The organism is Pseudonocardia sp. Cha107L01 (assembly GCF_052566575.1).
In genome coordinates, this window is record NZ_CP199579.1 from 4,434,975 (window position 1) to 4,548,287 (window position 113,313).

General features: G+C 71.9%; 103 protein-coding genes, 1 other RNA gene and 2 pseudogenes (2 of these 106 running past the window's edge). 52 read left to right on the top strand and 54 right to left on the bottom strand.

Annotation, left to right across the window (positions count from 1 at the left end; all coding sequences use genetic code 11):
* A protein-coding gene (gene pabB / locus ACTXG6_RS20905) for an aminodeoxychorismate synthase component I (RefSeq protein ID WP_445189481.1) crosses the window boundary here: on the bottom strand, positions 1-1,767 show its 5' portion. It extends 54 nt beyond the left edge of the window; 1,767 of the gene's 1,821 nt are visible here — the first part of the coding sequence; its start codon is at positions 1,765-1,767; its stop codon lies beyond the left edge, outside the window.
* 141 nt (positions 1,768-1,908) lie between these two features.
* Between pabB and ACTXG6_RS20910 the strand changes: the two genes are divergently transcribed.
* The 5 genes from ACTXG6_RS20910 (at position 1,909) to ACTXG6_RS20930 (ending at position 7,165) form a co-directional block, all read left to right on the top strand.
* Positions 1,909-3,123 (top strand): acyl-CoA dehydrogenase family protein, encoded by a 1,215-nt coding sequence (locus ACTXG6_RS20910; RefSeq protein ID WP_445189482.1) that lies wholly within the window; start codon positions 1,909-1,911, stop codon positions 3,121-3,123.
* Positions 3,120-4,274, top strand: a complete 1,155-nt coding sequence (locus tag ACTXG6_RS20915) for an LLM class F420-dependent oxidoreductase (RefSeq protein ID WP_445189483.1) — start codon at positions 3,120-3,122, stop codon at positions 4,272-4,274. Before ACTXG6_RS20910 ends, ACTXG6_RS20915 begins: the two co-directional genes overlap by 4 nt.
* Before the next feature lie 23 nt (positions 4,275-4,297).
* Complete coding sequence (locus ACTXG6_RS20920) at positions 4,298-4,762, top strand: winged helix-turn-helix transcriptional regulator (RefSeq protein WP_445189484.1); 465 nt, start codon at positions 4,298-4,300, stop codon at positions 4,760-4,762.
* Between the two features lie 563 nt (positions 4,763-5,325).
* Positions 5,326-6,405: a LacI family DNA-binding transcriptional regulator gene (locus tag ACTXG6_RS20925; protein WP_445189485.1), complete on the top strand. Its 1,080-nt coding sequence runs from the start codon at positions 5,326-5,328 to the stop codon at positions 6,403-6,405.
* 142 nt (positions 6,406-6,547) lie between these two features.
* The gene (locus ACTXG6_RS20930; protein WP_445189486.1) at positions 6,548-7,165 is read left to right on the top strand and encodes a hypothetical protein; all 618 of its coding nucleotides are present in this window, start codon (positions 6,548-6,550) and stop codon (positions 7,163-7,165) included.
* Between the two features lie 10 nt (positions 7,166-7,175).
* Here the strand turns inward: ACTXG6_RS20930 and ACTXG6_RS20935 are convergent, their stop codons facing one another.
* Complete coding sequence (locus ACTXG6_RS20935; RefSeq protein ID WP_445190062.1) at positions 7,176-8,006, bottom strand: sugar phosphate isomerase/epimerase family protein; 831 nt, start codon at positions 8,004-8,006, stop codon at positions 7,176-7,178.
* Between the two features lie 303 nt (positions 8,007-8,309).
* On the opposite strand from ACTXG6_RS20935, the gene ACTXG6_RS20940 reads away from it, so the two are divergent.
* A complete protein-coding gene (locus tag ACTXG6_RS20940; RefSeq protein WP_445189487.1) occupies positions 8,310-9,914 on the top strand; it encodes a GMC family oxidoreductase in 1,605 nt (534 codons plus the stop codon).
* Positions 9,915-9,924: 10 nt separating this feature from the next.
* The gene (locus ACTXG6_RS20945) at positions 9,925-10,347 is read left to right on the top strand and encodes a hypothetical protein (RefSeq protein WP_445189488.1); all 423 of its coding nucleotides are present in this window, start codon (positions 9,925-9,927) and stop codon (positions 10,345-10,347) included.
* Here the strand turns inward: ACTXG6_RS20945 and ACTXG6_RS20950 are convergent.
* From ACTXG6_RS20950 to ACTXG6_RS20975, 6 genes are all read right to left on the bottom strand, one after another.
* Positions 10,329-11,210, bottom strand: coding sequence for a class I SAM-dependent methyltransferase (locus ACTXG6_RS20950; RefSeq protein ID WP_445189489.1), 882 nt, complete (start codon positions 11,208-11,210; stop codon positions 10,329-10,331). The two genes, ACTXG6_RS20945 and ACTXG6_RS20950, sit on opposite strands and share 19 nt — an antisense overlap.
* Before the next feature lie 2 nt (positions 11,211-11,212).
* Positions 11,213-12,832, bottom strand: a complete 1,620-nt coding sequence (locus ACTXG6_RS20955) for an acyl-CoA synthetase (protein WP_445189490.1) — start codon at positions 12,830-12,832, stop codon at positions 11,213-11,215.
* Between the two features lie 275 nt (positions 12,833-13,107).
* Positions 13,108-14,121, bottom strand: a complete 1,014-nt coding sequence (locus tag ACTXG6_RS20960; RefSeq protein WP_445189491.1) for a cobalamin-independent methionine synthase II family protein — start codon at positions 14,119-14,121, stop codon at positions 13,108-13,110.
* Complete coding sequence (locus ACTXG6_RS20965; RefSeq protein WP_445189492.1) at positions 14,118-15,464, bottom strand: MFS transporter; 1,347 nt, start codon at positions 15,462-15,464, stop codon at positions 14,118-14,120. The genes ACTXG6_RS20960 and ACTXG6_RS20965 overlap by 4 nt, the downstream gene beginning before the upstream one ends.
* A 172-nt stretch (positions 15,465-15,636) precedes the next feature.
* Complete coding sequence (locus ACTXG6_RS20970) at positions 15,637-16,782, bottom strand: dihydrodipicolinate synthase family protein (protein WP_445190063.1); 1,146 nt, start codon at positions 16,780-16,782, stop codon at positions 15,637-15,639.
* 59 nt (positions 16,783-16,841) lie between these two features.
* Positions 16,842-18,005, bottom strand: coding sequence for a Gfo/Idh/MocA family protein (locus tag ACTXG6_RS20975; RefSeq protein ID WP_445189493.1), 1,164 nt, complete (start codon positions 18,003-18,005; stop codon positions 16,842-16,844).
* Between the two features lie 216 nt (positions 18,006-18,221).
* On the opposite strand from ACTXG6_RS20975, the gene ACTXG6_RS20980 reads away from it, so the two are divergent.
* Positions 18,222-19,112 carry a DUF2127 domain-containing protein gene (locus ACTXG6_RS20980; protein ID WP_445189494.1) on the top strand — a complete coding sequence of 297 codons (891 nt, stop codon included), beginning with the start codon at positions 18,222-18,224 and terminating at the stop codon, positions 19,110-19,112.
* Between the two features lie 267 nt (positions 19,113-19,379).
* Here ACTXG6_RS20980 and ACTXG6_RS20985 read toward each other — a convergent pair whose 3' ends face one another.
* From ACTXG6_RS20985 to add, 3 genes are all read right to left on the bottom strand, one after another.
* Positions 19,380-20,150, bottom strand: coding sequence for a TetR/AcrR family transcriptional regulator (locus tag ACTXG6_RS20985; RefSeq protein ID WP_445189495.1), 771 nt, complete (start codon positions 20,148-20,150; stop codon positions 19,380-19,382).
* Positions 20,147-20,524 carry a hypothetical protein gene (locus ACTXG6_RS20990; RefSeq protein WP_445189496.1) on the bottom strand — a complete coding sequence of 126 codons (378 nt, stop codon included), beginning with the start codon at positions 20,522-20,524 and terminating at the stop codon, positions 20,147-20,149. The genes ACTXG6_RS20985 and ACTXG6_RS20990 overlap by 4 nt, the downstream gene beginning before the upstream one ends.
* Positions 20,525-20,885: 361 nt before the next feature.
* Complete coding sequence (add, locus tag ACTXG6_RS20995; RefSeq protein WP_445189497.1) at positions 20,886-21,977, bottom strand: adenosine deaminase; 1,092 nt, start codon at positions 21,975-21,977, stop codon at positions 20,886-20,888.
* A gap of 3 nt (positions 21,978-21,980) precedes the next feature.
* On the opposite strand from add, the gene cobC reads away from it, so the two are divergent.
* The 4 genes and pseudogenes from cobC (at position 21,981) to ACTXG6_RS21015 (ending at position 26,377) form a co-directional block, all read left to right on the top strand.
* Complete coding sequence (gene cobC, locus ACTXG6_RS21000) at positions 21,981-23,333, top strand: Rv2231c family pyridoxal phosphate-dependent protein CobC (protein ID WP_445189498.1); 1,353 nt, start codon at positions 21,981-21,983, stop codon at positions 23,331-23,333.
* Positions 23,330-24,511 carry a Nif3-like dinuclear metal center hexameric protein gene (locus ACTXG6_RS21005; protein ID WP_445189499.1) on the top strand — a complete coding sequence of 394 codons (1,182 nt, stop codon included), beginning with the start codon at positions 23,330-23,332 and terminating at the stop codon, positions 24,509-24,511. The genes cobC and ACTXG6_RS21005 overlap by 4 nt, the downstream gene beginning before the upstream one ends.
* Positions 24,508-25,245 (top strand): zinc ribbon domain-containing protein, encoded by a 738-nt coding sequence (locus ACTXG6_RS21010; RefSeq protein WP_445189500.1) that lies wholly within the window; start codon positions 24,508-24,510, stop codon positions 25,243-25,245. Before ACTXG6_RS21005 ends, ACTXG6_RS21010 begins: the two co-directional genes overlap by 4 nt.
* 2 nt (positions 25,246-25,247) lie before the next feature.
* Positions 25,248-26,377, top strand: a pseudogene (locus tag ACTXG6_RS21015) (bifunctional RNase H/acid phosphatase).
* Positions 26,378-26,382: 5 nt separating this feature from the next.
* Here the strand turns inward: ACTXG6_RS21015 and ACTXG6_RS21020 are convergent.
* From ACTXG6_RS21020 to ACTXG6_RS21030, 3 genes are all read right to left on the bottom strand, one after another.
* Positions 26,383-27,150, bottom strand: a complete 768-nt coding sequence (locus ACTXG6_RS21020; RefSeq protein WP_445189501.1) for a sulfite exporter TauE/SafE family protein — start codon at positions 27,148-27,150, stop codon at positions 26,383-26,385.
* 65 nt (positions 27,151-27,215) lie between these two features.
* Positions 27,216-27,638 carry a VOC family protein gene (locus tag ACTXG6_RS21025; RefSeq protein ID WP_445189502.1) on the bottom strand — a complete coding sequence of 141 codons (423 nt, stop codon included), beginning with the start codon at positions 27,636-27,638 and terminating at the stop codon, positions 27,216-27,218.
* A 66-nt stretch (positions 27,639-27,704) separates the two neighbouring features.
* Complete coding sequence (locus tag ACTXG6_RS21030; RefSeq protein ID WP_445189503.1) at positions 27,705-28,172, bottom strand: VOC family protein; 468 nt, start codon at positions 28,170-28,172, stop codon at positions 27,705-27,707.
* Positions 28,173-28,219: 47 nt separating this feature from the next.
* On the opposite strand from ACTXG6_RS21030, the gene ACTXG6_RS21035 reads away from it, so the two are divergent.
* The gene (locus ACTXG6_RS21035) at positions 28,220-28,963 is read left to right on the top strand and encodes a helix-turn-helix domain-containing protein (RefSeq protein WP_445189504.1); all 744 of its coding nucleotides are present in this window, start codon (positions 28,220-28,222) and stop codon (positions 28,961-28,963) included.
* 25 nt (positions 28,964-28,988) lie between these two features.
* Here the strand turns inward: ACTXG6_RS21035 and ACTXG6_RS21040 are convergent, their stop codons facing one another.
* From ACTXG6_RS21040 to ACTXG6_RS21050, 3 genes are read right to left on the bottom strand one after another with little or no spacing between them, the layout of a single operon-like run.
* Positions 28,989-29,795, bottom strand: coding sequence for a helix-turn-helix domain-containing protein (locus tag ACTXG6_RS21040; RefSeq protein WP_445189505.1), 807 nt, complete (start codon positions 29,793-29,795; stop codon positions 28,989-28,991).
* A 58-nt stretch (positions 29,796-29,853) separates the two neighbouring features.
* Positions 29,854-30,387: a universal stress protein gene (locus ACTXG6_RS21045; protein ID WP_445189506.1), complete on the bottom strand. Its 534-nt coding sequence runs from the start codon at positions 30,385-30,387 to the stop codon at positions 29,854-29,856.
* Positions 30,384-31,664, bottom strand: coding sequence for an ArsB/NhaD family transporter (locus ACTXG6_RS21050; RefSeq protein ID WP_445190064.1), 1,281 nt, complete (start codon positions 31,662-31,664; stop codon positions 30,384-30,386). The genes ACTXG6_RS21045 and ACTXG6_RS21050 overlap by 4 nt, the downstream gene beginning before the upstream one ends.
* A 120-nt stretch (positions 31,665-31,784) precedes the next feature.
* Between ACTXG6_RS21050 and rnpB the strand changes: the two genes are divergently transcribed.
* From rnpB to ACTXG6_RS21090, 8 genes are all read left to right on the top strand, one after another.
* Positions 31,785-32,184, top strand: an RNA gene (gene rnpB / locus ACTXG6_RS21055) — RNase P RNA component class A.
* Positions 32,185-32,402: 218 nt separating this feature from the next.
* Positions 32,403-32,576, top strand: coding sequence for a hypothetical protein (locus tag ACTXG6_RS21060; protein ID WP_445189507.1), 174 nt, complete (start codon positions 32,403-32,405; stop codon positions 32,574-32,576).
* A 387-nt stretch (positions 32,577-32,963) separates the two neighbouring features.
* Positions 32,964-33,902, top strand: coding sequence for a GNAT family N-acetyltransferase (locus ACTXG6_RS21065; RefSeq protein WP_445189508.1), 939 nt, complete (start codon positions 32,964-32,966; stop codon positions 33,900-33,902).
* Positions 33,903-35,035: 1,133 nt separating this feature from the next.
* Entirely contained in the window at positions 35,036-35,719 is a 684-nt protein-coding gene (locus tag ACTXG6_RS21070) for a DUF899 domain-containing protein (protein WP_445189509.1), read from the top strand.
* Positions 35,720-37,396: 1,677 nt separating this feature from the next.
* Positions 37,397-37,591 carry a hypothetical protein gene (locus ACTXG6_RS21075; RefSeq protein ID WP_445189510.1) on the top strand — a complete coding sequence of 65 codons (195 nt, stop codon included), beginning with the start codon at positions 37,397-37,399 and terminating at the stop codon, positions 37,589-37,591.
* Between the two features lie 644 nt (positions 37,592-38,235).
* Positions 38,236-38,580: a hypothetical protein gene (locus tag ACTXG6_RS21080; protein WP_445189511.1), complete on the top strand. Its 345-nt coding sequence runs from the start codon at positions 38,236-38,238 to the stop codon at positions 38,578-38,580.
* Between the two features lie 136 nt (positions 38,581-38,716).
* On the top strand, positions 38,717-39,493 hold the full coding sequence (locus ACTXG6_RS21085; protein ID WP_445189512.1) for a helix-turn-helix transcriptional regulator: 777 nt from the start codon (positions 38,717-38,719) through the stop codon (positions 39,491-39,493).
* A gap of 232 nt (positions 39,494-39,725) precedes the next feature.
* Positions 39,726-40,058 (top strand): DUF2795 domain-containing protein, encoded by a 333-nt coding sequence (locus tag ACTXG6_RS21090; protein ID WP_445189513.1) that lies wholly within the window; start codon positions 39,726-39,728, stop codon positions 40,056-40,058.
* Between the two features lie 722 nt (positions 40,059-40,780).
* On the opposite strand, the gene ACTXG6_RS21095 is transcribed toward ACTXG6_RS21090, so the two are convergent.
* Both ACTXG6_RS21095 and ACTXG6_RS21100 read right to left on the bottom strand, forming a co-directional pair.
* Positions 40,781-40,975: a hypothetical protein gene (locus tag ACTXG6_RS21095; protein WP_445189514.1), complete on the bottom strand. Its 195-nt coding sequence runs from the start codon at positions 40,973-40,975 to the stop codon at positions 40,781-40,783.
* 209 nt (positions 40,976-41,184) lie between these two features.
* Positions 41,185-41,883, bottom strand: coding sequence for an SDR family oxidoreductase (locus ACTXG6_RS21100; protein ID WP_445189515.1), 699 nt, complete (start codon positions 41,881-41,883; stop codon positions 41,185-41,187).
* Positions 41,884-41,970: 87 nt separating this feature from the next.
* Here ACTXG6_RS21100 and ACTXG6_RS21105 point away from each other — a divergent pair, with 87 nt between their 5' ends.
* Complete coding sequence (locus tag ACTXG6_RS21105; protein WP_445189516.1) at positions 41,971-42,429, top strand: winged helix-turn-helix transcriptional regulator; 459 nt, start codon at positions 41,971-41,973, stop codon at positions 42,427-42,429.
* Between the two features lie 96 nt (positions 42,430-42,525).
* On the opposite strand, the pseudogene ACTXG6_RS21110 reads toward ACTXG6_RS21105, so the two are convergent.
* The 8 genes and pseudogenes from ACTXG6_RS21110 to ACTXG6_RS21145 all read right to left on the bottom strand — a co-directional run.
* Positions 42,526-42,699 (bottom strand): annotated as a pseudogene (locus ACTXG6_RS21110) (IclR family transcriptional regulator domain-containing protein); the annotation flags it as partial.
* A gap of 49 nt (positions 42,700-42,748) precedes the next feature.
* Positions 42,749-42,997, bottom strand: a complete 249-nt coding sequence (locus ACTXG6_RS21115; protein WP_445189517.1) for a helix-turn-helix domain-containing protein — start codon at positions 42,995-42,997, stop codon at positions 42,749-42,751.
* Between the two features lie 1,194 nt (positions 42,998-44,191).
* Positions 44,192-44,800, bottom strand: a complete 609-nt coding sequence (locus ACTXG6_RS21120) for an energy-coupling factor transporter transmembrane component T family protein (RefSeq protein ID WP_445189518.1) — start codon at positions 44,798-44,800, stop codon at positions 44,192-44,194.
* Positions 44,797-45,471 (bottom strand): energy-coupling factor ABC transporter ATP-binding protein, encoded by a 675-nt coding sequence (locus ACTXG6_RS21125; protein ID WP_445189519.1) that lies wholly within the window; start codon positions 45,469-45,471, stop codon positions 44,797-44,799. Before ACTXG6_RS21125 ends, ACTXG6_RS21120 begins: the two co-directional genes overlap by 4 nt.
* Positions 45,468-46,577: a thiolase family protein gene (locus ACTXG6_RS21130; RefSeq protein WP_445189520.1), complete on the bottom strand. Its 1,110-nt coding sequence runs from the start codon at positions 46,575-46,577 to the stop codon at positions 45,468-45,470. Before ACTXG6_RS21130 ends, ACTXG6_RS21125 begins: the two co-directional genes overlap by 4 nt.
* Positions 46,574-47,848 carry a class I adenylate-forming enzyme family protein gene (locus ACTXG6_RS21135; RefSeq protein ID WP_445189521.1) on the bottom strand — a complete coding sequence of 425 codons (1,275 nt, stop codon included), beginning with the start codon at positions 47,846-47,848 and terminating at the stop codon, positions 46,574-46,576. Before ACTXG6_RS21135 ends, ACTXG6_RS21130 begins: the two co-directional genes overlap by 4 nt.
* Positions 47,845-48,420, bottom strand: a complete 576-nt coding sequence (locus ACTXG6_RS21140) for a biotin transporter BioY (RefSeq protein ID WP_445189522.1) — start codon at positions 48,418-48,420, stop codon at positions 47,845-47,847. Before ACTXG6_RS21140 ends, ACTXG6_RS21135 begins: the two co-directional genes overlap by 4 nt.
* Before the next feature lie 88 nt (positions 48,421-48,508).
* A complete protein-coding gene (locus ACTXG6_RS21145) occupies positions 48,509-48,685 on the bottom strand; it encodes a hypothetical protein (RefSeq protein WP_445189523.1) in 177 nt (58 codons plus the stop codon).
* A gap of 363 nt (positions 48,686-49,048) precedes the next feature.
* Between ACTXG6_RS21145 and ACTXG6_RS21150 the strand changes: the two genes are divergently transcribed.
* From ACTXG6_RS21150 to ACTXG6_RS21165, 4 genes are all read left to right on the top strand, one after another.
* Positions 49,049-49,876: an SDR family NAD(P)-dependent oxidoreductase gene (locus ACTXG6_RS21150; RefSeq protein WP_445189524.1), complete on the top strand. Its 828-nt coding sequence runs from the start codon at positions 49,049-49,051 to the stop codon at positions 49,874-49,876.
* Entirely contained in the window at positions 49,869-50,459 is a 591-nt protein-coding gene (locus ACTXG6_RS21155; RefSeq protein WP_445189525.1) for a TetR/AcrR family transcriptional regulator, read from the top strand. The genes ACTXG6_RS21150 and ACTXG6_RS21155 overlap by 8 nt, the downstream gene beginning before the upstream one ends.
* Positions 50,460-50,777: 318 nt before the next feature.
* Entirely contained in the window at positions 50,778-51,026 is a 249-nt protein-coding gene (locus ACTXG6_RS21160; protein WP_445189526.1) for a helix-turn-helix domain-containing protein, read from the top strand.
* A 2,037-nt stretch (positions 51,027-53,063) separates the two neighbouring features.
* Entirely contained in the window at positions 53,064-53,999 is a 936-nt protein-coding gene (locus tag ACTXG6_RS21165) for a hypothetical protein (RefSeq protein ID WP_445189527.1), read from the top strand.
* Between the two features lie 405 nt (positions 54,000-54,404).
* Here ACTXG6_RS21165 and ACTXG6_RS21170 read toward each other — a convergent pair whose 3' ends face one another.
* Together ACTXG6_RS21170 and ACTXG6_RS21175 are read right to left on the bottom strand one after the other, a co-directional pair.
* A complete protein-coding gene (locus ACTXG6_RS21170; protein WP_445189528.1) occupies positions 54,405-55,442 on the bottom strand; it encodes a hypothetical protein in 1,038 nt (345 codons plus the stop codon).
* A gap of 106 nt (positions 55,443-55,548) precedes the next feature.
* Complete coding sequence (locus ACTXG6_RS21175) at positions 55,549-57,030, bottom strand: MDR family MFS transporter (RefSeq protein WP_445189529.1); 1,482 nt, start codon at positions 57,028-57,030, stop codon at positions 55,549-55,551.
* 83 nt (positions 57,031-57,113) lie between these two features.
* Between ACTXG6_RS21175 and ACTXG6_RS21180 the strand changes: the two genes are divergently transcribed.
* Both ACTXG6_RS21180 and ACTXG6_RS21185 read left to right on the top strand, forming a co-directional pair.
* The gene (locus ACTXG6_RS21180; protein ID WP_445189530.1) at positions 57,114-57,596 is read left to right on the top strand and encodes a MarR family winged helix-turn-helix transcriptional regulator; all 483 of its coding nucleotides are present in this window, start codon (positions 57,114-57,116) and stop codon (positions 57,594-57,596) included.
* Between the two features lie 128 nt (positions 57,597-57,724).
* Positions 57,725-59,008, top strand: a complete 1,284-nt coding sequence (locus ACTXG6_RS21185) for an acyl-CoA dehydrogenase family protein (protein WP_445189531.1) — start codon at positions 57,725-57,727, stop codon at positions 59,006-59,008.
* Here the strand turns inward: ACTXG6_RS21185 and ACTXG6_RS21190 are convergent.
* The 4 genes from ACTXG6_RS21190 to corA form a co-directional block, all read right to left on the bottom strand.
* Positions 58,939-59,961, bottom strand: coding sequence for an AraC-like ligand-binding domain-containing protein (locus tag ACTXG6_RS21190; RefSeq protein WP_445189532.1), 1,023 nt, complete (start codon positions 59,959-59,961; stop codon positions 58,939-58,941). The genes ACTXG6_RS21185 and ACTXG6_RS21190 overlap by 70 nt on opposite strands.
* A gap of 20 nt (positions 59,962-59,981) precedes the next feature.
* Positions 59,982-60,620 (bottom strand): HAD hydrolase-like protein, encoded by a 639-nt coding sequence (locus ACTXG6_RS21195; protein ID WP_445189533.1) that lies wholly within the window; start codon positions 60,618-60,620, stop codon positions 59,982-59,984.
* Between the two features lie 117 nt (positions 60,621-60,737).
* Positions 60,738-61,547: an HlyD family efflux transporter periplasmic adaptor subunit gene (locus ACTXG6_RS21200; protein WP_445189534.1), complete on the bottom strand. Its 810-nt coding sequence runs from the start codon at positions 61,545-61,547 to the stop codon at positions 60,738-60,740.
* Positions 61,548-61,687: 140 nt separating this feature from the next.
* Positions 61,688-62,722, bottom strand: coding sequence for a magnesium/cobalt transporter CorA (gene corA / locus ACTXG6_RS21205; RefSeq protein WP_445189535.1), 1,035 nt, complete (start codon positions 62,720-62,722; stop codon positions 61,688-61,690).
* Between the two features lie 321 nt (positions 62,723-63,043).
* Between corA and ACTXG6_RS21210 the strand changes: the two genes are divergently transcribed.
* Positions 63,044-63,844, top strand: a complete 801-nt coding sequence (locus tag ACTXG6_RS21210; protein ID WP_445189536.1) for a PIG-L deacetylase family protein — start codon at positions 63,044-63,046, stop codon at positions 63,842-63,844.
* Between the two features lie 80 nt (positions 63,845-63,924).
* Positions 63,925-64,236, top strand: a complete 312-nt coding sequence (locus ACTXG6_RS21215; protein WP_445189537.1) for an antibiotic biosynthesis monooxygenase family protein — start codon at positions 63,925-63,927, stop codon at positions 64,234-64,236.
* A 195-nt stretch (positions 64,237-64,431) separates the two neighbouring features.
* Here the strand turns inward: ACTXG6_RS21215 and ACTXG6_RS21220 are convergent, their stop codons facing one another.
* Positions 64,432-65,583 (bottom strand): alpha/beta hydrolase fold domain-containing protein, encoded by a 1,152-nt coding sequence (locus ACTXG6_RS21220; protein WP_445189538.1) that lies wholly within the window; start codon positions 65,581-65,583, stop codon positions 64,432-64,434.
* A 236-nt stretch (positions 65,584-65,819) separates the two neighbouring features.
* Here ACTXG6_RS21220 and ACTXG6_RS21225 point away from each other — a divergent pair, with 236 nt between their 5' ends.
* Positions 65,820-66,149, top strand: coding sequence for a hypothetical protein (locus tag ACTXG6_RS21225; protein ID WP_445189539.1), 330 nt, complete (start codon positions 65,820-65,822; stop codon positions 66,147-66,149).
* 111 nt (positions 66,150-66,260) lie between these two features.
* Here ACTXG6_RS21225 and ACTXG6_RS21230 read toward each other — a convergent pair whose 3' ends face one another.
* The 6 genes from ACTXG6_RS21230 to ACTXG6_RS21255 form a co-directional block, all read right to left on the bottom strand.
* On the bottom strand, positions 66,261-67,286 hold the full coding sequence (locus ACTXG6_RS21230) for a zinc-binding metallopeptidase family protein (protein WP_445189540.1): 1,026 nt from the start codon (positions 67,284-67,286) through the stop codon (positions 66,261-66,263).
* Between the two features lie 27 nt (positions 67,287-67,313).
* Positions 67,314-68,204, bottom strand: coding sequence for a transglutaminase family protein (locus ACTXG6_RS21235; protein ID WP_445189541.1), 891 nt, complete (start codon positions 68,202-68,204; stop codon positions 67,314-67,316).
* A gap of 4 nt (positions 68,205-68,208) precedes the next feature.
* Positions 68,209-70,773: a circularly permuted type 2 ATP-grasp protein gene (locus ACTXG6_RS21240; RefSeq protein ID WP_445189542.1), complete on the bottom strand. Its 2,565-nt coding sequence runs from the start codon at positions 70,771-70,773 to the stop codon at positions 68,209-68,211.
* A 1-nt stretch (position 70,774) separates the two neighbouring features.
* Positions 70,775-74,110 (bottom strand): transglutaminase family protein, encoded by a 3,336-nt coding sequence (locus ACTXG6_RS21245; protein ID WP_445189543.1) that lies wholly within the window; start codon positions 74,108-74,110, stop codon positions 70,775-70,777.
* Between the two features lie 68 nt (positions 74,111-74,178).
* A complete protein-coding gene (locus ACTXG6_RS21250) occupies positions 74,179-75,147 on the bottom strand; it encodes an alpha-E domain-containing protein (RefSeq protein ID WP_445189544.1) in 969 nt (322 codons plus the stop codon).
* A gap of 10 nt (positions 75,148-75,157) precedes the next feature.
* Positions 75,158-76,687, bottom strand: coding sequence for a circularly permuted type 2 ATP-grasp protein (locus tag ACTXG6_RS21255; protein ID WP_445189545.1), 1,530 nt, complete (start codon positions 76,685-76,687; stop codon positions 75,158-75,160).
* Positions 76,688-76,931: 244 nt separating this feature from the next.
* Here ACTXG6_RS21255 and ACTXG6_RS21260 point away from each other — a divergent pair, with 244 nt between their 5' ends.
* Positions 76,932-77,975: a hypothetical protein gene (locus ACTXG6_RS21260; RefSeq protein ID WP_445189546.1), complete on the top strand. Its 1,044-nt coding sequence runs from the start codon at positions 76,932-76,934 to the stop codon at positions 77,973-77,975.
* Positions 77,976-78,005: 30 nt separating this feature from the next.
* On the opposite strand, the gene ACTXG6_RS21265 is transcribed toward ACTXG6_RS21260, so the two are convergent.
* Positions 78,006-80,306 (bottom strand): transglycosylase domain-containing protein, encoded by a 2,301-nt coding sequence (locus ACTXG6_RS21265; RefSeq protein ID WP_445189547.1) that lies wholly within the window; start codon positions 80,304-80,306, stop codon positions 78,006-78,008.
* 484 nt (positions 80,307-80,790) lie between these two features.
* Between ACTXG6_RS21265 and ACTXG6_RS21270 the strand changes: the two genes are divergently transcribed.
* Entirely contained in the window at positions 80,791-82,326 is a 1,536-nt protein-coding gene (locus ACTXG6_RS21270) for a hypothetical protein (protein ID WP_445189548.1), read from the top strand.
* Between the two features lie 12 nt (positions 82,327-82,338).
* On the opposite strand, the gene ACTXG6_RS21275 is transcribed toward ACTXG6_RS21270, so the two are convergent.
* Positions 82,339-82,566, bottom strand: coding sequence for a hypothetical protein (locus ACTXG6_RS21275; RefSeq protein WP_445189549.1), 228 nt, complete (start codon positions 82,564-82,566; stop codon positions 82,339-82,341).
* Positions 82,567-82,862: 296 nt separating this feature from the next.
* Between ACTXG6_RS21275 and ACTXG6_RS21280 the strand changes: the two genes are divergently transcribed.
* Positions 82,863-83,129, top strand: coding sequence for a hypothetical protein (locus ACTXG6_RS21280; RefSeq protein WP_445189550.1), 267 nt, complete (start codon positions 82,863-82,865; stop codon positions 83,127-83,129).
* A 113-nt stretch (positions 83,130-83,242) separates the two neighbouring features.
* A complete protein-coding gene (locus ACTXG6_RS21285) occupies positions 83,243-84,331 on the top strand; it encodes an alpha/beta fold hydrolase (protein ID WP_445189551.1) in 1,089 nt (362 codons plus the stop codon).
* A gap of 57 nt (positions 84,332-84,388) precedes the next feature.
* Here ACTXG6_RS21285 and ACTXG6_RS21290 read toward each other — a convergent pair whose 3' ends face one another.
* Positions 84,389-84,709, bottom strand: coding sequence for a putative quinol monooxygenase (locus ACTXG6_RS21290; RefSeq protein WP_445189552.1), 321 nt, complete (start codon positions 84,707-84,709; stop codon positions 84,389-84,391).
* A gap of 192 nt (positions 84,710-84,901) precedes the next feature.
* Here ACTXG6_RS21290 and ACTXG6_RS21295 point away from each other — a divergent pair, with 192 nt between their 5' ends.
* The gene (locus ACTXG6_RS21295) at positions 84,902-85,843 is read left to right on the top strand and encodes an NAD(P)-dependent oxidoreductase (protein ID WP_445189553.1); all 942 of its coding nucleotides are present in this window, start codon (positions 84,902-84,904) and stop codon (positions 85,841-85,843) included.
* 114 nt (positions 85,844-85,957) lie between these two features.
* On the opposite strand, the gene ACTXG6_RS21300 is transcribed toward ACTXG6_RS21295, so the two are convergent.
* Complete coding sequence (locus ACTXG6_RS21300; protein ID WP_445189554.1) at positions 85,958-87,136, bottom strand: ROK family transcriptional regulator; 1,179 nt, start codon at positions 87,134-87,136, stop codon at positions 85,958-85,960.
* Between the two features lie 135 nt (positions 87,137-87,271).
* Between ACTXG6_RS21300 and ACTXG6_RS21305 the strand changes: the two genes are divergently transcribed.
* Both ACTXG6_RS21305 and ACTXG6_RS21310 read left to right on the top strand, forming a co-directional pair.
* Complete coding sequence (locus tag ACTXG6_RS21305; protein WP_445189555.1) at positions 87,272-88,375, top strand: sugar ABC transporter substrate-binding protein; 1,104 nt, start codon at positions 87,272-87,274, stop codon at positions 88,373-88,375.
* Positions 88,376-88,440: 65 nt separating this feature from the next.
* Complete coding sequence (locus ACTXG6_RS21310; protein WP_445190065.1) at positions 88,441-89,169, top strand: ATP-binding cassette domain-containing protein; 729 nt, start codon at positions 88,441-88,443, stop codon at positions 89,167-89,169.
* A 23-nt stretch (positions 89,170-89,192) separates the two neighbouring features.
* Here ACTXG6_RS21310 and ACTXG6_RS21315 read toward each other — a convergent pair whose 3' ends face one another.
* The gene (locus ACTXG6_RS21315) at positions 89,193-90,461 is read right to left on the bottom strand and encodes an IS110 family transposase (RefSeq protein ID WP_445183717.1); all 1,269 of its coding nucleotides are present in this window, start codon (positions 90,459-90,461) and stop codon (positions 89,193-89,195) included.
* Between the two features lie 223 nt (positions 90,462-90,684).
* Here ACTXG6_RS21315 and ACTXG6_RS21320 point away from each other — a divergent pair, with 223 nt between their 5' ends.
* The 3 genes from ACTXG6_RS21320 to ACTXG6_RS21330 all read left to right on the top strand — a co-directional run bounded on the left by ACTXG6_RS21320 (position 90,685) and on the right by ACTXG6_RS21330 (position 93,455).
* Entirely contained in the window at positions 90,685-91,950 is a 1,266-nt protein-coding gene (locus ACTXG6_RS21320; protein WP_445189556.1) for a sugar ABC transporter permease, read from the top strand.
* Positions 91,947-92,873 carry an ROK family protein gene (locus ACTXG6_RS21325; RefSeq protein WP_445189557.1) on the top strand — a complete coding sequence of 309 codons (927 nt, stop codon included), beginning with the start codon at positions 91,947-91,949 and terminating at the stop codon, positions 92,871-92,873. Before ACTXG6_RS21320 ends, ACTXG6_RS21325 begins: the two co-directional genes overlap by 4 nt.
* Before the next feature lie 225 nt (positions 92,874-93,098).
* Entirely contained in the window at positions 93,099-93,455 is a 357-nt protein-coding gene (locus ACTXG6_RS21330; protein WP_445190066.1) for an MmcQ/YjbR family DNA-binding protein, read from the top strand.
* Between the two features lie 29 nt (positions 93,456-93,484).
* Here the strand turns inward: ACTXG6_RS21330 and dapA are convergent, their stop codons facing one another.
* Positions 93,485-94,342, bottom strand: coding sequence for a 4-hydroxy-tetrahydrodipicolinate synthase (gene dapA, locus ACTXG6_RS21335; RefSeq protein ID WP_445189558.1), 858 nt, complete (start codon positions 94,340-94,342; stop codon positions 93,485-93,487).
* A gap of 178 nt (positions 94,343-94,520) precedes the next feature.
* Between dapA and ACTXG6_RS21340 the strand changes: the two genes are divergently transcribed.
* Both ACTXG6_RS21340 and ACTXG6_RS21345 read left to right on the top strand, forming a co-directional pair.
* Entirely contained in the window at positions 94,521-95,675 is a 1,155-nt protein-coding gene (locus ACTXG6_RS21340) for a serine hydrolase domain-containing protein (RefSeq protein ID WP_445189559.1), read from the top strand.
* A 98-nt stretch (positions 95,676-95,773) separates the two neighbouring features.
* Positions 95,774-96,622: a fumarylacetoacetate hydrolase family protein gene (locus ACTXG6_RS21345; protein WP_445189560.1), complete on the top strand. Its 849-nt coding sequence runs from the start codon at positions 95,774-95,776 to the stop codon at positions 96,620-96,622.
* A gap of 428 nt (positions 96,623-97,050) precedes the next feature.
* Here ACTXG6_RS21345 and ACTXG6_RS21350 read toward each other — a convergent pair whose 3' ends face one another.
* The 4 genes from ACTXG6_RS21350 to ACTXG6_RS21365 form a co-directional block, all read right to left on the bottom strand.
* The gene (locus tag ACTXG6_RS21350) at positions 97,051-97,323 is read right to left on the bottom strand and encodes a helix-turn-helix domain-containing protein (RefSeq protein ID WP_445189561.1); all 273 of its coding nucleotides are present in this window, start codon (positions 97,321-97,323) and stop codon (positions 97,051-97,053) included.
* Positions 97,324-97,457: 134 nt separating this feature from the next.
* Entirely contained in the window at positions 97,458-98,231 is a 774-nt protein-coding gene (locus ACTXG6_RS21355) for a hypothetical protein (protein ID WP_445189562.1), read from the bottom strand.
* Positions 98,232-98,235: 4 nt separating this feature from the next.
* On the bottom strand, positions 98,236-98,397 hold the full coding sequence (locus ACTXG6_RS21360; protein ID WP_445189563.1) for a hypothetical protein: 162 nt from the start codon (positions 98,395-98,397) through the stop codon (positions 98,236-98,238).
* A 117-nt stretch (positions 98,398-98,514) separates the two neighbouring features.
* Entirely contained in the window at positions 98,515-100,065 is a 1,551-nt protein-coding gene (locus ACTXG6_RS21365) for an ArnT family glycosyltransferase (RefSeq protein WP_445189564.1), read from the bottom strand.
* A gap of 205 nt (positions 100,066-100,270) precedes the next feature.
* Here ACTXG6_RS21365 and ACTXG6_RS21370 point away from each other — a divergent pair, with 205 nt between their 5' ends.
* Together ACTXG6_RS21370 and ACTXG6_RS21375 are read left to right on the top strand one after the other, a co-directional pair.
* Positions 100,271-101,608 (top strand): sensor histidine kinase, encoded by a 1,338-nt coding sequence (locus tag ACTXG6_RS21370; RefSeq protein WP_445189565.1) that lies wholly within the window; start codon positions 100,271-100,273, stop codon positions 101,606-101,608.
* Positions 101,605-102,255, top strand: a complete 651-nt coding sequence (locus ACTXG6_RS21375) for a response regulator (protein ID WP_445189566.1) — start codon at positions 101,605-101,607, stop codon at positions 102,253-102,255. Before ACTXG6_RS21370 ends, ACTXG6_RS21375 begins: the two co-directional genes overlap by 4 nt.
* An 803-nt stretch (positions 102,256-103,058) precedes the next feature.
* On the opposite strand, the gene ACTXG6_RS21380 is transcribed toward ACTXG6_RS21375, so the two are convergent.
* The gene (locus ACTXG6_RS21380) at positions 103,059-103,820 is read right to left on the bottom strand and encodes a DUF4097 family beta strand repeat-containing protein (protein WP_445189567.1); all 762 of its coding nucleotides are present in this window, start codon (positions 103,818-103,820) and stop codon (positions 103,059-103,061) included.
* A 140-nt stretch (positions 103,821-103,960) separates the two neighbouring features.
* On the opposite strand from ACTXG6_RS21380, the gene npdG reads away from it, so the two are divergent.
* The 4 genes from npdG (at position 103,961) to ACTXG6_RS21400 (ending at position 107,142) form a co-directional block, all read left to right on the top strand.
* Positions 103,961-104,662, top strand: coding sequence for an NADPH-dependent F420 reductase (npdG, locus tag ACTXG6_RS21385; RefSeq protein ID WP_445189568.1), 702 nt, complete (start codon positions 103,961-103,963; stop codon positions 104,660-104,662).
* A gap of 8 nt (positions 104,663-104,670) precedes the next feature.
* A complete protein-coding gene (locus ACTXG6_RS21390; protein WP_445190067.1) occupies positions 104,671-105,459 on the top strand; it encodes a helical backbone metal receptor in 789 nt (262 codons plus the stop codon).
* 157 nt (positions 105,460-105,616) lie between these two features.
* On the top strand, positions 105,617-105,973 hold the full coding sequence (locus ACTXG6_RS21395; RefSeq protein WP_445189569.1) for a YciI family protein: 357 nt from the start codon (positions 105,617-105,619) through the stop codon (positions 105,971-105,973).
* A gap of 35 nt (positions 105,974-106,008) precedes the next feature.
* On the top strand, positions 106,009-107,142 hold the full coding sequence (locus tag ACTXG6_RS21400; protein WP_445190068.1) for an RNA polymerase sigma factor: 1,134 nt from the start codon (positions 106,009-106,011) through the stop codon (positions 107,140-107,142).
* A gap of 58 nt (positions 107,143-107,200) precedes the next feature.
* Here ACTXG6_RS21400 and pip read toward each other — a convergent pair whose 3' ends face one another.
* The 3 genes from pip to ACTXG6_RS21415 all read right to left on the bottom strand — a co-directional run bounded on the left by pip (position 107,201) and on the right by ACTXG6_RS21415 (position 110,174).
* On the bottom strand, positions 107,201-108,187 hold the full coding sequence (gene pip, locus ACTXG6_RS21405; protein WP_445189570.1) for a prolyl aminopeptidase: 987 nt from the start codon (positions 108,185-108,187) through the stop codon (positions 107,201-107,203).
* 155 nt (positions 108,188-108,342) lie between these two features.
* Positions 108,343-109,257, bottom strand: coding sequence for a 3-methyl-2-oxobutanoate hydroxymethyltransferase (panB, locus tag ACTXG6_RS21410; RefSeq protein ID WP_445189571.1), 915 nt, complete (start codon positions 109,255-109,257; stop codon positions 108,343-108,345).
* A 215-nt stretch (positions 109,258-109,472) separates the two neighbouring features.
* Complete coding sequence (locus ACTXG6_RS21415) at positions 109,473-110,174, bottom strand: TetR/AcrR family transcriptional regulator (protein WP_445189572.1); 702 nt, start codon at positions 110,172-110,174, stop codon at positions 109,473-109,475.
* A gap of 89 nt (positions 110,175-110,263) precedes the next feature.
* On the opposite strand from ACTXG6_RS21415, the gene ACTXG6_RS21420 reads away from it, so the two are divergent.
* The 3 genes from ACTXG6_RS21420 to ACTXG6_RS21430 form a co-directional block, all read left to right on the top strand.
* Positions 110,264-111,004, top strand: coding sequence for an SDR family NAD(P)-dependent oxidoreductase (locus ACTXG6_RS21420; RefSeq protein ID WP_445189573.1), 741 nt, complete (start codon positions 110,264-110,266; stop codon positions 111,002-111,004).
* Between the two features lie 68 nt (positions 111,005-111,072).
* Positions 111,073-112,671 carry an alpha/beta hydrolase gene (locus tag ACTXG6_RS21425; RefSeq protein ID WP_445189574.1) on the top strand — a complete coding sequence of 533 codons (1,599 nt, stop codon included), beginning with the start codon at positions 111,073-111,075 and terminating at the stop codon, positions 112,669-112,671.
* A gap of 241 nt (positions 112,672-112,912) precedes the next feature.
* Positions 112,913-113,313, top strand: partial view of an ABC transporter ATP-binding protein gene (locus tag ACTXG6_RS21430; RefSeq protein WP_445189575.1) — the 5' portion only. Its footprint extends 709 nt past the window's final position; only the first 401 of its 1,110 coding nucleotides appear in the window; the start codon lies at positions 112,913-112,915; the stop codon falls past the right edge of the window.

Here is a 113,313-nt window from a genome sequence, read left to right on the forward strand (position 1 = left end):
CGCCGGCCGCCAGCCGCGCAGCGAGCTGAGCACCGCCAGCCCGTCGGCCCGGTCCAGGTCGGCGGCCCGCAGCACCCGTTCGCCGAGCTCGCCGGCGGCGACCAGCCGTTCCCGCTCGACGCCGGGCAGGCAGCCGGCGGACAGCGGCGGGGTCCACCACCCCCCGTCCAGGCGTACGGCCAGGTTGGCGATCGTGGTCTCGGTGAGCTCGCCGCGCTCGTTGCAGAGGACCACGTCGTCGGCGTCCGGGTGGCGCCGGGCGCGCGCCGTGTAGGGCTCCCGGCGGCTGGTCTTGTGGTACGGCCAGAACGTTGCGGAGTCCACCGGTTCGAGGTCCAGCGCCAGCCGGACCGGGCGGCCGAGTGCGGCCGGCAGTGGCCCGCTCTCCACCTCGAGGGCGCCGGAGGGGTGCAGCCGCAGCCGGACCAGCGCCTCGCCGAGGCCGGCCACCTCGTCCCGCAGGCGTGCGCGCGCCCCGTCGAGGTCGAGCGGGAACCCGAAGTACTCGGCCGAGCGGCCCAGTCGGCGAAGGTGGCCGTCCAGGTTGCGGATGCCGGTGTCCGGCGCGTGGCCCATCGTCTCGAAGAGGTGGAACTCGGCCGGCGGCCGGTTCAGCACGGCCGCCTTCACCAGCAGCTCGGCGTGCTCGGCCTCGGCGTCGGAGGACCAGGTGATGCCGCCGCCGGTGCCGTAGACCGCCGCGCCGGTGGCCCGGTCCACCACGGCGGTGCGGATCGCCACGCTGAACCTGGCCCTGGTCGGCGCCTCGGGCGGGCCGACCCAGCCGATCGCGCCGCAGTAGACGCCGCGCGGCCCGTCCTCCAGCTCGCGGATCAGCGCCATGGTGCGCGCCTTCGGCGCACCGGTGATCGAGCCGCACGGGAACAGCGCGCGGAACACGTCCACCAGGTCGATCTCCGGGCGCAGCCGGGCGGTCACCTCGGAGGTCAGCTGCAGCACGGTCGGGTACCGCTCCAGCGCACACAGCGAGCTCACCGTGACGCCGCCGGTGCGGGCGATCCGGGCCAGGTCGTTGCGCATCAGGTCGACGATCATGATGTTCTCGGCGCGCTCCTTGGGGCTGGTGCGCAGCAGTTCGGCCTGGGTGCGGTCCTCGGCGAGGTGCCGGCCGCGGCGCGCGGTGCCCTTCATCGGCCGGGTGGTCAGCTCGTCGCCGCGCCAGCTGAAGAACAGCTCAGGGCTGGCACTGGCCACCGCGAAGCGGCCCAGGTCCAGGTAGGCGGAGTAGGCCCCGCGCTGGCGTGGCGCGAGGTCGGCGTAGAGCTGCTCGGGGTCCCGGTCGATCTGCCCGCGCATCCGCACGGTGAGGTTGCACTGGTAGGTCTCGCCGGCCGCGATGTGCGCGCGGACCCGCTCCACGCCGGCCCGGTGCGCGGCGGGCGTCCAACCCGGCCGCCACCGGGTCAGCGAGGTCCCCGGGTCCGCCGCCGGAGTGACCACCGGGACCCGCCGGGGTTCGGCGCAGAGCCCGAACCAGACCAGGGGCGGCCCGTCCGCCGCCGGCGGGTGGGTGACCAGCCGGTCGTCCAGCCCCCCGGCGGCCTCGTAGCCGACGTAGCCGAATGCCCAGCAGCCGTCCCGGGTGGCCCGGTCGACCTCGGCCAGCACCGCGACGACCTCGTCCGGCCGGGTGGCGGTGAGCACCCGGTGCGGCGCCGGGAAGCGCAGCGCATGGTCGGTCGCCAGGTCGTCGAAGCGGGCCCACGGCAGTGCCGGCGGATCGGTGCTGGTGGGGTTCGCTGTCATGGCTTTCCGGAGGTGGGAGGGGTACCCGGGAGCATAACGGCGCGGAATCTTGGTAGTCCTCGACAACGGTTGACGCCCGGTGTGCCACTGCGGTAAGAATTCTGTACCAGTAAAGAATTTGAACCGAAGGGCCCCGTCGCCATGGAGACACTCGACGCCGACGTGGAGTTCGCCGACCTCGACCGGGCGGCGGAGCAGGCCTCGGCGCTGGCCCGCTCGCTCGCCGAGGTCACCGAGGAACGGCGCTCACTGCCCCCGGAGCTGGTCGGCACGCTGCGCGAGGCGGGGCTGCTGCGGCCCGCGGTGTTGCCGCGGTTCGGTGGCCGGCGGCCCTCGCCCGGGGTGATCCTGCGCGGCGCCGAGACGGTGGCCAGGGGGGATGCCTCGGCCGGCTGGTGCGTGTCGATCAACGCCACCAGCAGCCTGCTGTCCGCCTACCTGCCGGAGAAGGGCGCCACCGAGGTGTTCGGCGACCCGCGCTCGGTGGCCGCCGGGGTGTGGGCGCCCCGGGGTGCGGCGCGGCCGGTCGACGGCGGGGTGGTCGTGTCCGGCCAGTGGCCGTTCTGCAGCGCGATCTCGCACTCCGACTGGCTGTTCGCCGGCTGCGTGCTCGCGCCGCCCGCTGCCTCGGCGCAACAACCGACTCTGCGGGTGCTCGCGATCCCCACCGCTGAGCTGCGCGTTCTGGACACCTGGCACACCTCCGGGCTGCGCGGCACCGGCAGCCACGACAGCGTCGCGACCGACGTTTTCGTGCCGGAGCACCGCATCCTGTCCGTGCTGGACGGGCCGCCGGCCGGGGCCGACCCGCTGTACCGGTTCCCGGTGTTCGGGTTCTTCGCGCTGTCCATCGCGGTCGCCGCACTGGGCAATGCCCGGGGCGCGGTCGACGAGCTGGTCGAGCTGGCCGGTGGCAAGCGCACCCTCGGCTCCAGTCGCACGCTCGCCGAGCGGTCCCAGGTGCAGGCCGGGGTGGCCGCCGCCGAGGCGTCGCTGCGGGCCGCCCGGGGGTTCCTCTACGGGGCGGTGGAAGACGCCTGGCGGGAGGCCTCGGCGTCCGAACCGGTGCCCGAAGCGGCGCCCGAACCGGCGTCCGAACCGGCGCCCGGGCCGGTGTCGGAGGCCGCGCGGGTGGCGCTACGGCTGGCCGCCACCCACGCCACCCGGACCTCGGCCGAGGTGGTCGCCTCGATGTACGACCTGGGCGGCGGCTCGGCCATCTACCAGAGCTCGCCGCTGCAGCGCCGGTTCCGGGATGCGCACACCGCGACCGCGCACTTCCAGGTCAACCCGGCGACCTACGAGCTGCTCGGGCGGCTGCTGCTCGGCCTGCCGGCGCGGACCGAGCAGCTGTGAGCGGGCCTTCCACCGCCGGGCCCTCCGGCGGCGCCTCGGGCTCCGCCGAGGTCGGTGTGGTCACGCCGTTCTGGCTGGACCGCCCGGACACCGAGGCGGTGGACATCGCGGTCCAGGCGGACCGGCACGGGTTCGCGACCCTGTGGATCGGCGAGATGGCCACCTTCGACGCCTTCGCACTGGCCACCGCGGTCGGCCTGGCCACCGAGCGGATCCCGCTGCGGATCGGCCCGCTGGCCGCCGGGGTGCGCGGCCCGGTCGCGGTCGCGCTCGGGCTGTCCTCGGTGGCGACGCTGACCGGGGCCACGCTGACCGGCCGGGCGGTGGACATCGCGCTCGGCGCGTCCAGCCCGGCCATCGTGACCGGCTGGCACGACCGGCCGTTTGCCGCGCCGGCGACCCGGATGCGTGAGTTCGTCCGTGCGCTGCGGCCCGTCCTGGCAGGTCAGCGCGCCGATTTCGACGGGAGCCAGGTGCGCGCGCACGGCTTCCGGCTGCGCGCCCCGGTGCCCGACACGCCGGTCACGGTGGCCGCGTTCGGGCCGGCGATGACCAGGGTGGCCGCCGAGGAGGCCGACCAGGTCGTGCTGAACATGGTGACGCCGGAGCAGGTGGCCAGGGTGCGCGCCCAGGTCGACGCGTTCGCCGGCGCGGTCGGCCGCCCGGCGCCGCGGCTCGCGGTCTGGGTGCCCGCCGCGCTCGAGCTGGACGCGGCCACGCTGCGCCAGCTGGCCGGGCAACTCACGGTCTACCTGGCCCCACCCGGCTACGGTGAGATGTTCACCGAGCTGGGCCACGGCGAGTTGGTGGCGCGGGCCAGGGCCGGTGCGCCGCGCTCGGAGCTGGCCGGGCAGATCCCGGCCGAGCTGTTCGACGCCGTGGGGCTGCTCGGCCCCGCGTCCCGGATCGCCGACCGGATCGCGGCCTACCACCGGGCCGGCGCCGACCACGTCGGTGTGGTGCCGGCGACCGCGGCGGACCCGGCCGGCGCCAACCTGCTCGCCGCGCTGTCCCCGCTGGTGGGCACGGGCGCGTCAGGTGCGCCGGGCGTACTGGGTGCTGGCGTGCCGGGCACGGGCGCGGGCCCGTCAGGTGCGCCGGGCGCGGGCGTACTGGGTGCTGGCGTAGTTGGCGCGGAGCCGGCGCGGTGACGGCCGGCGACGAGAGTGCCGCGATGACCGTCGGGGACGAGCTCCGGCATCGGTTCGACGGGGAGTCGGTGGGGCGCGCGCTGGACCTGGTCGGGGAGAAGTGGACGCTGCTGATCCTGCGGGAGGCGTTCTTCGGCGTGCGCCGCTACGGGCAGCTGGCCCGCAACCTGTCCATCCCCCGACCCACGCTGTCCGCCCGGCTGCGCACCCTGGTCGAGGCCGGGCTGCTGGACCGGGTGCGCTACGCCACCGACCCGGACCGCCACGAGTACCGGCTGACCCGCGCCGGGCAGGACCTCTACCCCGCGATCGTGGTGCTGATGCGCTGGGGCGACAGTTACCTGGCCGGTCCTGCCGGGCCGCCGATCGTGCTGCGCCACCACAGCTGCGGTGAGCCCGCCGAGGCGTTCCTGGCCTGCCGGCACTGCGGCGAGGAGATCACCGCGCACAACGTCACCCCGGAACCGGGGCCCGGGTTCGCGACCTAGTGTCCTGAGTCGGAGGTCCTGTGCCGAAGTCGTCTGGGCGCCGAAGTCGGTGCAGAGAACTTCCGACTCAGGACACTGGTGGTGCACGAGTTGAGGAGCGCCCGGGGTCACAGTCGGTGACCGGCCGATTGAATCAGGCTGCTGACCTATGGGTGGGGCTGCGTCGAGGTCGACGTGAGTCTGGTTCTGATCGAAAAGTGCCGGACTGACGTTGGTCTCGGTGACAAGGGACGCGCCAGTTCGCGCCAGGGGCGACACTGGGCCGCGCTGCCGGTGACTTAGGGTCACCCTCAGCGGAACGGGCGGCGTTGTGTCCTGTCCGGAGCGCGTAGGCGGCCGAGAGCGTTCTGACACACCGCGCGGCGTGCCCAGGTCGTACTCCAGGAATGGCCGCACCTCCGGGCGGCGCGCGGCGCCTGCAGTTGGGCTCTCGATGGGCAATCGCGTTCAGGGCTTCGGTCGCCTGTTTAGGGCGTTTACCGTGTTCAGACTCATGCCCATGAGATGGGTGAATCCAGATCGCTCACTCTTGGAACACGCTCTCCGCCTATTAAGCTGGGTGGATGCCAGCGAGCAAGTCAAGAGTTGACCGTCCCGTCGTCACCGGGCCGGGCGGGTTGGTCACGCTGCAGGACGTGGCGGACAGCGCTGGCGTATCCCGGGCGACCGCCTCCCGGGTGCTCAACGGCAGCTCCCGGGTGGTCGGCTCCGAGCTCGCCGACCGGGTGCACCGCGCCGCCAAGGTGCTGCGCTACGTGTCGAACGCGCCGGCCCAGGCGTTGGCCAGGTCCACCTCCACGGTGGTCGGGCTGATCGTGCACGCGGTCGACGACCCGTACTTCTCGGCGATCGCGGCCGGCGCGATGCGGGTCGCCGCCGAGCACGACCTGCTCACCATGATGGCCAGCACCTTCCGCGACCCGGAGCGCGAGATCGACTACGTCTCCCGGTTGCGTGCGCACCGGGCGAGGGGGGTGCTCCTGGTCGGCAGCGGGTTCACCGCCACGTCGATCACCGAGCGGCTGCACGAGGAGATCGCCGCGTTCGCCGCCGGCGGTGGCCGGGTGGCCTGCATCGGCGAGCACTCGATCCCGTTCGACACCGTGCTGCCGGAGAACCGCCGGGGCGCCGAGCAGGCCGCCAAGTTGCTGCTCGCGCTGGGGCACCGGCGGATCGGCGTCGTCGGCGGGCCGCCGGAGCTGACCACCGTGGCGCACCGGCTGGACGGATTTCGGGACACCCTGCGCGCGGCCGGCGTCGAGCTGCCCGAGCACGCGATCGTCGCCGGCGACTTCACCAGGGACGGCGGTTACGCCGGCATGATCGAGCTCGCACGGCGGATGCCCGAGGTCACGGCGGTGTTCGCGCTCAACGACCCGACCGCGGTCGGCGTGATGGCGGCGCTGCGCGACGAACTGGGCCGGCGGGTGCCGGAGGAGATCTCGGTGGTCGGCTTCGACGACATCCCGGCCGCACTGGACGTCAGCCCGACGCTCACCACGGTGCGGCTGCCGCTGGAGGAGATGGGGGAGCGGGCGATGCGACTGCTGCTCGACGACCCCGGCCGCCCGCCGCGCACCCTGCGGGTCAAGGCCGAAGTGGTGTCCCGCGGCAGCACCGCTCCGCCCCGTCAGGGCTCCTGAGCGCTGCCGCGCGGCGTCGCGGCATCCTGAGTCGACGCGCCGCTGGCCCTCGGCGTCAGTGCAGGCGGGCGCCGCGGCGCTGATGGTCGCCATCACGCGCCGGACCGTCTCGTCCTTCTCACCGACCGGCGCCACGTAGTCGATGGCTGCCCGCGCCGCGGCGTCGCCGAGCGTCCGGCTGATCGTCCAGGCAGCGAGGTACTGCGACGCAAGGCAGCCGCCCGCCGTGGCGATGGGCCCCTCGGCATGGAACGGCGCGTCGAGCACCGTGACGCCGCAGTCCTCGACGAACGGGCGGCTCGTCGTGTCGGTGCACACCGGCATCGACCCCAGCAGGCCGAGCTTTGCCAGCACCAGCGCCCCCGAGCACTGGGAGCCGATCAGCTGGCGTGTCGGGTCGAGCGGGAGTGCGTCGAGCAGGGCGGGGTCGGCGACCACGTCGCGGGTCCGGATGCCGCTGCCGACGAGCACCACGTCCGCCTCCGCGATGAACTCCAGCGGGCGCTGGCCGACGACCTCGACGCCGTTCATGGACGTCACGGCCGTGGTGGGCGTGGTGATGTACGCCCTCAGCCCGGCGCCGCGCGCCCGATTGATCAGTGCGGAGGCAATGAAGCTGTCGAGCTCGTTGAACCCGTCGAACGTCACGATGGCGACCTGCATGGAACAGAACAGTAGGGAGCGGGTGCGCCCGCGTCAGTGGCCAATTCGCGACGGGTGGCCTCCCGTGTCAGCGGGCGCCGCCCAGCCGACTGGATGATCCCAGCCACTCACGAGAGCTGATCTGGGAGGACCTCGGTGACGTAGCGGCGGGCGACGGTGGCGATGACCTCGTCGCCCGGGGCGGCCCACACGTCGGCGTTGAAGATCTCCACCTCGGTGGCACCCGAGTACCCGGCCGCCTCGACGGCCTCCCGCAGCACCCGGAAGTCGATGAACCCGTCGCCCATCATGCCGCGCGCCAGCAGTGCGTCGGACGGCAGCGGCAGCACCCAGTCGCACACCTGGAAGGACGCGATCCGGCCCGCCGCCGCGGCGATCGCCGGCAGCAGCCGAGGGTCCCACCAGACGTGGAACGCATCCACCACCACACCGACCACCGACGCCGGGAAGGGCGCGGCCAGCTCGAGCGCCTGGTCCAGGGTGCTCAGCACCGCCCGGTCGGCGCAGTACATCGGGTGCAGTGGCTCCAGGGCCAGCCGGACGCCGGCCGCCTCCGCGTGCGGTGCCAGCTCGCCGAACCGGTCCGCCACCAGCTGCCGGGCACCGGCCAGGTCCCGGGAACCAGGCGGCAGGCCGCCGACCACCATCACCAGGGTGTCGGTGCCCAGCTCGGCCGCCTCGTCCACCGCGCGTCGGTTGTCCTCGAGCGCGGCGCGCTGGCCGGCGGGGTCCAGGGCGGTCAGGAAGCCGCCCCGGCACAGCGACGACACCCGCGGCCCGGCGTCGGCGACCAGCTTGGCGGCCCTGGCCACCCCGACCTCGGCGACCTGCTCGCGCCACAGCCCGATCGCCGGGATGCCGGCCCGCGCGCACCCGTCGACCGCGTCGGCCAGCCCCCAGTGCTTGGTCGTGGCCTGGTTGAGCGAGAGCTTGGCCAGCCTGGGATCGCCCGGAGCCGGCGTCGGAATGGCGGCCGGTTGGCCGGACGGGACATCGAGCTCGGTAGCCACGGTCACCTCGGGTGGGTCGACAATACCGGAGAGCGCTGTCCAGCAGACTTCGCGGAGCTGGCGTGCGCCTGCGCCCACCGTACCCGGCCTGGACAGCGCGGCTCTACCGTGATCCAGGCAGTACACGCTGGGAGCAGGGCGACGGGGCGATGAATGGCTTGCGCCCGATTCTATGCCCTCCTAGGGTGTGATCCGGAAAGCGATTTCCACCAATGGAGGTCGGTACGGGGCATGGAACACACCGAGGTGTTGATCGTCGGGGCCGGTGCGTCCGGAGGCGTGGCGGCCGGGCGGCTGGCCGAGGCCGGCTTCCGGGTGGTCTGCCTGGAGCAGGGCCACTGGCCGGACCGGGACAGCTATCCGGCGGCCCGCCCGACCTACGAGCTGGAAGCCCGGCGACGCTGGTCGGGCAGCCCCAACGTCCGCGGGCTCGCCGAGGACTACCCGGTGGAGGACAGCGCCTCGGACGTAGCCGCCCTGATGTACGCCGGGGTCGGCGGCAGCATGATCCTCTACGCAGCCGACTGGCCCCGGCTGCTGCCCTCGGACTTCCGCACCCGCTCGCTGGACGGGGTGGGCGACGACTGGCCGCTGAGCTACCGGGAGCTCGCCCCGTTCTACGAGCGCACCGACCGGGCCTTCGGGGTGGCCGGCCTCGGCGGCAACCCGGCGCTGCCGGAAGGGGCCGACCCGCCGCTGCCACCGTTGCCGATCGGGGCGGGCGGCCTGCGGGTGGCCCGCGCGCACGACCGGCTGGGCTGGCACTGGTGGCCCGCGCCGAATGCCGTGCTGTCCGCGCCCTACCAGGGCCGCAACGCCTGCGCGCAGTACGGCGCCTGCATGCAGGGCTGCCCGGAGGGCGCGAAGGCGTCGACCGACGTGACGCACTGGCCGGCGGCGATCGAGGCCGGCGCCCAGCTGCGCACCGGCGCGCGGGTGTCCCGCATTCTGACCAACGCCGCCGGGCTGGCCACCGGCGCCGAGTACGTCGACGCCGAGGGGCGCTGGCAGGTGATCGGCGCTGACGTGGTGCTGCTCGCGGCGAACGCGATCGGCACCGCGCGGCTGCTGCTCAACTCGGCCTCGCCCCGGTTCCCGGACGGCCTCGGCAACTCGACCGGGCTGGTCGGCCGGCGGCTGATGGTGCACCCGTTCGCCAACGTGCTCGGCTACTTCGAAGACCGGGTGGACAGCTATGTCGGCCACGTCGGCGCCAAGATCGTCAGCTACCAGTTCTACGAGACCGACACCTCGCGCGGATTCAGCCGGGGCGCCAAGTGGAGCCTGGCACCGACCGGCGGGCCGCTCACCTCGGCGCTGCCCACCCGGGCCGGCAGCTCCACCTGGGGGCCGGGCCATCACCGGCACGTGCGCGAGCACCTGGGGCACACGGTGAGCTGGGCGATCTTCGGCGAGGACCTGCCGGACGAGGACAACAGGGTCGAGATCGCGCCCGGCCTGACCGACTGCTCGGGCATTCCGGCGCCGCGGATCCGCTACCGGGTCGGCGAGAACTCCCGGGCGCTGCTGGACTTCAACATCGCCAGGGCCACCGAGTCGCTCGTCGAGGCCGGCGCCTACCGCACGGAGTACGAGTCGCTGATGCGCTACTCCGGCTGGCACCTGCTCGGCACCGCCCGGATGGGCACCGACCCGGCCACCTCGGTGACCGACCCGCACGGCAGGCTGCACGACGTGCCGAACGTGTGCGTACTGGACGGCAGCGTGTTCCCCACCTCCGGCGCGGTGAACCCGACCAGCACCATCGTCGCGCTCGCGCTGCGGGCCACCGAACACCTGATCGCCAACCGCCGCGACCAGCGGACCGCGGCGTGAGAGGGATGGAATGACCGAGCAACCGCCGACCGAACTGCGCGACTGGCTCGCGCCGCTGGCCGACGCGCTGATCCCCGCCGAGGACGGCATGCCGGCGGCCGGTCAGCTCGGTGCCGCCGATGCCCAACTCGACCTGGTGCTCGACGCCCGCCCCGACCTGCTCCGCCACCTCACCCGGGCGTACGCGCTGACCGGCGGCATGAGTCCGGCGGAGGCGCTGACCACGCTGCCCGGGCTGGACCCCGCCGCGCACGCCGCATTGCTGGAGGCCGTCGCCGGCGGCTACTACGCGCACCCCGAGGTCCGCGAGCTGATCGGCTACACGGGCCAGCAGCCGGTACCGGTGCGGGTCGCGGACTTCCCGGAGTATCTCGCCGAGGGCCTGCTGGAGCGGGTGCTGGAGCGCGGCCCCGTCTACCGCCCCGCTGACTGACCACCCGCCGACCGAGCGCGGTGCCGGGTGCCGTCGGCGAACGTCGGCCGGCGGCGGCCCCAGGCGGACACGGTGGCGTGCGCGGCGTCGACGAATCCCGGGTCGTCGAACAGGGCGAGCGCGGCGGCCAGCTCGGTCTCGGTGAGCAGCCCCGCGTCGAGCAGCCCCGGTCCGAACTGGGTCAGCAGCACCCGCCAGAACTCGTTGCCGCCCGCGCCGTTGCCGGCATGCTGGATCTTCACCGACAGGCCGAGGTCGACGAGCCCGGCGGCGCGCAGGTACTCGGGCAGGCCACGGGCCCAGCGGGTCGCCGCGCCGTGCGACCGGGCCACCAGCTCCTCGCCGGCCTGCACGGCCCGGCGGAACGCCGGGTATGGCGAGGAGTCGATCGGGAACGCGTCCGGCTCCTCGACCACCAGCCAGCCGCCCGGGGCCAGCCAGTCCGCCGCCCTGGTCAGCACCGCGTCCCTGGCCGGCAGGTTGAACAGCAGCATCCGGGTGTGGATCAGGTCGAACGAGCCGGTCGGGAAGCCTTCGGTGGTGACGTCGTGGCGCAGCACCTCGACCCGGGGTCCGGCCGCGCTCCTGAGCGGGCCGACGTCGACGTCGGTGGCCACCACCCGCCCGTCCGGGCACTGCTCGCCCAGCCAGCGCGCGACCGTCCCGATGCCGGCGCCGAGCTCGAGGCAACGCCAGTGCGGCCGGATGCGCAGCCCGGTCAGGATCCGCTTGGTCTCCGGGTCGAGCAGCCGCTGCAGCAGCAGGTGCCGGCGTGCCTCGGTCGGCACGGTGTGCGCGAGCATGTCCTCGCCGTACCGGTCGGCCGGCGGCTGACCGCCACTGACAGCCGCCTCGGCGTTCACACTCAACCCTCCCGCAGGGCGCGGCGCATGATCTTCCCGGTCGTGGTTCTGGGCAGCTCGGCCAGGAAGACGACCTCCCGGGGCACCTCGTGCGGCGCCAGCCGGGACCGCACGTGCTCGCGCAGCTCGTCGGCCAGCGCCGAGCCGCGCTCCCCGGTGACGTCGACGCCGTCGCGCGCCACCACGAACGCCTTCGGCACCTGCCCGCGCCGCTCGTCCGGCACCCCGATCACCGCGGCCATGGCCACCGAGGGGTGCGCGCCGAGGCTGGACTCGATCTCGCCGGGCCCGATCCGGTAGCCGGCCGAGTTGATCACGTCGTCCTTGCGGGACTGGAACCAGATGTAGCCGTCCCGGTCCTGCACCGCGAGGTCACCGGTCAGCAGCCAGTCACCGAGGAACTTCTCCTCGGTGGCCGCCGGGTTGCGCCAGTACTCCAGCATGGTGTTCGGGTGGCGGCGGTCCACGGCCAGCTCGCCGACCGTGTCCAGCACCGGGTTGCCGTCGTCGTCCAGCACCGCGGCCACCGTCCCGGGCGCCGGCCGCCCCAGCGAGCCGGGCTTGACCGGGTACACCGAGGCGCAGTTGCCGATGCACGCGTTGAGCTCGGTCTGGCCGTAGCCCTCGTTCACGGTGGCGCCGAAGAACTCCTCGCTCCAGGCCAGCAGGTCCGCGCCGAGCGCCTCGCCACCGGAGCAGATCGCCCGGTAGGCGAAGCCGCCGCCGGGCAGCCCGGACGCCCGGATCATCCGCAGCGCGGTGGCCGGCAGCAGCGTGAGCGTCACCCGGAACTCGCGCATCAACCAGACCGCCCGCTCGGCTTCGAAGGCGCCGCCCAGGTCGACCACCACCGGCAGCCCGTAGAACCACGCCGGCACCAGGATGTCCATGATCCCGGCGATCCACGCCCAGTCCGCCGGGGACCAGAGCACGTCCTCCGGTTTCGGGTAGAACTCGTAGACCATCTCGAACGTGACGATGTGCCCGAACACCACACGATGTGCGTGCAGCGCGCCCTTCGGGTCGCCGGTGGTGCCCGAGGTGTAGATCAGGAACGCCGGGTCCTCGGCGTCGGTGTCCACCGGGCTGAACTCGGGCGACGCGCCGGCCAGCGCCTCGGCGAAGGACCGTTCCAGCGCGCCGGCCGGCTCCCCGTCGATGACCAGCAGCGGCACGGCCTCGGTGTCCGCCAGCGCCTCGCGCACCTTCGGCGCGTTGGCCGCTGAGACGATCACCGCCTTGGCGCCCGCGTCGAGCAGCCGGAACCGCAGCGCGTCCGGGCCGAACAGGGCGGACAGCGGCAGCGCCACCGCGCCCATCCGGAACAGCGCGAGGTAGCTCACCCCGGTCTCGAGCGACTGCGGGTTGACCACCGCGACGATGTCGCCGCGCCCGATGCCCAGCTCACGCAGGGCGTTCGCCAGCCGGTTGGACAGCTCGGTGACCTCGCCGAAGGTGTATTCGGTGCTGGAGCGGTCCCGGCCCACCACGGTCAGCGCGCGGGCGGCCGGGTCGTGCCGGTCCGCGCAGGCCACCCCGAGGTTGAACTGCTTCGGGATCTCCAGGGAGGCGTAGTCGACCTGTCGCCACAGCTCGTCGTAGCTGGACGACGGACGGAGCATCGGGCTGACCATGGCGACTCCGACCCACTGCGACGAGGACCAGCAGCCACGGTAGGCGCTCGAACAGGCCCCCGGAAGGCTCTCTTCGCCCGTTGGGCCACCTGCCTGTAGTGACCGAGCTGCACAGGAGGCAGGTTGCCCGCGCCGAGAACCTGCCTCCTGTGCAGTTCGGTAACCAGAGCCCGGCCAGCCCGGCCAGCCCGGCCAGCCCGGCCAGCCCGGCCGGCCCGGCCAGCCCGGCCAGCCCGGCCGGCCCGCCGCGGCGGGTCCGGGGGTCAGTGCCCCAGGTAGCGGTCCCGGCCGGCGACCAGGGCGGCGATCTTGCCGTCGGCCACCGCGCGCGGCAGCACCCAGAAGCCGCAGTCCGGATGTACATACGCGATCCGCTCCGGGGAGCCCAGCCACGACACCGCCCGCTCGATCCGCGCGGCCACCTGGTCGGCGGTCTCCACCTGGGTGTCCTTCACGTCGATCACGCCGATGCCGAAGCGCAGGTTGTCCAGCTCGCCGAGGATCTTGAGGTCCTCGGTGTCGTGCCGGGCCGCCTCCAACACCACGTGGTCGGCGCGCAGCGCGGCGAAGAACGGGTACAGCTCGTGCATCCGGCCGCGCTGCACCCGCTGCCCGCTGTAGTTGCCGAAGCACAGGTGCACGGCCGGTGCGCCGGGCGCCGCCGCCAGCACCGTGTTGATCACTTCGGCGGCCAGCTCGGCGTCCTCGGGCCGGCCGGGCACGTTGGCCTCGTCGACCTGCAGCACGTCGGCGTCGATCTCCCTGACCTGCCCCGCGAGCACCTCGGCGATGGCCAGCGCCAGCGCGCGCAGGTCCCCGTAGTGCTCGTCGAGCAGGGTGCGGGCCAGCATGTACGGGCTGGTCACGGTGAACTTGAGCGGGCCGGGAGCCAGCTCGCGAGCCGTGCGGTACGCGCCGACCAGGTCCAGGGTGCCCTCGTCCAGCTCGCCGGTGACCACGCCGGCCGGCCTGGCCCGGAAACCCATATGTGGCTGCGCGGCGAACCGGGCCACGTCCGTGCGGGTCACCGCCGAGCGCACCCCGCCCAGCGGCCGGACGAAGTACTCGATCATGCCGTTGGTCTCGGGGTGGTTGACGTCGAACCGGGACAGCTCGCCGTCGGTCAGCAACTCGATGCCCAACCGCTGCTGCAGGGCGAGCACCACGCTGGTCGCGTCGAGCACGCCCTCCCGGGACGGTGCGGCCCGCAGCCACGCCGGCAGCGGGTAGCTGCCGACCAGCGTCGTGCGCATGGTCGTGCCGATGCTCGAGGTCATTCCGCCAGCTCCTCCAGTACCCGTTGTTTGGTCTCGATGCCGAGCCAGGCCATCACGAGCATGCCGACCAGGGCGACCACGCCGAAGGCCGCGAACACGCTGGGCAGCCCGAGGCCGGCGCCGAGCAGCGCGCCGACCAGGATCGGCCCGATCGCGCTGGCCACCCGGTTCAGGCTGCTGCCGGTCGCGGTGGCCCAGGCGCGCATCCGGGTCGGGTACAGCTCCGGGGTGTACAGGTAGAGCCCGGCGGTCACCGGGGTGATGCCGAGGCCCATCAGCAGCCCGGCGACGAACAGCACCGGCCATGCGGTCGCGCCGAGCAGGATGGCCACCGCCCCGAACGCCGCGCCGACCACGGCGAGGGCGAAGCCGGCGACGAACCACGGCTTGCGGCCGACCCGGTCCACGGTCAGCGCGAACACGTAGATCTCGACCAGGTAGCACGCGCTGACCAGCACCGTCAGCCAGAGCGCGCTGCCGGTGGCCAGCCCGCCGAGCCGCACGTACAGCGTCGGTAGCCAGGTGGAGAACCCGTACAGGATGAAATACCCGCAGAACCAGGTCACCCAGGACAGCGCGGTGCGCCGCCGGTAGTACGGGCTGAACAGCTCGCCGAACCGGGTCGGTTTGACCGTTGCCGCCACCGTGACCTGGGGCTGCTCCAGCACCGTTCCCCGGGCGGTCGCGTCGGCCTCCATCTCGTCCAGCAACCGGGCAGCCTCGGCGCCCCGGCCCCGCTCGGCCAGCCAGCGCGGCGACTCGGGCAGCTTGGAGTAGGCGACCACGGACACCGCGACCGGCAGCGCGCCGAACACGAACAGCAGCCGCCAGCCCAGCTCCTGGCCGAACAGGCTGAAGAACAGCAGCCCGATCAGCGGTGCCAGCAGGATGCCCCAGCTGAAGATGCTCTCGTAGATCATCACCGCCCGGCCCCGGCTGCGCCCCCGGACGAACTCGTTGAACAGCGCGCCGGCGATCGGCACCTCGGCGCCCAGCCCGATGCCCTGCAGCAGCCGCAGCACCAGCAGCGACTCGAAGTTCCAGGCCAGCGCGGCGACCAGGCTGAGCACGCCGAACGTGGCGAGCGAGAGGATGAACGCCATCCGCCGGCCGTGCCGCTCGGCCACCACGCCCAGGGTCAGCGCGCCGACGAACTGGCCCACGTACGCGGCGCTGATCAGCAGCCCGGCGCTGCCGAAGCCGACGTGGAACGTCGAGATCACCACGGTCAGCACGGTCGCGATGACCAGCGAGTCGAACGCGTCGAAGAAGGTGCCGACGCCCAGCAGTCCCGCGACCCGCAGGTGGACCCGGCCGAACGGCAGCCGTTCCAGCCGGGCCACCGTGTTGTCTGTCGCCCTATTGTCCCCAGCCCTATTGTCCCCTGCCCTATTGTCTCCTGCCCTGTTGTCCCCAGCCCTGATCGTCTCGTCCCCGGTCGTGCTCATCTCGATCCTCCCGCGTTGGAGTCGGGGTCACAGCCCGGTCTTGCGGCCCGGTCCTACCGCTCAGTTCTCACAGCCCGGCGACCGCGAGCAGCGCGCGCATCCGGGCGGCCGCCAGGTCGGGGTCGGGCAGCAGCCCGGCCCGGTCGGCAAGCACGAACAGCTGGCCGAGGTGCGGCAGCGACCGGGCGCTCTGCATGCCGGAGACCATGCTGAAGTGCGTCTGGTGCCCGGCCAGCCAGGCCAGGAACACGATCCCGGTCTTGTAGTGGAAGGTCGGCTCGGCGAATACCAGCCGGGCCAGCGGCACGGTCGGCGCGAAGATCCGCCGGTAGCCGTCCTCGTCGCCGGCGTCCAGCGCGGCCAGTGCCGCCGAGGCGGCGGCCGCGATCGGGTCGAACACGCCGAGCAGGGCGTCGCTGTACCCGTGCCCGTCGCCCAGGATCAGCTCCGGGTAGTGGAAGTCGTCGCCGGTGTAGCAGCGCACCCCCTCGGGCAGCCGGCGGCGCAGCGCGACCTCCCGGTCGGCGTCCAGCAGCGACACCTTGACTCCGTCCACCTTGTCCGGGTGCGCGGCGATGATCTGCAGGAATGCGTCGGTGGCCAGGTCCAGGTCGGGGCTGCCCCAGTAGCCGGTGAGTGCGGGGTCGAACATCGGCCCGAGCCAGTGCAGCAGCACCGGCCGGCGGACCTGTTCCAGCAGCGCGCCGTAGACCTCTGCGTAGTCGGCCGGGCCGGCGGCGCTCGCGGCCAGTGCCCGGCTGGCCATCAGCACCACCCCGGCGCCGGCGTCCTCCAGCACCTCGAGCTGCTGCTCGTAGGCGTGCAGCACGGCGGCCAGGTCGTGCTCGCCGGGCGGCAGCTGGTCGGTGCCGGCGCCGCAGACCAGGGCGCCCCCGACCGTGGCCGCCTCGGTCGCCGAGCGGCGGACGAGCTCGGCGGTGGCCGCCCAGTCCAGGCCCATGCCGCGCTGCGCGGTGTCCATCGCGTCGGCCACGCCGAGCCCGTGCCGCCACAGGTGGTGCCGGAACTCCAGCGTGGCGTCCCAGTCCAGCCGGGCCGGCCGGCCGGGGGTGTTGTCCGCCAGCGGGTCGGCGACCACGTGGGCGGCGGCGTAGGCGACCCGGGAGCTCGCCGGCGGGCCGGCGGCGTCCGGCAGCGGCTGGGCGAGCATCCGGTACGGCGCCAGCTGGCCGTCCGCCCCGGGCAGCACCAGCTCGGGTCCAGCCGAGGCCCCGCCCTCGGTGCTGGTCACGGTGCCGGTCGCAGTGCCGGTCACGGCAGGGCCAGCTCGGGCACGGTGAGCCGGACGCCGTCGGCGGCGGAGCGGAGGCCCAGCTCGGCCAGCTGCACACCCCGGGCGGCCGAGAGGAAGTCGTAGCTCCAGGGGTCGCCGTGCACCACGTGCCGGAGGAACTGCTCCCACTGCGTCTTGAAGCCGTTGTCGAACGTCTCGTTGTCCGGCACCTCGGCCCACTGCGCGCGGAAGTCGAGCGGGTTGGCGACGTCCGGGTTCCACACCGGCTTCGGCGTCATCGAGCGGTGCTGCACGCGGCAGCGGCGCAGCCCGGCGACGGCGCTGCCCTCGGTACCGTCGACCTGGAACTCGACCAGCTCGTCGCGGAACACCCGGACCGCCCAGGACGAGTTGATCTGCGCGATGACCCGGCCGTCGGCGCCGTCCAGCTCGAAGATGCCGTAGGCGGCGTCGTCGGCCGTGGAGGTGTAGCGCGCGCCGGACTCGTCCACCCGCTCCGGGATGTGCACCGCGTTCAGCGCGGACACCGAGGCCACCCGGCCGAACAGGTTGTGCATCACGTAGTCCCAGTGGCAGAACATGTCGAGGGTGACGCCGCCGCCGTCCTCCACGCGGTAGTTCCAGGACGGCCGCTGCGCCTCCTGCCAGTCGCCCTCGAAGACCCAGTAGCCGAACTCGCCGCGCACCGAGAGCACCCGGCCGAAGAAACCGCCGTCCAGCAGCCGCTTGAGCTTGCGCAGCCCGGGCAGGAACAGCTTGTCCGCGACGATGCCGGTGCGCACGCCGGCATCGCGGGCGGCGGTGGCCAGGTGCAGCGCCACGTCCAGCTGCTCGGCCAGCGGCTTCTCGGCGTAGATGTGCTTGCCGGCCTCGATCGCCTTCGTGATCGCCTTGTCGTGCAGCTGGGTGGACTGCGCGTCGAAGTAGATCTCCACGTCCGGCTCGGCGAGCGCCTCGTCCAGGCTGGTGGTGTACCTGTTGAGGCCGTGCCGCTCGGCGATCGAGCGCAGTTTGTCCTCGTTGCGCCCGACCAGCACCGGCTCCGGCCAGATCACCTCGCCGGACGGGGTGGCCAGCCCACCCTGCTCCCGGATCGCCAGGATCGATCGGACCAGGTGCTGGTTGTAGCCCATCCGCCCGGTGACGCCGTTCATCGCGATGCCGATCCGCCGTCGCTCCATGAGCTCCTCACCCGTAGTCCGATAGCGCTGGGAAGCGCTTTCCAACACCGTAGGTGTCAGGCCAAGGGAGGTCAAGGAAGCCGTCCGCTGCCTGCGATGATGCTGTGGAGAACGCGTTCCCAAGGGGTCGAAGCTGAGATCGCTGACCGGGATCTGCGGCGTGACCACTATCCTCCGCCTGTGGCCTCGGACAATGAGCTGGCGGAGACTCCCGCTGTGGCTCCGCCTGCCCAGACTCCGCCCGCCGTAACTCCACCCGGGGTGGCCCCGCCCGGCGTTGTGCACACGACCAGCTGGCGGCCGAAGCTCCACTACGAGCTGATTGGCTGCGGGCTGCGCGGCCACGAGCTGCTGGGTACCGACGTGGAGCGGGTGCGCCCGGAGGACGACCTGATCCTGCGGGAACCGGGCGACGGACTGCGCTGGCACCGCTGCCTGCGGTGCGACTCGTGGATCCCACTGGCGCCGCCGGCCCAACCGAGCCGCGAGTACCTGGCGGACCGGTCCGAGATCGAGCTCCCGCTGCGTGGCCGGCCGTTGCGCGACCGGTACGTGCTGCGGCTGATCGCACTGGACCGGGTGGTGCACTTCCTCGCGCTCGGCGCGCTGGCCGTGGTGGTGTTCCTGTTCATCGCCAAGCGGGCGGCGTACAGCGACACGTTCTACAAGGTGCTGGAGGCGATCCAGGGCGCGCTCGGCGGGCCGGACGGGTTCCGCGGCGGCGGCATCATCCGCGAGCTCAACCGGGCCTTCGCGGCCAAGTCGTCCACCCTGTACCTGGTCGGGCTGGCGCTGGCCGGCTACGCGGTGCTGGAGGGCGTCGAGGCGATCGGGCTGTGGCTGGGCAAGCGGTGGGCCGAGTACCTCACCTTCGTGGCCACCGCGCTGCTGCTCATCCCGGAGCTCTACGAGCTGACCGGCAAGATCACCGTGACCAAGGTGCTCGCGCTGATCATCAACCTGGCGGTGTTGGCCTACCTGCTGTTCGCCAAGCGGCTGTTCGGGCTGCGCGGCGGCGGCCGGGTCGAGGCCGAGGCGCACGAGCGTGACACCGGCTGGCCGGCGCTCGAGCGCACCCGCCCCCCGGCCCGCCCGGACGAGTCCTGACCGCTGCGTAGCGGCGCGCCCCGACGTTTCTCATGATCATCAGTACCTGAGGGCTGTTTCGCGGGCTCGGAACCGCCCTGAGGTACTGATGATCACCGAGCGCCGCAAGTCGCACACCGGCTCCGCTGGTCAGCGCGCCCGGGTCCGCTGGGCGCCGCACACCCGGGTTGGGCACGGCACACCCACTGCGGCGGGTGTGCCACGTACAGACGGGGTGCGCGGCGGCGTGCTGATCACGCCGCCCGGTGCGGCGTCGGCGAACGCGCGTCAGCCGGCGCGCGGCCCGTCGACCTGGCTGGCGTGTGTGCCGCGCAGCAGGTCGACCAGCTCGGCGGTCTGGCGGGACAGCGGGCGGAACATCGGCAGGCTGGACAGTCGGACGAGTCGGCTGATCATCGGGACGGTGTGCTCGATGAGCACCCGGGTGCGGGTGTTGCCGGGGGAGGTGTCGTGGACCCAGTAAAGAACCACGCCGAGCTGGTAGAGCCAGAGCAGCTCGGGCAGCGTGGCGGAGAGCTCGGCGCCGACCGTCACCGAGGAGCCGTCGATGAGTTCCCGGTAGAGCGCGATGGAGCCGTCCCGGGCCGGTGAGGATGCTCGGCTGAACGGGGACAGCGGGTTGTCCGGCTGTGCCGCGGTGGCGAAGAACCGACCGGCGAACTCGTGGTACGGCTCGGCGGCGGCCAGCCAGGCCAGCAGGGCACCGCGCAGCCGGGCGGCGAAGTTGGTACTGGTGGCGAACACCTCGACGCAGGCGGCCGTCTGGTCGGTCACCATCTGGTCATAGAAGCCCTGGATCAGCTCCTCCTTGGAGGAGAAGTAGTAGTAGGCGTTGCCCACCGACACTCCGGCGCTGGCTGCCACCGCCCGCATCGTGGTGCCCTGGTAGCCCTGCTCCCGGAACAGCCGCAGCGCGGCCGCCACGATCTGCTCCCTGGTCCGTTCCGATTTGGGGGTGCGTGCGGTGGTGGCCGCCGGGTTGGGGTCCCGCTCCGGATCAGTCGGGTCCGAGGCGGGACCGGAGGCCGGCGCGGTCACGACTTGGCGCGCATCGCGGCGTTGAACTCCTCGTCCAGCTCCGCGACCCGGCGTGCGTCCCGGAGTCGGCCGAGCACCATCAGGGTGATCCCGTACACCGCTCCCAGGATCAGCAGTACCACGCCGAGCTTGGTCACGATCGCCTGCGCCACGCCCTCCACCGGTACGTCGACCGTGGAGATCACGGCCAGTACGCCGAGCGCCACCAGGTAGAACCCGACGACGACCAGCCGGACCAGGCCGGCGGCACGCGGTCCCGGGTAGACCTCTTCCAACATGGCCTGCCCGCTGCGTCGGAGGATCGCTCCGACCGCCACGGTCAAGCCGGCGCCTGCGATGAGCAGGACGAAATAGCTGACGAGAGCTGTGTTCATGGGGTCACTCCCCGTCGAGGTAAACCTGTTGACCGTTGTTTTGAACGTGTTCGAATTCTAGTGAACACCCGGTCAGAGCCGAGCGCAAGCCGCTGCGCCACTGGATTCGGAGGCCCTGGTCACTCGCCGGATCACGGGACGTGACCCGGTTGTGCGTGCCCGACCCCGCCGACCGCGGCCCTGCGCTCCCAGATACCCGCTACCGGCCCGATGCATGCCGAAGCGCCCGCGCCGAGCCTGTGGTTAACAGGAGCGCCCGCGCCGAGCCTGTGGTTACCGAGCTGCACAGGGGGCAGGTCGCGCGGGCCGGAAACGTGCCTGGTGTGCAGCTCGGTAACAACCTCGGTAACAACGCGGCCCGCTAGGCCGGTTGCAGCTGGTCGATCTCGGTGAGGATCCGGGTGCGCAGGTCGTCGGCGCAGAACGCCGCACAGGCCCCGGTCCTGGCGATGTCGGCCAGCTCGGCGCGGCCGAGGCCGAACAGCTGGTGGCAGCGCAGGTACTCGGTGTTCAGGTCGGTGTGGAACATGCCGGGGTCGTCGGTGGCCAGGGTCACCGGCACTCCGGCGGCGAGCAGCGTCGGCAGCGGATGCTCGGCGAGCGACGCCACCGCCGCGGTGCGCAGGTTCGAGGTCGGGCAGACCTCCAGCGTGATGCCGCGGCTGGCCAGCTCCTCGAGCAGCCGGGGGTCGGCGGCCGAGCCGATGCCGTGCCCGACCCGCTCGGCGCCCAGCTCGGTGATCGCGGACCACACCTCGCCGGGACCGACCGTCTCACCGGCGTGCGGCACGCTGTGCAGCCCGGCGTCGCGGGCGCGGCGGAACGCGGGCGCGAAGTCGGCCCGCCGGACACCGACCTCCGCCCCGCCCAGCCCGATGCCCACGGTGCCCTCCGGGCGGTGGCCGAGTGCGAAGTCCACGGTCTGTTCGGCGCCGTCCGGGCCGAGTGCCGCGTCCGCGTCGAACACCCAGCCGAGCTCGACGCCGTGCCGCCGCCGGGCGAGTGCGCGGCCGTCGACCAGCGCCTGCGCGAGGTCGTCGTAGCTGATGCCGGCCATCCGGTTGCGCACCGGGGTGACCTGCACCTCGGCATACCGGACGGTGCGCGCGGCGAGCTCGGCGGCAAGCCCGCCGAGCAGGGTAATGACATCGGCACCCGTGTTGACCAGCAGGTTCACCCGTCGGTAGACCTCCAGGAAATGCGGGAAGTCGGTGAACGCGTAGAACTCGCGCAGCGCGCCGAGCTCGGTCGGCACCCCCCGGCCGGCGTGCCGGCGGGCCAGGGCGAGCACGGTGTCCAGCGACGCCGAGCCGACCAGGTGCAGGTGCAGTTCGACCTTCGGCAGGGCGGCGACGAACGCGACCATCTCCGGGGCGGCGGGTACGGCGGGCACGGCGTGAGTGGGCACCGCGTGAGTGGGGACGGCGGGGGACGCCGGGTCGGGCGAGGACATGGGATGGACCTTCCAGGAGTGACGAGGACGGGGCGCCGGCGTGAGCCGGGCCGCTCACCAGTCCGCGTCGCCCCGGTCGTCGCACTCGCCGTACAGCGGCCGTGCGAGCAGCTCGGCGCGGCGGGGGTCCATGGCCGCCAGCCTGCCCAGTCCGGCCGGGCACGGTCAAGGCGGTATCGGCGGCCACCTAACGTGAGTGGCATGGATCTGCGCCACCACGGGGACGTCGACGCCGCGCCCGGCCTGCTGGACTTCGCGGTGAACGTCCGGGGTGACGGGCCGCCCGCCTGGTTGCGGGACCGGCTGGTGGCCACGCTGGACCGGCTCGGCCGCTACCCCTCCGCCGCCGACGACCTGGCCGCGCGGGAGGCCGTGGCCGCCCGGCACCGCCGCCGCCCGGACGAGGTGCTGGTGCTGTCCGGGGCGGCCGAGGGGTTCGCCCTGCTGCCCGCGCTGCGGCCGAGGTTGGCCGCTGTCGTGCACCCCGGGTTCACCGAGCCGGAGGTCGCGCTGCGGACCGCCGGCATCGAGGTGCACCGGGTGCTCACCGATGAGGCCGACGGGCACCGGCTGCGCCCCGACGCGGTGCCGGCGGCCGCCGACCTGGTGGTGCTCGGCAACCCGACCAACCCCACGTCGGTGCTGCACCCGGCCGAGGTGGTGCGGGCGCTGGCCCGGCCGGGTCGGGTGCTGGTGGTGGACGAGGCGTTCGCCGACGCGGTGCCGGGCGAGCCCGAGTCCCTGGCCAGCGACGCCAGCGACGCGGGCGACGGCAGCGACGCGGGCGACGCCGGCGACGGCGGCGACGCCGGCGACTCGGGAACGCCGGGGCTGCTGGTGCTGCGCAGCCTGACCAAGACCTGGGCGCTGCCCGGGCTGCGCGCCGGTTACGCGCTCGGCGAGCCCGGCCTGCTGGCCCGGTTGGGCGCGGGACGGCCGCCGTGGCCGGTGGGTGCACTGGGGCTGGAGGCGGTGCGGGCCTGCTGCCAGCCGGCCGCGGTCGCGGAGGCCGAGCGCGCCGCCGAGGTACTCGTCGCGGACCGGCGTTGGCTCGTCGACGCGCTGGGGGAGGTGCCCGGTGTGCACGTGCAGCAGCCGGCGGCCGGGCCGTTCCTGCTGCTGCGGGTGCCGCAGGGGCCCGAGGTGCGGGCCACGCTGCGCGCCGCTGGCATCGCGGTGCGCCGGTGCGACACGTTCCCGGGCCTGACCGATGATCATCTACGGGTCGCGGTCCGACCGCCCGCCGTGGCCGGCGCACTGGTGGCGGCGCTGGCCGAGGCGGTGTCGGCGGTGCTCCCGGATGCGCGGCCCGGGGCGGACTACGGTGCCGGCGTGGGTCAGGGAGCAAGATCGTGAGCGGCGCGCGGCTACGGGACGTGGTCGACGCGCTGCAGGCCGCGTACCCGCCGGCGCTCGCCGAGTCGTGGGACGCCGTCGGGCTGGTCTGTGGCGACCCGGACGAACCGGTGACCAGGGTGCTCGTCGCCGTCGACCCGGTGCCGGAGACCGTCCAGGAAGCCCTCGACGTCGGCGCCCAGCTACTCCTCACGCACCATCCGCTGCTGCTGCGCGGGGTGCACGGGGTACCGGCCGACCACCCGAAGGGCCAGCTGGTGCACCGGCTGATCCGGGCCGGCGCGGGCCTGTTCACCGCGCACACCAATGCGGACTCCGCCGACCCCGGGGTGTCCGATGCGCTGGCCGGCGCATTGGGTGTCACGGTCACCGGCCCGCTCGAGCCGCGCGCCGGGGAACCACTGGACAAGATCGTCACCTTCGTCCCGGTCGGCGGCCCGGCGGCCCGGGTGCTGGACGCGCTCGCCGAGGCCGGCGCCGGGCAGATCGGCGACTACAGCCACTGCGCGTGGAGCACCGAGGGCACCGGGCAGTTCCTGCCGCACGACGGCGCGCGGCCGGCGATCGGGCAGGTCGGCGAGCTGGAACGGGTCGCGGAGACCAGGCTCGAACTGGTGCTGCCCCGGGCCCGCCGGCGCGGTGTGATCGAGGCGCTGCGTGCCGCGCACCCGTACGAGGAGCCGGCGTTCGACCTGTTCGAGCTGGCCGAGATACCGGGTCGGCGTGGCCTCGGCAGGATCGGGGAGCTGGCCGAACCTGAGACCCTCGCCGCGTTCACCGAGCGTGCCGCCGCCGCCCTGCCGGCCACCGCATGGGGGGTGCGCGCTGCCGGTGACCCCGGGCGGCCGGTCCAGCGGGTCGCCGTGTGCGGTGGCGCCGGGGACTCCGCGCTGGGCGCCGCCACCGCCGCCGGTGTGGACGTCTACCTGACCGCCGACCTGCGCCACCACCCGGCCGGTGAGCACCTGCTCGCCGGCACACTGCCGGGACGGCCCACCCCGGCACTGGTGGACGTGGCGCACTGGGCATCCGAACACCCGTGGTGCGAGCAGGCCGCGGCGGTGATCCGGTCCGCGCTGCGGGGTACGGTCGACGCTCACGTCTCGTGGCAGCGCACCGACCCGTGGACCGTGGGCGCCCGCTCGCCGGAAAGTCCGCCAGAAAGGACCGAGCAGTGAACGCCGAACCCGCGGTACAGCAGCGGTTGCTCCAGCTGGCCGAGGTGGACGCCGAGCTGAACCGGATCGACCACCGCCGCCGTTCGATGCCGGAGCTGGCCGAGATCGCCGAGGCGGAGAGTTCCGTCCGGCAGCGCAAGGACGCCGTGGTGGCCGCCGAGACCTCCGGCGGTGACCTGGACCGCGACATCCAGCGCCTGGAACGTGACGTCGACGGCGTACGCAGCAGGGCGGACCGGGACAAGAAGATGCTGGCCAGCGCCGGGGTGTCCGCCAAGCAGGCCAGCGACCTGCAGCACGAGCTGGAGACGCTGGCGCGGCGGCAGGGCAACCTGGAGGACGAGCTGCTCGAGGTCATGGAGCAGCGCGAGGCGATCCAGACCAACCTGGACGCGGCGCGGGTCGAGCTGACCGCCGCCGAGCAGACCCTGGCCGACGCCTCCGCCCGCCGCGACTCCTCCGCCGGCGACCTGGACACCACCGAGGCCGGCCGCCGCCGCGACCGCGAGCCGATCGTCGCCTCACTGCCCGCCGACCTGCTGGCGCTGTACGAGGCCGGCCGCAAACGCCACGGGATCGGGGCGGCGCTACTGCGCGTTCGGCGGTGCGGCGCCTGCCGGCTGGAACTGGACACCCAGGAGATGAGCCACATCAGGTCGGCCCCGCCGAACGAGGTGTTACGGCACGAGGAGTGTGGAGTGATCATGGTGCGAACCTCGGAGTCGGGCCTGTGAAGCTGCTGGTCGAGGCCGACGGCGGCTCCCGAGGCAACCCCGGCCCGGCCGGTTACGGCGCCGTGGTGTGCGACCCGGCGACCGACGAGGTGCTGGTGGAGTGCTCCGAGGGGATCGGCGTGGCCACCAACAACGTGGCCGAGTACGGCGGTCTGATCGCCGGGCTGCGTGCCGCGCTGGAGCTGGGCGGTCCCGGTACCGACGTCGACGTGCGGATGGACTCCAAGCTGGTGGTGGAGCAGATGTCCGGCCGGTGGAAGATCAAGCACCCGGCCATGCAACCGCTCGCCAAGGAGGCGGCCGAGTTGGTCCGCCGGCTCGGCACCGTCCGGTTCACCTGGATCCCGCGCGCCGAGAACAAGCGCGCCGACCGGCTGGCCAACCTGGCGATGGACGCCCAGGCCGCCAGGTGACCGAAGACACCACTCCCGCGAGTCGGGGCTCTCAGCACACTGAGTCGGGACTCTCAGCACCACCGGCGTCCGCCAGCTGGACGGGGCAGAAGGGCCAGCCGACGAGGCTGTTGCTGCTGAGGCACGGACAGACCGTGCTGTCGGTGGACCGCCGCTACTCCGGGCGGTCCGACCCCGAGCTCACCGAGCTGGGGCTGGCCCAGGCGGCCGGGGTGGCGGCCGGAATCAAGTCTGTCGAGGGGGTCGACCAGGTCGGCGCGGCGCTGACCTCCCCGCTGCGGCGGGCCCGCCAGACTGCCGAACCGGTGACCGCCGCGCTGGGCGTGCCGTTGACCACCCACGACGGGCTGCTGGAGACCGACTTCGGCGACTGGGACGGGCTGACCTTCGCCGAGGCCCGCGACCGGGATCCCGAGCTGCACCGGAGCTGGCTCGGCGACGAGACCGTGCCGCCACCCGGCGGGGAGAGCTTCGCCGACGTGGGCCAACGGATCGGGCGGCTGCGCGACGAGCTGGTCGCTGCGTACCCGGGGCAGACGTTGTTGCTGGTCAGCCACGTCACGCCGATCAAAATGCTGCTGCGGATGGCGTTGGGCGCCGGCTCGTCGGTGCTGTACCGGCTGCACCTGGACCTGGCGTCGCTGTCCGTCGCCGAGTTCTACCCGGACGGCGGGGCGTCGGTGCGCCTGGTGAACGGCCGCTTCCCGGTCAGCGGCTAGAGCGGCTAGTGCGGCTTGACGAACAGGTACACACCCACCGCCAGGCCGAGCAGCACCACCGACCAGCGCAGCGCCGCCTCGGGCAGCAGCCTGGCCACCCGTGCGCCGAGGTAGCCGCCGATCAGCGTGGTCGGTGCCAGCAGCAGCACCGCGGACCAGCGCACCGGCGCGCCCAGGGCGAAGATCACCACCGTGACCGTGGCGACGACCAGCGACAGCACCGCCTTCACCGCGTTCAGCCGAACCAGCCCGTCGTGCGCGGTGAGCGAGAGCACCGAGATCAGGATGACGCCGAGCGCGCCGCCGAAGTAACCGCCGTAGACCGACGCGAAGAACACCGCCGGCAGCAGCCACCCGAGACGATCCGGGGCGTCCGCCTCCGGTGTGCCGATCCAGCGCCGCAGCCAGGGTGACGCGGCCAGGACCAGGCTGGCCAGGATCACCAGGATCGGGACCACCGCGTTGAACACCGAACCGGGCAGGACCAGCAGCATCGCGCAGCCGAGGCCGGCGCCGAACACCGCGACGCCGATCGTGCTGATCACCCGCGCCCGCTGGCCCGCCAGCTCGCGCTGGGCGCCGAAGACGGTGCCGACGTAGCCGGGCCACTGCGCGATCGAGTTCGTCACGTTCGCGGGCAGTGGCGGGAGGCCGATGGCCAGCAGCGCCGGGAACAGCAGCAGCGAGCCGCCGCCGGCGACCGCGTTCACCGCCCCGGAGATCAGCCCAGCGGCGAGCAAGAAGATCAACTGGACGGTGGGAGGGAGCGTCACGAGGAGCGACGCTATAACGAGCACTCCGGGGGTGGCGCGGCGGTGGTCGACTCCGACCGGCCCAGTCAGCCAGCCGGCGCGGCCACCGCCGAGCTGACCGGCGCCGGCTGGTAGGTGCCGAGGCACCAGACGTTGCCCTCCGGGTCCCGGATGGCGAACTCACGGGAGCCGTAGTCCTGCTCGACGAGTCCCATGACGATCTCCGCGCCGGCCGCCACCGCCCGGTCGTGCAGTGCGTCCGGGTTCTCGACCACCAGGTAGAGGCAGGCCCGCCCGGTGTCGAACGGACTAGGCCCCTGCGCCCGGGAGCTGAGCATGATGACGCCGTTGCCCCAGCTGAGCTGCGCGTGCGCGACCCGGTCGTCCGGCCCGTAGTGCACGTCGCCGGCGACCAGGCCGAGCGTGTCGGTGAGGAAGCGGATCGCCGCCGGCGCGTCGTCGTAGCGCAGCGTGGGAACTACTGTCGGGGCGTTCTGGTTGAGTGGCATGCGAGCAGGTTAGGTGCGGACGGAGGTGCGCTCTTGGACGAATGTGACCTCACACCGGTCCCGGCCTCACCCGGCGTTGTCGACCTGCTCGACCGCCGCGGGTTCGGCTGGCTCGATACTGACCGTGCCATCCGCGTTGATCACCCAGCCCGGGTTGTGCGCGACCTCCCAGCGGAAGCCGGCCGGGTCGGCGAAGAAGCCGTGCACGAAGCCGACCTCGCCGCGCTGTGCCGCCTTGAGCACGGTGCCCCCCGCCTGCTCGGCCCTGGCCAGAACCTCGCCGACCTCGGCGTCGCTGCCCACGTTGTGCGCCAGCGTCATCGGCACCGGTCCGGTCGCCGGCCGCGCCGGGGCATTCGGGTCGATGTCGCGCTCCATCTCGTCGGCGTGCCACAGCCCGAGTACAAGCCCGTGCCCGATCTGCAGGAAGACGATGTCGCCGGGCACCTCGAAGATCGGGTTCCAGCCCAGCCCGTCGACGTAGAAGCGGCGGGCCGCGGCCAGGTCGGGCAGGCCCAGGGTGATGATGTCCACGCGCGGTTGCATGCCGCCAAGGATGGCGTGCTCCGGCGGTCGGTGTCGTGAACGAAACGGACACGCCCCGGTCGAGCTACCGGGAGAATCTGGCCCCGCCCGGTTGGCGGCACGTGGTGCACTGCACCTGGGAGCAGCGGATCGCCGCCGGCGCGGGGCACCGTCAACGGGTGCTGCCGGATGGCCATGCCGATCTGGTGGTCGACGACCGCGGCACGGCGGTGCTGGTCGGCCCGGCCACCGGGGTGGCGTTCCCGACGCTGGCCGCCGGCGCCACGGTGCGCGGGATCCGGCTGGTGTTCGACGGGGTGCGTCCGGTTTTCGGGGTGCCGGCCTCAGCGTTGACCGACCGGGTGGTGCCGTTGGACGGGCTGGTCAGCGGCCCTCGGATGCGCGCGCTCGGCGATGCGGTGGGCTGTGCGGACCGGGCGGCGGTGGCCGCGGTGGACCGCTGGTTCGCCGCCGCCGTGCCCGATGCCAGGGTGGGCGCCGCGGTGCGGGTGCTGTGGGGTCCTTCGGCGGTGGACGTCGCGGCGGTGGCTGACCGGGTCGGGCTGTCCGGGCGCCAGCTGCGCCGCGCGCTGCACGCCGAGGTGGGGCTGGGACCGAAGACGTTCCAGCGGATCGGCCGGCTGCAGCGGTTCCTGGAGCTCGCCGCCGCCGCTCCGGGCCGGGGGTTGGCGGAGCTGGCCGCCGAGGCGGGCTACGCCGACCAGCCACACCTGAGTCGGGAGGTCAGGGCGCTGGCCGGGCTCACCGCCACCGAGCTGTTGGCGCACCAGCTCGGCTGAGTCGGAACCGGCTCGGGCCGAGGGGTCAGCGCGACCCGGCCAACAGCTGCGACGGGGTGGCATCGGCCAGCCGACGGAACTCCCTGGTCATATGGCTGTGGTCGGCGTAGCCGGCGGCCGCCGCCACATCGCTGATCGAGCCGGCGCCCGGTGCGGTGAGCAGGGTGCGGGCACGGGCGAAACGCAGCACCTGGGCTGCCGCCTTGGGTCCCAGACCGGCCTGGCGCCGGAACCGGGCGGCGAAATGCCGACGGCTCCAGCCGACCTCGGCGGCGAGCACGGCGATCGGCACCCCACCGTGCGAGCCGACCAGCCGGCGCCATGCCCAGCGCACTTCCGGATCCGCTCGCGGGCCGTCCTCGGCACACCGCCCGAGGGTGCGCTCCAGCAGTGCGAACCGTTCCGGCCAGCTCGTCAGCTCGGCCAGCCGTTCGCCGAGGTCACGCCAGCCCGGGTGGGCCAGTGCGTCGAGCGGGACCACCTCGTCGCGCAGCTCGGCCATCGGCAGCCCGAGCAGTTGGTAGGCGCCGAGCGGGTCGAGGTCGACCTGGACGGCGCGCAGCGTGCCGTCGTGCGTGGTGTCGACCGGGCTCTCGTGCAGGCCGGCGACGAAGGAGGTGAACTCGCCGGACCCGGTGGCCGAGCTGATCCGGACCGGGTCACCGAGGCTCAGGATGAGCGGCACGCCGGCGAACGGCAGCTCCCGACGGTGTTGCGGTGCACCGGTGTGCTCGGCGAAACCGACGATCCGGCGGACCGGTCCGCGCAGGCTCAGGGGCGGCCGGTGCGCCACCATCCGCACGGTCGCTTCCGGCGGCACGGTCTCCGGCACCGGCCCAGTGTGGCAGCCGGGGCCGACAGTCCTCGGGTTGATTCCCGAGGCGGCGCTCCTAGCGGTGGTGCGGGGGTGGGTGCTCCGGGGGCGGGGGGATCGAGCGGAGGCCCGGGATCTCGTCCGGCCAGATCAGCAGCACCGGGCAGGGCGCATGGTCGACCACGAAGCGGGTGTGTGGGCCGAGGCTGTGCGGCCCGAGCCGGGAGCGGTCCCCGTCCCGGGCGCAGACCAGCAGCGTTGCGTCCGCGCAGCCGGCAACCACTTCGCGCTCCACCCGCCCGACCCGCACCTCGCGCCGCGCCGGGCGGCCCAGGCGCTGTTCGGCGGCGGCGAGCAGCTTCTCGGACTCCCGGGTGGCCAGCTCGGCGACCATGTCACCGGGGTCCCGGTTCCGACCGCCGCGCCCGAGCAACCCGCCGAACGCGCCGTGCACCGCCTCGCTGATCTCGGCGTCCACCACGTACAGCAGCACCACCTCCGGCGCACCCTGATCGGCGGTCTCGAAGCCGGCGGCGGCTCGCGCGGTGGTGTCCACGGTCGCCTGCCAGGTGCCCTCGGTGATCCACGCGACCACCCTCAGCGGGGTCATGTCAACCATCCTCGACTCACCGTCAACCCCAGCCACAGCGCCAGCACGGCGACCACCAGGCACGCCGGCACGGTCAGAGCACCCAGCCGGAGGAACTCGCGCAGCGTCGGCGCTGCCTCGCCACCGGCCAGCACCCGGCGCCAGAGCAGCGTGGCCAGCGAGCCGACGTAGGTCAGGTTGGGGCCGATGTTCACTCCGAGCAACACGGCCAGCACCAGCCCGGGGTGCGTGCCCGGGCCCAGCGCACCCAGCAGGACCAGCGTCGCGGGCAGGTTGTTCACCACGTTCGACAGCAACGCGGCCAGCGCGGCGACCAAGAGCAGCGCGAGCAGCCTCGGCCCGGTACCCGGTGCGGGGGTGGGGACCACCGCGGTGATCGCGGCGCCGAGCCCGTGGTCGGTGACGCCGGTGACCACGATCCCCAGGGCCAGCACGAACAGGCAGAACAGCGGCGACGCGGAGCGGACCAGGCGGACCACGCCGATCTCGCGCCGGGCCAGTGCCCGCACCGCGAGTACCGCCGCCCCGGCCACCGCCACCCAGACCGGCTCCACGCCGAACGCGCCGGACACCCCGAACCCGACCAAGGTCAGCCCGATCACCGTCAGCGCGAGGGTCGGGACCGGTCCGCGCCGAGGTGGCGTGGCGTCGCTGCCGCCGGCCAGATCGGTGCGGAAGAACCGCCGGAACACCAGGTACTCGACCCCGATCGCGGCCAGCCAGGGCAGCGCCATCAACGCGCCGAACGCGGCGAAGGAGAGCCCGGAGGCGGCGAAGGCCAGCAGGTTCGTGAGGTTGGAGACCGGCAGCAGGGTGGAGGCCGAGTTCGCCAGGTGGGTGCAGGCGTAGACCTGCGGCTTGGGGCGCAGCCGCAGCTTCCCGGCCGTGCCGAAGACCACCGGGGTGAGCAGCACGACCGTGGCGTCCAGGCTGAGCACCGCGGTGGTGAGCGATGCCGCGACGAAGACCAGCCCGAGCAGCCGGACGGGCCGCCCGGCACTGGCCACGGCCAGTTGGTCGCCGAGCCAGCCGAACAGGCCCTCGACGTCGGCGAGGTAGGCGAGCACCAGGATCGCGGCCAGGAAGCCGACCGTCGGTGCCAGCTCGCCGGCCTTGCGCAGTGCCTCGGCCGGGCTGACCAGGCCGAGCAACACGATGGCGGCGGCGGCCGGGACCGCGACGGTGGCCTCCGGCAGGCCCCGGGGCTGCGCCATTGCGAACGCGAGCACCGCGGCCAGCAGGGCCAATGCGGCGAGTTCGGCCGCCACCCCGCTGATCACCGCTGCCGCACCGGATGCACCCCGGCAGGCTAGGCCACGCCCGGCCCGCCGGGATCGTCGACCGCCTGGCCGAGCGGGTCCGTCGAATCGGGCCGGCTCTATACTCGACGGTGCGGACGAGGTGGCCGGGCGGCCGCGTCGACACCGACCGGTGGCAACACCGGTGGGTGGCGCCGAGGAAAGTCCGGACTCCGTAGGGCAGGGTGGTTGTTAACGGCAACCCGAGGTGACTCGCGGGACAGTGCCACAGAAAACAGACCGCTCCGGCGCGCAAGCGTCCGGAGTAAGGGTGAAACGGCGGTGTAAGAGACCACCAGCACCCCGGGCGACCGGGGTGGCTAGGTAAACCCCACCCGGAGCAAGGTCAGACAGCAGGTGCTCGAGGGCTGCCCGCCCGATGCCTGCGGGTAGGCCGCACAGAATCCGCCGGCAACGTCGGATCGAGATGGATGGTCGCCGAACGGGACCGCCGCAAGGCGCCCGGGAACAGGATCCGGCTTACAGGCCACCTCGTCCGCCCCGCTCTTCCGGACCAGTCCGGGGGAGCGGGGCATGCCATCTGAGCTGGGTAAATGTTCTCGCGAGTTCTATTGGGTTCTTGGCGCTTCCAACCTCTGACGGCCCGGAGACGGCCCAGGGAACGATCTTGGAACGGCAAGTTGCCGCCGAGCGGGCCGATCGGGATCGGCTGAACGGTGCGGCGGGCGTCATCCGCGCCCGAGCCGAGGAGGCGTATTGCAAGATCGGAGTGTTCCCCGATCACGCCACCCGTTCGCCACGCTGCTCAACGTGATCGCGTTGCATATCAGGGACGTGCCACCGGGTGTGCGGGCCGAGGCTTTGGTCGTGGCGACTGTGGTCGAGAACGGACTGGCGACCCCGGACACGTTGACCGGCGAGAGCTGCTGACGGCGTTGGACGTAGCGCGGGAGCGGATTTCGAGGGGATCCGCTGATGTGCCGCTGAGCTGTGAAAACAGTCGGAGGAACCCGGCTGGACCGCGAATAGACCGCCGGGTAGCTGGACGCCTAGCGAGCCGATGTTTCGCCGCGCCGTCGGGTGGGCTGTGATCATGAGGTTGGGCAGACCGGCCATGGTGTCTGGGGTGTCGCTGGCTCGGAGTTGGCTGTGACGCTTCGGCGGTGATCAAGCGCAGAATTCCGAGTTTCCTGGGATGGAACGTGGACGCGGCTGTGTCATAGTCAAGACGGCGGGGGAGCGGCAAACCAATCCGGTGCGACAGCGCCGCAGGACTTCGACGGGCGGCCATTCCTCATCCAGCGAGATGGAGGCGACATGGAGGGCACAAACGCGCAATCCCAAACTCCGCAGGCGTCACTAACCAGCGAGCAGAGGCATCCAGACAGCCACCCGGTCGGCGTCTCCATTCGGCGGATGCGGCCGGAGGACGCCGAGACTTGCGGGCAGATCGGTTTCGCGGCCCATGGCGCCGTCTCTGTAGCGCATAATGTCCCGTCCGAGCAGCCCACGCTCGAGTTCGCGGTCGGCATCATCCAGTCGTTGCTCGCGGACCCGCTGGCCTCCGGATTCGTGGCCGAGCTGGACGGCCGGGTCGCTGGGAGCATCTTCCTCTCCACCCTCACATCGGCGGCGGTCATCGGCCCGCTCACGGTTGACCCGGAGTCTCAAGGCGGCGTGGGGCGGCGGTTGATGGAGACCGCGCTCGCCGAGGCGCGAAGCCGCGGTATCGAGCAGGTGCGGCTGGTGCAGTCACCGGCTCATCTGCGTTCGCTGGCGCTGTACATCAGTGTGGGCTTCGACGTGCGCGAACCGCTCGTCCTGATGGGGGGCGCCCTGCCGAAGCCTGAGGCGGGGTCAACGCAGGTGAGACCGGCGACCGAGGCGGACGTCGCGGCATGTAACGCGCTCTGCAGCCGGGTCCATGGGCTGGAACGGGAGCAGGAGCTGCGCCGGGCAATCGGCCAGGGCGTCGCCACGGTGGCCGAGCGGCGTGGTGGCATCGTGGGCTACAGCGCAGGTCTCGGCTTCCTCGGGTACTCCGTCGCCGACACGACCGACGATCTCAAGGCGCTGATCGCGGCCGCCTCGACGATCCTCGGGCCCGGCTTCTTCGTCCCGATGCGTAACGACTCGCTGTTGCGGTGGCTGCTCGCCGCAGGTATGCGTGCGGTCTGGACGGCGAACCTGATGAGCGTCGGTCCCTATCAGGAGCCAGCCGGGGCCTTCCTGCCTCGATCGCGTTCTAGCAGATGAGCCACCATGCTGTGGTCCGTGAATGCCGCATGACGGGGATCGCGGCGCGGCTTCATCCCTGCCGGGCCTCGGGTTGGCTGCCCTCGGGCGCGCCGTGGGGAGATCACCGCCACTGCCCTCCCCCGGCCGGGTTCGGGCGGAGCCCGATGTGTCTGCTCCTACTCATCGAATCTGGTTCCTACGAGTGCGATCATCAAGTGGTGATGGCAGCCGGGCTACCAGAGCTACGAGGGCAACGGTGTGTGCTGCGGTCTTGGACCATGGCGGACCTGCCTACGGTGATTGAGGCCGGACGGATCCGCTGATTCCGTTGATCACCACGGTGCCCACAGATGGCTCCGAGGACAGCGGCCGAGAGTTCGTTGAGCGGCAATGGTCACGCCGGACCAGCGGCCGTGGCTACTCCTTCGCTGTTGCGGTCGCCGGTATCGAGGAGCAGGCGGTTGGGCAGATTGGCGCGACTGGAGCTGTTCGTGGAGCCGTGGAACGTCTCGTCGATCAAGGTGGCAGAGGGAGCGGGGTTCACCCGTGAGGGTCTTCTGCGCCGGGCGGAACTGGTTGGCGATGAGCGGCGTGACGTGTTCGCGTATGGGCTTTGCGTGACGATTGGGAGTGTGTGGCCGGCTGAGGGCCGCCGGCTGCGCCCGGGCCAGAGGTAGAGGGCGTGAGCCGGCGGGCCGGCGAGAGCATCAAGGCGCTGTCGGAGTACCTGGGGCACCACGATGCCGGCTTCACCCTCCGGACCTACACGCACCTGATGCCGGCGAGTGCGGCCAGGACCCGACGACCCCACGACGGCCCAGGGGGGCGAAATGGCGGTTCCCGCCATATCCGGCTTACAAGTCATCTCGTCCGCCCCGCTTCTCCGGACCAGTTGCTAGATGAGAGGGCATACCCGCTGAGCTGCGGAAACGTACTCATGAGTTCTGCGGCGGTTGGCTCGGGCGATCAGACCGCCGCGCTTCGCTGTTCGCTCAGCCGTTCAGACCTGCGAAGCATCGTTCCCAGTCGGTACCTTCGGGCGCTTGCCGGTCGAGCGATCTGGCCGGCGACCGATGAGTTCGCGACTCGGGCCTGGTCTACCGAATCTGTAGGCGGCTCCTGCCCACGACGAGAACAGCCTGGAGGATGTCATGACCACGAACGCCCTACCGCGCATCGTCGACGCCGACACGTGGCAGCGCGAGCTCGACGCCCTGCGCAGCCGGGAGAAGGCAGCGACCCGGGAGCTCGACGCGACCGCCGCGCAGCGGCGCCGGCTTCCGATGGTCGAGATGCCTGACTACACCCTGGAGGGCGAGGCTGGGCCGACCCGGCTGGCCGAGATTTTCGACGGTCGGTCCCAGCTGATCGTCTACAACCACATGTGGTTCTCGGGCGAGGAGTGGCAGTGTCCGGGCTGCACCGGGTTCACCTCGCAGTTCACCCGGCTGGCTGCCCTGGACGACTACGATGCCCGCTTCGTGATCGTCACCCAGGGACCGATCGACGAGGCACTCGCCTACAAGCGGCGGGTCGGTAACGCCATGACCTGGTACTCCACCGCGAACAGTTCCTTCGGCACCGATGTCGGCGCCCCACCGGCAGGCGGGTTCGGGGTGAACGTCTTCCTCCGCGACGGTGACACCGTGTACCGCACCTGGCACACCAACGGCCGGGGCACCGAGCAGTTGGGGTACCTCCACGGCCTCCTGGACCTGCTGCCCTACGGCCGCCAGGAGGAGTGGCAGGACTCGCCCGAGGGGTGGCCGCAGGTGCCGACCTACACCAAGGGGAGTGGCTCCGAGGCCATCGCAAAGCTCTACGGCAACGGGTAACGCTGGGTGCCGGTGGTGATCTCGCGCGGGGTGCGAGCATTCTCCTGTGGCTAGCGAGCTGGAAGTGCGGTGCTGCGGGGTGAGCGGTGCGTACTCCGCCCGTGGTCGATGGACGATATTCCGCTGGTCACGGAGGCCGGCCGGGACCCGTTGGTCCCACTGATCACCACGGTGCCCACCGATGGCTCGGAAGCTAGCTGCCGGGCGTCTGCGCGATGATCTGTGAGTGGTGCCGGCTGAGGGCCCGCGCCCGTTTGCCAGGCGGAATCAGCCGGCCAGGCGAGGTGTTCTCCCCCGTAGGGATTGTCGATGGCGTACTTCCAGGTCCCGTCCGGCTGGCGTCGGACCACCTCGGCTGACCTGAGCTCCCTGGGCTCGCCACCAGGGATGTCCAGCCGCCAGTGGCTGTGCGTCAGCGCCAGGTGCCCTTGACCACCGTCGACGTGGACACGATGGTTATCGTTCCCTTCGTATCCAGGAAGCCCTGGAACGCCGCCCGCAGTCCAGCGGCATCCGAGACCACGGCAATATCCGGCAGCGATGGGCCAGAACGGACCACCGGTGAAGCAGTAGCGCTGGATGCCGCGCCGGCTCAGTCAGTACGGCGATAGTTCTGCCGTGTGTCCCAGACCCGTTTCTGGTCGAAACGGGCTCGCCCGGACTCGGCTGTCCACCGGCCCACATAGAAGCCAGGAATCGTGCCTACTGCTACTAGCAGCCACATCCCAATAGTCACACCGTTGCCTCCGTGTTCTTGCTCCTGAAGTGTCAGGGCGCCGGCCAGGACGGGCGTCGATATTCTGCTCTCGTGAGCAGTGATGGCCCGGCGCAGATATTATTGCTTCTCTTCCTGAGGAGTACACGGTCGACATATTCCGACGTTGCCGTCGTACACGTAACAGTACTCAGGCCCGTGGTAGACAAAAACGTGAGCGCCGTGGGTCTGCGCGACGCTCACGCGTTCGACGCTGGAAGCACGCTCCGACGAGCCCTCCATGGCTTCCACGATGAGACTAGCCATTTCGTCCAGGTTCGAGAGAATCTCGGTTTCGGCAGTTCGAGCGCGTGTCAGCGCCTTGCCCTCGAGTTGCACTTCTCCGCTGTAACCCGCATTCATATGGGTCGGCCTCCAGTCAGATGAGTGAGTAGATGAATGGAGATCACCGAGGCCCGGCGTATCCATGCCAAATGCTCCGATCGACCCGTTACGGTAAGCACAACCTATATCTTATGAATCGTCAATTTTGGGTATGTCGAACCGTCGGTTTGGAACTGTGGAGGGCTACGTTCGTCCGTTCGGAGAACTGTTCTAGATCGCGCATCGCCTACCGTCGGAGGCACCATAGGACTCGAACGCCGACCGCGTCGCATCAGGACGTCTCGGATATTGTTGCTTCTCTTCCTGCGGATTACGCGGTCGGCATCCTCCGACGTCGCCGTCGTGCACATAACAGATCCCTGCGTCGAGGACCCAGGTGTGCCGCAAGCCTGTGAGCTGGAGTGCAGACTGTCGACGTACCAGACCGCACATAGACCGTCTGCTCCGCCGCCGGGCTTCCGCTCCGTGACACCTCGCATGGTGTGGCCGACCTTGAGGGTGCGGCGGAGCGGCACAGCATCGACAGTAACGTCAGGCTGCCGCAGAGCACCCTCAAACAGGACTGACGTTACTGTCGAGTGGGCCAGCTCGAGAAGCCGTGCCACCCGTTGTGTGGTCTGCAGCATCCCGATGCCGACGTCGCGTTCTTCATCTCCGGCTGCGAAGCCCTGGCCGCGGTCCCGCTGGCGGTCTTGCTCCGCTCCGGGCGCGCCGCGGCCGGAGCCGACAAGCCGATGGTCCACAAGGCACTAGGAAGCGCGCGGCCGACATGATCGAGACAGAACTGGCAGCCAGACCACGCGGCGCTATGTGTCGACCGACAACGCCAGGTCGACGGCGACCAGATCATGATCAACGGCCCCGCGACCGGACTCGTCACCGACTGGTCGATCGGCGAGGGGAGTCCACCATCTTCCCCGGCCTGGACGCCGACCCGACGAACCCGCGGAAGTTCTACCAACAGATTCCGGTCCAGGTCTCGATCAGCAACAGCGGCGGCCCACGACTCCTGCCAGGAATGAGCGTCGTCGTCGACATTCGACGATAAGCGATCGGTCTCCGAAGCGGCGACGGGTTCGGAGCGGAGCTCGTGGGTGGGCCAGAGATCGCCCGGCTCTCAACGGATCTGTCGGAGAACGAAGCGCCTCCGCACCATCCGGGCGCTTGCCGAACGTTTGCCACTCTTCGCTCTACGTTGGTTGTGCGCTCGGGTGGGCGCTTTTACTGTCCGCGGTGTGGGACTGTCCTGCACCCGGTTGCCTCACCCCGCACTGTGGGCCGCCCGGCCGACAGCAATCAAGGGCGGAAGATGAGCACACTCAAGCAGCATCGTCACCAGCGACAGGCTTCGAGCCCGCTGGACGCGGGAAGCGCTGGGTCGACGCCGCCGAACGCACCATGGTCAACCCTCGCGACGGTGCATACGGAGCGGGTAGCGCTGGTCTCGGTCAGCGGCGGCGTGGTCGGCGCCGGGCTGGGCGAGTTGCGGGAGGGGGTCGACGCGGTCCTGCGGTCCGCCGAGGTGCGCGGTCTGATGATCGACCTGTCCGGAGTGTCTTGCTGCGACGCCAAACTGTTCGCGCTGTTGGGCGACGCGCACGACGTTCTGGTCGGCCGCGGTGGATGGCTGGGGTTGGTCGGGCTCAGCGCGCCGGTGCTCGACTCCCTGGAGTCCGCGGAGCTGTCGCTGGTGCTGTTGATCAGTCGTGCCTCGATGCGGGACTTCGCGCGCGATCGAGTCCCGGCGCCGCGAGGGGGGTAGCTCCTCGGCCGCGTGCGCAGTGGGTGACGAGATCCCCGTGTCAGCCCTGTGCCGAGCCCGCCGTCGACGGATACCCTGCTCTGTCGATACGTGATTTGTGCACCTCAATGTCCGGCACCGGCGGGAAGGGTCGGCCATGGACGTACCGTTGAGCCTCGTTCGGCGGGCGGTGGCACTGGTGGCCGAGGCAGCCGAGATCGATCATTCCGCGGAGTTCCCCGCATTCGTGCTGTCCGGCTTGGCCGGGCTGATCGGTTGCGACACCCTCAGCTACAACGAGATCCGCCTGGACCTGCCCCGCGTTCGATTCCTGGACCACCCGGCCGGGGCGCTGGACGGGAGCAGCCCGGTGACGCTGGCCCGGTACCTTCACCAGCACCCACTCGTCAACCACTTCCAGGCCACCGAGGACGGCGAGGCCAGGCGGATCAGCGACTTCCTCAGCCGGACCGAGTTCCACCGGCTCGGGCTCTACGCCGACTTCTACCGGCAGATCCCGGTCGAGCACCAGCTGGCCGTCCAACTGCCCAGCACGAGCAACTGCCTGATCGGGCTCGCGTTCAACCGGCAGCACGGCGAGTTCGCGGACGCCGACCTGGAGCTGCTCGACGTGCTGCGCGGTCCTCTGGCGGCGGCACTGGCCAGGGCCAGGGCCAGACAGCGGGCGCAGCGGGCGCTGCGCGACTGTGACCAGGCCTGGTTGGCTGCACTGACCTTGCGGGAGACCCAGATCCTGGAGCAGGTCGCGGTGGGGCGCACCAACGTCGCCATCGGCCGTGCATTGGACGTGAGTCCGCGCACGGTGGCAAAGCACCTGGAACGCATCTACCGCAAGCTCGGCGTGGGCAACCGGGCCGGAGCGGTGAGCCTGATGGCGCGCCCCGCTCACGGACGAGCCGGCCGCTCGGCGTGAGGGCTCTCGCGGCCCAGGGGCCCCACCGGTACCACTAGTCCCGGAGTCGGAGCCGGGCTGTGCCAGACGTTACGGTCCGCTCGCTGCAGGGAGGCCCGCCGGCAGTTGTGCTCGGGCGGGGATGGGAGAACAGTGCACTGAAAAGCTCGCTCATGGCGTCCCAAACCCCGGCGCTGTCGTAACTCGTCCAGGCGAGGCCGCACCTCCGGGGAGCCCAGCGGAGGTGAGTCCGGTGGTGGTCGACAGGCTCGCCCTCGGCCGATCCGTGGTCGGCATCAGAAGCGACGACGTGACCCGGATCGGTGCGGCTCTGGACGGGGTGGGCTACCCCGTCGAGAAGTGGCAGTTGATCGACCACGCCGAGCGGTATCCCGCTGGTCAGGGGGACGCGGATCGGCGGGTGATCGGCCTGCTCTGGGCGCTGCCCTCCGGCCGGTACCTGAGCTTGCCGCAGGTCCTCGTCGCCGCCGCGCGGACCGCCAGGGGACATCCGCGGCTGCCCGCTGTTCCCGGTGGCCAGGCCGCCGGCTCGACACCCCGGTCAGGCAGAGGAGTTCCACGATGAGTCTTCGCGTGCGATTTGTCGGCGGCCCCGCGGACAGCACTGAGCGAGACTATCCCCGCGTCGACACTCCACTGCCGAGTCTGTGGTGGTTCGACCTTGACGTGCCCGAGATGGGTGCGGTCTATCGCCGCGTCGGCGAGGGACCCGACTCGATCTCTGGCCGGTGGCGTTATGAGTTCACCGAGCTCTGATCCGCGACGGCCTGGGTAGGTAGTCACGACATTGCGCGATTACCGTCAATTTGAGCACCTGTAAAACGGTGAGGTGACCACCGTCAGGACGGCGTAACTCCACCGAAATAACGCACACAGCTGGCGGTAGACCCACTGTGGCCCTGGGTGGAGGGTGATTACGGATGCGCTGGTCGAGCGGGAGGATTTCCAAGTTAGCGCCGCGGCTGCAATGGGTCGTTGATGCAGCCTGCCGGCTTTGGGAACGCCCCGAACATGGGACAGCTCTCTGATTTGATCGGAGACTCCCAGCGTATCTGTCCAAATGTTTTCCGGTGTCAATCAGTCAATCAACATAAGATGCGAGAGAGTCGAATGACGTCTGCGCAGACCACACCAAAGCAGTCCTCCACCGAACGCGACCTCCAGGGTTCGGAGAGTCAACGCTCTCAGGACGAGAGCACTTTCGCGCGCCTGGCGATCAGCGAGCTGCAGCGGGACCTGCAGCGGGTCGAGGACCAGGCCCACATCGCACAGCAGGACGCTCAAGGCTCACGGTAGGTGGCACAACACGCACGGAGCGCTGCTCAGCAGGCCCAGGTCCTGGCGCGGCAGGCGCAGAACCAACTGCAGCAGGCGCAGAATGAGGCGCAGCAGGCCAATCAGCGTGCGCAGGGCGCACAGGAGCGCGCTGACCAGGCCGGTCAGCAGGCTCAGCAGGCCGAGGACCAGGCCCAGCAGGCGCACAACCAGACCAGCAGGCCCAGACCGATACCGGGCAGATCCGCATGAACGTCCGGCAGCTTCAGCGGGCATGACGCCACCGCGTACCGAGGGTGTCAGCGCGGCACCGCGGTCCGTGGGCTTCGCCGTCGAGGTGTAGCAGACTTCGAGATCGGCCCCCGCGGGTACTGCCGGTGGGGGCCGATCTCGCCGTGTTGTGCCGGTCGCGGGCGTTATGCCGGTCGTGGGTAGAGCGTGGCGACTCCGCCGGCCAGGTTCGCCTGTACCTGGCGGCTGAAGTCGTCGGCCAGGATCTCGACCTCGCCGGCGGCGACGGCGTCCAACGCGAGCTTGGCGACGCTGGCCGGGTCGCTCTTGGGGGCGTCGACGTGGCGGACCATGTCGGTATCCATGAAGCCGACGTGCAGTGCGCTGACCAGGGTGCCCTGGCCGGCCAGTTCGAAGCGCAGCGCATTGGTCAGCGACCACGCGGCGGACTTGGCGGCCGAGTACGCGCTGTAGTCGGGAATCGTGACCCAGGACAACACGGACAGGACGTTGAGCACCCCGCCACCGCCGTTCTCGGCCAGCTGGGGTGCGAACGCCCGGGTCACGGCCAGGGTGCCGAAGTAGTGGGTGTCCATCTCCCGGTGGATGTCGGCCATTGAGCCGTCGAGCAGCGACGCGCCGGTGTAGGAGCCGGCGTTGTTGATCAGAAGTGAGACGCCGGAGGTGGCCGCGGCGGCAGCGGCGACCGACTCGGCATCGGTCACGTCGAGCGCGATCGGGATCGCCCCGGGCAGGTCGATCGAGGAGGGGTCGCGAGCACCGGCGTAGACGGTTGCGCCACGGGCGAGCAGCTGCTCGGCGAAGTGCCGGCCGAGGCCTCGGTTCGCGCCGGTGACGAAGGCGGTGGTTGCGGCCAGATCCATGACTTACTCCCGAGCTCGGTTTACCTGAGTAGTGATTTCCAACTTAGCGGGCAAGATAGGAAAACACAACTTAGGTATGATGTGAGCATGGCAACCGCGAAGCTGACGGGCTCCAGCTGCTCCATCGCGCGCAGCCTCGGTGTGCTGGGTGAACGCTGGACCTTCCTGATCCTGCGTGAGGCCCTCATGGGAACGACCCGGTTCGGGGCGTTCCGTGAAGCGCTGGGCGTCGCGCCCGACGTTCTCGCCGCTCGGCTGGCCACCCTCGTCGAGTACGGGGTCATGACTCGGGAGCCCTACCGCGACGAGGGCAGCCGCCCCCGCGACGCCTACCTTCTGACGCCGGCCGGGCGGGAGCTGCAGGTCGTCCTCGGCTCGCTCCAACAATGGGGGGACAGCCACCTGCCCTGGCCGGACGGGCCCACTGTCGAGCGCCGGGCGCGGGGCACCGGCCGGCCGCTCCGCGTGGGATTCATCGACGACGGCGGTCGGGAGATCGGTCTTGACGATGTCGAGATGGTTCGCACCGCCGCGTACCCGACCTAGCCCGCGCGCCGGGGCATGGGCCCGGTAGCGCCGGTACTTGTCGAGGTTGATCGAGTACCCGGCTTCCCGGACGGCCCGCGGCTCGCGGCGCAGCGCATCGACATCGACATCGACATCGACGAGCGTGCGCGCGGTGAACCCCTCCAGGCCGTGCGCGAGCACGTCGTCGAGGACCTCGGGCTCGCTCCAGGCCAGGATCGCCTTCCCGGTGCTCGTGGCGTGCAGCGGCGCCACCAGGCCCAGTGGGTCGTGCCGGACCGCCCGGGACACGGCATCGAGTTCCAGGAGCGGGTGTGGGCGACGTACCGCACGCCGTGAGCTACTGATCGTGCGTGTCTCGCAGGCCCCCTCGCGACTGCGTAAGACGTCGCACGTCCTCCTTGGGTATCCGGTACGATTTTCCCACCGCGATAGCTGGCAGCTCGCCCTTTCGTATCATTCGGTAGATCGTCATCTTCGACACGCGGACCAGTGCCGCGACCTCAGCCACGGTCAGTAATTCGGGCAGTCCTTGAGTTCTGTCCCGATCGCCCCGATGCGCGTCGAATCCATCATTTCCCAAGTTCATGGTCCTCGTCCCGCGTCGCGCGGTAGCTGCTCCGCCTTCGTGGCGCCTGTGTGCACGCGTCCGTGGCACGAGCACCTTGTCAAACACCGTGATCGTAAGCCCGCGCAACCTTGCTAAGACATCTTTAAATGAGGCCTAAGCTTGCGCCGCGCCCGGCGACCCAGGGTGCGATCCGGTCCGGCGGCAGCGTTTCGGTCGCCTTCGAACGCCAGCCCGGCGGGTTGTTATCCGTGGCTTAACGGAATGATTAATGAGCCTTAAGGTTCGTCCATGGTTCGCCTTCTTTCCGTGTCTCCGAAGGGTATCTGTCGTTGACTGAATCGACAGTGCCGTATGCAGGGGAGAATCCATTGCTATATCTGATCCGGCCGCTCCTGTGGACTGCCGTGTCGCTGGCCCTGGGGTCGGGGATGGTGGCCGCGGTCGGTTTGAGCTCGCCCGGGACGTCCAGCTACTCCGGGGCCGCCAGTCAGGAAGGCCCGGCCCTCGCACCAGCTCTCACGCCGGCCTCACCGCTCCCCGGCGACGCCGCCGATCAGGTCCCCCGGACGTCGGCGCACCGTTCCGCGAGCGCCTCGAGACCACCGGCGCAGGCGGGCCGCCATTCGGTGTCCCCGCAGAAGCAAGCGCCCCAGCTGGCCCGGACGCACGAGCCGCCACGGCCGATGCATCGCCGCGAGGACGGCGATGAACCGGGCCAGGACGACGTCAGGGACCAGATGGCACAACAGATCTGTGCGCGCTACGGCATCGACCCCGGCAGCTGCGGCTAGGACGGTCCTGAATGATGCCGCTCGTCGCGAGCGGTGCGCGTCCACTGGGGCTTCGCCTCGGACCGTCGAGGTGGTGGCCGAGCTGGGCGACTTGAGGTGACCGAGGCTCACGCCCGGGGACTCGGGGTCATGATCGACAGACCGCTGCCCGCCGCTACGCCGTGACAGTCACAGTTGGTGACCGACCGAGCGACTCAGGCCGCTGACCTGACGGACGGGGTGCGTCGAGGTCAACCTGAGTCTGGATCTCGTCGAGAATTTCCGGACTGGCGTTGGTCTCGGTGACGATGGGCGCGTCAGGGCCGAGACCGGGTCGACCTGGCGGTAACGCGGCGTTACAGCAACGGTAGACGCCCGGAAAACTCTGCCTCAGTGTCAAGGCTTCCCACGCCCAAGGATCGCTAGGTAGCGGTGCCCGTCATCAGTCCTCGTCGCCGGCGCCCCGGGCCGCCAGTGCCTCGCCGAGCTCGTCGGCGTAGGTCAGGGTGCGGACGAGGAAGGGGACGGCGAAGGCGACCAGCGAGCGTTCCGCCCCGCGCGCCCGGGCCGCCTCCTGGACAGAGCTGGCGATGCCGGAGAGGGTGCTGACAGCCTGCAGCGTGAGGCCGACGAACAGGCCGACCCGGGCCGGTCGAACTCCGAACCGCCGCAGCGGCCCCAGCCCCCGCTCGAGGGCCGCCACGACCGCGTCGACCCGGGTGGTGAACGTGAGCAGGCTCGCGGCGCCGAGCGCGGCAACGAGCCGCAGCGCGGTGACGGCCGCATCGTGGACGCTGAGCAGCCAGGCCTGCAGCGCGAACAGCACCGCCGCCATCAGCAGCAGCATCCGGACCAGCGGCAGCAGCCGGCGCGCCGGGATGCGGGCCACCGCGTAGCCCAGTGCGACGGCGAGGCAGAGGACGGCGAGCCACCGGGGAGAGCTCACCAGGACGGTCGACGTGACGAGGAGCAGCATCCCGAGGAACTTGGCGCCGGCGGGCAGCCGGTGCAGCGGGCTCGAACCCGGTGCGTAGAGCCCGAGCGGGTTCATTCGGCGAGCTTGCGGTAGTGGCGCAGGGCGGGTTCCGGCCTGTCGTCGGCGACCACCCGGCCCTCGTCGAGCACGATGACCCGCTCGAAGTCGTCGAGCAGGTCGAGGTCGTGGCTCACCAGCACGACCTGCTGGCGCAACTGACCCAACAGCTGGACGAACCGGCGCTTGTTGCGCAGGTCGAGCAGGGTGGTCGGCTCGTCGCAGACCAGCACGTCCGGATCGAGCACCAGCATTCCGCACAGCGCGAGCAGCTGCTTCTGCCCGCCGGAGAGCTGGTGCGCGGGGTGGTCGGCGTAACCGTCGAGGCCGTGCTCGGCGAGCACCTCCCGCGCCCGTTCGGCCCGCTGGGCGCGACTGAGCGGGCTCCGGCGCAGCGAGAACGCGACGTCCTCACCGGCTGTCGGCATCACGATCTGGCTGTCCGGATTGGTGAACACGAACCCGACCTTCCGGCGCACCGCGGCGCCCTTCTTGGCCGGGTCGAGACCCTCCACCAACACCTTCCCGGTCGTCGGCAGCACCAAGCCGTTGATCATCCGTGCGAGGGTCGACTTGCCGGAGCCGTTGAGGCCGACGAACGCGACCCGCCGCTCGGGGATGACCAGGTCCACGTCGGCGAGCACGACGCGCTCGCCGTAGCGGTGGCCGACCCCGTCGAACTCGATCACACGACCTCCCACAGCGCCGCGACGCCGACGCCGCCGCCGGCGGACAGCGCGGCGAGCCCGGTACGACCGGTCCCCGCCCGCACCAGCAGCGAGAACAGCCGCACGACCAGCACCGCACCGGATGCCCCCCAGGGATGGCCCAGGGCGATCGCGCCCCCGTCCGTGCTGACGGTCCGCTCGTCGATGCCGGCCGCGTCGAGGCAGGCCAGCGCCTGCCCGGCGAAGGCCTCGTTGAACTCGACCACGTCGGGGCGGCGCTCGAGTACCCGCCGCATCGCGGGGACAGCGCCCAGGCCGAGCCGGTTCGGGTCGACGGCCGAGGTCGCCGCCGACACCAGCCGCAGCCCGGCGAGCCCCCGCTCGCGCCGCAGCCGCTCGCTCACCACCAGCACCGCGGCGGCGCCGTCGTTGATCCCGCACGAGTTGGCGGCGGTCGCGGTGCCGTCCGGGGTGAACGCCGGGCGGAAGCGCGCGAGCCGCTCCGTGGTGAAGCGCGGGCGGGGCCGTTCGTCGGTGTGCACGGTGCCGACCGGGACGAGCTCGGCGGTGAAACGCCCGGCCCGCGACGCCGCCACGGCGCGCGCATGGCTCCGGGCGGCGAACTCGTCCTGCCGCTCGCGGGAGATCCCGGCCTCCCGGGCGACCAGGTCGGCGGCCGCACCCATCTCCGGGTCGCCGATCTCCGCCGGTGCGAACGGTGCCCGGGTGTAGCTGGTCGGGGGATCGGTACGCCACGCGCGGTGCGGTGCCGTCGACGCACTCTCCACCCCGCCCGCGAGGTACGCCTCGCCCTCGCCGGCGCGGATCATCGCGGCGGCCAGCACGATCGCGGCCAGCCCGCTGGCGCACTGGCGGTCCACTGTCATGCCGGGCACACCCACACCCAGTCCGGCCCGCAGCGCCGCCACGCGCGCGGGGTTGCCACCGGGCCCGAACACGTTGCCCAGCAGCACGTCGTCGACGCTCGCCACACCGGCGTCATCGAGTACCGCCCGCAGGACCGGCGCGGCCAACCCGTCCACCTCGACGTCCCGGAGGCCGCCGCCGGAGTTGCCGATCGGGGTGCGGCGGGCGGCGACGACCACGGGGACCAGGTCGCCGTTCACCGCAGCGGCTCCGCTGACAGGGTGCCGTCGGCCAGTTGCCGTGCGACGGCCGCCCTGGCGGTCTTGCCGGACGCGGTGCGGGGCAGCGCTCGCGTCACCAGCCAGCGGCGGGGGCGTTTGCCGGGGTCCAGCGCGAGGCGGGCGGCGGCGCGCAGCTCTCGCAGGCTGGGCGGGTCGTCGGCCTCGACGACGGCGGTGACGAGCGTGCCGAACCTCGGGTGCGGGGTGCCGGTGACCAGCACCTCGCCGACGCCCCGGACGCCCCGGAGCACGGCCTCGACCTCTTCGGCCGCGACGAGCCGCCCGCCGCTGGAGATGGTGGCCGAGTCGCGGCCGTGCACGGTCAGTGCCCCCGTCTCCGACAGCTCCGCCCGGTCGCCCACGCTCGTCCAGTCCTCGGCGGGGTCGAGCACACCCGCGTGCAGGTAGCCGTCGAAGGCCAGCGCCGAGCGGACCCAGACCACGCCGCCGCGCAGGTCGAGATCGACGCCGGGGACCGCCCGCAACTCACCGCCTCCCCGGCGGATGGCGATGAGCGAGTGTTCGGCGGAACCGTAGTACTCGACCAGCTCGGCGCCCGGCAGCGACCGCTCGAACCTGGCGCGAAGCTCCGCGCTGAGGTGGGCCCCGCCACAGACCACCGTGCGCAGCGCACAGGGCGCCGGGGCGCGCTCGAACTGCCCGAGCAGCTCGGCGAGCATCGCGGGCACGACGTGCAGGCTGGCGGCCTCCCGTGCGTCCCCGGCCAGCAGGCGTGGCCGGACCAGCGGTTGCGCGCCGCACCACAGGGCGTGCAGTGCGCCGAAGCTGAACAGCGACGAACTCAACGGCCCGGGGATCAGTACGGGTCCCGGGACCGGCCCGAGGGCGTCGAAACTGCGCTGCCACGACACGCGGGAGCGCACCAGTACCTTCGGTCGGCCGCTGCTGCCCGACGTGGTGGGCAGGTAGAACGCGGTCCGGTCGTCGCCCGCTGGGGACACCGCGACGGTGGTCGGCCCGGGACTGCCGGTGACCACGGTGTCCGGCTGGGCATCGGCGAGGACCGCCGCCCGGTCCTGGCTGGTCCACCTGGGCTCGAGGACGACGGTGGCGGCGCCCAGCAGGTCCGCGCCGAGCAGCCAGGCCAGCACGTCGCCCGACTCGACCGCGACCCGGGAGCCCCGCTTGACACCCCGGTCGGCGAGGTCGCGGGCGGCCCCGTGTGCCCGGGCCAGCAGGTCGGCGGGGAGGTCCGCGTCGCACAGGACGGGCGGCGGCGCCTGGGTCATGGCGTCCGCGCGGCCGGCCCGACGAACCTGCCGGGAAGGGCGCGATGTACGACCGCCGCCACGACCGCGGTGATCACGACCTTGGCCAGGTCCCCGGGCAGGAACACCAGCGAACCGAGCGCCGCGGTCGTGAAGCTGCCGGTGTACCACCAGAGCCACGGGATGCCGACGAGGTAGTCGGCGAGCAGGCCCGCGAGGGCGGCCAGCAGCAACAGCGGCACTCGGGGGCGGGCGGACCGTTGCACGATCAGCCCCACCACCAGCGCGGAGACGAGCCAACCCAGCAGAAATCCGCCGCTCGGCCCGACGAACGGAGCGATGCCGCCGCGGCCGCCGGACAGCAGCGGCAACCCGAGCGCGGCGAGGGCGAGCAGCAGCGCGACCGCCGATGTTCCCCGTCGGGCGCCGAGCACGGCGCCGGCGAGCAGCGGGCCGATGTTCTGGATCACGATCGGTACCCCGGAACCGCCGACGTACAACCCGGGGAAGATCCCGAGTACCGCGATGAACGCCGCGAACACGACTGTCGTGGCCAGTTCCCTGGCGGGCGAGGTTGAAGGCGGGGCGGGCACAGGGACGAGACTAATCAACCGCCCGCCACCGGACGCGGGTCGACGTCGCCGAGGCCCGGTTCAGGTCAGGGTGACGGTTCGCGACGGTTCAGGTCAGGGCAGGCTCAGCGGTGCTCCGCCGCCGTCCGGGGGTGGTCACCACCGTGGCGTACACGGCGTTGCCCCAGTGCGGGGTCCGCAACGGCTCGCCGGGGTGTTCGGTCAGGTCCTCGATCAGGCGTTCGGCCTCGATGTCCGAGTCGACTGCCAGCACGACGTATTTCACGGTTCCTCCGCGGTCCGGTCCCGCAGGGGCATGACCTGGGGGCCGGAAGTGCCGGTGGGGGAGCCGCACGTCCCGCCCCCGAGGTCTGGTGCGAACGGCGTCGGGTTGGCGTCCGCTGCGCTGGGGGAGCGAGCCCCCTTTGTACAGCGGCGGGGCCCGTCCGACACACCCAGGCGATCGTTTGACCGACCGACGGTGCCGCCGGGGCGCCGAATGGGTCAACGGTGCGCTCAGTGGCGGGCGAGCACTGGGTGGCGCCGATCACGGGCTCGCAACCCGGTTGGCCGGCTCCCCGGCGGTTGCCGCGACCGGTGACGGCGCGATAGCGTGATAAGTAACTAGTTATATACTTAGGGAGGCGGGATGCGGCGGACTCTGCTGATCACCGGCAGTTCGCGCGGCCTGGGTAGGGCGCTGGCGGCACGGGCGCTGGCGGACGGCCATCAGGTGGTGGCCACCGCTCGGGCTGTCGAGTCGGTGTCGGATCTGGTCGGGCGCTACCCGGACACGGCGCGCGCGGCGGCCCTGGACGTCACGGACCCGGACGCGGCGCGGGATGCGGTCCAGCTCGCGGTGCGGGAGTTCGGGCGCCTGGACGTCGTGATCAACAACGCCGGCTACGCGAACCTCGCCAGCATCGAGGACACCCTGCTGGCGGACTTCCGGGCGCAGCTGGAGACGAACCTGTGGGGCGCGGTGAACGTCACCCGGGCCGCCCTGCCGGTGCTGCGGGCCCAGCGCGGTGGCCACATCATGCAGATCTCCTCGGTCAGTGGCCGGGTGGCTCCGGTCGCGGGGCTGGGCCCGTACGTGACGGCGAAGTTCGCCCTGGAGGGCTTCTCCGAGGCGCTGGCACTCGAGGTCGCCCCGCTCGGGGTGAAGGTGACGATCGTGCAGGCCGGCACGATGGCCACGAGCCTCTACTCCTCGATGGGCGCCTCGGCCCCTGGCGCGGACTATGCCGATGCCCTGGCGCCCATGCTCGGGCTGCACGGCAGCAGCCAGGCGGGGGAGCAGGGCATGCCGCCGGACCGCGCCGCCGAAGTGCTGCTGGGTGTGCTGGACCTGCCCGAGCCGCCGCTGTGGCTGGCGCTGTCCGGCCAGGCGGTGGACTACATCCGCCCGGTCGAGGAGCGCAGGCTCGCCGAGCTGCAGCGGTGGGAGAAGCTCAGCCGCTCCGTCGATGCCTGAGCGGGCCGTGGCGGGGACGGTCGCGGTCCGGGACGCAACGGCCACCCGGCAGCGGATCCTGGAGGCGGCCACGGTCGAGTTCGCGGCCGCCGGACTCGCGGGCGGCCGCATCGGTCGCATCGCCGAGCGCGCCCGCGCCAACCAGCGGATGATCTACGCCTACTACGGGAGCAAGGACGAGCTGTTCGACGCGGTCCTGGAACACCACATCCTGCTCGCCCAGGACGCGGTCGACTTCGATGCCACCGACCTGCCCGGCTACGCGCAACAGGTCTTCGACGTCTACCGCGCGAACCCGCACTTCCTGCGACTGACCCTGTGGCAGGCCCTGGAACGGCCCGAACTCCTGATCGCGGTCGCGCCGGTGGTGCGCACCATGACCGACAAGATCGCCGCCATCGCCCGGGCACAGGCGGCTGGGCAGGTCAGTGCCGCGCTCCCCGCCGACCGGCTGTTCGACCACATCCTGGCCCTGGCGAACGGCAGTCTGAACGTCATCGGCCAGCCGAGCTCCTGGACCGATGCGCAGCGCCACGACCTGGGCGTCAGTGTCGCCCTGCTCACCGACCCGCCCCGCGGCTAGCTCCTCCCGCCGTTGTCACCCACTCGTGAATCTCTTGCGCTGGCGATGGCAGACAAACGCTTGACGGTTGCTCTTAACGGGTGAACAACCTGTCTGTTCGGCGCGCATGGTCCACCGTTCGACGGTCACGCGAACGTGTGTGATGGGAGTCATGAACACTGGGTGTACAACTTCGAGGCGCCCCCAGCGCGGCAGATGCCAACCCCCTGGCGTCTGTCTCTTCAGTGCCACGGGGTGGGACGGCCGAGCTCGCCCGCCCGATCCGTCCCACCCCGTGTGCGTCGCCTCGCCCCAGAAACTCGTCGAGGTGGGTACCAGATGACTGAGGGACCAGTTCTCGAGTCCGCGACAGTTGCTGACGTCGAGGCGCTGCTGACCGTCGCCGAGGTCGCGGCCATGCTGCGGGTGTCGAAGATGACGATCTATCGACTGGTGCACGCGGGCGACCTCGCCGCCTTCCGGGTCTCCCGCTCGTTCCGCATCCCCGCCACCGCCGCGCTGACGCTCCGGCAGAGCCAGCCCGGAGAGGTTCGGCCCGGAGTCCTTCGAGTGCTCACCGGTGAGTGACCTTCCCGCGCGGTCGTGATGGTGTCCGACCGGCATCGGTGCAGCGTGGAGCCCATATTGCGGGGTCACGCTGAGTGTTCGGTAGCTGAGTTTCATGCGCGCTGAGTACTCGTGATCATCAGTTCGCACACCGGTCGTCCACGTCTGGGTGACGTCCACGCGTAACCACGTCACGCAGCGCTCGTTCATCCCGAGGGGACGCTGTGACACCTGCCGGGTGCGCGCGGCGTCCATGGACTGACTGGGCTGCCGACCGGCGCGCGGTCCCGCCTGTGCGGGTCCGCGCCGGCCGCGGCGATGAGAGTTGCATGTGCTGGACGGTGAGGGTGGATGTCTGAGGGTGCGGACGAGGGGCTCGAGCCCACGGGGCGACGGCCTGTGCCCGGTCGCTCGGCGGGCGACGGGCCGGTGCCGCCGGCCGGATCGCGGGACGACGACGATCCCGAGGCGTCCGACCGGTCCGGGGCGCGGCCGTCCGCCGGGGACACCGAGTCGGCCGCACGGGAGCCGATGGAACCCAGGCGCCCGATTGAGGAGCCGAGGCGGATGGAAACGCCGCCCGCTGGCTGGCAGTCGGCGTACCACGGGGCTCCCCAACCGGCCCCGGAGAGCGCTGCCGGGTCGAGGCGCCGCCGGGCCGCCCAGCCGGGCGAGAGTCAGCCGCCGGCGGACCGCCCGGACTCGGCGAGCCCGCCACCCCGCCGTCGAACAGCCCAGCGACGGCCCGGGGCGGCCGAGGGTGCGGCGACACCGGAGCGCCGCGCCCGGCACGCCCGTCCGGCCGCGGGTGCGGCAGGCGCGGCGGCCGGCGGTGCGGCGGCGGCCGGTGCGAGCGCGGCGGCCGATGCGGCGGCATCGGGCGCGGCCGGGAAGCGTGCGGCCCGGCCAGCCGCGAAGCGTCCGACCAAGGCGGCCGCGGCGGCGGATGCGGCGCCGGCGGGCGCCGCCCCGAAGCGTGCGGTCAGTACTGCCAGAAAGCGTGCTGCCTCGGCGGCGGCCGAGTCGGGCGCCGCCGAGGCCGGGGCGAGCGCGGCGGCCTCGGCGGCAGGACCGAGCGCGGCGCCGGCCGCGGCAGGACCGAGCGCGGCTGCGACCGCGGCGACCGTGGGTGCTGTGGGGAAGCGTGCGGCCGGCGACGCCGAAGCAGGCGCGAGCGCGGCTGCGGATGCGGCGGCCGTCGGTGCGGCCGGGAAGCGTGCGACCGCCGCGGCTACGGGTGCGGCACGACCGGCGACCGCGGGTGTGGCGCGACCGGTGTCCGCAGCGGATACGGGTGCGGCACGACCGGCGACCGCGGGTGTGGCGCGACCGGTGTCCGCAGCGGATACTGGCGCGGCACGACCGGCGACGACGGATACGGATGCGGAGCGGCCGGCCGCGGCAATTGCGCACGCAGGTACGACGGCGGCGGCTACGAGTGCGGCACGACCGGTGTCCACCGCGGATACGGATGCGCCTGCGGCTCGCCCGGCTGCGGCGGCTGCGGACGCGGGTACGACGGCGGCGCGCCCGACCGTGACCGATGCCGGACCCGCGGCGGGTGCGTCGAACTCGGTAGGCGGGGTGGCCGGCGCGACCGCGGGTGCCGCGGCGGCGAGCGCGGTAGGCCGGGGTGCGGACACGGCTGTAGGTGCGGCGGGCACGTTGGGAACTGGCGCTACGAGTGCGTCGCCAGCGGCTCCGACTGCCGCGAGCACGCCGCCGGCGGCTCCGACTGCCGCGAGCACGCCGCCGGCCCCGGGCGGGTCGGCGGCGGCCTCCACTACGTCGGCGGCGCCAGCCCCGGGCGCTTCGGCGCCGAGTACTGCCGGTGCGGGTAGCGGGGCGAACCTCACGCGTCCGGCTGGCAACGTGGCGCGGCACTCGGCGGCATCGCCGAACACACCGCGGTCAGCACCGACCGCGCCGCGGTCAGCACCGCTGAACGCGCCGCGGTCAGCAACGCCGAACACGCCGCGGTCAGCACCGCCGGCCGCAACCCGGTCAGCACCGCGCGCGGTGCGGGGCTCGCACCGCAGGTGGTCGAGGCGCACCGGCATGGTGATCGCCGGGCTCGTCCTGCTGCTCGGTGTGGCGGGCGTGTTGCTGGGCGCGCTCGGTATCGGGAGTGCCACCACCACACCGGCGCCGGAGTCGACCACGCAGTCGAGTGGGCTGACGACGGATCCGGTACCGATGGCTCCGCGCCCCGGCGAGGGCACGCAGGGCGTGCCGCTGGCCGCCCCGCCCACGCAGGGTGTGACGGGGCCCGGCTCGGCGAAGCCGGGTGTGGCTGGGCCTGATCCGGCCAGGCCGGGTGTGACTGGGCCCGATCCGGCGAAACCGGGCGTGACCGGGCCTGCTCCGGGCGCGCCGCGATCCGGGCCCGGCGCGCCGGGGATCCCCGGTCTGGGGCGGGTCGAACCGGGTGCCCCCCGGCCCGGCTCCGGCACGCCGGAGGCCTCCCGGCACGGCTCGGTCGAACCGGTTGCGCCGCCGCCCGGCTCGGTCCCGCCGGGTGTCCCTCGGTCCACCTCCGCCATGCCGGGCGTGCCCAACCTCATTCCGCCGCTGGCATCCGCCCCCCGTGCGCCCGGCGGTCCGGCCGCGGTCGACACGGGTGCCCCGCCTCGGCTGGCGGCTCCCCGGGTCGCCGAGCCGGCCAGGTCAGGTCGCAGGTCGAGGGACACGGAGGGCCTGACGCCGCGACCGACCGACTTCATCGACCGGCACGATCGGGCGGGCGACACATCCCACGGCGACGGCAATGACGCCTCCGAGCACGACAACGACGCCTCGGAGCACGACAACGACAGCGACCATGCCAGCGACAACGGCAGCGACAGTGAAAACGGCAGTGACAACGGCAGCAACGACGATCAGACGCCACGGGAATCCAGGTCACCGCATCACAACGGGTCGCGGGCGTCGTCGTCGGACCTGTTGGACGCCGTTCTCGCTGCGATCGAGCGGGCCTGGTCCGGCCGGGGCTGAGAGGGTGAACCGCCCTTTGCTCTGCGTAGGGATACGCAACAGCCCCAGCGCGCGACGGCCGCGGAGCTGAGTAGGGCCGGCGGGGCGTGCTCGCGCGCACTTGCCGAGAGGTACGTCAGCGGGGTCCCGACCATGGTCAAAGCCCTCTGGAGTAGCACTCGACACGCCCACCTCGCCGACGACGTACCAGCGCGCCTCGAGGTGCGCGCCGCGCGGGTTCTGTTACCGAGCTGCACACCAGGCAGGTTCCGCGGCGCCAGAACCTGCCTCCCGTGCAGCTCGGTAACAACAGGCCGGCGGCGGGCAGCGGCACCAGCGCGGCGGCGGGCACCGGAGCTGCGGGCTGAGCTGCGGGTTGACCTGTGAGCTGGGCACCACCGGGTTTCCGGCGCCCGCCAACTGCCGTCACGGCTTCAGGGGCGCACCGAAGAGCACTGCTCTGGCCTCGGGGGAACCGAACATCGCATCGTGGTCGTGGCCGACGGCGTGCACGACGAACCTGGTGTGCGGCGCGCCCGGGTACCGGGCCTTCATCCGGTCGAAGTAGAGCGTGCCGCGCTGGAACCGGTTCCTGCCCTGTAGCCGGGCCGCGCAGCTGGTGTCGAGCAGGCCGTCCTGTCGGGTGTCGGCATCGCCCTGCAGATACGTCACGTGCCGACTGGTGTAGTTGGCGATGATCTGGGCGTCGCTCAGCTGGCTCAGGTAGCGGTTGCGGTTGTGCAGTCCGTACTTGTAGCCGTCGTAGCGGCAGTTGGTCCTCGGCACCGTGAACGGGGCGCCGGCCCGGTCGGTGAGGTTCGGCCGTGCGGGCTCGAGGTAGAGGTACGACGACGGGTTGGCGACGACGAAGTCGATCGGGACCCCGTTCAGCGCGGCCGGAGCCTGACCGGCGGCGGCGTAGCGCTGGGTGAACTGTGCTCCCGCCGAGTGGCCGATGAGGGCGATGTGGCCCAGTTCGGGAAACCGGGACCGGTCCGCGAGCCGGCGCATGATCTCGTCCATCACCTCGAACGAGCTCAGCCCCCGGGGGTGGACCGCGTCGTCACCGTCCTTCCACCCCGAGCTCTTCCAACGTGCCCCGTGGGTGCCCGGCCGGTCCGCGCTGGTCTGGAAGGCCGGCGCGATGATGATCGTGTGCCCGCTCGCTCCGGCGGCGGTCGCCGCTTTCAACATCCCCACGTAGGTCGCCACCGGGTCGCGGAGATCGCCGTGCACGACGACCACCGCGTCGGTCACCGTCCTGCTCCCGGTGATGGGGAAGTTGCGGTAGACCGGGATCGTCCAGCCCGGGGCGACCGGCAGCCGGCTCCGGCACATTCCTTGCCGAGGTCCGCAGGCATCGCCCCTGCCGGGCACCGCGGCGGGAGGTGTTGCGTCTGCCATGAGCAGGGCGGACACCGCGACGAGGACCACCGTCAGGAGCCGGACCGCGCCACCCCGCATAGTGCGCTCCAGACGTGATCGAGATCGTGGTTCAGGCCGCGAGTCGAACGTACCCGCGGCACCCTCGATCGGTCACCGTTCGACTGCCGGCGATCACCCGCGCGATCTACCTTGCGGGTGACCGGAGGGCCTCGTCGGTCGGAGTGGCGAGCGCCGTGTCCGGCCGGTCGGGACGCGGGCGCCGGCGGGCCGGGATCGTGCCGGCGGCGTCCACGTCGCGGATCGAGAGCGCGAACGCGATGCCGGTGAGACACAGCGCGGCGGCCACCAGGAAGGCGGCCCGGTAGGCCGTCAGGTTGGCCACCGGCTGCCCCGCGACCAGGTGGGTCGGTCCGGCGAGCACGATCGTCGTGGTCAGTACCGCGACACCGACGGCGCCGCCGAGTTGGCGCACCGCGCTGAACATCGTCGAGGCGCGACCCGTCGCCTCCGGGGACACGCTGGCAAAGGCCGCCGTCTGGGTGGGCACGAACACCTGACCCATGGCGAACCCCAGGCAGAACATCAGCAGCCGTGCCCACCAGAGGCTGGTGTGTGCGGTCATCAGGGCCAGCAGGCCGATGCAGATGCCGGCCCCGAGCAGGCCGAGGGCGATGTGCCGGCGCGGGCCGAGGCGCGGGTAGAGAACCCGGCTGGCGAGCTGGGCGCCGGCCATCACGCCGATCGCCTCCGGGAACGTGCTCAGCCCGGCGTCCAGCGCGCTCAGGCCACGACCGTTCTGGAAGTAGAGCGAGATGACGTACAGGGTGCCGAGGAAGGAGACCGAGGTCAGTACGACGACGCCGTTGCACGCGCGGAAGAGGCGGTCGGACATCAGCCGCAGGTCCACCATCGGCGCGCGGGTCCGCAGCTCGACAACGACCATGGCGACGAGCAGCAGCAGCCCACTGGCGATCGAGACGAGTACCGGCACCGTGGACCAGCCCAGATTCGGCCCCTCCGACAGCCCGTACATGAGCAGTCCCAGCCCGGCGCCGGAGAGCAGGAACCCGGCGAGGTCGAACCGACCGGGGTGACCCTCGGCGCTCCGGTCCAGGCACAGCAGCCCGAAGAGGAACGCCGCGATGCCGATCGGCACGTTGACGTAGAAGACCCACCGCCAGGACAGGCTGTCCACCAGCAGCCCGCCGACGACCGGGCCCAGCGCCGGCGCGAGCGTCGTCGGCACCGTCAGGATGGCCGACGCCCGGATGCGCTCCCGAGGTGGGAACGCGCGGAACAGCATGGTCATGCCGACCGGGGCCAGCATGCCGCCGCCGATGCCCTGCAGGACCCGGAAGGCCACCAGTTGATCGAGGGTCGACGCGATGCCGCACAGGGCCGAGGCCACGGTGAAGACGACGATGGCGGTGAGCATCACCCGCTTCCCGCCGAACCGGTCGCCGAGCCAGCCCGAGGCCGGGATGAACACGGCCAGGCTGACCAGGAAGGCGATCGAGATGCCGTCGACGGCGGTCGGGCTCACCGAGAAGTCTCGGCCGATGGTCGGCAGCGCCACGTTCACGATGGTGGCGTCCATGATGCTCATGAACATGGCGGCGACGAAGACGACGCTCACCGCCACCTTCTGCCCGACCCGAGCCCGCACAGCTATTCTCCTGCCATCATTACTCCGGAGGTTCCGGATAGTGAGGGTACTCAGTATTTCGGGGGAGGTGCGGTGGTTCCGCCGTGAGACCTGACACTGGCAACGACCTGGTCGACGCGATCCTGCACGCGGCCCACCGGATCCGCACCGCCGCGGACGCCGACCTGCGCAAGGGCGGCCTCTCGCTGCCCGGCTACAAGCTCCTCAAGGCACTCGCCCGCGAGGACCGTTCGATGCGCGAGATCAGCGATGTGCTGCACGTGTCGCCGCGCACCGTCACCGACATCATCGACGGGCTCGAGGCCCGGGACCTGGTGGTCCGGTGCGCCCACCCGTCCGACCGCCGGGTGACGCTGCTGCACCTCACCGAGGCCGGCGCCGTGCGGCTGGCCGAGGCCGCGGTCGGTGCCGAGCAGGCCAGCGACGCGGCGATCAGTGCGTTGGGCGAGGAGGAGCAGCGAATCCTGCGCGGTCTGCTGGCCCGGGTCGCCGTTTCGGCCCCGCCCTCGCCGGATCGCGCCTCGGCGGGCGGATCGGATCACCGGACGGCGACGCCGCGCGGCTGAGCGGCGCCCGGCGCGGCCGTGCGCGCGGTGCCAACTCGCTGTGCGCGGACGGTCAAGACGGTGGGCCGTCCCGGGGGCAGCCTTGGCCTGGTCGTCGGTGCGGCGACCGCAGCGGCGAGGAGACCGGCATGGCCATCGACTTCACCCTGACTCCCGAGCAGCGCGAGCTGAGTCTCGCCGCCCGGGACTTCGCGCGGAAGGTGCTCACCGAGGTGGGGCCGGCGACCCGGGGGCTGGGCACCGCCGAGGAGCGGTGGAAGGCGACCAAGCCGATCTACGAGCAGGTCGTCGCGGCGGGCTGGCTGCGCCGGATCCTGCCCGTCCCGGTCGGCGGCCAGTGCCGGGGCATGGTCGATCTCGCGGTCATCGCGGAGGAGTTCGTCGCGGTGGACGCGAACGTGTCGCTGACCCTCTTCGCGGTCACCCTGGGCCTCACGCCGCTGATGGCCGCCGGTAGCCCGGAGCAGCTGGAGCAGCACCTGGGGCCGTTCCTGGAACCCGCCGGTGCACCGCTGGCGGCGTTCGCGTTCAGCGAGCCGGGCGGCAGTGCGAACTTCGACGCCCCGGCGCCGGCCGAGGGGGTGCGCACCACGGCCGTGCTGGACGGCGACGAGTGGGTGATCAACGGTGCCAAGAAGTGGGTGTCCAGCTCCGGCGGTTGGGACGGCACCGGGCCGGACCTGCTCGCGGTGGTCTGCCGGACCAGCTCCGACGCGCCGCCGGACGGGGCACTCTCGGTGATCCTGGTGCCCGGCCCGATCGAGGGGCTGGTGCTGGAGGAGAGCCTCGAGCTGCTCGGCCACCGCGCGCACCAGACGCCGACCGTCTCGCTGCGCGACGTGCGGGTGCCGAAGGGAAACATCCTGGGTGGCCCCGGTGCCGGTCGCCAGATCGTGGCCGGCAGCTTCGTGCCCACCGCCGCGCTGGTCGGGGTGTTCGCGCTGGCCAAGATGCGTGCCGCGTTCGAGTTCGCGCTCGAGTTCGCCGGCACGCAGCGCCGAGGGGGAGCGGTGCCGGTGATCGAACACCAGGCGGTCGGCTACGCCCTCGCCGACGCGAAGGGGGCCATGGAGGCCGTCCGCTACCTGTGCTGGAAGGCCTGCCACGCACTCGACACCGGCTCGCCGGCCGCCGCGGAGCTGGCCCTGCACGCCAAGATCTTCGGCTCGGAGACCGCCGTGCGGGTGATCACCGACCTGATGCGGGTGGTCGGCATCGAGAGCTACGGCGAGGGGAGCCCGCTCGCCGAGATCCTGCGCGACGCGCTGGTCTACCCGCTGTTCGACGGGGGCAACATGGGGATCCGCCGCCGGCAGCTGCACGCGATGCTGGCCGCCCCCGGCTACGACCCGTCGGCCACCTGGCTCGGTGCCGGCGGCCCTGGCGACACTGCCCCCGGCGAGGGCGGCTGAGCGGTGTCCGGGACCGGCCGGCCGCGCAGGTCGCGGGGGGCGACGCCGAACTGGCGCCGGAAGGCACGGCTGAACGACGCCGGGTCGGGGTAGCCGTGCCGGGCGGCGATCTCGGTGATCGACGCCCCGGTGCGCGGATCGGCGATCAACCGGGCGCACCGGTCCAGCCGCATCGTCCGCACGGTCTCGGCGAAGGGCCGGGTGTGCTGCTCGAACAGCTTGTGCAGCAGTCGGGGGGAGATCGCGAAACGCCGGCACACCGTCGACACCGACAGGTCCGGGTCGGCGAGGTTCGCCGCGACGAAGCGCAGGATCGCGGCCCGGGTGCCCTCGTGCGGCGTCCGGTCCAGCGAGGCCTGCCCCGCTGCCGTCGCCATCGCCACGGCCGCCACGGCGCAGAAGGACTGCTCCAGCTCCGCGGCCGCGCAGCTGCCGGTCGACTCGTCCAGCTCCCACAGCGAGCGCATCAGCGCCGAGACGACCCGACCGGTACCCGTGGTGGCATCGATGCCGATTCCGGTGCCGACGCTCGGGTCGGTCAGCCGGGTCCGCAGTTGCTCGTGCGGGACGCGGAAGGAGAGCATCCGCCAGTCGGCATCGAAGTCGAAGAAGTACGGCTCGGTGGTGTCCACCACGGCGAACTGGCCGCGCTCGACCAGCGACTCGTGCTGTCCCTGGCGCACCAGGCAGCGTCCGGACAGCTGCAGGTTCACGAAGTAGAACTCGCCCCGTGAGCTGCTGACCTCACGCCGGCCGTGCGCCACCCGCTGGGGCTGGGACCGGATCCGCGCCCGGTTCAGCGTGCCCAGCGCCCGCGCCTCGACCTGGCTCGAGAAACCGGAGCGCTCGATGGTCCGCTCCGGGGCCAACGGGACGAACGCCTGGCAGATCACCTCGCGCCAGTAGTCGAACTGTTCACCCGACGGCCGAGCCGCGATGTCCCACACCGCCATGCCCAGCCTCCTCTCGCCGGCTACCCCAGTGCTTCGCGCAGGTCGGCCACGGTATCGCAGACCGAGGTCGCACCGGCGTCGGCGAGCTCACCGGGCTCCGCGTAGCCCCAGCCGGCGCCGATGCAGGCCAGACCGTTGGCGCGGGCGCCCACCACGTCGTGGCTGCGGTCGCCGACCATGACCGTGTCGCCTGGCGCGGCGCTCAGCTGCTGCATGGCCTCGGCGATGATGTGCGTCTTCGTCGGGCGCCCGGCGTCCGGGGTGTCGCCGACAATCGCGGCGAACAGCGGGGTCCACCCGTGGTTGTCCAGGATCCGGCGGGCGGAGAACTCGGCCTTGCTGGTCGCCAGCGCGACCCTGCGATTGCCGTCGGCGAGCGACTGGAGCAGCGCGTCCACGCCCGGGTACGGCGTCGAGCTCAGGAAGCCCCGCTCGGCGTAGATCCGGCGGTAGACGGGCATCACGACGGCGGTCGCCTCGTCGCCGACGATGGCCGGCAGGGTCTCGTACAGCGGTGGCCCGACCAGATGGCCGCCCAGGTCGGCGTCCGACCAGGCCAGCCCGAGCTCGTCGAACGCCTCGCGGAGCGAGCCAAGGATGCCCGAGGCGGAGTCCACCAGCGTGCCGTCGAGGTCCAGCAGGACGGTATGGGATTGCACCTACCCATCCTGACTCACCCGGGGGCGGGGAGGCGTCGAAAAACGGCCCGGAACGCAGTGATGCCCGCCTCGTCGGAGGCGGGCATCAGCGCAGCGTCATTCGTTCTGGTGCTGGGTTCAGTTCTTGTGGATGTGCACCGTGACGTTCATGCCGGGTACCAGGGCGAGTCCGCTGGTGTTGGTGAATGCGACGCGTACCGCGATCACCTGGGTGACCTTCTGGAAGTTGCCGGTGCTGTTGGATTCGGGGAACAGCGAGAACTGGTTCGCCGCGGCGCCCTGGATCTCCGAGACGATGCCGGTGACCGGGGTGCCGGAGAAGGCGTCGACGTCGACGTCGACCTGGGCGCCGGGGTGGATGTCGGCGACGTCGGTCTCGTCGACCCGGGCGGTCACGTAGATCTTGTTGAAGTCGTAGGCGGTGGCCAGCTGGGTGCCGGCGGTGACCCACTGTCCCTCGACGGCGTTGTTGACCGCGATGCTGCCGTTGCCGGGGGACTTGATGGTCATCTGGGGCTGGGCGCCGCTGCTGCCCATCTTGACCCGGCCCATGATCTCGTTCCGCTTGACCTGGGTGCCCTGGGTGCCGCCCCAGTCGACCAGGGTGCCGGTGGCGGGTGCGTTGATCTGCACCTTGTCACCGTCGACCTGTGCGTTGTCGGTGCTGACGAAGTTGCGCGAGTACAGGAAGTAGGCGCCACCGAAGCCCAGCGCGGCGAGCACCGCGAGGATCACGATGATGGTCAGCGCGACCCGGGTGGAGCGCTTCATCTTGCGCTTGCCGGGGGCGGCCTGCTCGGCCTCGGGGGCCGGCGCCGGGGGCGGTGCCGCCGGAGCTGGTGCCGGCGCGGTCTTCGGCGCCGATCCGTTGGTCTGGATCTTTTCCTTGGTGGCTGTGTTGGACGCTGCGCCCGGGCCTTCCACCATGACCTCCTACGTCGACGTTCCCGTGCCGTGGGTCCGACCCGCCGGCGCTTACTGCTTAGTGAACGAACCGTACCTTAAGTTTCTTCCCGCCGTACTCAAAAATCTTGTGCGGACCATGTGCCTGGGCTGAGCGGGTGACATCAGAGCCAGCCGCGTCGCTTGAATATCAGGTAGAGGATCAGTCCGAGGAGCAGCATGAGGACGACGGCCATCGGGTAGCCGAAGGTCCAGTGCAGCTCGGGCATGTGGGTGAAGTTCATCCCGTAGACGCCGGCGATGAGGGTCGGAGCGAACAGGATCGCCGCCCAGGACGAGATGCGTTTGACCTGTTCACCCTGCTTGTAGCTGGCCTCCGTCAGTCGGGTGATCTCGTCGTTCTGCCGCTGCGCGACCAGTGCGGTGTTGACCGTGAGAATGTTGGTCAGCAGCTGTCGGAAACCCTCGGTGCGCTCGACCACCCGGGTGGTGTGGTCGGCCACATCGCGCAGCATCCGGCGCAGTTCGAGATCCGCGTCACTAGCACTTTCCTTGAGCAGCGTCCGGACCTCGCCCAGGACATCCATCAGGGGTTCCACCGCGCGCTGGAACTCGATCACTTCCCGGGTCAGCTGGTAGATCCGCCGCGATGCGTCGGGGTCGCCCCCGAACACCTGGACCTCGATCTCGTCGATGTCGTTCTGCAGCCCTTCGAGCACCGGGCCGTAGTCGTCGACGACCTTGTCGAGCACCGCGTAGAGGACCGCGAACGGGCCCCGGCTGAGCAGTTCGGGCGACGCCTCGAGCCGGTGCCGGACCTCGCCGAGGTCGGGTACCTCGGCGTGGCGGACCACGATGACGAAGTCGGGACCGAGGAACAGGTGCACCTCGCCGGTCTCCACCACCTCGACCGGGTCGACGTAGCGGGCCGGGCGCAGCACGACGAACAAGGTCCGCCCGTACTGCTCCAGTTTGGGCCGCTGGTGCGCGTCGATGGCGTCCTCGACAGCGAGCGGGTGCAGGTCGAACTCCTTGGCCACCGCCCGGATCTCGTCGTCCGAGGGGCGCAGCAGACCGATCCAACAGAGGCGCTTCCCGCCGTCCGGGCCAGCGCGGAGCTCCTCACAGGTCTGTTCCAGTGAGGTCGGCGCGACAGTCCGCTTCCCGTCGATGTAGATCGCGTTGTCGACCAGCGACATGGACCCTCCGTTCTGCCCCACCCGATATCCGGTACGACGTTCCCTCGATCAGCATGGCGCAACCGTGCCGACCGCCGCTCCTGGCGGTGGGGCTGCGCTTCGCTGGTCGTCCCGCTCCCGGTCGGCGAGCAGCCGTGGGTTTGCGCACAGGTGGATTTCGCTCACCCCGGTTCTAATGGCATACTCCGTGCCGTGATCGACCGGACCAGCTACCCGTTCCCGGGTTGTTGCTGTCCGGGGTGCTGTCGCGGCTGTCGCCGCAACTGAGCCCCCCGTCGATCCCGGCCGCGTCGCGGCCCCGCACGTCTGTGGTCACCCACCATGCTCAGCACCCCCGATCTTCGCGGTCACACCGTCCTGGCTCTGCACGCGCACCCCGACGACGAGGCGATCTTCACCGGGATCACCCTGCGGCGCCTCGCCGACGCGGGCGCGCGCACCGTCCTCGTGCTGGCCACGGCCGGCGAGCTCGGCGAATCCCGGGTACCGCTGGCCCCCGGCGAAACCATCGCGAGCCGGCGCACCGCCGAGTTGGAGCGCTCGGCGGAGCTGCTCGGGGTGTCCCGGCTGGTACTGCTGGGTCGGCGGGACTCGGGGCTGCCCGGCTGGACCAGCGGATCGCACCCGCGCGCGCTGGCCGGTGCCGACCCGCTGCGGCTGGCGCGGCGGATCGCCGAGTTGGCCGTCGCCGAGGGTGCCGAGACCTTGATCTATGACGACGAGCAGGGCATCTACGGCCATCCCGACCACGTCAGCGCGCACCGGATCGGGAGCGCCGCCGCCGACCTGGTCGGGGCCTCGAGCTACCGGATGACCGTCGACCGGGAGCACCTGCACCTGAGCGCGCCGGACGGCCATCTGGTGCACGGTGCCGCCTCGGCGGCCGCGGTGCCGTTCGGCAGGACCACCGCCGAGATCACCCTCGCGGTGGCCGGCGGCGCGGAGCACCTGGCCCGCAAGCGCGCGGCGATCACCGCGCACGCCAGCCAGGTCGGCGCCGAGCACCTGCCCGTGGCGGACTTCGACGCGGCCTACGGGATCGAGTGGTTCCGCCACCAGGGCGCGCCCGGGGTGCTCGACATGCTCGGCAACGCACACCTGACCGCGCTCGCCCGCGCCTGAGGCGTCGACGCGCGGGTCGGCGGCCCGCAGAGTGCGGCCGACCCGGTAAATAGATATGACTTTATAGATATATTGAGTCCATGGCGGACGTGGTCTTCATCAACTGCTTCGAGGTACCGTCCGGGCGCGAGGAGGCGTTCCTCGAGCTCTGGGCCCAGATCGACGGGTTCATGTGCGCACAGCCGGGGTTCCGGTGGCGCCGGCTGCACCGCTCGCTCGATCCGGCGGCCCGGCTCCGCTACGTGAACGTGGCCGGTTGGGACTCCGCCGAGCGGTTCGACGCCGCGCACGGGGCTGAGTTCCGCCGGCTGCAGTCCCAACCGGGGTGGCTCGAGTTCCCGGCGCTGCCCGCGCTGTACTCCGTCGAGCGTGACGACCACGCCCGTTCCTAGTGAGGCGCAAAATACCGGACTGACGTTGGTCTCGGTGGCAAGGGGACACGCCAGTCGCACGAGGGTCGACACCGGCCCGCCCCGCCAGTGACGCTGCGTCAGCCCCAGCGTTACGGCGGTGTTGTGTCCTGTTCGGAGGACGTCCCGTCCCGGCTACGTGTCTCCACGAGCTCCTGAATCGGTCCCCCACCCGGGCTACTGGCGCCTCAGGTGGCCGTTCAGGAACGTGACGATGTGGTTCATGACCTCCTGGGTGGACCAGGGCAGCGCGGCGGCCGGACCGTTGAGGAAGGCGAGGTCGCCGTGGTTGGCGCCGGTCAACACGTAGCGGGTGCTGTCCACGCCGGCGGCGAGCAGTGCGGTGTGCAGCAGCAGCGTCTGACTCGGCGAGACGAGCTTGTCGGCACTGCCGTGCATGATCAGGAACGGCGGAGCGGCATTCGTGACGTACGTGATCGGGTTCGCCCTGGCGTCCGCCGCCGGGTCGTCCAGGATGGACCTGCCCGAGCTCACGCCGGCCCAGCGCGCGAGGGAGTTGCCCGGCAGGTAGGTGTACCGCTGCATGGCGGGGTCGAAGTCGGCGGCGAGTTTGTCCAGGTCGGACGGCCCGAACTTGTCCACAACCGCCTGCACCGCACTGCTCTGGTCCAGGTTGGCGCCGACGTCGAACTGGGTGCGGCCGTTGGTGGTGCCGACCATTGATGCGAGATAGCCACCGGCCGACTCACCCCAGACGGCCACCTGGTTCGGGTCGATCCGGTACTGGCCGGCGTGTGCCCGCAGGTAGCGGATCGCGGACTTCACATCGGCCACACCGTCGGCGTAGGTCGCTCCGTCGGGCACCGTCCGGTACTGGATGCTGGCGACGGCGTAGCCCGCCTCCGCGACGTAGGTGCGCAGGTTGAGCCCGTTCTCCTTGGGTGCCATCACAAAGCCGCCGCCGGTGACGTAGACGACCAGCGGCTTGGGGCCGTCGGTCTTCGGGACCTGGATGTCCAGCTTCAGTGGCAGCGCGGTGCCGCCGGTGCCGGTCGGGGTGGCGAAGACGATGTCGGAGTAGGTGTCCAGCGCGGTCCGGCCGCACTGGATCTGCGGGCCGTTCAGGTTGGTCAGCACTGTGCTGGTGCTGGTGTCGCTGGGGGCGACGGAGGTTGCCATGGTGATCGCCTGGCCGGCGGGCGGCCCCGCGGTCCCGGTCGGGAGCGTGGCCGTCGGGCAGTCGTGCGGCGGGGTTGCGCTCGGCGCCGCCGCGCCGGTGCCCTGACCGGGCGACGAACACGCGGCCAGCGTCGCGGCCACCGCGACCGTGCCGGTCAGCGTGGCGATCAGCGTCGTGAAGCCGGGCATCGCAGGTGCTCCTGTCAGGTGATCTGACTACTTATGTATAAGTATATAGATATCTGGAACCTCTCCGGTGGCCGGCGCGACAACCTGCACCGGGTGCGGCTGGGCAACAGAGCCGGGCACCGGATTAGGGTTCAGGTGTCGACGGGATTGTGCACGTTCCCGGTGTGCTGAGGAGGCGGTGACCCATCACCGGCGCGGAGGTCTGGACCAGCGACGACTGCGCGCGGGCCTGGGGGGTGAAGACCACCACGTGGCTGGGCTACGTCTCGCGCGGGCAGGCCCCGCCGCCGCTGCCCGGCCTGGACGAGAAGCGCCGCCGCCGCTGGGACGCCGAGCAGGTGCGCGAGTTCCCGCGTCCCGGGGCCGGGCGTTCCCGGGCCGGCGCCGGCCCGGCGGCCGAGGGGTTGCTCGCCGAGATGGCCGAGGTGGCCGCCCGGATCGAGGAGCTCCGCGAGCGCCAGCGCGGGCTGTTGGCGGCGGGCAGGGACCAGGGACTGGAGATCCGCGCGATGGCCCGCGCGCTGAAGATCTCCCCGCAGACCGCGTACAGCTGGCTGGGCGACTGAGCCCGCCCGCTCGTCCCTACCCGGCGCGCACAGACCGGCCGCGGGCCGCACAGACCGTGCAACCTCTGTGCGGCGGGCAGCAGGTCTGTGCCGGCGCGTAGTTGTGTGGCGCTAGGCGGAAGCGGGGTGGTTGGCAGTGCTGGCCATGATCGCCCGGTGGACCCAGGTGAGCTTCTCGACGACGGCCGGGCTGAGCACGAACGGGTACAGCGGGTCCCGGCCCATGCTGCGGTTGACGGCGTTGAGGGCGTAGGTCAGCGGCAGCCAGTCGTCCAGGATCGACTCGAACGGCTCGCGGTCGACGTGCGCCGCGGGGTCGGCGGACAGTGCCTGCTCGGCGGCGTCGATGCGGATGCCGAAGGCGGCGGCGGTCTGCAGCGTGTCCCGGATGTGCAGGTAGTGCGCGAAGGTCTCCGCCCAGTCCTCCCACGGGTGCATCGTGGCGTACGCGCTGACGTGCTCGCTGCGCCAACCGGGCGGCGCGCCCTGGTCGTAATGCCGCGACACCGCCTCGGCGTAGTCGGCCCGCTCGTCGCCGAACAGCGCCCGGAACCCGGCCAGCCGCTCGGTCGGCTCGACCAGCACGGTCCAGTAGTAGTGCCCGGTCTCGTGGCGCAGGTGGCCGAGCATGGTGCGGTAGGGCTCACCCATCTCCTGGCGGACCTGCTCGCGGTGCGGGTCGTCGGACTCGGCCAGGTCGATGGTCACGATGCCGTCCTCGTGACCGATCATCACCAGCACACCGTTGCTGGAGAGCAGGTCGTAGCCGAGGCCACCGGGCCTGTCCTCCCAGGACTCCACCGGCAGGCCCAGGTCGAGCAGCTGGAACACCACCCGCCGTTTGGCGGACTCGGCGTCGGCGAAGGCGGCCAGCGCGGTCTCGTCGGAGTCCGACGGCCGGGTCCGGGTCAGCCGGCAGGACCGACACAGCGCGTCGGGGTCGGTGTCGGTCCCCGGCACCAGCCAGTTGCAGACCGCCACCGCCTGGTTCGCGCAGCGCCGGGCGCCGGTGGTGTTGTCGAACTTGACCAGGGTGAGCTGTTCGGTATCGAAGCCCAGGCCGAGCCCGCAGCGCAGGCACGTGGTGTTCTCGAAGAACACCAGCTGGGAACATCGGGGGCAGCGGAAGGAGAGCACGTTCTTTAATACCCCGATCCGGCGAGGCTAGTCAGGATCGTCCACCGGGATCACGTCGACGCTGACCCGCAGGTCCTGGACGTCGCCCTCGGTGAAGATCACTCCCTTGAGCGGCGGTACGTCGGTGTAGTCGCGGCCCCACGCGGTGGTGACGTAGCGGTCGTTGACCAGTTGGTCGTTCGTGGGGTCGACATCGACCCAGCCGGCGCCGGGCACGAAGGCCGACACCCAGGCGTGCGACACGTCGGCGCCGGCGATGCGGGCCTTGCCGGGTGGCGGCCGTGTCTCCAGGTACCCGCTGACGTAACGCGCGGCCAGCCCGAGCGAACGCAGGCAGCCGATCGCCACGTGCGCGAAGTCCTGGCAGACGCCGGCCCGGCGCGCGAACACCTCGTCGATCGTCGTCTTGACCTCGGTGGCGCCGGGCAGGAACTCGAAGTCGCGGTAGATCCGGGAGGCCAGGTCGGTGACGGCGGCGAGTACCGGCTGTCCGGGCGGGAACGACTGCGCCGCGTACTCGGCGAGTTGCTCCGACAGCGTCACCAGCGGCGAGTCGAGCACGAACTGGCGGGCCTCGAGCAGCTCGCCGACCGTGTCGGCCCTGAGCCGGTCGCGGGCCTGCTCCCAGCCGAGCTCGAGCGCCGGTGCCGCCTCGACCCGTCGGCCGTGCACCCGGACCAGGCTGGTCGCGGTCACCGACAGTCGGGTGTGCGGCGCGAGCACGGCGAAGTAGGCGACCCTGTTGCCGAAGAAGTCGATCCGCTGGCGCAGGTCGTGCGGCGCCGGGTCGATCATCAGTTCGCTGCGCACACAGGCCTGGCCGGGCAGGTCGCGGGGCAACATGATGATCTCGCCGAAACTGGACGAGACCGTCGACGGGTAGCGGTACTCGGTGCGGTGGGTGACCTCGTATGCCATCTCGTCAGACCAGTCGCAGGTGGGTGGTGTGGCCGGTGCCGGCCGGGGTCGGCATCGGTTGCTGCGGCAGCAGGTGGGTGAAGTGCGCGGTGTCCAGCGCGTCGCCGGTCCGCTCCAACAGCCCGGACAGCCGGTCCAGGAACGCCGCCACGCCGGGCCGGCCGCCGTCGGAGTCGGCCTCGGCCAGCGGGATGAGGTCGGTCAGCCGCAGGGCGGTCGAGGTCTCCAGCACCAGCCGCTCCGGCTCGGTCAGCCGGGCGGCGCCGTCCCGGCGGGAGATCGCGGCGACGTCCTCGCCGAGCCGGTCCACCTGATAGCCGACCGAGCGGGGGTTGTCCGGGTCGAGCAGCAGCAGGTCCAGGACGGTCGCGAGCTGGGCGTGCGAGCGGTAGCGGCGCCGGTAGGTGATGATCGACTCGGTTGAGGTGAGCACCGACTCCAGCAGCAGGCTGTCGGTGGCGGTGTCGCGGGCGAGGGTGACGGTGGACCGCAGCAGCGCGCAGACCTGCAGCGCCCGTTCCAGCCGCCGCCCGGCGTTCATGAACCGCCAGCCCTGGTCACGCACCATGCTCTCGCTGGCCAGACCGCTGAGTGCGAGCAGGCTGGTCAGGACGCGGGACAGGGTGCCCGAGGCCAGCGCGGCGCCCCTGGCCGGATCGGCCGGGTCCAGCAGCTCCCGCTCGAGCGCGCCCAGCACCAGCCAGATGTCCCCGGAGAGCTGGTCGCGCACCGGGTACGCGGCGTCGCGGAGCCGGCGCACCGCGAAGGCCAGGCTGCCGGTCCGCGAGGAGTCCTTGAGCAGGTCGAGCAGCGCGCCGCTGATGTCGGCGTCGTCGGGCTGGAAGCCCGGGTGGGTACCGGTGACCTGGGCCAAGGCGCCGAGCAGTGAACGCAGGCAGGCGGTGCCGGCCGGGTTGACCCCGTCCGGGAAGTCGTTGCGCCGGTCGCTGACCACCCGCAGTAGCCGGCCCACCGCCTCGGCGCGCTCCGCGTAGCGACCCAGCCAGAACATGTTCTCGGCCGCCCGCGACGACATCGCCTGCTCCGAGACGACCTGCCGCCCGGTGCGCAGCCAGAAGCCGGCGAGGTCCTCCGGCTCCGAGGCCAGCACCCAGAGGTCCTTGTACACCGCGCTGTCCCGCTTGGCGATGAACTCGCCGCCGGCCGAGGTGGCCACGCTGGCCAGGCCGCCGGGCATCGCCACGTAGGACTCGTGCCGGGCGACCAGGAAGGCCCGGGTCACCGCGGGCCGGGGCTCCAGTCCGGCCTCGGTCAGTGCGGGCACGGTGGCCAGGTCCAGGCGTTCCTGGCCGACCCAGCCGTACGGGCGGGCCTCGATGCGGTGCCGCAGCTCGTCGAGCTCGGCGGCGCTGAGCTGCCAGCCGAGCTTGGTCTGCGCACCCCGCTCGCGGCCGATCGACTTCACCACCAGCCGGTCCAGGTGTGCCAGCACGTGCCGGCGGCCGTCCTCCTCGCCGCACCACCAGGTCGGCACCGAGGGCAGCCGCAGCGGCTGGCCGAGTAGGCGTTCACACAGCCGGGGCAGCACCGACAGCAGGCCGGGGTTCTCCAGCACACCGCTGCCCAGCGTGTTCACCACCGCCACGCTGCCGCTCCGGCAGGCCTCGACCAGCCCGGGCACCCCGAGCAGCGACTCCGAGCGCAGCTCAAGCGGGTCGCAGTAGGAGCTGTCCACCCGGCGCAGGATCACGTCGACCGGCTCCAGCTGGCCGAGCGAGCGGATCCAGACCCGGCCGTCGCGCACCGTGAGGTCGGCGCCCTCGACCAGCGAGTAGCCCAGGTAGGAGGCCAGGAACGCGTGCTCGAAGGCGGTCTCGCTCCACGGGCCGGGGGTGAGCACCACGATCCGGGGCTCGCCGGCCGTGGGCGGCGCCGCCGCCTGCAACGCCGTGCGCAGGGTGCGGAAGAACGGTGCCAACCGGTGGACCTGGGCGTCGCGGTACATGCTGGGGAACACCCGGGACACCACCACCCGGTTCTCCAGCGCGTAGCCGAAGCCGGACGGGGTCTGGGTGCGGTCGGACAGCACCCACCAGCCGCCGCCGGCATCGCGCGCCAGGTCGGCGGCGCAGGCGAACAGCTGCTGCGAGCCGGGGATGCGGATCTGGTCGGCCGCGCGCAGGAACCCGGGGTGGCCGAACACCAGCTCGGGCGGCAACAGGCCGCCGCGCATCAGCTGCCGGGGCCCGTAGATGTCGGCCAGCACCAGGTTCAGCAGCTCGGCGCGCTGGATGAGACCGCGCTCGACCTCGGCCCACTGCGCACTGCCGAGCAGCAGCGGGACCGGGTCCAGCTCCCAGCGCCGCCCGGTGCCGGGCTCACCGGCGGCGAGCTGGTAGTCGACGCCGTCGTTGGCGAGCAGCCGGGCCGCCTCGGCGCGGCGCTGGGTCAGCTGGTGGTGGCCGAGCCCGTCGAGCACCCGGCCGACGTGCGTCCAGTGCTCCTGGAGCCGTCCGCCGCCGTCGACCATCTCGTCGTGCACCGCCGGGAGCGGTTGGTAGCCGGCGAGCAGCCCTATCGGCGTGGCGGTCGCCGGCTCAGCGGGCACGTCATCTCACCGTGCCGGTACTGGCCGCTCCAGGTGCTCGTCGCAGGTCCACGGTGTAAGGGTACTCATCGCCGCCCGGGGTCGGCACGATCGCCGCCGCCAGGTCGACCGGACCGTCGGTGTGCCGGTCGTAGCGGAACCGGCTGGCCCGCCGCGCCTCCGCCTCGTTGGCGTTCACCGGGAAGTGCTCGTAGCTGGTGCCGCCGGGATGCGAGACGTGGTACGTGCAGCCGCCGAGCGAGCGCCCGTTCCAGCGGTCCATCAGGTCGAACACCAGCGGCGCGTGCACACCGATCGTCGGGTGCAGGGCGGAGTGCGGCGCCCAGGCCCGGTAGCGCACCCCGGCCACGAACTCGCCGGGCGTGCCGGTGGGCCGCAGCGGTACCGCGACGCCGTTGCAGGTGACCAGGTGGCGCCCGGCCGTCATCCCGGTGACCAGTACCTGCAGCCGCTCGACCGAGGAGTCCACGTAGCGCGCCGAGGTGGTGAGCGCGACCTCCTCGCCGAGCACCGGCCACGGCTCGATGGCGTTGCGCAGCTCGAGGGTGACGCCGGCGACGTCGGTCGTCCCGATCAGCGGGAACCGGAACTCCAGGAACGGGGCCAACCACTCCTGCCGGAACGGGTAGCCGTGCGCCCGAAGGTCGGCGGTGACCTCCGCGATGTCCGCCGCCACGTACGCCGGCAGCAGGAACTTGTCGTGCAGCTCGGTGCCCCAGCGCACCAGCGGCCCCGCGTACGGCTCCCGCCAGAACCGCGCGACCAGCGCCCGGACCAGCAGCGACTGCACCAGTGCCATCCTCGGGTGCGGCGGCATCTCGAACGCGCGCAGCTCGAGCAGGCCCAGCCGGCCGCGTTCGGTACCGGGGCTGAACAGCTTGTCGATGCAGAACTCGGCGCGGTGGGTGTTGCCGGTGATGTCCACCAGTAGGTGGCGCAGCAGCCGGTCGGCCATCCACGGCCGGCTCTCGCCATCGGAGCTGGTGCTGTGCTTCGCCAGTTCGTCGAAGGCGATCTCGAGCTCGTAGAGCGCCTCGTCGCGGCCCTCGTCGACCCGGGGCGACTGGCTGGTCGGTCCGACAAAGCGCCCGGAGAACAGGTAGGACAGCGCCGGGTGGTGCTGCCAGAAGGTGATCATGCTGCGCAGCAGGTCGGGGCGGCGCAACAGCGGGCTGTCCGGCGCACTCGCCCCGCCGAGCGTCACGTGGTTGCCGCCACCGGTGCCGGTGTGGCTGCCGTCAAGGTCGAACTTCTCGGTGCCGAGGCCGACCCCGCGGGCGTCGGAGTAGAGCCCGGTCACCGTGCCGACCAGCTCCGCCCAACTGGCCGAGGGGTGCACGTTCACCTCGATCACCCCGGGGTCGGCGCCGACCACCAGGCGGACCAGCCTCGGGTCGTTCGGCGGCGCGTAGCCCTCGATCACCACCGGGCAGCCCACCTCGGTGACGGCTGCCTGCACAGCGCCGAGCAGCTCGACGGCGTGCTCCAGGTACTCCATCGGCGGCAGGAACACGTGCAGGCGGCCCTCGCGCACCTCCACGCACAGCGCGGTCGGCTGTGCCTGTTCCGGCGGCACGACAGCGGCCTGCGGCACGGGCGCGGCACCCTCGCGCACCAGCTCCGACGCGCTGGGCAGCTCTCCGCGCTTCTCGAAGGTGGACCGCTCCGGGTCCGGCGGCAACGGCTTCCAGCTCATCGAGGCCAGCGGCAGCCGCAGCCCCATCGGCGAGTCGCCGGGGCGCAGCATGAGGTGCTTGCGGCGCAGCGCCCACCGGGTGGTGGCCCAGCCGCCGCCACCGGAGTGGATGCGGTGCACGAAGACCGTCCAACCCGTCGGCGCGCCGCGCTCGGCGTCCAGCGCGGCGACGATCCGGGCCCTGGTGTCCGGCTCGGCCAGCGCCGGGTCGGTCGGGTCGACGTCGTAGGGCGGCGGCGGCCCGCCCGGCAGCAGCGCCTCGGCGGCCAACCGGTCCAGTGGGTCCTCGTAGGCGGGCAGGCAGTACTCGGCCTCGATGCCGAGGCGGTCGGCGATGCCCAGCAGCAGCGCCTTCGCGTCCTCGGCGCTGGAGTCACCCGGTGCCCAGGGGTCGGCCAGCAGCTCCGGCGCCAGCCACAGCGGCTCCTCGTCGGCCCGCCACAGGATGCTGATCTGCCAGCGCGGCAGCGGTTCGCCCGGGTACCACTTGCCCTGCCCGAACTGGATCAGGCCACCGGGTGCGAACCGCTCGGCGAGCTTGCCGGCCAGCCGCCAGGACAGCGCGCGCTTGCCGGGGCCGTCCGGTGCGACGGTCCACTCGTCGGACTCCATGTCGTCCACCGAGACGAAGGTCGGCTCGCCGCCGTGGGTGAGCCGGACGTCCCCGGTCTCCAGCTCCTCGTCCACCGCGACGCCGAGCGCGTCGATGTCGGCCCACTGCTTGTCGGAGTAGGGCAGCGTGACGCGCGGGCTCTCGTGCACCCTGCTGACCCGGTTGATGAAGGAGAACTCCACCTCGGCCTGTTCCAGCGCGCCGCTGATCGGGGCGGCGCTGGACGGCTCGGGAGTGCAGGCGAGCGGGATGTGGCCCTCGCCGGCGAACAGTCCGGACGTCGGGTCCAGGCCGATCCAGCCGGCGCCGGGCAGGTACACCTCGGTCCAGGCGTGCAGGTCGGTGAAATCGGCGGTGGGGCCGGCCGGGCCGATCAGCGGCTTCTCATCGGCCACCAGCTGGACCAGGTAGCCGGAGACGAACCGGGCCGCCAGCCCCAGCTTGCGCATGATCGCGACGAGCAGCCAGGCGCTGTCCCGGCAGGAGCCGAGGCGCCGCGCCAGCGTCTCCTCGGGGGTCTGCACGCCGACTTCCATCCGGGTGAGGTAGCCGATGTCGCGCTGCAGCCGCTGGTTGATGCCGACCAGGAAGTCGTTGATCGGGACACCGTCACCGGGCTTGGCGCCGAGCTCGGCCAGCCATTCGGTGAGCAGCGGCCCGGGCGGCTCGCTGGCCAGGTAGGGGGCCAGGTCGCGGGTCAGCTCCGAGTCGTACTCGAAGGGGTAGCGCTCCGCGGACTCGTCGACGAAGAAGTCGAACGGGTTGATCACGGTGAGATCGGCGACCAGGTCGACGGTGACCGTCAGGAGCCGGGCCGGCTCCGGGAACACCAGCCTGGCCAGGTAGTTGCCGTACGGGTCCTGCTGCCAGTTCAGGAAGTGGTTCTCCGGCTCGACGCGCAGCGAGTAGGACAGCACCGGCGTGCGGGAGTGCGCCGCCGGGCGCAGCCGCACGACGTGCGGGGCCAGCCGCACGGCGCGGTCGAACCGGTAGGAGGTCTGGTGCTCGAGAGCGACGTGAATGGCCAAGCTGGTCCCCCTGGTTGAAACCCTGGATGCAGTGCAGGTGTGACGGCTCTGGGGCCAGTCTGAACGCTTTAGGCGAGTTCGACCATGGCGGGTGGTGCCGCCTCCAGCCGGAAGTAGGTCTGCGCCAGCGATTCGTGCAGGGTGCCGATGCCGGACTCCAGGTCCTCGGCGAGCTCGTGCAGGTCACCGGGCGTGTCGAGCTCGGCGAGCCCCGGGTCGCGCAGCCGGGCCCGGACCCGCGCGCAGTTGGCGAGCGGTAGCCCGGCTCTGGGTAGCTGGCCCAGGGTGCGGGCGGTCGCGGCCAGGCAGAACTCGACCGATCTGGGGAACTGGGGCTGCTGCAGCAGGAAGCGCAGCGCCGCCGGCCCGGACACCCCGCTGCCCGCGCTGCGGCGGAACATCTGGTGCGCCGAGAGTGACCGCAGCACGCTCATCCAGGTCACGTCGCCGTACGGCAGGCCCTCCTCCTCGCCCGGCTGGGCGACCAGGATGCCGGCCTGCACGTCGAGCACCCGGATGGTCATGTCCGCCCGCTCCAGGTGGCGGCCGATCTGCAGGAACCCGTACGCCTCGTCCTCGCACATGGTGCCGGCCAGTGCACCGGCCAGCAGCTGGCACTGGGCGATCACCGCGTCCATCCAGTCGAGCCTGGTGCGCCGGTCGATCGACTCCGACGAGGTGGCGGTGGCCCAGTCGTGCAGCCTGTTGACCACCTGGAAGGACGCGGTGGGCAGCAGTACCCGGCTCACCTGCAGGCTCATCCTGGCCTGCGCGATGCTGGTCAGTACCGAGCCCCGGTTCTTCGGGTCGATGGCGAGGAAGGCCACCACGTCGTCCTCGTCCGGCCCGGTGTGCCGGCCGAGGAACTCCTCGCTGCAGCCGGTCACCGCGAGCAGCGGCGACCAGCCGACGCCGGCGGCCCTCGGCAGGTCGAGGAACAGCTCGGTGTGCACCCGGACCAGCCGTGCCGTCGCCTCCGCACGCTCGAGGTAGCGGCCCGCCCAGTACAGCGATTCCGCGAACCGGGATAGCAACATCGCGCGCCCCCTACCTGGCTTCCGTGCCGTCCGGACGGAGCCCCAACACCGTGGGATCGAGCACCCAGGTGTCCTTGCTGCCGCCGCCCTGCGAGCTGTTGACGACCAGCGAGCCCTCGGTCAGTGCCACCCGGGTGAGCCCGCCCTGGGTCACGTAGAGCCGCTCGCCGGACAGGATGAACGGCCGCAGGTCCACGTGCCGGGGTACCACCACACCGTCGCACAGAGTCGGCGCAGTCGACAGCGCCAGAATCGGCTGGGCGATGTGGTTGCGCGGGTCGGCCTCGATCCGCATCCGCATGGCCTCCTTCTGCGCGCGGCTGGCGAACGACCCGACGAAGACGCCCATACCGCCGGACTCGTTCGCCGGCTTGACCACCAGCTCGTCCAGGTTGGCCAGCACGTGGCGGCGCGACACGTCGTCGTGGCACAGGTAGGTGGGCACGTTGGCGATCTTGGGTTCCTCGCTGAGGTAGTAGCGGATCAGCTCCGGCACGTAGGCGTAGATGACCTTGTCGTCGGCCACCCCGGCGCCCGGCGCGTTGGCGATGGCCACGTTGCCGGCCCGCCAGGCCCGCATCAGGCCGGGCACCCCGACCAGCGAGTCCGGCCGGAACGCCTCGGGGTCCAGCCACAGGTCGTCGATCCGCCGGTAGATCACGTCCACCCGGACCGGCCCGCTGACCGTGCGCAGGTAGACGCAGTCGTCGGAGTCGACCACCAGGTCGCCGCCCTCGACCAGGTGCGCGCCCATCTGCCGGGCCAGGAACACGTGCTCGAAGTAGGCCGAGTTGAAGACGCCGGGGCTGAGCAGCGCGATGGTCGGCCACTCCGCACCGCGCGGGGACAGCGCCGCGAGCATCTCCTGCAACTTGTTCGGGTAGCTGTCCACCGGGTGGATGTCCAGGTCGCGGAACAGGTCGGCGAACACCCGCTTGGTGATCAGCCGGTTCTCCAGCATGTACGAGACGCCCGAGGGCACCCGCAGGTTGTCCTCCAGCACGTAGACCGTGCCGTCCCGGTCCCGGACCAGGTCGCTGCCGCACACGTGCGCCCACACCCCACCGGGCGGGTGGACACCCACACACTGCGGCCGGAAGTTCGCCGAGCTGGCCAGCACGTCCAGCGGCAGCACACCGTCGGCAACCACGCGGGCCGCGCCGTAGAGGTCGTCGATGAACATGTTCAGCGCGGTCAGCCGCTGCACCAGGCCGGCCGAGATCGCGCTCCACTCCTGGGTGGAGATCACCCGGGGGATCACGTCGAACGGCCAGGACCGCTCCCGGTTGTCGGCGTCGGCGTAGACGGCGAACGTGATGCCCATCGCCTTGATCGCCAGCTCCGCCGCCCGCTGGCGTTCCAGCAGGTCGTCGCCGAGCGAGGAGAGGTAGCCGAGCACACCCTCACAGGCCGAACGCGCACCGCCGCCGACCAGCATCTCGTCGAAGAAGCCCGGGCTGCGGTACTCGCTCCACAGGCCGGGCAGGCTGTCGTGAACGACGGGACCGGGGGCGTAGCGGTGTTGGTCCCGAGTAGGCATCTGTCGAACCACCTCCCGGGACAGCATCGGGCAGTCCTGTAGCCGGGAGGTTTCCCCACGGTCACAACGGCGGTGTGCGAACCGGGTGCGGGTCGGTCTGTGGCTGGAGTGCGCTGTGTGAAGCGACAACGACGCGCGGGCCGAATTTGGGTGCTCTCCCCAAGACAGCGACACCGGCCGGATGCGAGTCTTGATCGGCGCTCGGAGTCAACGGAGGGCCGGGCACCGAAGCGAGGGGATGATCATGGGCGACGCCGCCTCGACCAACCAGCTCGTCCACCTGGTCGGCAGCGTGCCGCTGGCCTCGGCCGCCGAGGTGTTCCGGGCCACCTCCGAGGTGCTGGGTGCCCACCTGCCCCGGATCCCGGACGGTGAGACCGGCGAGCGCACCAGCTGGGTCCGCTTCCAGGTCGCGCTGCTGCGGGCGAACCCGTTGATCGAGCAGAAGCCGGCCGAGGGGGCCGGGAGCACCGGGTACCAACCTCCGATGTTCCAGCTCCGGGCCGGCGCCGACCCGGCCGAGCTGGAGTTTCCCCGGCTGGGCTACGCCGACTCCGCGCTGGCCTCCTACGCCACGTTCGCCGAGCTCAAGGCCGCTGGGGTGATCCGGCCGGAGACCCGGTTCCAGGTGTCTTTGCCCACCCCGCGCGGCCCGCTGACGCTGTACGTCTCGCCGCGCGACATCGAGGCGCTGCTACCCGCGTACCGCGCGGCACTGATGCGTGAGCTGGCCGAGGTGTGCGCCGCCGTGCCGCACACCGAGCTCGCGGTGCAGTGGGACGTGGCCCCGGAGATCGGCCTGCTCGAAGGTGTGTTCCCGGCGCCGTTCGAGGGCGACCCCCAGACCGTCCTGGCACAGGCCCTGGTGGCACTCGGCGACGCCGTGCCCGAGACGGTCCCGATGGGCTACCACCTCTGCTACGGCGACTTCGGGCACCAGCACTTCGTGGAGCCGAGGGACACGGCGGTGCTGGTCGGGCTGGCCAACCGGGTCGCCGGCGGGTTGTCCCGGCCGCTGAACTGGGTGCACCTGCCGGTACCGCGGGACCGGGACGACGCCGACTACTTCGCGCCGTTGGAGGACCTGCGGCTGGCCCCGGACACGGAGCTCTACCTGGGGCTGGTGCACTCCACCGACGGCGTCGCGGGCTCGCGGCGCCGACTGGCGGCCGCCAGCAAGTTCCGGTCCGAGTTCGGCATCGGCACCGAGTGCGGCTTCGGACGCCGCGACCCGGCGACGATCCCGGCGCTGCTGGAGCTGCACCGCGACCTCATCGAAACCCGCTGACGACTCCCGCTGAAGACCGCGAACAGCGCGTCAGTTGTCGTCGCCGGAGTCGCCCGAGTCGCCGGAGTCGCTGCCCGAGTCGCTGCTGTCGGAGTCGCTCGAGTCGCCGTGGCGACGCTTGTGGTGGCTGGAGCCGTCGTCGTCGGAGTTGTCGTCATCGGAGTTGTCGTCGTCTGAGTTGTCGGAGTCGCTGTCCTGGCTGTCGCCCGAACTGCTCCTGGGTGCCGCGCCGAGCGGTACGAACTTGCTGAACTGCTCCGGCGGGGTGTTGCGCAACGCCGCGTTCATGAACTGCTGCCAGATCGAACCGGGCACCATCCGGCCGTAGATCGGACTCCCGCCGGAGGTCTTGATCGGTGAGTTGTTGTCGGTGCCGACCCAGACCGCGGTGACGATCGACGGGGTGTAACCGACCGTCCAGGCATCGTTGTTCTGGCCCTCGATGCGGCTCTGCGTGGTGCCGGTCTTGGCGGCGACCTGCCGGCCACCGGAGAGCGGGATCAGCGAGCCACTGGCCACGTTCATCATCGACTCGGTCACGTTGCGCGCGACCTGAGCATCGATCCGCTGCTCACCGGGGTTGTTGGCACCGTCATAGAGCACCCGGCCGTCCGAGGTCACGACCTTCGTGATCATGTGCGGGGCGTGGTAGAGCCCGTCCGCGGCGAAGGTGCTGTACGCCGCGGCCATGTCGCCGGGGTGCACCTCCTTGTCGCCGAGCGCGATGCCCGCGGTCGGGTTGGCCAGCAGGCTGTCGGGGATGCCGGCCTGGTGCGCCGCCTGGACGACCGCGGCCGGGCCGACCTGCACCGCGAGCCGGTAGAAGATCGTGTTGATGGACTTGGTCATGGCGGTCTTCAGGTCGCAGCTGTCGCAGCTGTCGCCGTCGGAGTTGGACACGGTCTGGCCGGCGATGGTCTGCGGCGAGGAGCCGTCGAAGTTGGTGCCCAGCCCGATCGGCGGTGTCTTCTCCAGCGCAGCCGCCATCACGAACGGCTTGAACGACGAACCCGGCTGCTTGAGCACCTGGGCGTAGTCCAGCCCGACGCCGTTCTCACCGCCGAAGTAGGCCAGGATCGCGCCGGTCCTCGGGTCGATCGAGACCAGTGCGGTGCGCAGGTTGGACGGTTGCGACTTCAGGGCCTTGGCGGAGAAGTCGGCGGCGTCCTTCTCCAACACCGGGTCGATCGTCGTGGTGATGTTCAGACCCTCCTGGTTGAGCTCCTGCTCGCTGATCCCGTCGTTCTCCAGCTCGGCCTTCACCTGGGTGTAGATGTGCCCGAGGTGGTCGCCCGGGATGCCGGCGCCGGACGACTTCTGCGCCAGCGTGGTGGGGAACTGGGCGGCCGCGCGCTCCGCCGGGCTCAACCAGTGCTGGGTCACCATGCCGTCGAGCACGTAGTCCCACCGCTGGCTGGCCTTGGCCGGGTCGGTGGCTGGGTCCCACCGGGACGGTGACTGGATCATCCCGGCCAGCAGGGCGCCCTGGGAGTAGGTCAGTTCATGTGAGTTGACTCCGAAGTACGCCTTGGCCGCCGCCTGGATCCCGTAGGCGCCGCGCCCCAGGTAGATGGTGTTCAGGTAGTCCTCGAGGATCTGGTCCTTGCTGTACTCCTTGGAGATCTTGGCGGCCGCGATCACCTCGCGGAACTTGCGCCACAGCGAGTGCTGGTCCTGCCCGGTGGTGATCTTGACGTACTGCTGGGTGATGGTCGATCCGCCGCCGACCCCGCCGGTGAGCTGGTGCCACGCGGCCCTGAGGATGCCGAGCACGTCGAAGCCGGGGTTGGAGTAGAACGACCGGTCCTCGGCGGACAGCACGGCGTACCGCACGGGCTGCGGTACCTGGTCCAGGCTGACCTTGACCCGGTTCTCCACGCCGGCCGGGCGGATGGTGGCCAGCGGCTGGCCGTTCGCGTAGGTGAGGGTGGCCACCTGGCTGGTGGACAGGTCGTCCGGGGTGGGCGCCGGGAACACCATCCAGCCGATCGCGAACGCCAGGATCGGGCCGAGGACCAGCACCCCGAGCACGATCAGAACCACCCGGCGGCCCGGCCGGCGCGGTCCGCGTGGTCCCGAGCCCGCCGGCCGCCGCCACGGTGGCACCGGTCCGCCCGGCCCCACGCCCGGCAGCCGCCGCCACAGTGGCACCGGTTCACCCGGTCCGCCCGGACCGGGCGGGCTGGGACGCTGCCCGGACACCGCCGGGGTGATGATCTCGGTCGGGGCCGCGTCCAGCGGGTCGCGGGCCGGCCGCGGGCTGCGCAGCACCCGGGTCCGGGCGGCCCACGGGCCGCCGGGTGGCGGGCCGCCGCGCGACAGCCCGCCCACCGACCTTGCGCCGGGGGGAGGGGGACCGCCGTGGGTGAGTAAGTCGGGGTCGGCTTCGGGCGGGGGAGGTGCGGGTCGGCGCGGCGCACGCCCGGCGCCCGGCGTCGCCTCGTTTCGCCAGCGCGGCGACGCCGGCGCCGGACGACCTTCCTGTCGAGGATCGCGTTGGTTGCTCACGCCGACTCCATCCAGACCAACCCGCTGCGCGGCACCGTGCGGGCGCCGTTGTTCTGGAGTCGATCGTGCCCCACTGGCATGTGAGCCCTATAAGCCGCCTGGCGCCTCAGCGCGGCGGGCCCGGGCCTGGCCGGGCCGACACGCCCGGTGAGCTGCGGTTACAGGTCATCATACTGATCAAGCTGAGAGTCGTACCAGAAATGCGCCAGTAGCGTTGCGTGGTGCGCATTCTGTGTTCTCGGGCCGATCAGCGGCTCGGCCGTGCCGTCCGGGAGCGGTGCGCCGACCCGTCGCGGGAGGGTCGGCGATGACCCGGACGCTGGCTCGCCAGGACTCGTCCGCGCAGGCCCCGGACCCGATCGGCGACGGTCGGGACCGCGGCACCCGGCGGATCATCGCGCTCGCCGTGATGGCCACCGTGGCCGCCTCGCTGCTCGCCGCCGCGTACGGCCCGTCCGCCGCCTACGGCTTCGTCGGCGGCGCCTTCGCGATCGTGCTGCTGGTCACCTCGGCGCTGTACCCGATCTTCGCCACCTATGCCTACCTGATCACGCTGCCGATCATCGCGGGCATCGACCGGGACACCCTGCTGCCACTGGTGCGGCCGAACGAGGGCCTGCTGGCCGTGGTGGTGGCCGGGGCGGTGCTCGGCGCCTATCTGCGTTACGTGCGCGGCGATGCGATCCGGCCCCGGTTCTATCCGCTGATCGACGTTCCCCTCGCGGTCTTCCTGCTCGCCTCGACGGTGTGGCCGCTGGCCTCGCTGACCCTGCGCGGCCTGATCCCGGGGTCGGACGAGCTGGCCGGCACGCTGCCGATGGCCAAGCTGGTCGGCATCTACTTCCTGGTCCGGTACACCGTCACCACCGAGCAGCGGATCATGCGCACGATTCGCTTCATCGTCTGGCCGGGCGCGGTGGTGGCACTCATCGCGGTGCTGCAGACACTCAAGTTCGGGCCGGTCCTCGCGCTGCTGGACACCTTCTGGAACAGCGGGTCCGGCGCGGCGGACACCCAGGACCTCAGTGAGCGGGGCAGCGCCACCCTGGGGTCGCCGATCGCGACCGGAGACGTGATCATCATCTCCCTGGTCCTGGTGCTCTGCTGCGGTGCCCGGGGCCTGCTCGGCAGGCGCGAGCGGCTGATCCTGGCCATGTTGCTGAGTACCGGGGTGCTGGCCGCCGGCCAGTTCTCCACCTGGATCGCCACCGCGGTCGCGTTCGCGCTGCTGGCCTGGCGCTTCCCGGACCTGCGCCGGCAGGCCAGGCGGTTCGCCCCGCTGGCACTGGTCGCACTGGTGATCGGCTTCCCGGCCTTCGTCGGGCGACTGTCGGGCATCGGGGAGAACGGTTCGTTCCTGCCGGAGCCCGAGCAGGGCCGCCTGGACAACCTGGCCCACATGTACCTGCCGCACTTCAACTGGGTCACCACGCTGATCGGGGTGTCGCCGAACGAGGTGCTGCAGGCCCCGGAGCGCTGGCGTGAGGTGATCTACCTGGAGTCCGGGGTGCTGTACTTCCTGTGGGTCGGCGGCATCCCGCTGCTGGCCGCGTTCATCTGGCTCTCGGTGCGCACGCTGCGCTCGGTGAAACCCGCACTGGGCCACCCAGGTCCGTTCGGTGCGGCGGCGTCGTCCCTGGACATCGTGTGGCGGTTCCTGCTGGTACTGACGTTGATCGACCCGCACCTTCAGCTCCGCGGTACCGGCGACCTCATCTTCACACTGCTCGGCATCGTGGCAACCGGGCTGGACCAGCGTGGCCTCACCAACGAACGGCACGGGCTGCCCTCGTTCATGATCGGTAGACCGCGCGCGGTAGAGCCGGCCGTCCCGGCGGGCTAGCGGCGGCCTGACTCAGGTCAGCTGCCAACCGATCAGGCTGGCCACCGCCCACAGGCACAGCACGGTGACCAGCGGCAGCCAGACCAGTAGCAGCACGGTCAGCACCACCCAGCTCAGTGCGCTGCTCCGCGTCCGGGCCGCCAGGCTGTAGATCGCCAGCGCCGGGACGCCGCAGAGCACCGCCCAGACCAACATCCCGGCAACGCCGAGGAGGGTCTGCCAGAGCGGCACGCCATCCATCCGAGTCCTCTCATCGGCTTCCCAGTGTCCGCCTCGGTTCGCCGCTCACACAGCCCGTCGGGCTCGGCACAGCGGCCTGGGCCGCTGTGCGGGCATGACCCGGGCTGTGTGAGCGCCCAGGTAGAAGTTGCTGTGCGTGGTTGTGGTCACCTACTTGGGCCATGGGATGGGTGTTTGTGGGTGCCTGCGCGGCGCGCCGGCGGTAACGCTAAGGGGCTAATTGTGAGTCTTCCGACCGTCTTTCATCCATGTGGGTGTTCGGGTGACGGGCAACGGCACCTTAAGTTCAGAGCATCATGTACGGGGATTCGTTGGGGCTTGCCGAGTATCAGCCAGTGGTGGCCGCCTATCTGGGCGGCCCGAGTAGTCGAGCGGTCCGTCGCCATGCGCGCCGGCACGGACAGCTGACGTTCGCCGACCAGCTCGCATTCTGGCGAGCTCACCGGTTCGGTCGCCAGTGCTCCCGCGATGCGATCCACGCCGGGTGGTCGGCACACGTCCGGGTCACTCTGGTGCTGGTGTTCCTGGCGGCCGGGTTGACAGCGGGTGCGGTCTTCGCCTGACCGTTCACTCGGACCGGGGACGCAACTTCGGGTAGTCGTACCTGAGCCCTCAACCTCTCGTTTCTCACTGCGGGTGCACGCTTGTGTGCGCTGCGTGAGCACGGGGGTTTGGTATGCGCAACTGGGCAGCGCGGCTCATCGGGGCGGTAGCAGCGGCCGGCGCACTCTCCACCGTGGTGCTCATCGGCACCGCGGCGGCGAACGACAACTCCGACGACATCGTGACGGTCCCGGTGTCGTTCCAGGTGAGCAACGTCAACCACTCCAAGGTCGCCTGCACGTCCGACGGCAGGCGCTACACCGTGCGCGGCAACATCGTGGCACCCCGCTCCGTCCTGTCCGGCGACCACCCGGCGCTGACCATCTACACCCACGGGCTGTCCTACAACGGTGCGAGCTTTTTCCACTTCACCGACGTACCGGGCTACGACTACGTGACGGAACAGGCCAAGAACGGGCACGCCTCGCTCGAGTTCGACCTGCCCGGCTACGGCGACAGCGACGTGCTCAAGGACGGCCACCAGCTCTGCTACGGCTCGGAGGCGACGATCATCCACCAGATGATCGGCCAGCTGCGTTCCGGCCACTACGACACCGACGGCGAGGACCCGGTCGCCTTCCGCAAGATCGCGCTGGCCGGGCACTCCGCCGGCGGCTTCACCGTGCAGGCCGAGGCCTACTCGTTCCACGACATCGACGAGCTGATCGTGATGTCGTTCGCCGACCAGGGATTCAGCCCGCTGCTGCTGACCACCACCGGCGTCACGACCCTGCGCTGCACCCTCGGCGGGGACCCGAAGCCCGGCGACCCCGGCACCACCGGCTACGCCTACTTCGGGCAGACCGACGCCGACTACCGGGCCGGCCACCTGCACAACACCGACCCCGACGTGGCTGCCGCGGCGACCGAGAACCGGGTCAAGGACCCGTGCGGCCGGATCGGCTCGGCCGTTCCGAACGCGGCCAGCGACATCGCCCTGCTGGCCACCGTGCACGTGCCGGTGCTACTGGTCTACGGCAAGAACGACGCGCTGTTCCAGGACAACCCGGTCGGCACCCCGCTGCAGAAGGCCCACTACCTGGGCAGCAACGACGTCAGCAACATCTTCCTGCCCGACACCGGCCACGCGCTGACCCTGGAACGCACCGCGCCCCAGATGCGCGAGCAGGTCTCGGACTGGCTGGACCGGCACGGCCTCTGACCGGCGAGCCGCCCGGCCGGTCTCCGGCCGGGGCGGCTCGGCTTCGGTCCGGACGCGCTAAGCGATGCGGCCCAGGGTGACGATGGTGATCTCGCCGTCCACCAGCTCGGTGGCCGCCCTGGCGGTCGTCTCCCGCAGAATCGGGGACTTCGAGTGCTGCTGGAGGAACTCGGCGCTCTCCCAGTTCTCGTAGAAGTAGAAGACGGCCGGGTCCTGCACGCCCTGGTACAGGTCGTAGTTGACGTTGCCCGGCTCCGTCTTGGTCGGCTCGACCAGCGACTCCAAGGCCGCGCGCAGCTCGTCCTCCTTGCCCGGTTTGGCCCGCATGGAGGCGATCACGGTCAGCAGGTCGCGGTTGGTGTCGGTCGGGGTGGTCACGTGGTTCGCTCCTAGGGTGTCCGCTCCGGCGTGGCTGATCTCCGGACCGTACCGGTGCCCGGGTGGGCCGGCCGGGTCTGCCGCCGGTCGGGCCTGAGGGCGGTCGGCGGCTGGTCGGCGGGTTCACCGGCCGGCGGATAGCCTGGTCCGGACTGGCTGATCCCCAGCCGGAACCGTGGAACCGGAGGTTCGGTGAAGGTCCTCTACCCGACGAACGTCGACCGCGCGCCCGACGTCCCCGACGACGTCGAGCTGGCCCGGTTCGACCCGAGGGCGCCGATCCCGGCCGAGCACCACGACGCCGAGGTGCTGGTGAGCTGGGGGAGCACCACCGAGCTGATGCGCGCCGCGGCCGGCCAGCTGACGAAGCTGCGCTGGGTACAGGGCCTGGCCGCCGGCCCGGACGACATCCTCGCCGCCGACTTCCCGGACGGCGTGCGGATCAGTACCGGCCGCTCGCTGCACGACGACACGGTCGCCGAGCACGCGCTCGCGCTGATCCTCGGCGGCCTGCGCGGGCTGAACCTGCTGGTAGCCGCGCAGCCGGAGCACACCTGGCGCGCCGACCTCGGCGGGCCCCGCGTCGAGCAGGCCGACGGGCGCCTGGAGACGCTGGCCGGGGCGAACGTGTTGATCTGGGGCTTCGGTGCGATCGCGGAGCGGCTGGCGCCGATGCTGACCGCGCTGGGCGCCCGGGTCACCGGGGTCGCCCGCTCCGCGGGCCGGCGGGCCGGCTACCCGGTGATCGCCACCGAGTCGCTGCCGGGGGCGCTGCCCGGGACAGACGTTCTGGTGATGATCCTGCCGAGCGCGGCGGACACCCGGGACGCGCTGAACGCCGAGCTGCTCGCGCTGCTGCCCAGCCGGGCCTGGCTGGTCAACGTCGGCCGGGGCACGACGGTCGACGAGGACGCGCTGGCCGACGCGCTGCGCGCCAACTCGATCGCGGGCGCCGCGCTGGACGTGTTCCGCACCGAGCCGCTGCCGGCCGAGTCGCCGCTGTGGGACCTGCCGAACGTGATCATCACACCGCACACCGCCGGCGGCCGGCCCCGCGCGGCGGCCGCCCTGTTCGCCGAGAACCTGGCCGCCTACCGAGCCGGGCGCCCCCTCCGCAACGAAATCACCCGCTAGTCGCCGCCCCCGTCCATCGGCGGCACAGACCTGGTGCCACCCGCACAGACCGTGCACAGGCTGTGCGGGCGGCACCAGGTCTGTGCGAGCCGACCTCGCCGCGCGGCGCCAGCCTCAGGCGCCTCGGGGACGGCGGTCGAAGAGCAGGTCGCGGGCCACCTCGAGTGCCCTGGCCACCGCGCCCTGTAGCACGCCGCTGTCGCCGAGCGCGCTGGCCACGATGTCCGGCCGCAGCGGCCCGAGCTCGGCGATCCGGCCGGAGATGGCGTCGGAGAGCACGTCCAGGTTGCGTCCCACGCCGCCGCCGAGCACCACCAGGTCCGGGTCCAGGATCGCGGTGACCGCGGTGATCAGCGCCCCGATCCGACGGCCCTCCGCGATCACGATGGCCTGCGCCAGCGCGTCGCCGTCGGCCGCCGCCGCGAACACCTCCCGGGCCGAGCGGACCGGCAGCCCGGCCTCCTGCGCGGCCTTGACCACGCCGCCGGCAGAGGCAATCGCCTCGGTCGGGCCGCGCTGCCGGGCGTCCAGCGCCGGCACGCTGAGCTCGGCGGCCGGCAGGTAGGAGACCTCGCCGGCGGCGCCCCGGCCGCCGACGTACAGCGCGCCGTTGATCACTATCCCCATGCCGACGCCGGTGCCGATGGAGACCAGCACGAAGTTGCGCACGCCCTGGCCGGCACCGCGGGCGAGCTCGCCGACGGCGGCCAGGTTGATGTCGTTCTCGATCGCCGACTCCACCTGCAGCGCGGCGCGCAGCTGGTCGACGAGGCCGGGCCGGCCCCAGCCGGGCAGGTTCGGCGCGAAGCCGAGCGTGCCGGTGACCGGGTCGAGCACCCCGGGGCTGCCGATCACCGCGTAGCTCACCGCGGACCAGTTCACCCCGGCGTCGCGGGCCACCTGGTGGGCCAGTCCCTGGACCCGGCGCACCAGGTCGGCGGAGGACCGGGCCGAGTTGCGCACGTCGTGGCGCCCGATGAACTCACCGCGCAGGTCGGCGATCGCCAGCCGGATCCAGTCCCGGCCGATGTCCACGCCGGCGACCAGGCCGGCCCGGGTGTTCATGTCGTAGATCGCGGTGGTCGGCCCCGGCCGGCCGGACAGCGCGCCGACCAGCCGCACCAGACCCGCCGCTTCCAGGCTGGCCAGCGCCGAGGAGACCGTCGGCTTGGACAGTCCGGTGACCTTGGCCAGCTCGCCGCGGCTGGCCTCGCCGTGCTCCCAGAGATGGTCGAGCAGCAGTCGCTCGTTCATCGTCCGCAGCAGTTGGGGGTTGCCCACCTGGGCTCGCATCCTCGTCCTTCCGCTGTTGCCGGCCCGCTCGACCACCAGAGTCGCGCAAAGGGTAGACATCAACCAAGTCAGTAAACTACCTTTCTTATCAACGCTCAATCGGGCGAACGCCACTCGAACCGAGAGGGTGAAGCCATGCGTCGAGGATTGCTCGCCACCGCCGCGGCAGCCGTGGTCCTGCTCGCGGCCGGCTGCGGAGGAGGCGGCGGAACCGAGGGCGGCACCGCCGGCCCGTCGAGCGGAGCCGCCGCCGCGCCGGCTCCCACCATCGCGCTCTTCCTGCCCGAGTCCAAGACCACCCGGTACGAGGCGTTCGACCGGCCGCTGTTCCAGGCCAAGGTCAAGGCGCTCTGCCCGGACTGCAAGGTGCTGTACGCGAACGCCGACCAGGACCCGGCCAAGCAGCAGGGCCAGGTCGAGTCCGCGCTGACCCAGGGCGCCCAGGTGCTGGTGCTGGACGCGGTCGACGCCGCCGCGGTCGCGCCGCTGGTCAACGAGGCCAAGCAGAAGAAGATCCCGGTGATCGCCTACGACCGGCTGATCTCCGGCATCGGCTACGACTACTACGTCTCGTTCGACAACGTGAAGGTCGGCCAGGTCCAGGGCCAGGCGCTGCTGGACGAGCTGACGAAGCGCGGCACCGTCGCCAAGGGCCAGATCGTGATGCTCAACGGCGCGCCCACCGACCCGAGCTCGGGCGACTACAAGAAGGGCGCGCACCTCGCGCTGGACGGCAAGGTGCAGATCGGCCGCGAGTTCGACACCCCGGACTGGAGCCCGGACAAGGCCCAGCAGGAGACCGAACAGGCCATCACCGCACTCGGCCGGGACGCGATCGTCGGCGTGTACTCCGCGAACGACGGCATGGCCGGTGGCGCGGTCGCGGCGCTCAAGCGCGCCGGCTACCCGACCATGCCACCACTGACCGGCCAGGACGCCGAGCTGACCGCCGTACAGCGGATCCTCACCGGCGACCAGACCATGACGGTCTACCTGAACATCCGCTCGCAGGCGGAGAAGGCGGCCGAGCTCGCGGTCGCCCTCGGCAAGGGGGAGCACCCGGCCGCCCCGACGAAGGTCAACAACGGCACGGCCGACATCCCCGCCGTGCTGCTGGACCCGGAGGTGGTGACCAAGCAGAACATCAAGGACACCATCGTGAAGGACGGCTTCTACACCGGCGCGCAGATCTGCACACCGGACGTGGCGGCGGCCTGCCAGCAGGCCGGCCTGCAGTGAACCCGGTCGTGACCCCAGACACCAGCTCGACCGGGGCCACCCCTGATCCCGCGCCCCGGACCGAGATGCCGTTGGTCCTCTCCGTCCGGGGCGCGACCAAGCGGTACGGCGCGGTGCAGGCGCTCGGCGGCGCCGACCTCGACCTGCACGCCGGCGAGGTGGTCGCGCTGGTCGGCGACAACGGGGCCGGCAAGTCCACCCTGGTCAAGGTGATCTCCGGGGCGGTCCAGTCGGACTCCGGCACCATCACCTTCGAGGGCCGGCCGGCGCGGATCGGCCGCCCGCAGGACTCCCAGGCGCTCGGCATCACCACGGTGTTCCAGGACCTGGCGCTCTGCGAGAACCTCGACGTGGTGGCCAACCTGTTCCTGGGCGCGGAGTCCCGCCACTACGGCGTGCTCGGCGAGATCCCGATGGAGCGACGGGCCCGTGACCTGCTGACCTCGCTGGACGTGCGAATCAAGGATGTCCGGTCGCCGGTGGCCGCGCTGTCCGGTGGGCAGCGGCAGTCGGTGGCGATCGCCAGGGCGCTGCTCGGCGACCCCAAGGTGGTCATCCTGGACGAGCCGACCGCCGCGCTCGGCGTGGAGCAGACCGCGCAGGTGCTCGGGCTGATCGGTCGGTTGCGCGAGCGAGGCCTCGCGGTGCTGCTGATCTCGCACAACCTCGCGGACGTGCGCGCGGTGAGCGACCGGATCGTGGTCCTGCGGCTGGGCCGCAACGCAGGCACGTTCGAGACCCGGGCGGTCAGCCAGGAGACGGTCGTCGCGGCAATCACGGGGGCTGGGGCATGAGACACCCTCTGTCAACCACGCGGTCAGGCTGCGTGCCCGAGGGCTCGGTTGCGGTTGGCGACGTGCACGGCTTCGTTGTAGGGGACGCCTTTGGTCAGGCAGTGCCAGAGGATTTCCAGCCATCGGTTGCTCAGGGCTCGCAGAGCCGCGTGGTGGCTTTTTTTGGCAGCGATTTTGCTGTCGTAGAACTCCCGCGCCCAGCCGCTTCTGGTGAGGCTGCAGAACGCCCATTGATGGACCGCTGCGCCGAGGTAGTGGTTGTGCGCCAGCCGGCGGGCAACGACAAAATCGCTTTTCCCCGACCGGCGGGTGACCGGGGCGGAGCCGGCGTAGCACTGCAAGCCCGCGGGGCTGTCGAATTGAGTGATGTGTTCGCCGATCTCGCCGGCGACCCGAGCTGCGAGACGGTCACCCAGGCCGGGGAAGCTCAGGTAGATCTCCCCGCCCGGGAAGGCCTTCCCCGGGTCGGGGTCCTTCACGGTGTGATCGCGTCCGGTGCGGGGCCCGCCCAGCAGCAGCTCGGCCATGCGTGCTTCCCAGCCGCGGCGGGCCTCGTGCAGGGCCAGCAGCTGGACCGCCGCCAGGCGGATGCCGGCGGCCTTGGCGCGCACGAGGTAGTCCCGGGTCGGCAACGACGGCGCGGCGAGCGCGGCGGTGACGCGGTCGGCGAACGTTTCGGGCCAGCCATGCCGGCCGCCCCGGGCGAACGCGACGAGCTCGTCTCGGGAGGCTTGGGCCAGCTCAGGCTGGGTGGGCCATTGCTGCAGCAGCCGCAACACCGTCGGTGCACCCAGGTCCTTACCCGCCAGGGCCAGCGCGGCGGGGTAGGTGGTCTGCAGGTCCGCGCGCAGCCGGTTGAGCAGCCGACGCTGATCGCGGGCGGCGCGCTCGTCATCGCGGCCGATCGCGCGCAACTCCCCACCGACCTGCCCGTGTGGGATCAACGTCTTGAGCGCGGCGTGCCGATCCAACGCGAGCAGGCAACAGATTCGGGCGTCCTCGGCATCGTCCTTCTTCCGGGCCGGACCTCGCCGGCGCGCGACCAGATCGGGGTTCACCGGAACCACGGTGAACCCGGCGTCGACCAGCGCTTCGACCAGCAACCCGTGGCGAGTCTCCAGCACCACCCGCACCTCGGCCGGGTCAGGTTCCAGCCGCAGCGCACGCTCGATCAGCGCGGCGACTCCAGTCGGTCCGTGATCGATGCGGAACTGCTCGACCACCCCTTTCTCCAGTGTTCCCAAGGCGATGTCATGAAACTCTTCCGCCCAGTCGATACCAATTCCCAGCACTGGTCCCCCTTCCGCCGTGAACATGATGCTCGGCGGACCGGGAAAGCGCTGCGTCGTGCTGATGAACCAGTCCTCGCGGGACTACACCCTCCTGGACGTCAGGCCTTCACCGGAGCCCGGCAGGGGCGCCGTCTCATGACAGTCCTCAAAGGACAAGCGAACCAAGCGCTCCCCGCCGGGATCCACCGTGCGAAAGGAAGGTAGTGCCATCAGCGAGTCGTCGGTGCACACATCGGTGCAGACAGAGGTGGCGGGCGAGGTGACCGGCAAGTCGACGGAACGCCCGGCCGGCACCGACCAGCCACCCCAACCACCGAGGACCAACCTGTTCGAGGCGGCCAGGGACCGGCTGCGCCGAGGTGACCTCGGCTCGATCCCGGTCGCGGTCGGGCTGGTCCTGATCGCGGTGGTGTTCTCCTCGCTGAGCTCGCACTTCCTGGCACCGGAGAACCTGACCAACCTGGCCCTGCAGATGGCCGCCACCGGCACCATCGCGCTGGGTGTCGTGCTGGTGCTGCTGCTCGGCGAGATCGACCTGTCCGCCGGTTCGGTCAGCGGGCTGTGCGCCGTGGTGATGACGCTGCTCGCGGTGCACCACGGCTGGAGCCCGGTGCTGGCGGTGCTGGGTGCGCTGGCCGCCGGCGCCGCGGTGGGCCTGCTGCACGGGCTGATGCGGACCAAGCTGAGCATGCCCTCGTTCGTCGTCACGCTGGCCGGACTGATCGGCTGGGAGGGGCTGATGCTCTTCCTGCTCGGCGACGAGGGCACCATCAACCTCCCGTTCGACCGGGGTATCGCGCAGCTGTCCGACACCTGGATGCCACCGGCGGTCGGCTGGCTGCTCGTGGTGCTGCTGGCCGGCGGGCACCTGGCCGCCACCCTGGTCACCCGGCGGCTGCGGGCCCGCGCGGGGCTCTCCGTGCTGGGTGCCGGTTGGGTCGCGGTGCGTTCCGGCGGGCTGGTCGTGCTGCTGGGGGCCGCGGTACTGGTGCTCAACTCCGACCGGGGCGTGCCGCTCACGCTGGTGATCTTCGGCGGGCTGGTGGTCGGCCTCGACCTGGTGCTGCGCCGGACCGTGGTCGGCCGCCGGATGTACGCCGTCGGCGGCAACGCGGAGGCGTCGCGGCGGGCCGGGATCAACATCACCCAGGTGCGGATCATGGCGTTCATGGGGTCGTCGATGCTGGCCGCGGTCGGTGGCATCCTCGCCGCGTCCCGGCTCGCCGCGGTGAACCAGAGCTCCGGGGGCAGCGACATCCTGCTCAACGCGATCGCCGCCGCCGTGATCGGTGGCACCAGCCTGTTCGGTGGCCGGGGTCGGACCTACGCCGCGCTGCTCGGCATCCTGGTGATCCAGTCGATCACCAACGGCATGCTGCTGCTCAACGTGAACTCCTCGGTGCGGTTCATGGTGACCGGTGCTGTCCTCGCGGTCGCGGTGGCGATCGACTCGCTGGCCCGGCGCGGCGCCGCGGACGGGGTCCGGTGAGCACCAACGTCACCGACTACGTCCTGGCCGTCGACTTCGGGGGCACCAAGGCGCACATCGCGGCGATCGACGGGGCCGGCCGGACGCTGGCCGCCGAGCGGCTGGCCATGCACTCCGAGCGGGGCGCCGAGCAGGCGCTGGTCCGCACGCTGGACGCCGCCCGGGCGCTGATCGCCGGTGTGGGCGCGGAGCGGTTGAGCGCGGCGGGGGTGGCCAGCCCGGGCATCGTGCGCCGCGACGGCGTGCTGCTGGCGCCCAACGTGCCGGGGTGGTCCGGGCTGCGGCTGCAGGACCGCTTCGAGGCTGCGCTGGGGGTGCCGACGGTGTGCGCCACCGACGTGAAGGCGGCGACCCTGGCCGAGGCCCGCTGGGGACGGCTGCGCGACCTGAGCTTCGGCATGCACGTCAACCTCGGCACCGGGCTCGCCGTGGGGGTGGTGGCCGGCGGCGGTGTGCTGACCGGTGCGCACGGCTCGGCCGGCGAGATCGGCTACAACCTGCGCCGGGTGGACGACGAGGCCGGTCCGCTCGCCGGGCGGGCCCCGCTGGAGGAACGGGTCGGCGGGCGGGCGATCGGGCTGCGCGGGCGGGCGGTGGGCGGGCACGGCGACGCCGAGTCGGTGTTCACGCTGGCCGAGACCGACCCGGCGGCGCGGGCCTTCCTGGCGGAGACGCTGGGTGAGCTGGCGGTGCACCTGGCCAACGCCGCGATCCTGATCGACCCGGAGCGGATCACCGTCGGGGGCGGCCTGGTCGGGTCGGCGGACCGGGTGCTGCCGGTTCTCGCCGAGGTGCTGGACCGGGCGGTGCCGTTCCCGCCCGAGCTGGTGGTGGCCCGGTTCGCCCAGGACGGGGCGCTGGTCGGCGCAGCCGCGCTGGCCTGGGACGCACTGCGCGACGGCGGGCTGCGCGCGGTCAGCTGAGCGTCACGGTGCGGGGGAGCGGACGCCTTCCCCCGGGGCGCTACCTCGGTCGGGTTGCTGAAGGGGGAACCCGACCGGGGTAGCACTCGGCCCACACCATGCGGCGGGTGCACTGACTACGCTCGGGTGCCCATCGGGTCGAAACACGGGGGTGCCGCCGTGGTCTCGTCGAGTGGTGGCGCGGTCGAGCCGGAACAGGAGCCGTCCGGTGGGCCGGATGCCGAGCTGGCCGGGGCGCTGGACCGGCTGCGCGCGCTGTGCCTGGCGCTGCCGGAGGCCACCGAGCGGCTCAGCCACGGCGAGCCGACCTGGTTCGTGCGCGACCGGAAGGTGTTCGTGACCTTCGCCGGCCGGCACCACGACGACCGGGTGGCCTGCTGGTGCGCTGCCGCCGCCGACGAGCGGGACGCACTGGTCGGCGAGGACCCGGAGCGGTTCTTCGTGCCGCCCTACGTGGGCGGGCGGGGCTGGCTCGGGGTGTACCTGGACGTGGACCGGGTGGACTGGGCGGAGCTCGGCGAGATCGTCCGGGAGGCGTACCGACTGATCGCACCGAAACGGCTCGCCGCGCTGCTCGAATAGAGCTGGCCGCGGCGAGACCGGTTGAGCCCTCAGGCGGAGACAGTGTCCAGCAGGCCGGCGCGCTCCAGCGCCCCGCGCACGGCGGCGGTCTCGGCCTCGTCGGCCTCGACCAGTGGCAGTCGCAGCCCGCCGACCCGGTGCCCGAGCAGGCTGAGCGCGGCCTTCACCGGGATCGGGTTCGTGGTCACGCCCATGGCGCGGTAGACCTCCTGCAGCGAGGCGTCGATCTCGGCGCGGTGCTCCGGCTCGTCGACCATCCGGTGCATCTGCTCGCCCACGATGTGGCTGGCCACCAGGATGCCGCCGCAGCCGCCGAGGTCCAGGGTGCGCGCGAAGATCTCGTCGTTGCCGGCGTAGAGGCCGAGCCCGTCGACCAGGGCGAGGTTGGCGTTGTTGGCCTGCTTCACGTACTCGACGTGCTCGATCTGACCGAGCTCGGCGAGCAGCTCGTTGGGCAGGTCGAGCACCACCCGGGACGGGATGTTGTACAGGATGATCGGCTTGTCGGTGGCCCTCGCCACCTCCTGGTAGTGCGCCACCAGGCCGCGCCGGTTCGGCTTGTTGTAGTACGGCGTCACCGACAGCACGGCGTCGACCCCGAGCTCGGTGGCCCGCTCGGTCAGGTGCACCGCGTGCTGGGTGTTGTTCGACCCGGTGCCGGCCACGATGGTGGTGCCCGCCGGCCGGTTCTGACAGGCCAGCTCGATCACCCGCAGGTGCTCGTCGTCGTCCAGCGTGGAGGCCTCGCCGGTGGTGCCGCAGACCACGAAACCGTCCGACCCGTGTGCCGCGAGGTGGTGCAGCAGATCGACGAACGCCTCCTCGTCGACACCGAGGTTGTCATCGAAGGGCGTGATGATGGCGGTGAGCACCGAACCGAGCGACATGCTGGGAAGCTAACCTCCTGCCCGCCCGCGTGTCGAGCCGCCGGGTGCCCAGTTGCAAGACTCACAGCTCGGTGCGGGGTCCGCGGCGCCCTCAGCTGGATCTTGACCCCTACGCGCGAGCGCGCCAGGGTGGGACACGTCACAGCACGGGTCACCGTTCGCGCCAGGAGGCAAACGAATGTCCGCAGCCATCGACCATGTCCTCGCCCGTGCGGTCGAGGCCGGCGACGTACCGAACGTCGCGGCCATCGCCGCGGACCGGGACGGCCTGGTCTATGAGGGTGCCGCCGGGCCGAGGGCGGTGGGCCAGGACGACCCGATCGGTCCGGACAGCATGCTGCGGATCGCCTCGATGACCAAGATGGTGGCCACCGTCGCCGCACTGCAGCAGTCCGAGCGCGGCAACCTCGAGCTGGACGCCCCGGTGGACAACTACCTGCCCGAGTTCGCCGACCTGCACGTGCTGGAGGGCTTCGACGGCGACACCCCCAAGTTGCGCCCGGCCGGTGCCAGAGCCACCGTCCGGCAGCTGATCACGCACACCTCCGGGCTCTCGTACTGGTTCTGGAACTCCGACATCAAGCGGTGGGGCGAGGTCACCGACACGCCTACCGTGCTGGCCGGGCAGAGCTCGACCTTCACCGCGCCGCTGGTGGCCGACCCGGGCACCCGCTGGGAGTACGGCGTCAACACCGACTGGCTCGGCCGGGTGGTGGAGGCGGCCAGCGGCCAGTCCCTGGATGCCTACCTGGACGCGAACGTGCTGGGCCCGCTGGGCATGCACCACACCACGTTCCTGATGACCGAGGAACAGCGGGCCAACTCGGTGCCGGTGCACCTGCGCGGCGAGGACGGCGAGTGGGTGGCCACCGACGTCGACTGGAACCAGGAACCCGACTGGTGGTCCGGCGGCCACGGGCTCTACTCCACCCCGCGCGACTACCTGGCGTTCCAGCGGATGCTGCTCGGCGGCGGTGCCCTCGGTGATGCCCGGATCCTCGAGCGGACCACCGTCGACGCGGCGTTCACCAACCAGATCGGCTCGCTGGACTTCCCGGCCTCGATCAGCACCGCCGACCCGCAGACCACCTTCGGTTTCGACGCGGGGCCCGGGAACAAGTGGGGCCTCGGGCTGCTGCTCAACACCGTCCAGGAGCCGGGCAAACGGGCGGCCGGCAGCGGGGCGTGGGCCGGCATCTTCAACACGCACTTCTGGGTCGACCCGAGCAGCGGCGTCACCGGCGCGATCTACACCCAGTTCCTGCCGTTCGTCGAGCCTCGCGCGATGAAGATGTACGCCGACTTCGAACAGGCGCTGTACGCGTCGCTGTAGCCGATCCGTCGTGCCTGTGATCCCTAAGGTTCGCCCGGCCGGCCGACCGGACGACGGGTAGGTTCGGTGCGGACTGTTCGGGCTAGGGCGGGAGCGGGATGAGGCTGGCGACGATCCGTACCGAGTCGGGAACCCGGGCGGTGCGACTGGATGCCGACCGCGCCGTGGAGACCGGGGATGCCGACGTCGGTGCCCTGCTCCGCGGCGCCGACTGGCGGGACCGCGCCGCGGCCGCCGCTGGTCCGACCTACCCGCTGGACGGCCTGGACTACGCGCCGCTGGTGCCCACCCCAGAGAAGATCATCTGCGTCGGCGCGAACTACCGCGACCACATCAAGGAGATGGGCCGGGAGCCTCCGCCCTACCCGACCCTGTTCGCCAAGTTCCCGCCCACCCTGATCGGCGCGTACGACGACGTGCTGCTGCCGGCCGTGTCCGAGGCGGTGGACTGGGAGGCCGAGTTGGCGGTGGTCATCGGGAGGCCGACCCGGCACGTCACCGCCGAGCAGGCGCCGGCCGCGATCGCCGGTTACACCGTGCTCAATGACGTCTCGGTGCGCGACTACCAGAACCGGACGCTGCAGTGGCTGCAGGGCAAGATGTTCGAGGCCACCACCCCGATCGGCCCGGCACTGGTCACCCCGGACGAGCTGTTCAGCGGCGCCGACCCCTCGGCCGGGCTCAGCGCGGAGATCACCACCGAGGTCGACGGTGAGGTGCTGCAGCGGTCCGACACCGACCAGCTGGTGTTCGGTGCGTACATGCTGATCGCCTACATCTCCGAGATCGTCACGCTGAACCCCGGCGACGTGATCGCCACCGGTACCCCGGGCGGTGTCGGGCACGCCCGCAAGCCGCCCAGGTACCTGACCGACGGCGCGGTGCTGACCACCCGTATCGCCGGCGTCGGCGAGCTCCGGAACACCTGCCGCAAGGAGAAGGTCTAGCCCGTGAGTGGCGAGTGGTCCTATCGGGCCACTCGCCACTCACGAGGTACACCGCGCAGGGGCCTTGTACGCGGCGCGCGGTGCCGTGGTGCGCGGTGCGGTGCGGTGCGGCCGCGCACCTTGCGACATCACGTCGCGCATCTCCCGTGGACGTCGCGCATGGTGCGAGGTGCGCGACGTCCACGCAAGGTGCGCGGCGTCGCCGCCGAGTTGTTCACAGCCGCCGAGTTGTTCACAGGTGACCGACGCAGCGTGAGCGCAGGTCCGCTCGCGGGCCCGTACGACTGGTCCCCGGCCCGCCTGGCCTGGCCCCGCCGGCTCGCCCGGCCCGGCCTGGCCTGCCTGGCCTGCCCGGCCCGCCCGGCCTGACCCGCCCGGCCCGTCCGGCCTGACCCGCCCGGCCCTGCCCGGCCCGCCCGGCCCCTCGGCTACCCGGCTCGGCGGTCGGCGCTCGGCGAGGGTAGGTAGACGTCGCTGACCATGGCGTCCAGCGACAGCCCCAGCGCGGCGGCCAGGGCGGCGACGGTGAACAGCGCCGGCGTCGGCACCCGGCCGGACTCGATCTTGCGCAGTGCGTCGACGGAGACGCCGGACGCGATGGCGACCTCCGTCATCGTGCGGGCACCCCGTGCCTCGCGCAGCAGTGCGCCCAGCCGGGCACCCCGTGCGCGGTCCTCCGGAGTCAGCGGTGGGCGAACCATAACTGTGATAGTAATACCGGATAGTTATCTGCTCAAGGCGACCCCGGAGGCATCGGGCACACGATGGCCATCACCTCGGCCGGCCCGGAGATCCTGACGCTGGCCTGACCGTCCCCGCGCGGGTACAGACCAGCTCAGTTGTCGGTGAGCCGGACCAGTTGCCGCTGCACCTCGTCAAGGCGGGCCTGCAGCAGCGCCACCTCGGCGGTGAGTACCGGCACCAGCTCCGCGTGCGTGACGCCGTCCAGCGCCGGCGTGGCGGCCGCGCTGTGCGGCGTGCCACCGCTGACCTGCGCCGCGGCTTCCGCCGTGGCCTCCGCGCTCAGGTCGAACGGCCGCACCGGGTCGTACGGGCGGGCGGTGTCGTCCTGGGTCACCGCAACGCCACCGAGCAACCGGGCGAAGCCGGCGAGCGGCAACCCCGGGCGTGGGCCGGCGCAGGCCGGGCAGACCGCGACCACCCGCCGCCAGCCCACCGAGCCGGCGCCGGTCTCCACGAACACGGTGGCCGCGTGCCCGCACCCGCATCGGCCGACCCGTACCAGGGTCACCCGTTGCTTCGCGTAGCGCAGCCCTCGCTCGTAGCGCATGAACCGACCGGACGCGGTGATCTCCAGGAGCACCGCGTACCGGTAGTCCGGATCGCAGGCCAGTGCTCTGGCGTCGTCCAGGGTGTGCACGCAGTAGAACCCGCAGTCGCACCACCGGGACGGGCTCTGGTGCCGGCCGCCCTGCGCGCACTCGGCGTCCGCGACGACCTCGTAGACGTTGGCCCGACCGAGGGTGACCCCGCCGAAGCCGGCGCGCGTGCCGTCCGCCGACACCATCGGGTGCGCCAGCTTGAACCCGCGCAGTGGCGCGGTCGGCTGTTCCTTGGGGGTCCGCCGGACGGGCAGCCAGCCCGCCATCGGATTAGCGGCTGGCCTGCGCGACGGCCGGCACGGGGGCCGACTCGGTGTCCGGGAGCGCGCTGACCCGCTCAGCAATCGGCGTGGCGGGCTCCGCGACGAGTGGTTCCTCGGCCGAGGGGTGTTCGACGACCTCGCCGACCGACAGCATCTTCCCGAGCTTCATCCCAGCCTCCGTGGGGTAAGGCATGCCTGCGTGTCCTCAAGGCTGAACCGCCGGCTCGCGGATGTCCAGAGGAAGCGGCTGTGCGTTTCAGCCGGCGCCGGTTTCAGCGCACCGGTCTCAGCCGGCGTGCAGCACCGGCCACATCCATGACCAGGGTTCGCGCCGGCCACTGGCCAGCCACAACGGGGTGTCGCCGGGGACCGCGCCGGCGCCCGGCGTCCCGGCGGGGACGGTGCCCAGTTCGCGCAGGTTGTCGAAGTATGGCCGGATCCTGACCGGATCGCCGACGTAGAGCACCGAGTCGGCGTCCTCCGGGGGAGCACCGAAATACCAGAAGCCGCCCTGCGCGGAGTACACCCGGGGCAGCCCTCGGGCATCGCCGAAGCGGTCCAGCGCGGCGGCCGCCCAATAGCTCTGGGTGACGATCACCACATGGGACCGGGCCGCCCGCGGCAGCGCCAGATAACGCCCGGCCACCCCGTCCGCGAACGCCGGCCAGGTCGAGTCCCCGGGGCGGGGGCCGAGCTGACGGTCGAACGGGCCCCGGCCGCTGTACTGGGCCAACCAGGTCGCCGGGGTCAGCGGCGAGTGTGGCCAGCCGAGCGATCCGGACAGCCCGGCCATCCCCGGCAGCGCCAGCAGGGTGGACAGCGCCAGCACGGGCCAGCTCGGCAGCCACCGCCAGGCCCGGGGCAGCGGGCGCCGCTCCAGCGAGACGGCGGCCGCCGCCCACAACACCGGGAACAGCCCGGCGACCGGGTACGGCCGGAAGTCCAGGGCCAGGAACGTCGCGGTCACCCCGATCGCGGTCCAGCCGAGGAAGGCGTAGCGGCTCAACTCGCTGCAGCGCAGCAGTTGCGCCGCGCCGTAGCAGGCACCCGCCGCGCCGGCCAGCACGCCGGCGGACAGCAGAAGCACCGGCAGGAACGTCAACTTCGCGTTGATCGCCGGTTCGACGGCCTGCCATGCGGTGTGCCGGGGCCAGCCGTTGCGGGCCTGCCAGATCAGCCCGGGCACCGTGGTGAGCGCGGCCAGTGCGCCGGCCGCCCAGAGCCGGGAGCGGGTGGCAAGCTGCCTCGGCCCGACCGTGAGCAGGGCGACACAGAGGACCACCCACAGCGCCGCGATCATGAAGTCGGACTGCAGCGCCACCGCGGTGACCACACCCAGGCAGATCGGCAGCCGGTCGTCCCCGGTGCGTGCCCAGCGGACCAGCAACCAGCAGAACACCGCCCACAGGAAGACGCTCACCGTGGTGGTGGTGAGCAGGTAGCCGGTGCCCAGCACGAACGCCGAGCTCGCGTACACCGCCGCGGCCAGTACCTGGGCGTACCTTGCGCCGCCCAACTCGCGGGCGGTGAGCGCGGTGACCACCACGCCGGCCGCGCTGAGCAGGGTGGCTGGCAGCCGGGCGCCGACCGTGCTGCCGCCGGTGACCGTGTCGGCCAGCCGCGCCAGCAGCGGGAGCAGCGGCGGCCGGTCGAGGTGGCCCCAGAACAGGTGGTCGCCGTCGACCAGGGTGGCGAGCTCGCCGCCGGTGAGGCCGGCCCGCCAGCTCAGTGCGAGCAGCACCAGACCGACCGCGACGGCCATCGCCAGCACCGGAACGCCGGCCAGTGGCGCGAGCTCACGGCCGCCGCTGCGGTCCCTGGTCGATACCGCCCACATGCCGCGAGTCCCCCTAGATGGTTGCGCTCTCACTATTTGAGCCCAGAGCACCCCGCGCTGTCAGCCGGAAAGGTCGGGCGCCGGCGTGTCGAAGGTGTGGCCGGCCCGAGCGCGCTGCGACTTTCGTCGGGTGGCCGGCGCCCATCAGAGGTGTTTGTGCTGGCTGGCCGGGCCGCCCCTGGTGCTGGTGGGTACCGTTTGCGAAGTGAACCATCCGACACGCGCCAACTGGCGGCCGGGGTTGTGGGCCTCCCGCCGGGAGGCGACGTTCGACGTCGTCGTGATGCTGCTCGTCATGGTCCTGCTCGTCGCCCTGATGTGGCAGACGATGCAGCTGCACGGCTACTGGGGCCTGGTGATCCAGTGCGCCGTCGCATCGGTGCTGCTGGTCCGGCGGATCGCCCCGCTGACCACGCTGCTGCTGATGGTGATCAGCACGATCGCACTGGTCGGCGTCGCCCAGTGGGCGCCGGATCTGCTGCTGGCGATCATCGGCGAGCGGGAGCAGGGCTGGATCCTGCTCGCGGTGCCCTTCGCGGCCTACAGCGCGCTGGCCTACGGCCGGGACCGCCGGCGCGCCTGGATCATGGTCGGTGTGATCAGCCTGATCGGGGCGCGGGCCTGGGAACCGTCGGTTTCGCTGCCCGTCGAGATGGCGATGATCGTGGTGCTGCCCGCGCTGCTGGGCGTCTACGTGGCGAACCTGACCGAGCGGGCCGAGCGCGCCGAGCGGGACCAGCACCGGCTGGCCGAACAGGCCCGGGTGGAGGAGCGGGTACGCCTCGCCGCCGAGATGCACGACGTGGTCACCCACCGGGTCAGCCTGATGGTGCTGCAGGCCGGCGCGCTCGGGGTGACCGCGACCGACGCCGCCACCAGGGCAGCCGCCGAGGACCTGCGGGCCGCCGGCTGCCAGGCCCTCGAGGAGCTGCGCGACCTGGTCGGGGTACTGCGGTCGGCGCCCGGTGAGGCCGCCGAGGACTTCGCACTGCCCCGGGCCGGCGGTCAGGCCGCGGCGCCCGACTTCAGCGAACTGCTCGCCGAGTCGGAGTCGGTCGGGGTGGCGGTCGAGCTGGAGCAGCACGGCAACCCGGAGCTCGCCTCGCCGGTCGTCGGCCGCACCGCCTACCGGGTCGTCCAGGAGTCGCTGACCAACGTGCGCAAGCATGCACCAGGTGCGACCGCGCGGGTCACCATGCAGTTCGGGCCGGACCGGGTGCGGCTGACCGTGCGGAACACCGCGCCGGAGCACAACGGCGACGAGGCGTTGACCGCGAGCGGCTCCGGCACCGGGCTGCTCGGCCTGCGCCAGCGCGTCGAGCTGGTCAGTGGCTCGCTGTACGCCGGGCCGACCGAGGACGGCGGGTTCGTGGTGGACGTGACACTGCCGGCCTACGTGCCCACCAGGGAGAAGCCGGTGACGGCGCCGCTGTCCGGTGAGTCGCCGGCGCACCAGGGCGAGGAGCACCGGGTCGGGTTGCCGGACCGGGTCCGGCTGGTCGGCAGGTCGGTGCGGGCGCACCGGGTCCGGGGGGACGCATGATCAGGGTTGTGGTCGTCGACGACGAGCCGATGGTCTGCGCGCACCTGCGCACCATCCTGGGCTCGGCGGACGACATCGAGGTGGTGGAGGCCGCCCACGACGGAGCGGCCGGTGTCGAGGCCGTGGTGCGGCACCGCCCGAACGTGGTGCTCATGGACCTGCGGATGCCCGGGGTGGACGGGTTGACCGCGATCGCCCGGATCGCCGCGCTGCCGGACCCGCCCACCGTGGTCGCGCTGACCACGTTCGACGCCGACCAGTACGTGATCCGTGCGCTGCGCGCCGGGGCCGCCGGGTTCCTGGTCAAGTCGACACCGCCGGAGGACCTGATCGGGCTGGTCCGGGTGGCCGCCGACGGGCACACCGTGCTGTCCCCGGCCGCCGCCCGCCGGCTGGTCGCCGCCTCGGCCGACGAGCACGCCAGCAGGGACCGCGCGCTGGCCCTGATCCGCGAGCTCACCGACCGCGAGACCGACGTGCTGACCTGCCTCGGCGAGGGCCTTTCCAACGCGCAGATCGCCAAGCGGCTGTTCCTGTCCGAGACGACGGTGAAGGGGTACGTGTCCCGGATCCTGGTCAAACTGGACTGCGAGAACCGCACCCAGGCCGGCCTGCTCGCCTACGACGCCGGGCTGGTCTCCCGCTGAGCTGCCGCCCCCCGCGGTAGCTCGGCGCGGGGTCGGGCGCGGGGGAGGTTGGCGGGCGTCGGTGCGGGGCCGCTCTTGCGCGCGGTCCGATTGCGCCGAGTTCAACCACAGCCGGGTCGGCGACGCGTTCACGGCCGCCATGGTTGAACTCGCCGAGCCGAGCCGAGCCGAGCCGAGCCAAGCCGAGCGGGCCGAGCCGAGCCGAGCCGTGCGGGCGAGGCGGCGGATCACCCGCCATGCGTGCCCGGGGTTGCCGATGGCCACTCGCTCGCCCGCGCCTGAACCGGCCGCCTGTTACCGAGCTGCACACGGTGCACGTTCTGGTCGCCGCAAAACCTGCACCGTGTGCAGCTCGGTAACACGTCGCGCGGCCGCGCCGTGCCGCGCCGTGCCGCGCCGCGCCGCGCCGTGCCGCGCCGTGCCGTGCGGGCCGCGCCGTGCCGTGCGCGCCGCGCCGTGCGCGTCGCGCCGAGCCGCGCGGCCCGAGCCGAGCCGAGCCGCGCCGCGCCGCGCCGCGCCGCGCCGTGCCGTGCGCGCCGCGCCGTGCCGTGCGCGCCGCGCCGTGCCGTGCGCGCCGTGCCGTGCGCGCGCCGCGCCGTGCGCGTCTCGCCGAGCCGCGCGGTCCGAGCCGCGCCGCGCCGCGCCGTGCGGGCCGCGCCGTGCGCGCGCCGCGCCGCGCCGCGCGAGCCGCGCCGCGCCGTGCGGGCCGCGCCGCGCGGGCGAGCCGCCGGTGCCAGCGGTCACACGCTGCGCGGGCCGAGCTGCGCTGGCCGAGCTGCCGGCGTCGGCAACCAGGCGCGGGGTCAGCCGTTGCTGATGTCGATTCCGCCGGCGTTCGTCCTGGCCTGGATCTTGTGCGTCGAATTGTCGGCCTGGCTGACCTCGACGTCGGGGTGGCCGGTGCTGCTGTCGGCCTGGACCGCGTAGCTGTTGCCGGCCGGTACCTGGATGTCGATGCCGCCCGCGTTGCTGGTCGCCTGGACCTGGTCGGGTGGCTGGTTGAACTTCAGGTCCACACCGCCCGCGTTGGTCTTGGCGGTGACGCTCTTGGCGACCAGGGCCCGGCCCCGGATCCCGCCGGCGTTGGTCTTCGCGTCGATGGCGCCGGACATTCCGGTCACCGCGATCCCACCGGCCTTGGTGGACAGCGTGACGACCGTTGCGGCGGGTGCCTTGATGTCCCAGGCGACCTCGCAGTGACCGTTGATCGCGCGTTCGTGCTGGCAGCCGGTCTCCTCGAGGGCCAGTCCGTCACCGCTGACATTGTGGCTGGTCGCCGGTTTGTCGTCGCTGTAGGTGAAGGCCTCGGTGACCGAGATCGGGCCGTCCGCCGCGGTGACGGTGACCCGGCCGCTGCGCCCGTCCAAGGTCAGCTTGGCGACGTTCTGGTCGATCAGGTAGGTCGTCTGCTCGGTGTGCGCGCCGTCGGCCGAGGTGGACCCCGGGCCGGAGCTGGAGCTCAGGTCGGAGCTGGAGCCGTTCTGCGTCGACGGGCCGCAGGCCGCGGTGCTCAGCACGGTAGCCAGCACGACGGTCAGCACGGCGGCCATCCCGAGCGGTGTCACGGCGGGCCGGCGGCGGCGCGGAGAACGGGGGAGCGGGGAGCCAGTCACGGCGGCATTAAACCGGCGGCGCCCGGACCGGCGGTCACCGGGAGTCGGTCCGTAAGGTGGACGGAGCTGATCTCGTGATTGTGGAGGACATCGTGACGGAGCCGGCGGCAATCCCGGACCTGAAGACCCAGACCATCGGCGTGCTGGGCGGCACCGGTCCGCAGGGCAAGGGCCTGGCGCTGCGCTGGGCGGCCGTCGGGCTGCGCGTGGTGATCGGGTCGCGCAGCGCCGAGCGCGCCGAGCAGGCTGCCGCCGAGCTGGCCGAGGCCGCCGGGCTGCCCGCCGGCACCGACGTGATCACCGGGGCGGACAACGCCGGCTGCGCGTCCCAGTCGGACATCGTGCTGGTCGCGGTGCCGTGGGACGGGCACGACGCGCTGCTCACCTCGCTGCGCGAGCCGCTGGCCGGCAAGATCGTGATCGACTGCGTGAACCCGCTGGGCTTCGACAAGCAGGGCCCGTTCCCGCTGGACGTCAAGGAGGGCAGCGCCGCGCAGCAGGCCGCCGCGCTGCTGCCCGACTCGACGGTGACCGCCGCGTTCCACCACGTGTCGGCGGTGACGCTGGCCGACCTGTCGGTCTCCGAGATCGACCTGGACGTGCTGGTGCTCGGCGAGGACCGGGCGGCCACCGACCAGGTCCGCGCGCTGGCCGAGACGATCCCCGGGGTGCGCGGCGTCTACGGCGGCCGGTTGCGCAACGCCGGCCAGGTCGAGGCGCTGACCGCCAACCTGATCGCGATCAACCGCCGCTACAAGACGCACGCCGGGATCCGGATCACCGACCTGCCGTGAGCCGCGAGCTGATCGACGACCTCGGCGAGCCGGTCACGCTGGCCGGCCCGCCGACCCGGGTGGTCTCGCTGGTGCCGTCGATCACCGAGGCGGTCGCGGTGAGCGTGCCCGAGGTGCTGGTCGGGGCCACCGACTACTGCAGCCACCCGCCCGAGCTGGACGTGGCGCGGGTGGGCGGGTCGAAGTACCCCACGCTGGACTCGGTCCGCGCGGCCACCCCGGACCTGGTCCTGGCCAACGCCGAGGAGAACCGCCCGGAGGACGTGGCCGCACTGCGCGCCGACGGTATCCCGGTGTGGGTCACCGAGGCCGCCGCGACCGTGCCCGCCGCACTCACCTCGATCGGCCGGCTGCTCGGCGAGGTGTTCGAGCTGACCGGCGACCGGCAGCCGCCCTGGCTGGTCCAGGCGGTGGCCGAGTGGGCCGAGGCGGCGCCACCGGTGCTGGCCACCGCGATCGTCCCGGTGTGGCGGCGGCCCTGGGTACTGCTCGGGCGGGACACCTTCGCCGGTGACGTGCTGCGCCGCCTCGGCGTGGCGAACGCGTATGCGGAGCACGCCGACCGGTACCCGCGGCCGAAGCTGGACGAGCTGCGCGGGCTGCTGGACAGCGGCCGGGCAGGGCTGGTGGTGCTGCCGGACGAGCCCTACCTGTTCACCCCGGACGACGGCCCTGAGTCGTTCCCCGGCACCCCGTGCGCCTTCGTGACCGGCCGGTTGCTCACCTGGTGCGGGCCGTCCCTGGCCGGTGCCAGGCAGACGCTGGCCGACCAGTTGGGTCAGGCCGTCCGTGCCTGACCAGGTGACCGAGCTACCCGGTGGGCCGTTCGCGGGGTAGGGGCGCCGCTTTCGGGCACGGCCCCGTCGACATCTGGGAGAATTTCTACGGTCGCTGTCCCCTGCAGTGCCGCCTGTTCGTCTCGATATCGAGAGATGATCCCCCAAGGAGGCACCGATGAAGTACGCACTGCTCATCTTCCCGAAGCCGGGTAGCCACGAGGCGCTCGGACCCGACGAGTACGGAGCCGTCAACGCCGAGTACCTGGCGCTGCGCAAGGACCCACGCTGCCTCGGCGGCGGGCATCTGCAACCGGCCGAGACGGCGACCACGGTTCGGCACAGCCTGGGCGAGGCCTTGATCACCGACGGCCCCTTCGCGGACACCAAGGAGGTGCTGGGCGGCTACTACGTGGTCGAGGCCGCCGACCTGGACGAGGCGTTGGAGTTCGTCCAGCGGATTCCCACGGTGCGGCTCGGCGGTGCGGTCGAGGTCCGGCCGTTGGTGGACATCCCGACGGAGGACGGCTTCTGATCGAGGACGTTTTCCGGCGCGAGTGGGGCCGCGTCCTGGCGTCCCTGGTCGGCTTCCTCGGCGACATCGATCTCGCCGAGGAAGCCGCACAGGAGGCCTTTGCGGTCGCGGCGCAGCGGTGGCCCCGTGACGGGGTGCCGCGGCACCCGGTGGCCTGGTTGGTGGCCACCGGGCGCAACCGCGCCATCGACCGGGTGCGACGCGAGCGGACGCTCGAGGACAAGCGTCGGCTGCTCCAGAACGATCGGCTGACCGTGAGCATGGACGAGATCGACTTCGACGACAGCACGATTCGGGATGAGCGCCTGGAGCTGATCTTCACGTGCTGCCATCCGGCGCTGGCCGTCGATGCGCAGGTGGCGCTGACGCTGCGGGCCCTGGGAGGTCTCAGCACCGAGGAGATCGCGCGCGCCTTCCTCGTGTCGGAGGAGACGATGAAGCGCCGGCTCTCCCGGGCCAAGGTCAAGATCAAGGCGACGGCGATCCCGTTCGCGGTGCCGGCTGACCGGGTGCTGCCGGACCGCTTGTCAGCTGTGTTGGCGGTGATCTACCTGATCTTCAACGAGGGCTACCCGGGTCGCGGCGATCTTGCCGCCGAGGCGATCCGGCTCGGGCGACTGCTGGCAGAGCTGATGGCCGACGAACCGGAGGTGTACGGGCTGCTGGCTCTGATGCTGATCCACGACTCACGCCGGGAGGCGCGCGTGGTGGGGGGTGAGCTGATCCCGTTGGCCGAGCAGGACCGTTCGCGGCACGACCGGGCAGAGGTCGAGGCCGGCCGATCGGCGCTCGATCGGGGACTGGCGTTGCGATTGGCGGCTGGGCCGTATGTGCTCCAGGCGGCGATCGCGTCGCTTCAGGCCGAGGAGGACATCGACTGGCACGAGGTCACGGTGCTCTACGAACGCCTCGAAGTCCTCACCGGCTCACCGGTCGTTGCCCTCAATCGCGCGGTGGCTCTCGCCGAGGCGGGCGCGCCCGAACGAGCGCTCGAGCTCGTCGACTCGCTCGAGCTCGGCGAGTACCGCTACCTCCATTCCACCCGGGCCGAGCTGCTGCGCCGCCTCGGCCGCGACGACGAAGCCCGGGAGGCGTTCGAGCGCGCCCTGCGGCTGGCCGCGACCGACCCGGAGCGTCGGTTCCTCGCCCGCCGGCTGTCCGAGCTTTGACCGGGATTCATGGGCAGGGAGAGCTGGGTCCGGTCCAGCGCTAGGACACGCTCTGGCCTCAGGAGCCGGCGAACCGGTCGGTGGCGGTCACCAGGGCGTGCTGGATGCCCGGCTCGTCGAACGCGTGCCCGGCGTCGTCGACCACGATGAGCTCGGCGCTCGGCCAGGCCAGGTGCAGGTCCCAGGCGGTGCGGATCGGGGTGCACGCGTCGTAGCGGCCCTGCACGATCACCCCGGGGATGTCAGCCAGCCGGTCCGCGTCCCTGATCAGCTGCCCCTCGGCCACGAACCCGGAGTGCCGCATGTAGTGGTTCTCGATGCGGGCGAACGCCAGCGCGAACTCCCGCTCGCTGAACGACTCGACCAGCGCCTCGCGCGGCCGCAGGGTGATCGTCGAGGCCTCCCAGCTGCTCCAGGCCACCGCGGCCCGCTCGGCGACCGAGGGGTCCGGGTCGTGCAGCAGTCGGTGGTAGGCGTCGATGATCTCCCGGCTGGCCGAGGCGTGCAGCTCGGGCGGGAGCGGCTCGAGGAACTCGGCCCACCGGTCCGGGAACAGCGCCTGGGCGCCGCCGCCGTAGTACCAGTCCAGTTCCCAGCGGCGCAGCGTGAAGATCCCGCGCAGCACCAGCTCGGTGACCCGCGCGGGGTGCGCCTGCGCATAGGCGAGCGCCAGCGTCGACCCCCAGGAGCCGCCGAAGACCTGCCAGCGGTCGATATCCAGGTGGGTCCGCAGCCGCTCCAGGTCGGCGACCAGGTCGGCGGTGGTGTTGTCGTGCAGGGCGGCCCGCGCGGTGGCCGGGTCCGGGTCGGCGGCGTGCGGTGTGCTGTGCCCGCAGCCGCGCTGGTCGAGGAGCACGATCCGGTAGCGGGCCGGGTCGAAGGCGCGCCGGTGATCGGGCTTGGACCCGCCGCCGGGGCCGCCGTGCAGGAACACCACGGGTTTGCCGTCCGGGTTGCCGCAGCTCTCCCAGTACAGCTGGTGGCCTTGGCCGACGTCGAGCAGACCCTGGCGGTGGGGCTCGATCGGTGGATACGACTCACGCACGGGCCCATTCTGATGGACCGGCCGGATCGGCGGCCGAGGCGGGGCGAACCGGCCGCCGGCCGTGGTGAGTGTCTCCGCGCGGGCACGGGATCGCCGTGCCCGCGCGGGACGAATGTGGTGGCCCACCGCATCTCGGCGGCGGCCCGAGCGAGGACCTAGGAGTACGAGTGCTCTGGATCCGGGTAGACGCCGTCCCGGACCTCCGCGCCGAACGTGCGGGCCGCCGTGAACAGCGCATCGCCCAGATCGGCGTAGCGCTTGACGAACCGGGGCGTGCGTCCCCTGTTCATCCCGGCCATGTCCTGCCAGACCAGCACCTGGGCGTCGCAGTCGGGCCCGGCACCGATACCCACGGTGGGAATGGCGAGCTCGGCCGTGACCCGCTTGGCCACGTCGGCCGGCACCATCTCCAGTACCACCGCGAACGCTCCCGCCTCCTGTAGCGCGAGTGCGTCGGCAATCAGTGTCTCACCGGTGTCACCCCGGCCCTGCACCCGGTAGCCGCCGATGGTGTGCTCGCTCTGCGGGGTGAAGCCCAGGTGTGCCATCACCGGGATGCCCGCGCCGACCAGCGCATCGACCTGCGGGGCGAACCGCTGCCCGCCCTCCAGCTTCACCGCGTGCGCGCCGCCCTCCTTCATGAACCGGGTGGCGGTCTCCAGCGCCTGGGCGGGGCTGACCTGGTAGCTGCCGAACGGCAGGTCGGCCAGCACGAGCGACTGGCGGGTGGAGCGCACCACCGCGCGGACCAGCGGGAGCAGTTCGTCCACCGTGATGGGCAGCGTGGTGTCGTAGCCGTAGACGTTGTTGGCGGCCGAGTCGCCGACCAGGAGCACCGGGATACCGGCCTCGTCGAAGATCTCCGCGGCATAGGTGTCGTAGGCGGTGAGCATGGCCCACTTCTCGCCGCGCTCCTTCATCGCGTGCAGCCGGGGGATCCGGATGCGCTTGACTGGCGCGGGCGGGTTCTCCGCCGCGGGCGGGCCGCTGGGGCCGCTGCGATAGGGCGCGGTCACCTCGTCGCCAGGTGCTGGCGGCGGCTGTCCATCGCGAGATGCGGGTGACGTCATCGTCAACCGTCCTCCCTCGAGGCCCGGCTGGCGGGTCCCCGGGTCGTCTCCGGTGTGGTGCGCACAGCGTGGCATCCGAGGCGGCCGCCGGCATGCGGCTGCGACGAGACTCACAGGGCTAGATCACTCGTTAGGGCTGTGCCTAGCGCTGTGACCAGGAGTGATCAGTCGAAGGACTCAGTCGAAGGCCTCAGTCGAGGACTCAGCGGAAGGACTCAGCTGAAGGCCATTGCCTGGCGCATCGTCTCCGGGTTCAGCGGGCGTCCGGGCAGCGGGTGCGCGGCGTCGGTGCGCAGCCCGTCCAGCACCAGGGCGAGGTGCCGCCGCCAGGCGTCCGGGGCGAGGGTGCGCACTCCTTCGGTGGCCCGCACCGCCGCCCACAGCAACAATCCGATGTCGGTGAGGTCGACGTCGGTGCGCAGTACGCCGGCCCGCTGCGCCCGCTCGACCAGCGCGACGGTCAGTTCGTTGCCGCGCCGCTTGGCCCGCTCGGTCACCGAGTCGGCGGGCAGGGTGTAGACGCAGATGTCGGTGAAGCCGCGGTCGACGGCCTGCAGCTCGGCGACGGCGGTGAGGTGCGTCGCCAGACCGCGCCACGGGTCCGGGTCGGCCGTCGCCCGCTCGGCGAGCCGGACCGACGTCAGCACCTGCTCGGCCAGTGCGGCGTCCACCAGGTCCACCCGGGTCGGGAAGCGGTTGTAGAGCGTGCCGATGCTCACGCCGGCCCGCCGGGCGATCTCGTCCAGCGGGGCGTCGAGCCCGCGCGCCGCGAACACCGCGCGCGCCGCGGTCAGCAGCAGCTCCCGGTTGCGCCGGGCATCCGCGCGCAGCGGCCGGGCGTCGGTCTGAGGCGGCTGGGTTTGCGCCGGCTGGGTCTGCACCGGCTGGGCGGGTGCCTGGACGCCGTCGGTGGACATTGTGGCCAGCCTATCAACTTGAGGGCAGACTCAACTTCACCTATTTTGAGGAAAAGCTCAAGTTAGTTGTTCGATCGAGAGGACAACCCTTGACCCGCACGTTGGCTGTGTTCGGTGCCGGCCCGGCCCTCGGTCTGGCCACGGCCCGCCGATTCGGCGCGGAGGGCTATCGGATCGCGCTGGTGGCCAGGGACCGCGTCAAATTGGACCGCCTGGAGAAGGAACTGGCGGACGGCGGTGTCGAGACCTACGGCGTGACCGCGGACCTGACCGACCTCGCCGAGGCCCGAGCCGCCTCGGTCGCCATCACGGACCGGTTCGGCACCCCGGACGTGCTGCTCTACAGCCCGGGCGACATCAGCCGGCTGCCGGTCGGCGCGCTCGAGCTGGACGCCGAGGAGCTGGCCACCTGGCTGCCGTTGAACCTGCTCACGCCGATCGCGCTGGTCCGGTCGGTACTGCCGGACATGCTGGCTCGGGGGTCCGGGGCGCTGCTGTTCGCCCAGGGGGCCAGCGCGCGGGTCCCGATGCCCGCACTGGGCAGCGCCGGGGTCGCGCAGTCCGGGTTGCTGAACTACCTGCACGCCCTGGCCGCGGCGGTCGGCCCCCGAGGGGTGTACGTGGGCACCCTGCTGATCGGCGCGCTGATCGAGCGGAGCGCGGCGGCCGGGCTGTGGGACGGCGGCGGGTTCGACAGCCTCTCGGTCGGCTCGCTGCCCCGCGTCGACCCGGACACGCTCGCGCAGCGGTACTGGGAGCTGGTGCGGGACCGTCCCGGCGTCGAGGAGCTGGTGGGACAGGTCGCGGCCGCCGGCGGGGGGGATTCCTGAGAGACGCGCCACGCCGACGGCCGACCCACTGGCGGCTCCCGGCGCCATCCGGTGCAGACTGTCCGGCGATGAAGCTCACAGCGCGCGGCCTGCACCGCCACCTCCTGATCCTGGTCGCGCTGATCGCCGTGGCGATCCCGGCGGTGGCGTGCTCGCCGGACGGGACGGTCGGTGCCGGCACCACCGTCGGTCCAACGCCCGCCGGTGCTGACCTGCAGAAGTTTTACGGGCAGAAACTCAGCTGGGGCCCGTGCGCGCAGTACGCCCCGTCGCAGGACGACGCGCAGACCTTCGCCGATCCCAAGCTGGACTGCAGCTACCTGCAGGTGCCGCTGGACTACAGCCAGCCGGGCGGCAAGACGGCGCAGATCGCGGTGCTGCGGCAGAAGGCCAGCCAGCCGGCGCGGAAGATCGGCTCGCTGGTGATCAACCCGGGCGGGCCGGGCGCGTCGGGCACCGAGGCGGCCGTCGGGGTGGCCAAGCAGGTCCAGGGCGGTGCGCTGGCCGCGCGGTTCGACATCGTGGGCTTCGACCCTCGCGGTGTCGGCGCCAGCAAGCCCGCGATCGAGTGCTTCACCCCGCCGGAGCGCGACGCCGACCGCCTGGACGTCGAGGTGGACAGCTCGCCGGCCGGGGTGGCCCGGATCGAGGGCAAGAACAAGGACTACGACGCCAAGTGCGAGCAACGCTCCGGCAAGGACCTGCTGGCCAACGCCGGTACCCGGGACGTCGTCAAGGACATGGACATCCTGCGCCAGGCACTGGGTGATCAGAAGCTGACCTACCTCGGCTACTCCTACGGGACCCGGCTGGGCTACAGCTACGCCGAGGCGTTCCCGCAGAACGTGCGCGCGCTGGTGCTCGACGGCGCGCTGGACCCGGACCAGAACCTGATCGACCGGTCGGTGGCCCAGGCGGCCGGGTTCCAGCAGGCGTTCGACGCGTTCTCCGTCTGGTGCGCCAAGCAGCCGCAGTGCGCGCTGGGCCGCGACCCGAAGGCCGCCACGGACAACTTCAAGAAGCTGGTGCTGCCGACGATCGACCACCCGGTGCCGCTGTCGGACGGCCGCAAGATGTCCTACAACGACGCGATGACAGGCGCCATCCAGGCGCTGTACACCCCGCAGCTGTGGGACCCGCTGAGCCGGGGCCTGACCGAGCTGTCGCAGGGCCAGGGCCGGATCCTGATGCTGCTGGCCGACATCTACAACGGCCGCGAGCAGGACGGCAGCTACCAGTTCACCCTGGACGCGTTCACCTCGATCGGCTGCGTGGACGACAAGCCGGTCACCGACCCGGCCGTGGTGCTGGAGGCGGACAAGCGCTCCCGGGCCGCCGCGCCGTTCCGCGACGACGGCCACGGCCCGAACCCGGCACGCGATCCCTGCGCGTTCTGGCCGGTGCCCAACACCAGCGAGCCGCACATGCCGCACGTGGTCGGGCTGCCCCAGGTCATGGTCATCTCGGTGACCGGCGACCCGGCGACCCCGTTCCAGGCCGGGGTGAACCTGGCCAAGGCGCTCAACGCCCGGCTGCTCACCGTGCAGGGCAACCAGCACACCGTGGCCCTGCAGGGCACCCAGTGCGTGGACGACATCGTGACCAAGTACTTCACCGATCTGACGTTGCCCCCGGACAACTCACGCTGCACGATCGCACCCAGCTGAGGTAGCGACCCGACTGACGGCGGGGGCGCCGGGAGGACATTCCTCCCGGCGCCCCCGCCTTCGTCGTGCGGCCGGTCCGGAGGCCCCGGTGCGGTCGGAAGGGGGAGCCCTACCGCGGCGGCGGGGGTTGGCCCCCCGGCGACGGGGGGTTGGCCCCATCGTCCGCGCCGCGAGCCGCTGCCATTGTCCTCAGGGACGAGCCCTACCTGGGCGAACACGCCTCGAGGCATGGAGATCAGGCATGTCCACTGTTGAGCAGCCGACAGCGCCACCGGTGCTGTCCAGGACACCCGGCGACGCCATGGGCGGTCGCGTCGTGGTGCGGAACCTGACCAAGCGCTTCGGGTCGATCGAGGCGGTGCGCAACCTCAGTTTCACCGTCGAACCCGGGCAGGTGACCGGCTTCCTCGGGCCCAACGGAGCCGGCAAGACCACGACCTTGCGCGCCGCGCTCGGGCTGATCAGGCCGACCGGCGGTGAGGTCACCTTCGACGGCGTCGGCTACCGCCGGCTCGCTCATCCGGCACGGGTGGTGGGCGCGGTGCTCGACTCGAACGGCTTCCACCGGTCCCGCAAGGCCCGGGCGCACCTGCTCATGTACGCCGCCGCGATCGGGATGCCGGACCAGCGGGCGGACGAGGT

What these genes read in the sequence shown, in the direction of transcription:
- ACTXG6_RS20910 (WP_445189482.1), top strand. Translation starts at nt 1,909, where the DNA reads ATGGAGACACTCGACGCCGACGTGGAGTTCGCCGACCTCGACCGGGCG.
- ACTXG6_RS20920 (WP_445189484.1), top strand. Translation starts at nt 4,298, where the DNA reads ATGACCGTCGGGGACGAGCTCCGGCATCGGTTCGACGGGGAGTCGGTG.
- ACTXG6_RS20925 (WP_445189485.1), top strand. Translation starts at nt 5,326, where the DNA reads ATGCCAGCGAGCAAGTCAAGAGTTGACCGTCCCGTCGTCACCGGGCCG.
- ACTXG6_RS20930 (WP_445189486.1), top strand. Translation starts at nt 6,548, where the DNA reads ATGGCTGCCCGCGCCGCGGCGTCGCCGAGCGTCCGGCTGATCGTCCAG.
- ACTXG6_RS20940 (WP_445189487.1), top strand. Translation starts at nt 8,310, where the DNA reads ATGGAACACACCGAGGTGTTGATCGTCGGGGCCGGTGCGTCCGGAGGC.
- ACTXG6_RS20945 (WP_445189488.1), top strand. Translation starts at nt 9,925, where the DNA reads ATGACCGAGCAACCGCCGACCGAACTGCGCGACTGGCTCGCGCCGCTG.
- ACTXG6_RS20955 (WP_445189490.1), bottom strand. Translation starts at nt 12,832, where the DNA reads ATGCTCCGTCCGTCGTCCAGCTACGACGAGCTGTGGCGACAGGTCGAC.
- ACTXG6_RS20960 (WP_445189491.1), bottom strand. Translation starts at nt 14,121, where the DNA reads ATGACCTCGAGCATCGGCACGACCATGCGCACGACGCTGGTCGGCAGC.
- ACTXG6_RS20975 (WP_445189493.1), bottom strand. Translation starts at nt 18,005, where the DNA reads ATGGAGCGACGGCGGATCGGCATCGCGATGAACGGCGTCACCGGGCGG.
- ACTXG6_RS20990 (WP_445189496.1), bottom strand. Translation starts at nt 20,524, where the DNA reads ATGAACACAGCTCTCGTCAGCTATTTCGTCCTGCTCATCGCAGGCGCC.
- add (WP_445189497.1), bottom strand. Translation starts at nt 21,977, where the DNA reads ATGTCCTCGCCCGACCCGGCGTCCCCCGCCGTCCCCACTCACGCGGTG.
- cobC (WP_445189498.1), top strand. Translation starts at nt 21,981, where the DNA reads ATGGACCTTCCAGGAGTGACGAGGACGGGGCGCCGGCGTGAGCCGGGC.
- ACTXG6_RS21025 (WP_445189502.1), bottom strand. Translation starts at nt 27,638, where the DNA reads ATGCCACTCAACCAGAACGCCCCGACAGTAGTTCCCACGCTGCGCTAC.
- ACTXG6_RS21045 (WP_445189506.1), bottom strand. Translation starts at nt 30,387, where the DNA reads ATGACCCCGCTGAGGGTGGTCGCGTGGATCACCGAGGGCACCTGGCAG.
- ACTXG6_RS21065 (WP_445189508.1), top strand. Translation starts at nt 32,964, where the DNA reads ATGGAGGGCACAAACGCGCAATCCCAAACTCCGCAGGCGTCACTAACC.
- ACTXG6_RS21070 (WP_445189509.1), top strand. Translation starts at nt 35,036, where the DNA reads ATGACCACGAACGCCCTACCGCGCATCGTCGACGCCGACACGTGGCAG.
- ACTXG6_RS21085 (WP_445189512.1), top strand. Translation starts at nt 38,717, where the DNA reads ATGGACGTACCGTTGAGCCTCGTTCGGCGGGCGGTGGCACTGGTGGCC.
- ACTXG6_RS21100 (WP_445189515.1), bottom strand. Translation starts at nt 41,883, where the DNA reads ATGGATCTGGCCGCAACCACCGCCTTCGTCACCGGCGCGAACCGAGGC.
- ACTXG6_RS21105 (WP_445189516.1), top strand. Translation starts at nt 41,971, where the DNA reads ATGGCAACCGCGAAGCTGACGGGCTCCAGCTGCTCCATCGCGCGCAGC.
- ACTXG6_RS21115 (WP_445189517.1), bottom strand. Translation starts at nt 42,997, where the DNA reads ATGAACTTGGGAAATGATGGATTCGACGCGCATCGGGGCGATCGGGAC.
- ACTXG6_RS21120 (WP_445189518.1), bottom strand. Translation starts at nt 44,800, where the DNA reads ATGAACCCGCTCGGGCTCTACGCACCGGGTTCGAGCCCGCTGCACCGG.
- ACTXG6_RS21135 (WP_445189521.1), bottom strand. Translation starts at nt 47,848, where the DNA reads ATGACCCAGGCGCCGCCGCCCGTCCTGTGCGACGCGGACCTCCCCGCC.
- ACTXG6_RS21150 (WP_445189524.1), top strand. Translation starts at nt 49,049, where the DNA reads ATGCGGCGGACTCTGCTGATCACCGGCAGTTCGCGCGGCCTGGGTAGG.
- ACTXG6_RS21155 (WP_445189525.1), top strand. Translation starts at nt 49,869, where the DNA reads ATGCCTGAGCGGGCCGTGGCGGGGACGGTCGCGGTCCGGGACGCAACG.
- ACTXG6_RS21160 (WP_445189526.1), top strand. Translation starts at nt 50,778, where the DNA reads ATGACTGAGGGACCAGTTCTCGAGTCCGCGACAGTTGCTGACGTCGAG.
- ACTXG6_RS21165 (WP_445189527.1), top strand. Translation starts at nt 53,064, where the DNA reads ATGGTGATCGCCGGGCTCGTCCTGCTGCTCGGTGTGGCGGGCGTGTTG.
- ACTXG6_RS21170 (WP_445189528.1), bottom strand. Translation starts at nt 55,442, where the DNA reads ATGCGGGGTGGCGCGGTCCGGCTCCTGACGGTGGTCCTCGTCGCGGTG.
- ACTXG6_RS21185 (WP_445189531.1), top strand. Translation starts at nt 57,725, where the DNA reads ATGGCCATCGACTTCACCCTGACTCCCGAGCAGCGCGAGCTGAGTCTC.
- ACTXG6_RS21190 (WP_445189532.1), bottom strand. Translation starts at nt 59,961, where the DNA reads ATGGCGGTGTGGGACATCGCGGCTCGGCCGTCGGGTGAACAGTTCGAC.
- ACTXG6_RS21200 (WP_445189534.1), bottom strand. Translation starts at nt 61,547, where the DNA reads ATGGTGGAAGGCCCGGGCGCAGCGTCCAACACAGCCACCAAGGAAAAG.
- corA (WP_445189535.1), bottom strand. Translation starts at nt 62,722, where the DNA reads ATGTCGCTGGTCGACAACGCGATCTACATCGACGGGAAGCGGACTGTC.
- ACTXG6_RS21210 (WP_445189536.1), top strand. Translation starts at nt 63,044, where the DNA reads ATGCTCAGCACCCCCGATCTTCGCGGTCACACCGTCCTGGCTCTGCAC.
- ACTXG6_RS21215 (WP_445189537.1), top strand. Translation starts at nt 63,925, where the DNA reads ATGGCGGACGTGGTCTTCATCAACTGCTTCGAGGTACCGTCCGGGCGC.
- ACTXG6_RS21220 (WP_445189538.1), bottom strand. Translation starts at nt 65,583, where the DNA reads ATGCCCGGCTTCACGACGCTGATCGCCACGCTGACCGGCACGGTCGCG.
- ACTXG6_RS21235 (WP_445189541.1), bottom strand. Translation starts at nt 68,204, where the DNA reads ATGGCATACGAGGTCACCCACCGCACCGAGTACCGCTACCCGTCGACG.
- ACTXG6_RS21250 (WP_445189544.1), bottom strand. Translation starts at nt 75,147, where the DNA reads ATGTTGCTATCCCGGTTCGCGGAATCGCTGTACTGGGCGGGCCGCTAC.
- ACTXG6_RS21255 (WP_445189545.1), bottom strand. Translation starts at nt 76,687, where the DNA reads ATGCCTACTCGGGACCAACACCGCTACGCCCCCGGTCCCGTCGTTCAC.
- ACTXG6_RS21260 (WP_445189546.1), top strand. Translation starts at nt 76,932, where the DNA reads ATGGGCGACGCCGCCTCGACCAACCAGCTCGTCCACCTGGTCGGCAGC.
- ACTXG6_RS21270 (WP_445189548.1), top strand. Translation starts at nt 80,791, where the DNA reads ATGACCCGGACGCTGGCTCGCCAGGACTCGTCCGCGCAGGCCCCGGAC.
- ACTXG6_RS21275 (WP_445189549.1), bottom strand. Translation starts at nt 82,566, where the DNA reads ATGGATGGCGTGCCGCTCTGGCAGACCCTCCTCGGCGTTGCCGGGATG.
- ACTXG6_RS21280 (WP_445189550.1), top strand. Translation starts at nt 82,863, where the DNA reads ATGTACGGGGATTCGTTGGGGCTTGCCGAGTATCAGCCAGTGGTGGCC.
- ACTXG6_RS21285 (WP_445189551.1), top strand. Translation starts at nt 83,243, where the DNA reads ATGCGCAACTGGGCAGCGCGGCTCATCGGGGCGGTAGCAGCGGCCGGC.
- ACTXG6_RS21300 (WP_445189554.1), bottom strand. Translation starts at nt 87,136, where the DNA reads ATGCGAGCCCAGGTGGGCAACCCCCAACTGCTGCGGACGATGAACGAG.
- ACTXG6_RS21305 (WP_445189555.1), top strand. Translation starts at nt 87,272, where the DNA reads ATGCGTCGAGGATTGCTCGCCACCGCCGCGGCAGCCGTGGTCCTGCTC.
- ACTXG6_RS21310 (WP_445190065.1), top strand. Translation starts at nt 88,441, where the DNA reads ATGCCGTTGGTCCTCTCCGTCCGGGGCGCGACCAAGCGGTACGGCGCG.
- dapA (WP_445189558.1), bottom strand. Translation starts at nt 94,342, where the DNA reads ATGTCGCTCGGTTCGGTGCTCACCGCCATCATCACGCCCTTCGATGAC.
- ACTXG6_RS21340 (WP_445189559.1), top strand. Translation starts at nt 94,521, where the DNA reads ATGTCCGCAGCCATCGACCATGTCCTCGCCCGTGCGGTCGAGGCCGGC.
- ACTXG6_RS21345 (WP_445189560.1), top strand. Translation starts at nt 95,774, where the DNA reads ATGAGGCTGGCGACGATCCGTACCGAGTCGGGAACCCGGGCGGTGCGA.
- ACTXG6_RS21350 (WP_445189561.1), bottom strand. Translation starts at nt 97,323, where the DNA reads ATGGTTCGCCCACCGCTGACTCCGGAGGACCGCGCACGGGGTGCCCGG.
- ACTXG6_RS21355 (WP_445189562.1), bottom strand. Translation starts at nt 98,231, where the DNA reads ATGGCGGGCTGGCTGCCCGTCCGGCGGACCCCCAAGGAACAGCCGACC.
- ACTXG6_RS21360 (WP_445189563.1), bottom strand. Translation starts at nt 98,397, where the DNA reads ATGAAGCTCGGGAAGATGCTGTCGGTCGGCGAGGTCGTCGAACACCCC.
- ACTXG6_RS21365 (WP_445189564.1), bottom strand. Translation starts at nt 100,065, where the DNA reads ATGTGGGCGGTATCGACCAGGGACCGCAGCGGCGGCCGTGAGCTCGCG.
- ACTXG6_RS21375 (WP_445189566.1), top strand. Translation starts at nt 101,605, where the DNA reads ATGATCAGGGTTGTGGTCGTCGACGACGAGCCGATGGTCTGCGCGCAC.
- ACTXG6_RS21395 (WP_445189569.1), top strand. Translation starts at nt 105,617, where the DNA reads ATGAAGTACGCACTGCTCATCTTCCCGAAGCCGGGTAGCCACGAGGCG.
- panB (WP_445189571.1), bottom strand. Translation starts at nt 109,257, where the DNA reads ATGACGTCACCCGCATCTCGCGATGGACAGCCGCCGCCAGCACCTGGC.
- ACTXG6_RS21415 (WP_445189572.1), bottom strand. Translation starts at nt 110,174, where the DNA reads ATGTCCACCGACGGCGTCCAGGCACCCGCCCAGCCGGTGCAGACCCAG.
- ACTXG6_RS21425 (WP_445189574.1), top strand. Translation starts at nt 111,073, where the DNA reads ATGAAGCTCACAGCGCGCGGCCTGCACCGCCACCTCCTGATCCTGGTC.